Annotated in this window: 98 protein-coding genes, 1 tRNA gene and 1 riboswitch (2 of these 100 only partly in view); of the genes, 62 read left to right on the top strand and 37 right to left on the bottom strand. The window is 66.8% G+C overall.

The window, feature by feature from the left end; translation table 11 throughout:
- Positions 1–722 carry the 3' portion of an SDR family oxidoreductase gene (locus CVM50_RS13275; RefSeq protein ID WP_085887270.1) on the top strand. It extends 139 nt beyond the left edge of the window, so the window shows 722 of its 861 coding nt (coding positions 140–861); its start codon lies off the left edge, out of view; its stop codon occupies positions 720–722.
- 204 nt (positions 723–926) lie between these two features.
- Here CVM50_RS13275 and gpt read toward each other — a convergent pair whose 3' ends face one another.
- From gpt to fabI, 3 genes are all read right to left on the bottom strand, one after another.
- Positions 927–1,451, bottom strand: a complete 525-nt coding sequence (gpt, locus tag CVM50_RS13270) for a xanthine phosphoribosyltransferase (RefSeq protein WP_085886895.1) — start codon at positions 1,449–1,451, stop codon at positions 927–929.
- A 48-nt stretch (positions 1,452–1,499) separates the two neighbouring features.
- Complete coding sequence (locus CVM50_RS13265) at positions 1,500–2,144, bottom strand: LysE family translocator (protein ID WP_085886894.1); 645 nt, start codon at positions 2,142–2,144, stop codon at positions 1,500–1,502.
- Between the two features lie 109 nt (positions 2,145–2,253).
- On the bottom strand, positions 2,254–3,060 hold the full coding sequence (fabI, locus tag CVM50_RS13260; protein ID WP_085886893.1) for an enoyl-ACP reductase FabI: 807 nt from the start codon (positions 3,058–3,060) through the stop codon (positions 2,254–2,256).
- Positions 3,061–3,181: 121 nt separating this feature from the next.
- Here fabI and pdxH point away from each other — a divergent pair, with 121 nt between their 5' ends.
- The 4 genes from pdxH to CVM50_RS13240 all read left to right on the top strand — a co-directional run bounded on the left by pdxH (position 3,182) and on the right by CVM50_RS13240 (position 5,222).
- Positions 3,182–3,787: a pyridoxamine 5'-phosphate oxidase gene (gene pdxH / locus CVM50_RS13255; protein ID WP_085886892.1), complete on the top strand. Its 606-nt coding sequence runs from the start codon at positions 3,182–3,184 to the stop codon at positions 3,785–3,787.
- A 154-nt stretch (positions 3,788–3,941) separates the two neighbouring features.
- Positions 3,942–4,466, top strand: a complete 525-nt coding sequence (locus CVM50_RS13250) for a cold-shock protein (protein ID WP_085886891.1) — start codon at positions 3,942–3,944, stop codon at positions 4,464–4,466.
- Between the two features lie 108 nt (positions 4,467–4,574).
- The gene (locus tag CVM50_RS13245) at positions 4,575–5,054 is read left to right on the top strand and encodes a DUF192 domain-containing protein (protein WP_085886890.1); all 480 of its coding nucleotides are present in this window, start codon (positions 4,575–4,577) and stop codon (positions 5,052–5,054) included.
- A 91-nt stretch (positions 5,055–5,145) separates the two neighbouring features.
- Positions 5,146–5,222: transfer RNA gene (locus CVM50_RS13240), tRNA-Pro, on the top strand.
- Between the two features lie 594 nt (positions 5,223–5,816).
- Here CVM50_RS13240 and CVM50_RS13235 read toward each other — a convergent pair.
- A complete protein-coding gene (locus CVM50_RS13235; protein WP_143515578.1) occupies positions 5,817–6,104 on the bottom strand; it encodes an Ig-like domain-containing protein in 288 nt (95 codons plus the stop codon).
- 104 nt (positions 6,105–6,208) lie between these two features.
- Positions 6,209–6,979, bottom strand: coding sequence for a BspA family leucine-rich repeat surface protein (locus tag CVM50_RS13230; RefSeq protein WP_085886888.1), 771 nt, complete (start codon positions 6,977–6,979; stop codon positions 6,209–6,211).
- Positions 6,980–7,812: 833 nt separating this feature from the next.
- Between CVM50_RS13230 and CVM50_RS13225 the strand changes: the two genes are divergently transcribed.
- Together CVM50_RS13225 and CVM50_RS13220 are read left to right on the top strand one after the other, a co-directional pair.
- Complete coding sequence (locus CVM50_RS13225; protein ID WP_157792185.1) at positions 7,813–8,340, top strand: cytochrome b; 528 nt, start codon at positions 7,813–7,815, stop codon at positions 8,338–8,340.
- 564 nt (positions 8,341–8,904) lie between these two features.
- Positions 8,905–12,540, top strand: a complete 3,636-nt coding sequence (locus CVM50_RS13220) for a vitamin B12-dependent ribonucleotide reductase (RefSeq protein ID WP_085886886.1) — start codon at positions 8,905–8,907, stop codon at positions 12,538–12,540.
- Between the two features lie 332 nt (positions 12,541–12,872).
- Here the strand turns inward: CVM50_RS13220 and CVM50_RS13215 are convergent, their stop codons facing one another.
- Positions 12,873–13,319: a disulfide bond formation protein B gene (locus tag CVM50_RS13215; protein ID WP_306372304.1), complete on the bottom strand. Its 447-nt coding sequence runs from the start codon at positions 13,317–13,319 to the stop codon at positions 12,873–12,875.
- 8 nt (positions 13,320–13,327) lie between these two features.
- On the bottom strand, positions 13,328–13,906 hold the full coding sequence (locus tag CVM50_RS13210) for a YqaA family protein (RefSeq protein WP_085886884.1): 579 nt from the start codon (positions 13,904–13,906) through the stop codon (positions 13,328–13,330).
- A 434-nt stretch (positions 13,907–14,340) separates the two neighbouring features.
- On the opposite strand from CVM50_RS13210, the gene CVM50_RS13205 reads away from it, so the two are divergent.
- Entirely contained in the window at positions 14,341–14,568 is a 228-nt protein-coding gene (locus CVM50_RS13205) for a hypothetical protein (RefSeq protein WP_085886883.1), read from the top strand.
- A 167-nt stretch (positions 14,569–14,735) separates the two neighbouring features.
- Here CVM50_RS13205 and CVM50_RS13200 read toward each other — a convergent pair whose 3' ends face one another.
- Together CVM50_RS13200 and CVM50_RS13195 are read right to left on the bottom strand one after the other, a co-directional pair.
- Positions 14,736–15,512 carry a transglutaminase-like domain-containing protein gene (locus CVM50_RS13200; protein ID WP_085886882.1) on the bottom strand — a complete coding sequence of 259 codons (777 nt, stop codon included), beginning with the start codon at positions 15,510–15,512 and terminating at the stop codon, positions 14,736–14,738.
- Positions 15,513–15,782: 270 nt separating this feature from the next.
- A complete protein-coding gene (locus CVM50_RS13195; protein WP_157792184.1) occupies positions 15,783–16,940 on the bottom strand; it encodes an ROK family transcriptional regulator in 1,158 nt (385 codons plus the stop codon).
- Between the two features lie 92 nt (positions 16,941–17,032).
- Between CVM50_RS13195 and CVM50_RS13190 the strand changes: the two genes are divergently transcribed.
- The 12 genes from CVM50_RS13190 to CVM50_RS13135 all read left to right on the top strand — a co-directional run bounded on the left by CVM50_RS13190 (position 17,033) and on the right by CVM50_RS13135 (position 30,808).
- Complete coding sequence (locus tag CVM50_RS13190; RefSeq protein WP_085886880.1) at positions 17,033–18,088, top strand: ABC transporter ATP-binding protein; 1,056 nt, start codon at positions 17,033–17,035, stop codon at positions 18,086–18,088.
- The gene (locus CVM50_RS13185) at positions 18,085–18,942 is read left to right on the top strand and encodes an ABC transporter permease (protein ID WP_085886879.1); all 858 of its coding nucleotides are present in this window, start codon (positions 18,085–18,087) and stop codon (positions 18,940–18,942) included. The genes CVM50_RS13190 and CVM50_RS13185 overlap by 4 nt, the downstream gene beginning before the upstream one ends.
- On the top strand, positions 18,936–19,817 hold the full coding sequence (locus CVM50_RS13180; RefSeq protein WP_085886878.1) for an ABC transporter permease: 882 nt from the start codon (positions 18,936–18,938) through the stop codon (positions 19,815–19,817). The genes CVM50_RS13185 and CVM50_RS13180 overlap by 7 nt, the downstream gene beginning before the upstream one ends.
- A gap of 52 nt (positions 19,818–19,869) precedes the next feature.
- Positions 19,870–20,982, top strand: coding sequence for an extracellular solute-binding protein (locus CVM50_RS13175; RefSeq protein ID WP_085886877.1), 1,113 nt, complete (start codon positions 19,870–19,872; stop codon positions 20,980–20,982).
- 60 nt (positions 20,983–21,042) lie between these two features.
- Complete coding sequence (locus tag CVM50_RS13170; RefSeq protein WP_085886876.1) at positions 21,043–21,903, top strand: endonuclease/exonuclease/phosphatase family protein; 861 nt, start codon at positions 21,043–21,045, stop codon at positions 21,901–21,903.
- A gap of 42 nt (positions 21,904–21,945) precedes the next feature.
- On the top strand, positions 21,946–22,779 hold the full coding sequence (locus CVM50_RS13165) for a glycerophosphodiester phosphodiesterase family protein (protein ID WP_085886875.1): 834 nt from the start codon (positions 21,946–21,948) through the stop codon (positions 22,777–22,779).
- A 161-nt stretch (positions 22,780–22,940) separates the two neighbouring features.
- Positions 22,941–24,428, top strand: a complete 1,488-nt coding sequence (locus tag CVM50_RS13160; protein WP_085886874.1) for an aldehyde dehydrogenase family protein — start codon at positions 22,941–22,943, stop codon at positions 24,426–24,428.
- Complete coding sequence (locus CVM50_RS13155) at positions 24,355–25,467, top strand: NAD(P)-dependent oxidoreductase (protein WP_332835662.1); 1,113 nt, start codon at positions 24,355–24,357, stop codon at positions 25,465–25,467. Before CVM50_RS13160 ends, CVM50_RS13155 begins: the two co-directional genes overlap by 74 nt.
- 100 nt (positions 25,468–25,567) lie before the next feature.
- Complete coding sequence (locus CVM50_RS13150) at positions 25,568–26,548, top strand: TRAP transporter substrate-binding protein (protein WP_085886872.1); 981 nt, start codon at positions 25,568–25,570, stop codon at positions 26,546–26,548.
- A 52-nt stretch (positions 26,549–26,600) separates the two neighbouring features.
- Positions 26,601–27,128, top strand: a complete 528-nt coding sequence (locus CVM50_RS13145; RefSeq protein ID WP_085886871.1) for a TRAP transporter small permease — start codon at positions 26,601–26,603, stop codon at positions 27,126–27,128.
- On the top strand, positions 27,121–28,404 hold the full coding sequence (locus tag CVM50_RS13140; protein ID WP_085886870.1) for a TRAP transporter large permease: 1,284 nt from the start codon (positions 27,121–27,123) through the stop codon (positions 28,402–28,404). Before CVM50_RS13145 ends, CVM50_RS13140 begins: the two co-directional genes overlap by 8 nt.
- Before the next feature lie 232 nt (positions 28,405–28,636).
- Positions 28,637–30,808 carry a DEAD/DEAH box helicase gene (locus CVM50_RS13135; RefSeq protein ID WP_085886869.1) on the top strand — a complete coding sequence of 724 codons (2,172 nt, stop codon included), beginning with the start codon at positions 28,637–28,639 and terminating at the stop codon, positions 30,806–30,808.
- 192 nt (positions 30,809–31,000) lie between these two features.
- Here the strand turns inward: CVM50_RS13135 and CVM50_RS13130 are convergent, their stop codons facing one another.
- Both CVM50_RS13130 and CVM50_RS13125 read right to left on the bottom strand, forming a co-directional pair.
- Positions 31,001–34,105, bottom strand: coding sequence for an efflux RND transporter permease subunit (locus tag CVM50_RS13130; protein ID WP_085886868.1), 3,105 nt, complete (start codon positions 34,103–34,105; stop codon positions 31,001–31,003).
- 9 nt (positions 34,106–34,114) lie between these two features.
- Positions 34,115–35,275: an efflux RND transporter periplasmic adaptor subunit gene (locus CVM50_RS13125; RefSeq protein ID WP_085886867.1), complete on the bottom strand. Its 1,161-nt coding sequence runs from the start codon at positions 35,273–35,275 to the stop codon at positions 34,115–34,117.
- Between the two features lie 151 nt (positions 35,276–35,426).
- Here CVM50_RS13125 and CVM50_RS13120 point away from each other — a divergent pair, with 151 nt between their 5' ends.
- The gene (locus tag CVM50_RS13120) at positions 35,427–36,092 is read left to right on the top strand and encodes a TetR/AcrR family transcriptional regulator (protein ID WP_232618240.1); all 666 of its coding nucleotides are present in this window, start codon (positions 35,427–35,429) and stop codon (positions 36,090–36,092) included.
- A 75-nt stretch (positions 36,093–36,167) separates the two neighbouring features.
- Here CVM50_RS13120 and CVM50_RS13115 read toward each other — a convergent pair whose 3' ends face one another.
- The 3 genes from CVM50_RS13115 to CVM50_RS13105 form a co-directional block, all read right to left on the bottom strand.
- Positions 36,168–37,703: a tripartite tricarboxylate transporter permease gene (locus CVM50_RS13115; protein WP_085886866.1), complete on the bottom strand. Its 1,536-nt coding sequence runs from the start codon at positions 37,701–37,703 to the stop codon at positions 36,168–36,170.
- Positions 37,704–37,713: 10 nt separating this feature from the next.
- Entirely contained in the window at positions 37,714–38,145 is a 432-nt protein-coding gene (locus CVM50_RS13110; protein ID WP_085886865.1) for a tripartite tricarboxylate transporter TctB family protein, read from the bottom strand.
- A gap of 119 nt (positions 38,146–38,264) precedes the next feature.
- Positions 38,265–39,242 carry a Bug family tripartite tricarboxylate transporter substrate binding protein gene (locus tag CVM50_RS13105; protein ID WP_085886864.1) on the bottom strand — a complete coding sequence of 326 codons (978 nt, stop codon included), beginning with the start codon at positions 39,240–39,242 and terminating at the stop codon, positions 38,265–38,267.
- Between the two features lie 201 nt (positions 39,243–39,443).
- Between CVM50_RS13105 and CVM50_RS13100 the strand changes: the two genes are divergently transcribed.
- From CVM50_RS13100 to CVM50_RS13090, 3 genes are read left to right on the top strand one after another with little or no spacing between them, the layout of a single operon-like run.
- The gene (locus CVM50_RS13100; protein ID WP_085886863.1) at positions 39,444–40,115 is read left to right on the top strand and encodes a response regulator transcription factor; all 672 of its coding nucleotides are present in this window, start codon (positions 39,444–39,446) and stop codon (positions 40,113–40,115) included.
- Entirely contained in the window at positions 40,108–41,508 is a 1,401-nt protein-coding gene (locus CVM50_RS13095) for a sensor histidine kinase (protein ID WP_085886862.1), read from the top strand. The genes CVM50_RS13100 and CVM50_RS13095 overlap by 8 nt, the downstream gene beginning before the upstream one ends.
- On the top strand, positions 41,505–42,548 hold the full coding sequence (locus tag CVM50_RS13090) for an ABC transporter substrate-binding protein (protein ID WP_100148501.1): 1,044 nt from the start codon (positions 41,505–41,507) through the stop codon (positions 42,546–42,548). Before CVM50_RS13095 ends, CVM50_RS13090 begins: the two co-directional genes overlap by 4 nt.
- Positions 42,549–42,581: 33 nt before the next feature.
- Here CVM50_RS13090 and CVM50_RS13085 read toward each other — a convergent pair whose 3' ends face one another.
- From CVM50_RS13085 to CVM50_RS13065, 5 genes are all read right to left on the bottom strand, one after another.
- Positions 42,582–43,505 (bottom strand): LysR family transcriptional regulator, encoded by a 924-nt coding sequence (locus CVM50_RS13085; RefSeq protein ID WP_085886861.1) that lies wholly within the window; start codon positions 43,503–43,505, stop codon positions 42,582–42,584.
- A gap of 20 nt (positions 43,506–43,525) precedes the next feature.
- Positions 43,526–44,368: an alpha/beta fold hydrolase gene (locus CVM50_RS13080; protein ID WP_085886860.1), complete on the bottom strand. Its 843-nt coding sequence runs from the start codon at positions 44,366–44,368 to the stop codon at positions 43,526–43,528.
- The gene (locus CVM50_RS13075; RefSeq protein WP_085886859.1) at positions 44,365–44,754 is read right to left on the bottom strand and encodes a hypothetical protein; all 390 of its coding nucleotides are present in this window, start codon (positions 44,752–44,754) and stop codon (positions 44,365–44,367) included. The genes CVM50_RS13080 and CVM50_RS13075 overlap by 4 nt, the downstream gene beginning before the upstream one ends.
- An 11-nt stretch (positions 44,755–44,765) precedes the next feature.
- The gene (locus tag CVM50_RS13070) at positions 44,766–45,947 is read right to left on the bottom strand and encodes a muconate/chloromuconate family cycloisomerase (protein ID WP_085886858.1); all 1,182 of its coding nucleotides are present in this window, start codon (positions 45,945–45,947) and stop codon (positions 44,766–44,768) included.
- 107 nt (positions 45,948–46,054) lie between these two features.
- Positions 46,055–46,924 carry a dioxygenase family protein gene (locus tag CVM50_RS13065; RefSeq protein ID WP_085886857.1) on the bottom strand — a complete coding sequence of 290 codons (870 nt, stop codon included), beginning with the start codon at positions 46,922–46,924 and terminating at the stop codon, positions 46,055–46,057.
- Positions 46,925–47,357: 433 nt separating this feature from the next.
- Between CVM50_RS13065 and CVM50_RS13060 the strand changes: the two genes are divergently transcribed.
- Both CVM50_RS13060 and arsB read left to right on the top strand, forming a co-directional pair.
- Positions 47,358–48,686 carry a DEAD/DEAH box helicase gene (locus CVM50_RS13060; protein WP_100148500.1) on the top strand — a complete coding sequence of 443 codons (1,329 nt, stop codon included), beginning with the start codon at positions 47,358–47,360 and terminating at the stop codon, positions 48,684–48,686.
- 133 nt (positions 48,687–48,819) lie between these two features.
- The gene (gene arsB / locus CVM50_RS13055; protein ID WP_085887267.1) at positions 48,820–49,833 is read left to right on the top strand and encodes an ACR3 family arsenite efflux transporter; all 1,014 of its coding nucleotides are present in this window, start codon (positions 48,820–48,822) and stop codon (positions 49,831–49,833) included.
- A 30-nt stretch (positions 49,834–49,863) separates the two neighbouring features.
- On the opposite strand, the gene CVM50_RS13050 is transcribed toward arsB, so the two are convergent.
- From CVM50_RS13050 to CVM50_RS13040, 3 genes are all read right to left on the bottom strand, one after another.
- Positions 49,864–50,868: a DUF3137 domain-containing protein gene (locus CVM50_RS13050; protein WP_085886855.1), complete on the bottom strand. Its 1,005-nt coding sequence runs from the start codon at positions 50,866–50,868 to the stop codon at positions 49,864–49,866.
- A gap of 155 nt (positions 50,869–51,023) precedes the next feature.
- Positions 51,024–52,106 carry a hybrid-cluster NAD(P)-dependent oxidoreductase gene (locus CVM50_RS13045; RefSeq protein ID WP_085886854.1) on the bottom strand — a complete coding sequence of 361 codons (1,083 nt, stop codon included), beginning with the start codon at positions 52,104–52,106 and terminating at the stop codon, positions 51,024–51,026.
- The gene (locus CVM50_RS13040) at positions 52,103–53,338 is read right to left on the bottom strand and encodes an aromatic ring-hydroxylating oxygenase subunit alpha (protein ID WP_085886853.1); all 1,236 of its coding nucleotides are present in this window, start codon (positions 53,336–53,338) and stop codon (positions 52,103–52,105) included. The genes CVM50_RS13045 and CVM50_RS13040 overlap by 4 nt, the downstream gene beginning before the upstream one ends.
- Positions 53,339–53,451: 113 nt before the next feature.
- A riboswitch (cobalamin riboswitch) is annotated at positions 53,452–53,662 on the bottom strand.
- A gap of 326 nt (positions 53,663–53,988) precedes the next feature.
- Here CVM50_RS13040 and metH point away from each other — a divergent pair.
- The 6 genes from metH (at position 53,989) to CVM50_RS13010 (ending at position 63,708) form a co-directional block, all read left to right on the top strand.
- A complete protein-coding gene (gene metH, locus CVM50_RS13035) occupies positions 53,989–57,783 on the top strand; it encodes a methionine synthase (protein WP_085886852.1) in 3,795 nt (1,264 codons plus the stop codon).
- 250 nt (positions 57,784–58,033) lie between these two features.
- A complete protein-coding gene (locus tag CVM50_RS13030) occupies positions 58,034–59,158 on the top strand; it encodes a 5-methyltetrahydropteroyltriglutamate--homocysteine S-methyltransferase (protein WP_100148499.1) in 1,125 nt (374 codons plus the stop codon).
- 307 nt (positions 59,159–59,465) lie between these two features.
- Positions 59,466–60,965 (top strand): alkaline phosphatase, encoded by a 1,500-nt coding sequence (locus CVM50_RS13025; RefSeq protein ID WP_085886851.1) that lies wholly within the window; start codon positions 59,466–59,468, stop codon positions 60,963–60,965.
- 77 nt (positions 60,966–61,042) lie between these two features.
- A complete protein-coding gene (locus tag CVM50_RS13020) occupies positions 61,043–61,474 on the top strand; it encodes a hypothetical protein (RefSeq protein ID WP_085886850.1) in 432 nt (143 codons plus the stop codon).
- Positions 61,475–61,477: 3 nt separating this feature from the next.
- Positions 61,478–62,200 (top strand): ABC transporter ATP-binding protein, encoded by a 723-nt coding sequence (locus CVM50_RS13015; protein WP_085886849.1) that lies wholly within the window; start codon positions 61,478–61,480, stop codon positions 62,198–62,200.
- Entirely contained in the window at positions 62,197–63,708 is a 1,512-nt protein-coding gene (locus tag CVM50_RS13010) for an ABC transporter permease (RefSeq protein WP_085886848.1), read from the top strand. Before CVM50_RS13015 ends, CVM50_RS13010 begins: the two co-directional genes overlap by 4 nt.
- Positions 63,709–64,129: 421 nt before the next feature.
- Here the strand turns inward: CVM50_RS13010 and CVM50_RS13000 are convergent, their stop codons facing one another.
- The 3 genes from CVM50_RS13000 to CVM50_RS12990 are packed head-to-tail and all read right to left on the bottom strand — an operon-like array spanning position 64,130 to position 67,150.
- Positions 64,130–64,813, bottom strand: a complete 684-nt coding sequence (locus tag CVM50_RS13000) for a GntR family transcriptional regulator (RefSeq protein WP_085886846.1) — start codon at positions 64,811–64,813, stop codon at positions 64,130–64,132.
- Entirely contained in the window at positions 64,806–65,966 is a 1,161-nt protein-coding gene (gene argE, locus CVM50_RS12995) for an acetylornithine deacetylase (protein ID WP_085886845.1), read from the bottom strand. Before argE ends, CVM50_RS13000 begins: the two co-directional genes overlap by 8 nt.
- Positions 65,966–67,150: a M24 family metallopeptidase gene (locus CVM50_RS12990; protein WP_085886844.1), complete on the bottom strand. Its 1,185-nt coding sequence runs from the start codon at positions 67,148–67,150 to the stop codon at positions 65,966–65,968. Before CVM50_RS12990 ends, argE begins: the two co-directional genes overlap by 1 nt.
- A gap of 451 nt (positions 67,151–67,601) precedes the next feature.
- Here CVM50_RS12990 and CVM50_RS12985 point away from each other — a divergent pair, with 451 nt between their 5' ends.
- On the top strand, positions 67,602–68,972 hold the full coding sequence (locus CVM50_RS12985; RefSeq protein WP_085886843.1) for an aspartate aminotransferase family protein: 1,371 nt from the start codon (positions 67,602–67,604) through the stop codon (positions 68,970–68,972).
- 189 nt (positions 68,973–69,161) lie between these two features.
- Here CVM50_RS12985 and CVM50_RS12980 read toward each other — a convergent pair whose 3' ends face one another.
- Positions 69,162–69,728, bottom strand: coding sequence for a YcbK family protein (locus tag CVM50_RS12980; protein ID WP_085886842.1), 567 nt, complete (start codon positions 69,726–69,728; stop codon positions 69,162–69,164).
- A 317-nt stretch (positions 69,729–70,045) separates the two neighbouring features.
- Here CVM50_RS12980 and CVM50_RS12975 point away from each other — a divergent pair, with 317 nt between their 5' ends.
- The 4 genes from CVM50_RS12975 to CVM50_RS12960 are packed head-to-tail and all read left to right on the top strand — an operon-like array spanning position 70,046 to position 74,305.
- Entirely contained in the window at positions 70,046–71,680 is a 1,635-nt protein-coding gene (locus tag CVM50_RS12975) for a L,D-transpeptidase family protein (RefSeq protein WP_085886841.1), read from the top strand.
- A 29-nt stretch (positions 71,681–71,709) separates the two neighbouring features.
- Complete coding sequence (gene lpxD / locus CVM50_RS12970) at positions 71,710–72,801, top strand: UDP-3-O-(3-hydroxymyristoyl)glucosamine N-acyltransferase (RefSeq protein WP_198431900.1); 1,092 nt, start codon at positions 71,710–71,712, stop codon at positions 72,799–72,801.
- 35 nt (positions 72,802–72,836) lie between these two features.
- Positions 72,837–73,100, top strand: a complete 264-nt coding sequence (locus tag CVM50_RS12965) for an acyl carrier protein (RefSeq protein ID WP_085886839.1) — start codon at positions 72,837–72,839, stop codon at positions 73,098–73,100.
- Complete coding sequence (locus CVM50_RS12960; protein WP_085886838.1) at positions 73,097–74,305, top strand: beta-ketoacyl-[acyl-carrier-protein] synthase family protein; 1,209 nt, start codon at positions 73,097–73,099, stop codon at positions 74,303–74,305. Before CVM50_RS12965 ends, CVM50_RS12960 begins: the two co-directional genes overlap by 4 nt.
- 197 nt (positions 74,306–74,502) lie before the next feature.
- Here the strand turns inward: CVM50_RS12960 and CVM50_RS12955 are convergent, their stop codons facing one another.
- Positions 74,503–75,117 carry an invasion associated locus B family protein gene (locus CVM50_RS12955; protein WP_085886837.1) on the bottom strand — a complete coding sequence of 205 codons (615 nt, stop codon included), beginning with the start codon at positions 75,115–75,117 and terminating at the stop codon, positions 74,503–74,505.
- A gap of 569 nt (positions 75,118–75,686) precedes the next feature.
- Between CVM50_RS12955 and CVM50_RS12950 the strand changes: the two genes are divergently transcribed.
- Together CVM50_RS12950 and CVM50_RS12945 are read left to right on the top strand one after the other, a co-directional pair.
- Positions 75,687–77,234, top strand: a complete 1,548-nt coding sequence (locus CVM50_RS12950; RefSeq protein WP_085886836.1) for a helicase HerA-like domain-containing protein — start codon at positions 75,687–75,689, stop codon at positions 77,232–77,234.
- 248 nt (positions 77,235–77,482) lie between these two features.
- Entirely contained in the window at positions 77,483–77,842 is a 360-nt protein-coding gene (locus tag CVM50_RS12945) for a hypothetical protein (RefSeq protein WP_085886835.1), read from the top strand.
- A gap of 177 nt (positions 77,843–78,019) precedes the next feature.
- On the opposite strand, the gene CVM50_RS12940 is transcribed toward CVM50_RS12945, so the two are convergent.
- Entirely contained in the window at positions 78,020–78,244 is a 225-nt protein-coding gene (locus CVM50_RS12940; RefSeq protein ID WP_085886834.1) for a hypothetical protein, read from the bottom strand.
- Between the two features lie 457 nt (positions 78,245–78,701).
- Between CVM50_RS12940 and CVM50_RS12935 the strand changes: the two genes are divergently transcribed.
- From CVM50_RS12935 to CVM50_RS12895, 9 genes are all read left to right on the top strand, one after another.
- The gene (locus tag CVM50_RS12935; protein ID WP_085886833.1) at positions 78,702–79,739 is read left to right on the top strand and encodes an NAD(P)-dependent alcohol dehydrogenase; all 1,038 of its coding nucleotides are present in this window, start codon (positions 78,702–78,704) and stop codon (positions 79,737–79,739) included.
- 4 nt (positions 79,740–79,743) lie between these two features.
- Positions 79,744–81,195, top strand: a complete 1,452-nt coding sequence (xylB, locus tag CVM50_RS12930) for a xylulokinase (protein WP_085886832.1) — start codon at positions 79,744–79,746, stop codon at positions 81,193–81,195.
- Positions 81,196–81,443: 248 nt separating this feature from the next.
- Positions 81,444–82,328, top strand: a complete 885-nt coding sequence (locus CVM50_RS12925; protein ID WP_085886831.1) for an AraC family transcriptional regulator — start codon at positions 81,444–81,446, stop codon at positions 82,326–82,328.
- 109 nt (positions 82,329–82,437) lie between these two features.
- Entirely contained in the window at positions 82,438–83,352 is a 915-nt protein-coding gene (locus CVM50_RS12920; protein WP_085886830.1) for an ABC transporter substrate-binding protein, read from the top strand.
- 72 nt (positions 83,353–83,424) lie between these two features.
- The gene (locus tag CVM50_RS12915) at positions 83,425–84,927 is read left to right on the top strand and encodes a sugar ABC transporter ATP-binding protein (protein WP_085886829.1); all 1,503 of its coding nucleotides are present in this window, start codon (positions 83,425–83,427) and stop codon (positions 84,925–84,927) included.
- Positions 84,917–85,891, top strand: a complete 975-nt coding sequence (locus CVM50_RS12910) for an ABC transporter permease (protein WP_085886828.1) — start codon at positions 84,917–84,919, stop codon at positions 85,889–85,891. The genes CVM50_RS12915 and CVM50_RS12910 overlap by 11 nt, the downstream gene beginning before the upstream one ends.
- Before the next feature lie 77 nt (positions 85,892–85,968).
- The gene (locus CVM50_RS12905) at positions 85,969–86,700 is read left to right on the top strand and encodes an SDR family oxidoreductase (RefSeq protein WP_085886827.1); all 732 of its coding nucleotides are present in this window, start codon (positions 85,969–85,971) and stop codon (positions 86,698–86,700) included.
- A gap of 97 nt (positions 86,701–86,797) precedes the next feature.
- The gene (locus CVM50_RS12900; RefSeq protein ID WP_085886826.1) at positions 86,798–88,417 is read left to right on the top strand and encodes an FGGY-family carbohydrate kinase; all 1,620 of its coding nucleotides are present in this window, start codon (positions 86,798–86,800) and stop codon (positions 88,415–88,417) included.
- Between the two features lie 80 nt (positions 88,418–88,497).
- Positions 88,498–89,223 carry an SDR family oxidoreductase gene (locus tag CVM50_RS12895; RefSeq protein ID WP_085886825.1) on the top strand — a complete coding sequence of 242 codons (726 nt, stop codon included), beginning with the start codon at positions 88,498–88,500 and terminating at the stop codon, positions 89,221–89,223.
- A gap of 21 nt (positions 89,224–89,244) precedes the next feature.
- Here CVM50_RS12895 and CVM50_RS12890 read toward each other — a convergent pair whose 3' ends face one another.
- Positions 89,245–90,114 (bottom strand): LysR family transcriptional regulator, encoded by an 870-nt coding sequence (locus CVM50_RS12890; RefSeq protein WP_085886824.1) that lies wholly within the window; start codon positions 90,112–90,114, stop codon positions 89,245–89,247.
- A 111-nt stretch (positions 90,115–90,225) separates the two neighbouring features.
- Between CVM50_RS12890 and CVM50_RS12885 the strand changes: the two genes are divergently transcribed.
- Entirely contained in the window at positions 90,226–91,269 is a 1,044-nt protein-coding gene (locus CVM50_RS12885; RefSeq protein ID WP_198431899.1) for a YeiH family protein, read from the top strand.
- Between the two features lie 138 nt (positions 91,270–91,407).
- Positions 91,408–92,307: a helix-turn-helix domain-containing protein gene (locus tag CVM50_RS12880; protein ID WP_085886823.1), complete on the top strand. Its 900-nt coding sequence runs from the start codon at positions 91,408–91,410 to the stop codon at positions 92,305–92,307.
- 75 nt (positions 92,308–92,382) lie between these two features.
- Here CVM50_RS12880 and CVM50_RS12875 read toward each other — a convergent pair whose 3' ends face one another.
- A complete protein-coding gene (locus CVM50_RS12875) occupies positions 92,383–94,503 on the bottom strand; it encodes a TonB-dependent siderophore receptor (RefSeq protein WP_408634062.1) in 2,121 nt (706 codons plus the stop codon).
- 269 nt (positions 94,504–94,772) lie between these two features.
- On the opposite strand from CVM50_RS12875, the gene CVM50_RS12870 reads away from it, so the two are divergent.
- The 5 genes from CVM50_RS12870 to CVM50_RS12850 are packed head-to-tail and all read left to right on the top strand — an operon-like array spanning position 94,773 to position 99,626.
- Entirely contained in the window at positions 94,773–95,762 is a 990-nt protein-coding gene (locus CVM50_RS12870) for an iron-siderophore ABC transporter substrate-binding protein (protein WP_085886822.1), read from the top strand.
- A gap of 24 nt (positions 95,763–95,786) precedes the next feature.
- Positions 95,787–96,788, top strand: a complete 1,002-nt coding sequence (locus CVM50_RS12865) for a FecCD family ABC transporter permease (RefSeq protein ID WP_085886821.1) — start codon at positions 95,787–95,789, stop codon at positions 96,786–96,788.
- A gap of 5 nt (positions 96,789–96,793) precedes the next feature.
- Positions 96,794–97,813 carry a FecCD family ABC transporter permease gene (locus CVM50_RS12860; RefSeq protein WP_232618239.1) on the top strand — a complete coding sequence of 340 codons (1,020 nt, stop codon included), beginning with the start codon at positions 96,794–96,796 and terminating at the stop codon, positions 97,811–97,813.
- On the top strand, positions 97,810–98,631 hold the full coding sequence (locus tag CVM50_RS12855; RefSeq protein WP_085886819.1) for an ABC transporter ATP-binding protein: 822 nt from the start codon (positions 97,810–97,812) through the stop codon (positions 98,629–98,631). The genes CVM50_RS12860 and CVM50_RS12855 overlap by 4 nt, the downstream gene beginning before the upstream one ends.
- Positions 98,631–99,626 carry a siderophore-interacting protein gene (locus tag CVM50_RS12850; protein WP_085886818.1) on the top strand — a complete coding sequence of 332 codons (996 nt, stop codon included), beginning with the start codon at positions 98,631–98,633 and terminating at the stop codon, positions 99,624–99,626. The genes CVM50_RS12855 and CVM50_RS12850 overlap by 1 nt, the downstream gene beginning before the upstream one ends.
- A 77-nt stretch (positions 99,627–99,703) precedes the next feature.
- Here CVM50_RS12850 and CVM50_RS12845 read toward each other — a convergent pair whose 3' ends face one another.
- The 5 genes from CVM50_RS12845 to CVM50_RS12825 form a co-directional block, all read right to left on the bottom strand.
- Positions 99,704–101,035, bottom strand: coding sequence for a branched-chain amino acid ABC transporter permease (locus CVM50_RS12845; protein ID WP_085886817.1), 1,332 nt, complete (start codon positions 101,033–101,035; stop codon positions 99,704–99,706).
- The gene (locus CVM50_RS12840; RefSeq protein ID WP_085886816.1) at positions 101,032–102,039 is read right to left on the bottom strand and encodes a branched-chain amino acid ABC transporter permease; all 1,008 of its coding nucleotides are present in this window, start codon (positions 102,037–102,039) and stop codon (positions 101,032–101,034) included. Before CVM50_RS12840 ends, CVM50_RS12845 begins: the two co-directional genes overlap by 4 nt.
- Positions 102,040–102,045: 6 nt before the next feature.
- Positions 102,046–102,750 carry an ABC transporter ATP-binding protein gene (locus CVM50_RS12835; RefSeq protein WP_085886815.1) on the bottom strand — a complete coding sequence of 235 codons (705 nt, stop codon included), beginning with the start codon at positions 102,748–102,750 and terminating at the stop codon, positions 102,046–102,048.
- Positions 102,747–103,607 carry an ABC transporter ATP-binding protein gene (locus CVM50_RS12830; protein ID WP_085886814.1) on the bottom strand — a complete coding sequence of 287 codons (861 nt, stop codon included), beginning with the start codon at positions 103,605–103,607 and terminating at the stop codon, positions 102,747–102,749. The genes CVM50_RS12835 and CVM50_RS12830 overlap by 4 nt, the downstream gene beginning before the upstream one ends.
- A 106-nt stretch (positions 103,608–103,713) precedes the next feature.
- A complete protein-coding gene (locus tag CVM50_RS12825) occupies positions 103,714–104,898 on the bottom strand; it encodes an ABC transporter substrate-binding protein (protein ID WP_085886813.1) in 1,185 nt (394 codons plus the stop codon).
- A gap of 445 nt (positions 104,899–105,343) precedes the next feature.
- Here CVM50_RS12825 and CVM50_RS12820 point away from each other — a divergent pair, with 445 nt between their 5' ends.
- From CVM50_RS12820 to CVM50_RS12790, 7 genes are all read left to right on the top strand, one after another.
- Positions 105,344–106,330, top strand: a complete 987-nt coding sequence (locus tag CVM50_RS12820; RefSeq protein ID WP_085886812.1) for an ABC transporter substrate-binding protein — start codon at positions 105,344–105,346, stop codon at positions 106,328–106,330.
- Positions 106,331–106,438: 108 nt separating this feature from the next.
- Entirely contained in the window at positions 106,439–107,482 is a 1,044-nt protein-coding gene (locus CVM50_RS12815) for an ABC transporter permease (RefSeq protein ID WP_085886811.1), read from the top strand.
- Positions 107,483–107,495: 13 nt separating this feature from the next.
- Complete coding sequence (locus CVM50_RS12810; protein ID WP_085886810.1) at positions 107,496–108,539, top strand: quaternary amine ABC transporter ATP-binding protein; 1,044 nt, start codon at positions 107,496–107,498, stop codon at positions 108,537–108,539.
- Between the two features lie 246 nt (positions 108,540–108,785).
- Complete coding sequence (locus CVM50_RS12805) at positions 108,786–109,259, top strand: molybdopterin-dependent oxidoreductase (protein ID WP_100148508.1); 474 nt, start codon at positions 108,786–108,788, stop codon at positions 109,257–109,259.
- Positions 109,256–110,608, top strand: coding sequence for a sensor histidine kinase (locus CVM50_RS12800; protein WP_085886809.1), 1,353 nt, complete (start codon positions 109,256–109,258; stop codon positions 110,606–110,608). The genes CVM50_RS12805 and CVM50_RS12800 overlap by 4 nt, the downstream gene beginning before the upstream one ends.
- Positions 110,605–111,627, top strand: a complete 1,023-nt coding sequence (locus tag CVM50_RS12795) for a response regulator (RefSeq protein ID WP_085886808.1) — start codon at positions 110,605–110,607, stop codon at positions 111,625–111,627. Before CVM50_RS12800 ends, CVM50_RS12795 begins: the two co-directional genes overlap by 4 nt.
- Positions 111,628–111,993: 366 nt before the next feature.
- Entirely contained in the window at positions 111,994–113,634 is a 1,641-nt protein-coding gene (locus CVM50_RS12790; protein ID WP_085886807.1) for a BCCT family transporter, read from the top strand.
- Here the strand turns inward: CVM50_RS12790 and CVM50_RS12785 are convergent.
- Complete coding sequence (locus CVM50_RS12785; protein WP_085886806.1) at positions 113,631–115,037, bottom strand: fused MFS/spermidine synthase; 1,407 nt, start codon at positions 115,035–115,037, stop codon at positions 113,631–113,633. The two genes, CVM50_RS12790 and CVM50_RS12785, sit on opposite strands and share 4 nt — an antisense overlap.
- A gap of 241 nt (positions 115,038–115,278) precedes the next feature.
- Positions 115,279–115,343, bottom strand: the 3' portion of a protein-coding gene (locus tag CVM50_RS12780; RefSeq protein WP_085886805.1) for an NtaA/DmoA family FMN-dependent monooxygenase. Its footprint extends 1,156 nt past the window's final position; the window shows 65 of its 1,221 coding nt (coding positions 1,157–1,221); its start codon lies beyond the right edge, outside the window — the gene reads right to left on this strand; its stop codon occupies positions 115,279–115,281.

Genomic DNA, 115,343 nt, shown 5'->3' with positions numbered 1-115,343 from the left:
AGGGCGTCGAGGTTCGCCTGGCAAGCTACGGCGACGCCGAGGCCCTGGCGCGCGCGCTGTCGGGGATCTCGCGGGTGCTGCTGATCTCCTCCAGCGAGGTGGGCAATGACCGTGCCGCGCAGCACAAGAGCGTGATAGACGCCGCCAAGGACGCGGGGGTGGAGCTGATCGCCTATACCTCGATCCTGCGCGCCGACGAGAGCGGGCTGTGGCTGGGCGTGGATCACCGCGCGACCGAGGCGATGCTGGCCGAGAGCGGCCTGCCGGTCGCCCTGCTGCGCAACGGTTGGTACACCGAGAATCTGACCGGCAGCCTGGGCCAGGCGCTGGAGGCCGGTGCGATCATCGGCGCCAGCGGCGCGGGCCGCTACAGCACTGCCACGCGCGCCGACTACGCCGAGGCCGCGGCCGCCGTGCTGGTGAAGGAGGATGCCTCAGGCACCTACGAGCTGGCGGGCAGCGAGAGCTTCGACATGACCGAATTCGCCGCCGAGGTCAGCCGCGTGGCGGGCCGCGAGGTCCTCTATGCCGACATGCCAGAGGCCGAGCTGAAGGCCATCTACATCGACGCGGGCCTGCCCGAGGTGGTGGCGCATATGCTGGCAGATAGTTCCGCTCATGCTGCCAAGGGCGACCTGGAGGGCAGCGGGGCCGGCCTGGAGGCGCTGACCGGGCGCAAGTCGACGCCCTGGCAGGAGACGGTCAAGGCCGCGCTGACCTGAGCCGGGCAGGGAGGGGCGCCGCTCCCTCCTGCGCCTGCGGCTCTTCCGGGGCTCAGCGCCCCGGATATTTCCGGCAAAGAGAGGATGGGGGCGGGTCGCGATGATCCGGCCCTGAGGCGTGGCAGAAGATGGAGAACGGGCGCCCGAAGGGGCGCCCGTCGTCGTATTCGGCAACGTCCGCGCCGGGGCTGCCCGGCGTGCGGATCACTCGGTGCCGCGATAGGGTTCGACGTATTGCAGCGCCATGTCCCAGGGGAAGAAGATCCAGGTGTCCTGGGAAACCTCGGTGATGAAGGTCTCGACCTGCGGACGGCCCTGGGGCTTGGCGTAGACCGTGGCGACATGGGCCTTCGGGTAGAGGGTGCGCACCAGTTCCAGCGTCTTGCCGGTGTCCACCAGGTCGTCGATGATCAGGATGCCGGTCCCGTCGCCCATCATCTCCGGGTCGGGGGATTTCAGAACCTCGGCCTCGCGGCGCTGGTCGGCCTTGCCGCCGCCCGAGTGGTAGGATTTCACCGAGATCGTGTCGACGGTGCGGATGTCCAGCTCGCGCGCGACGATCATCGCCGGGGCCATGCCGCCGCGGGTGATGGCCACCACGGCCTTCCAGGCGCCGCCTTCGAGGGGGCCGTGGTTGTCCAGCCGCCAGGCCAGGGCCCGGGAGTCACGGTGGATCTGGTCCCAGGAAACGTGGAAGCCCTTTTCATGCGGCAGGCGGTTGTCGACCATCGGTGATCCTTTCGTCTTGGGCTCCGGCGGACCGGGGCGCCCGTGTTCTCAGAAGGCGGCGACCTTGATGCCGAGCGCCGCCAGGGCGGCGCCGAGCACGCGGTCGATCGCGGATTTCAGTCGTGTATAACCTGCGCGCGCGCGATCAAGCGAGAAAATCCGCGCCACGGCCAGGTTCCACAGGGTTTCATTGGCAAAGACCACGCCGAGGATCGCCGCGAATAGGCCGGGGCCGGCGTCATGGGGCACCACGGTGACGAAGACCGCGCCGAAGAAGACCGCCGGTTTCGGGTTGGCCAGCTGGGTGGTCACGCCCCGCAGGGTCAGGCGGGCCAGGTCGCGCAGGCGCGGCGCCTGCGGCTCGGCCGGGGCCAGCCCGCCGGCGACCTCGGGGGCAAGGGTCAGCGGCTGGTCCGCGCCGCGCCACATCTTCCAGGCGAGGTGCAGCAGGTAGGCGGCACCCGCGATCTTCAGCGCGATCAGCAGGCGCGGCGCGATCTCGAAAAGCGTCGCTAGGCCCAGCACCGCCGCCGCGGCCCAGGCGACCGCGCCGATCCCCACGCCGACGGCGAAGGCGCCGCCACGGGCAAAGCCGCCGGTGATCGCCGTGCGCATGGTCATCAGCACGGCCGGGCCAGGAGAGATCGCGGCCACCAGGTGCACGGCGAAGACGGAAAGCTGGACAGAGAGCATCGGGGGCCTCTAGAGGTTGGGCACGCGGGCTGGATACGGGCGCCCGGTGAAACGCAAAACGGAGGAGCCATGGCCCCTCCGTTCATCCGGGACCGGTCGGATGGGCCGGTCAGGTCTTGTCGATGTCGGGCGCATCGACGGCTTTCATGCCGACGATGTGGTAGCCCGAGTCGACGTGCAGGTTCTCGCCCGTCACACCCGAGGCCAGGTCGGACAGCAGGTAGAGGGCCGACTTGCCCACATCGTCGATGGTCACGTTGCGGCGCAGGGGCGAGTTCAGCTCGTTCCATTTCAGGATGTAGCGGAAATCGCCGATGCCCGAGGCGGCCAGGGTCTTGATCGGGCCGGCGGAGATGGCGTTGACGCGGATGTTGTCCTTGCCCAGGTCCTCGGCCAGGTATTTCACCGAGGCCTCCAGCGCCGCCTTGGCCACGCCCATGACGTTGTAATGCGGCATCACCTGTTCGGCGCCGTAGTAGGTCATGGTCAGCATGGAGCCACCGTTCGGCATCAGCTTTTCCGCGCGCTGTGCGACGGCGGTAAAGCTGTAGACGGAGACATCCATCGTCATCTTGAAGTTTTCGCGGCTGGTATCGATGTAGCGCCCGCGCAGCTCCGACTTGTCGGAGAAGCCGATGGCGTGGACGATGAAGTCGATCTCGCCCAGGTCCGCCTTCACGGCGTCGAAGGCCGCGTCGATGCTGGCCTCGTCGGCCACGTCGCATTCGTAAAGGTGCTTGCAGCCCAGCTGGTCCGCCAGCGGGATCACCCGCTTCTTGAATTGGTCACCCATGTAGGTGAACGCCAGTTCGGCCCCGGCATCGGCAAGGGCCTTGGCGATGCCCCAGGCAATGGACTTGTCATTGGCCAGGCCCATGATCAGACCTTTTTTGCCCGCCATGAGAGTGTTCGGCATATCGCGCTCCGCCCTGTAACTTTCGGTCAAACTCCCTTAAGCGATAGGTCGGGGCGCTTCAAGCCTGCCCGCGACCGTAGCGGAAACACCGTGGCGGTCCTGTTTCGAGAAGGAGCACGCAATGTCGGATCGTGAGGGTATTTTCGTCGGGGAGGACCCGTTCGTCCTGGCGCGCCGCTGGCTGGGCGAGGCCGAGGCCAGCGAGGTGAACGACCCGAACGCCATTGCCCTGTCCACGGTGGACAGCAACGGCTTGCCCAACGTCAGAATGGTCCTGTTGAAGGATATTCTGGCGGATGGCTTCGTTTTTTATACGAACTACGAAAGTTGCAAGGCCAATGAACTTGACGCGGCAGGGAAAGCTGCGTTTGTCATTCATTGGAAAAGCTTGCGGCGGCAGATTCGCGTGCGCGGCCCGGTGAGCCGATTTGACGGTCCCGAGGCAGACGCCTATTACGAATCGCGTTCGCTGAAGTCCCGGTTGGGGGCCTGGGCGTCGCGGCAATCGCGCCCCCTGGCCTCTCGGGCGTCCCTGATGGCAGAGGTGGCGAAAGTCACTGCGACCCATGGGACCAACCCGAAACGGCCGCCGTTCTGGGGCGGGTACAAGATACGCCCGGTGGAGATCGAGTTCTGGGCAGACGGCGCGTTTCGTCTGCATGACCGGTTCCGCTGGACGCGAGAGGACGACGCCAGTGCCTGGCAGGTGCAACGGTTGAACCCGTGAGGCACCGGGGCGCAAGCAAAAGCGCCCGAAGAGATGGGAAATGTGTGGCAAGGCGCCCCTTGCCAATGGTACGTGGTTGGAGTTGTTAAAGACGTTGTGGGTGCCGGGTGGTCGCTGTGGGGACAGGCTGCCGCGGTAAAATGCGGGGAATGTTGTGAATCAGCTTGACGATAGCACCCGGAAGCTATCGGGCCGTGTGAAATGGTTCGATCCGGCGAGGGGGTTCGGCTTTGTCGTCGCCGATGAAGGGGGACCCGATATTCTGTTGCACGCGAATGTGCTGCGGAATTTCGGCCAGAGTTCGGTCGCCGATGGCGCCAAGGTAGAGATCCTGATCCAGAAGACGCAGCGTGGCGTGCAGGCGATCGAGGTGATCGAGATCGCGCCGCCCGAAGGCGCCGGAACCGCTGTCCTGGAGGATTTCCAGGCGCTGGACCCGGAGGTGTTGCAGTCTATCGCGATGGAACCGGCCCGGGTCAAGTGGTTCGACAAGATCAAGGGGTTCGGGTTCGCCAATGTCTTCGGCCGGCCCGAGGATGTCTTCATTCACGTGGAAGTGCTGCGCGCCTCCGGATTGGCCGACCTGGCCCCGGGCGAGGCGGTGGCGATGCGCGTGATCGACGGCAAGCGCGGCCGCATGGCCACCGAGATCTGTGCCTGGGAGGCCGCCGCGCGTTAGCTGACCGGGTTGCCGGGCGGGATCTTCGCCCCGGCTATTCTGCGCCCGGTGCTGGCCTTCGTCGCCACCGCGTGGCAGGCTCGATCCGGTGTCGCGAAAGGAGCTCTGATGGTGCCTCGAATCCTTGCACGTTCTGCAACCGTCCTGGCGGTGCTTCTGACCGCGACCGGGCTGGCCAATGCCGCCTGCCGGGCCGATCGGGCCGAGATCGTCGGCCCCGAGGGCGCTGTCGCGGCCTTCCGCGTCGAGATCGCGGATGAGCCCGCGGAGCGCCAGCAGGGTCTGATGAACCGCGAAAGCATGGGGCTGGGCGAAGGCATGCTCTTCGTCTTTCCGCAGCAGCGCCCGCTGGCGTTCTGGATGCGTAACACATTGATCCCTCTGGATATCATCTTCTTCGATGAAACCGGCATGCTGAATGTCATCCAGCATGGCAAGCCGCTGGACGAAACCAGCCTGCCGGGCGGCGACAGCCAGTATGTTCTGGAAATCAACGGCGGCCTGGCCGAGCGCATGGGCATCGGCGAAGGCTCCGTCCTGCGCCATCCGGCGGTCGATCAGGACCTGGCCGCCGCCCCCTGCGAGTGACGCCGCAGCAGGCTTTCACGCCCGACCGGGCGGATTGGGCACAACAGGCCCTTTTCAACCCGGTCCCGAGCGGCTAGAGAGGCGCACGGTCCGGGGCGTAGCGCAGTCTGGTAGCGCACCTGTTTTGGGTACAGGGGGTCGTGAGTTCGAATCTCGCCGCCCCGACCACACTATCAATGACTTCAAAGACATTTCCGTTGAAACGGATTGGCATGTCGAAACGGACTTGAGACAAGCCGTTATCCGAAGATCCGGTAGCTTCACCACCTTCGCAATCGCTTCGCTCCTTCCGCGCACGCGACGATCTGTGCTCTAGACCTCCGAATGCCGGTCGGCATCGGGCAAGTCGAACCGTCCGACCTCCATTTTTTCGCCTCCGTTAGCGTTCCGGTGCGGGTGCCCGGGACAGTCAGCGCCTTCGGCGAGCCCAAACTGCCCAGACGCCGACCGAGAATCTGGCGTCTGCCGTACCCTTGTGTCGATCATCCCGGTAGTCTCGGACCTGATCGCCGGCCCGATGCGGCAAGGCGTGCGGCAGCTGTCGCGGGAAGGAGCGCGACGTGAACCTGAGCTGCGGCCCGGGAACGGTCGAGAACCGCGGGCGGGACGAGGCGCGAGCTTGAAGGGACGGACTGCTGTTGTGGTCGGCTCTGCGGGCACTCCGCACTCATGTCATGCTGCGTCTCGCCCGCCACGTAATCGCGCCGCTCGACGGTGACGGAGAAGCTGGCCTGCGTCTCCAGCCCCGCGCCATCGGTGGCGTTATAGGTCAAGGGCAATCACCAGGGCTTCCGGCGGCACCACCGGGTTGCCGGCGGGGTCGGTGAAGGCGGCCGGGGCGAGGGCCATGGTTATCTCCTCCGCCTCGCTATCACGGGTGATCGTCAGGGTGCGGCTCTCGTCGCCGGTGTCGGGCACGGGTGACAGGGTGCCGCCGGCGACGGTGATCTGCGACGCGTTGAAGCCTGCGATCTCCTCGGTCGATGTCTGGGTGGGCGTGAAGGCGGTGTCGGTGGCGAAGAGGGCCGGCACGTCCTCGAAGGTTGCCACGGGAGCGATCGAGTCGATGACGATCGCCGATTTGGCCGAGAGCGATCCGGCGCTGCCAGGCGCGGGCAGGGTAGGGTCGATCGGGATACGATCGCTTTCACTTATCAGGACCCCGCCGTCCGTGTTGAGAGCTGTGGTGCTGGTATAGGCCAGCCGATCGGTCTCGATCCCACGGGGACGATGTAGTAGAACAGTACTTCTTTGCTGGAGAGTATCGTGAAGGGGGCCAGGGTGGTCTCACCGCCAGGAGGTGACAGATCCAGCGACAGTGTCGGTAGTCCGCAGCAAACAGGTATCAAGACCCTGTCGAGTTTGGCCACGATGTAAATCCTGTCGCCCTCGACGAAGGGTCCCTCGTCGTCTCCGTACGCCCTCACGGAGACGACGCGCGGAGCCGGCGCCGTGGTCGTCCATTGCGGTTTCCAGTCCGGATTGGTCCAGGCGGAGGCCTTTGCGTCGAAACTCTCTGGTTCGGAGCCGACCTTCCGCACGTCCCAGCCCGAGAAGTCTTGGTTGATGGCCGAGGCGCGACTGAACATGTATGCCATGTTCGTCACATTGGAGACATCCCAGCCGCTGATGTCCCCGTCGAACTCGGAATTCTTGAAAGCGACGGACATGTTCCTGACCCCCGAAGCATCCCAGTCAGCGATGGACGCCTGAACAGAACTGCCTAGGAAGGCCTCGGAGAGGCTAACGACACGCGATGTGTCCCAGTGATTCAGGTCCAGGGAGCCCCAAAAAGCGACACCGTTGAAAAGGGTCGACATGTCCGTCGCTTGCCCGGTGAAGATCGTGAACGGCCCGTCCGTGAAGGTGTAGTCGACTCCTCCGTAGTTGATCGCAAACCGTCCGGTCCCCACTGCTTGGTACAATTCCCGCCTGTCATTTTGTACGATGTACTTGCCGCCGCGGCCCTGCCAGCGCGGCTTCCCCAGTCTCCCGGCATTGCTCGGAGCGTAGCGCCGAGGGTCCACGGGGCCCTGTGCCTGCGGCGGCGCGGCCTGCAGGGTGAGGATCAGCGTCAGCGCTGCGAGGACGGTCTGCCAGGCCGCGGCGCCCCGCGGTGTAAGAGGCGCGCGATCCGCGATGCGTGAGGTCCGTGTCGTGTCATGCTGTCTTCCTTCGGTCTGCTCTCGCTCGGTTCTGCGCGCGGCGCGCGCGCAGCAATGCGGGCTGACACGTCAGGAAAGCACCTGCTGCCTGGACGCGATTGACCAGGCAGGCGCACCTGCTTTTGTCCGTGTCAGGGGGGCGAGGTTGTGTTCGGCGACAGAATGTGCGGAGATTGTTGCACAATTGTTTGAAAAGACGATTTTCCTCGGTGGTCGGGCCTTCCTGGCCTTTCAAACATCCCGCCGAGGCGGTTTCTCGGGTCCGGGCTCGCCGGGGGGCTGTCGTCGGGACTGAACGAGAAAAGAGACACCCTGTATGATGATCGACCCGCGCTGGTCTTTCCGAAGGGTTCCGGTTCGCCAGCACGGCCACGGGAGAGGCATTGACCTTCACCCGTGCCGAGGCGCGCATCGTCTTTCACCTACGGCTGGAAGATCTGGCGGCCTGTCTCCGCCGGAGCGTCGGGGCCGCGTTTTGGGCGCCGTGCCATTTTCCCGCGACGGACTTCGCACGGGGGGGCGTATCACTCCTGGATGCGCGCAAAATCGGCATGGAGGATAGTATGCCTGCCACAACACGACTATCGGGATGGATGGACTATCCAACCCGCTACGGCCTCGTCAGCCGCCTGTTTCACTGGGCCATGGCCGCGCTCTTGCTGTTTCAGATCTTGGGCATGTTGGCCAGCAACGCCTTGGGGCGCGAGTCCGCGGTGGCCCAATTCATGGGGCCGATCCACCAACCCCTGGGGGTGAGCCTGTTCGCGCTGGTGCTGCTGCGGCTGCTCTGGGCGGCTCTGAATGCCCGGCGTCGGCCCGCGCAGGAGGCTGGCGCCATGGGCGTGCTGGCAACGGTCGGGCACGGTCTGCTTTACCTGCTGATGCTGGCGGTGCCGGCGGTGGCCCTGCTGCGCGCCTGGGGCGGCACCCGGGGGCTGGAGGTCTTCGGCCTGCAGGTCTTCGCCCCGCGCGAGGTGTCCGTCGACTGGGCCATGGCCCCGGCCGCCGCACACGGGCCGCTGTCGCTGCTGCTTCTGCTGCTGATCTTGGGCCATGCCGGTGCTGCCGTCTGGCACAGGCGGGTGAAGCAGGACGACGTCATGGCGCGCATGGTCGGCTGATCTGGGTGCCCGGCCAAGGTGCCGGACCAAACCGCCCCCGCGCGATTCTTCGCGCGGGGGCAGGGGGCGCTACAACGCGCATTTTTTCAACGGCGGTACTTACCATATCTGGTGGCAGAGCTGCCAAAGCCCTAGGCATATGGTAGCCGATGCGCCGGAAGAAGCCACCTGTGCAACATCTTTGCGACACTGCGCGAGTTCAGCCTCTGCCTGAGCGTTTCGGCCAAGTTCCCTGACAGAAAAGGCTTTTCCGCGCTCCGCTCGTATGACGGGAATCGCAGGGCACGGGTCGGGTCGCGTCAAGAGAAATTTAGACCAAAAAGCGCGTTGAAAAATGGCCGGCTTTACCACAGACTGCAGCGGCGGGCTGAGGATGCACTAGATATAGTGGCCTCGCGGGCAAAGTGGACAGATCAGGCAGGGCCTCGTTTCGAGGCGTCAGGGCCGCCTCTGGGCGGTCTGCAGGGTCCTTTTGCGTGCTCTCGGCCCGGGGGAAGCCGCCGGATTCACGTTTGCGGGCGTCCCCGGAAGTGTCAGGTGAAAAGCTTTTTGGGGCGCAAGAGAATGAAGATTGAACGCAAGTTTACGCAGGCAGGGCAGGACGCCTACGAGGGCATCTCCTTCATCACCACCACCAGCGAGATCCGCAACCCGGATGGTACCGTGGTCTTCCACCTCGATCAGCTGGAAGTGCCGGAGACATGGAGCCAGGTCGCCAGCGACGTGATCGCGCAGAAATACTTCCGCAAGGCTGGCGTGCCGAGCGCACTGAAGAAAGTGCGCGAGAAGGATGTGCCGGAGTTCCTGTGGCGGTCCGTTCCCGCCGAGGGCGCCGAGATGGGGGGGGAGACCTCTTCCAAGCAGGTCTTCGACCGGCTGGCGGGCGCCTGGGCCTACTGGGGCTGGAAGGGCGGCTATTTCTCCACCGAGGAGGACGCCCGCGCCTACTATGACGAGATGCGCCACATGCTGGCCACGCAGCGCGCCGCGCCGAACTCGCCGCAGTGGTTCAACACCGGCCTGCACTGGGCCTATGGCATCGACGGCCCGGGGCAGGGCCACTACTACGTCGACTACAAGACCGGCAAGCTGACCAGGTCCAAATCGGCCTATGAACACCCCCAGCCCCACGCCTGTTTCATCCAGTCGGTGAAGGATGATCTGGTGTCCGAGGGCGGCATCATGGATCTGTGGGTGCGCGAGGCGCGGCTGTTCAAATACGGCTCCGGCACCGGCACCAACTTCTCCAGCCTGCGGGCCGAGGGCGAACGCCTGTCGGGCGGCGGCAAATCCTCGGGCCTGATGGGCTTTCTGAAGATCGGCGACCGCGCGGCGGGGGCGATCAAGTCGGGCGGCACCACGCGGCGCGCGGCGAAGATGGTCATTGTCGACGCCGATCACCCAGACATCCAGGAATACATCAACTGGAAGGTGAAGGAGGAGCAGAAGGTTGCCTCCATCGTCGCCGGGTCCAAAATGCACGAGCAGAAGCTGAACGGCATCTTCGCCGCGATCCGCAGCTTCGACGGCGCCGATGGCGATCAATATGAGCCGACAGAGAACCCGGCGCTGAAATCCGCGATCCGCGATGCCAAGAAGGCCGCGATCCCCGAGACCTACATCAAGCGCGTGCTGGATTACGCCCGCCAGGGCTACGAGAGCATCGAGTTCCCCACCTATGACACCGACTGGGACAGCGAGGCCTATGGCAGCGTGTCGGGCCAGAACTCCAACAACTCCGTCCGCGTCACCGATGCCTTCCTGGAGGCGGTGAAGAAGGATGAGGACTGGGCGCTGATCAACCGAACGGACGGCAAGGTGGCCAAGACCATCAGGGCCCGTGACCTATGGGAAGACATCGGCCACGCCGCTTGGGCCTGTGCCGATCCCGGCATCCAGTTCCATGACACCGTCAACGCCTGGCACACTTGCCCGGAAGACGGCGCGATCCGCGGCTCGAACCCCTGTTCCGAGTACATGTTCCTCGACGATACCGCCTGTAACCTGGCGTCGATGAACCTGCTGACCTTCCTGAAGGACGGCGCCTTCCAGACCGAGGATTACATCCACGCCACGCGGCTGTGGACCCTGACGCTGGAAATCTCGGTCACCATGGCGCAGTTCCCCTCGAAGGAAATCGCGCAGCTCAGCTACGACTTCCGCACCCTGGGTCTGGGCTATGCCAATATCGGTGGCCTCTTGATGAACATGGGGCTGGGCTATGACAGCGACGAGGGCCGGGCCATGGGCGCCGCGCTGACCGCGATCATGACCGGCGTCGCCTATGCCACCTCGGCCGAGATCGCCGGAGAGCTGGGCGCCTTCGCGGGCTATGAGCGCAACGCGAAGCACATGCTGCGCGTCATGCGCAACCATCGCAACGCCGCCTATGGCGCCACCGAGGGCTATGAGGACCTGGCGGTGAAGCCGGTGCCGCTGGACCTGGTGAACTGCCCCGAGCCGGAGCTGACCAAGGTCGCCATGGCCAGCTGGGACGAGGCGGTGCGCCTGGGCGAAAAGCACGGCTACCGCAACGCCCAGACCAGCGTGATCGCCCCCACGGGCACCATCGGCCTGGTGATGGACTGTGACACGACCGGCATCGAGCCCGACTTCGCCCTGGTGAAGTTCAAGAAGCTGGCCGGTGGCGGCTACTTCAAGATCATCAACCGCTCGGTGCCCGCCGCGCTGACCAAGCTGGGCTACAGCCCCGCACAGGTGGAGGAGATCGTCTCCTACGCCGTGGGTCATGCCTCCCTGGGCAACTGCCCTGGCATCAACACCACCGCTCTGGTTGGCCACGGCTTCGGCCCCGACGAGCTGAAGAAGATCGAGGGCGCGCTGAAGTCGGCCTTCGACATCCGCTTCGTCTTCAACCAGTGGACCCTGGGCGAGGAATTCTGCACCCAGACCCTGGGCATCCCGGCGACCAAGCTGACCGATCCCAGCTTCGACATGTTGCGGCACCTGGGCTTTACCCGCGCCGAGATCGAGGCAGCGAACGACCACGTCTGCGGCACCATGACCCTGGAAGGCGCGCCGCATCTGTCACCGGACCACTACCATATCTTCGATTGCGCCAACCCCTGCGGCAAGAAGGGCAAACGCTTCCTGTCGGTGGACAGCCACATCCACATGATGGCGGCGGCGCAGTCCTTCATCTCGGGGGCGATCTCCAAGACGATCAACATGCCCAACGATGCCACGATCGAGGACTGCAAGGCGGCCTATGAGCTGTCGCATTCCCTGGGCGTGAAGGCCAATGCGCTCTACCGGGACGGGTCCAAGCTGTCGCAACCGCTGGCCGCCGCGCTGGTGGAGGATGACGATGAGGCCGCCGAGGTGCTGGAAAGCGGGTCCACCCAGGAAAAGGCCGCCGTACTGGCCGAGAAGGTGATCGAGAAGATCATCGTGAAGGAAGTGGCCCGCGGTCGAGAGAAGATGCCGATGCGGCGCAAGGGCTATACCCAGAAGGCCAGCGTGGGCGGGCACAAGGTCTACCTGCGGACGGGCGAGTATGAGGACGGCTCCCTGGGCGAGATCTTCATCGACATGCACAAGGAAGGCGCCGGCTTCCGCGCGATGATGAACAACTTCGCCATCGCGGTGTCGGTCGGCCTGCAATATGGCGTACCGCTGGAGGAGTTCGTCGACGCCTTCACCTTCACCAAGTTCGAACCGGCAGGCATGGTGCAAGGCAACGAGACGATCAAGAACGCCACCTCGATCCTCGACTACATCTTCCGCGAACTGGCGGTCAGCTACCTCGACCGCACCGACCTGGCGCATGTGAAACCGCAGGGCGCCTCCTTCGACGAGCTGGACAAGCGCGAGGAGCAGCAGGAGGCGAACGTCAGCGAGGTGAGCGAGACCGCCGCCAGCAAGTCGCTGGAAGTGCTGAAGCACATCTCCTCCACCGGCTACCTTCGCAAGCGGGTGCCGCAGGAGTTGCTGGTGATGAACGGCACCTTCGGTGAAGGCACCCGCGTGGATCCGAACGGCAGCGTCAGCCGCGCCAGCGTCACCAGCGTCTCGGCCACGGCTGTCAGCGCGGCCACCACGACCATGGACGCCCGCGCCAAGGCGAAGATGCAGGGCTACGAGGGCGAGGCCTGCGGCGAATGCGGCAACTACACGCTGGTGCGCAACGGCACCTGCATGAAATGCAACACCTGCGGCGGCACCTCCGGCTGCAGCTAAGCGATGGTAACGGGCGCGCAGCCATGCTATCGCGCGCCCTGACACGGTACGCTGACCGGGACAGGCAAGTCATAATCGAGCAGGAAAATAAGAGAGCCCGGTCAGATCACCCTTGGGGGAGGCGAAAGCCTCCCCTTTTTCTTTGCTCACCTATGCCGTCACATGAAATCGCGAAACCGTGAGGGCAGGGGCCTTTGACTTGCCTTAGCGTCATGTCGCCTTAGGTTTTGAACTGAGTGGGTAACGCTCGGTCCCGTTCATGCAGGTCCCAGTTCTTTTGGTAACCAATGCGGCATGAGCGGGGCTTTGATGTCTGCCAGCGGCCGGCCGGGTCAGCCCCGGCGCCAGGCCCAGAGCCAGACACCCACCAGGCACAGCGACAGCAGCGCGTTCCAGCTGGCCATGGACAGCGACAGGAACTCGAACGCCACCTCGTCACAGCGGATCAGCGGGGCGTTCATGATCTGGTCGAACATCTGGTCCGGGGTCAGCGCGCCCGCGCTGCCGGAGGTGCAGGTGGTCGGCCCCTCGAAGATGTCGCGCTCCACACCCGTGTGATAGATCCCCACGATCGCGGTGGCCAACGCGGCCAGGGCGCCCAGCAGGGCCAGAAACCGCTGGCCGGTGGCGACGGCAGCCAGGGCGATCAGCACGGCAATGGCATGGGGCCAGCGCTGCACCAGGCACAGGTGGCAGGGCGCCAGCCCGCCGATGTATTGCGACCCCCAGGCCCCAAGCAGCAGGGCGGCGGATCCGGCCCCGGCGAGGGCGCTTCTCATCTTGAAGGTCATAGGTATCTCACCAGCAGGAAACCGGCGATCAGAATGGCGAAAAACGCGGTGAAGACAAGGCCGAGCCGTTTCTCGATGAAGTCACGAACGGGTGACCCGAACTTCCACAGCAGCCAGGCCACGATGAAGAACCGCAACCCGCGCGCCACAATGGAGGTGATGACGAAGGTCGTCAGAGGCATCCCGGTCCAGCCCGACATGATGGTGATGACCTTGTAGGGGAAGGGCGTGATGCCCGCCCCCAGCACCGCCCAGAACCCGGCGCCGTTGAAGGTGGCGTTGAACTCTTCCATCGCGTGGGCCTTGCCCATGCTTTCCAGGATCGGCTGGCCGATGCTGTCGAAGGCGAAGGCGCCGATGGCATAGCCCAGCATGCCGCCCGCGACCGAGGCCGCCATGGCGACGGCGGCGACGATGAAGGCCCGCGAGGGACGCGCCAGGATCATCGGGATCATCAGCAGGTCCGGCGGGATCGGAAAGACCGAGCTTTCGGCGAAGGAGACCAGGGCGAGAACCCAGAGCGCATGGGGGTGATCCGCCATGCGGATGGTCCAGTCGTAAAGCCGTCTGATCACGGGGCGGGGTCCTTTCGGCAAGCCGGTTCCGGGGCCAAAGACCATGGGCGCCCCGGGGGGTCAAGTACCGCACCGGCCCGGGGGCCAGTGTCCGCCAGAGCGCGCCTGCGCAATGGGCGTCACCCCGAGGAACGACCTCGCCACGGGCAGGGCAGATTGGGCGCCGGGCGAGTCGCGCGACGTCCCCTCGGGCGGGTTCCGGACGCGCGGCGCATGTCTGCACCCTGCCCGGCACAACCCTTGCTTGCGGCAGCTGCCCCGCCGGGGGTAGCGCACCTATCCGAAGGGGTAGGATGATATCCCGAAGTGCCTCGAAGTGTCCTGTTGTGTGCCTGCATACAGCCATTGGCCCGTGTAAAAGACCTGCAACAGAGCGGGACCCGAGAGAGAGCCGGGTCGCCGCCGCCCCTGAAACCGACACGAGGAAACGACCGATGCGCATGACCCCGACCTCCCGCAAGCGTTCCGCAAACCTGCAAGACCTGCACGCTGCCGTGGATGCCGCCATGGAACAGCTGTCGGCAGGCAATGCCGGCTCTGCGGATGAGGTGCTGCGGGACAGCGGTGTCGTTTCGGCCCGGCTGGCGCTGCGCCGCCGCGGTGGCGTTGCCGTGCTGTCGCATGGTGAACAGGTCAGCGACCGGTCGCTTTGCGCGGCCTGAGGGGCTAATCGCGGGGCTGTGCCGAGCGCCGCGAGTGGGGCCGCCCTGCCAGGCGGTCTTTCGTCAGGGGACGAGTGGAAAGGGGCGCCTTCGGGCGCCCCTTTTTGCGTGTCTTGGAAGGGGAGGCGCGTGGCAGCCTCCGGGGGGGATGACGGCTGATGTCCCGATCAGGTCAGGGTGACCCGCACGGATTGTGACATCAGAGTCGCGGGCGCCTGGCTTTCCATGAAGGCCACGTCATAGGCGTCGCGGCCCACGGCGATCACCGCCAGGTCGGCGGGCAGACACATGCCGGTGGGATCCACCAGGTGCCAGGCGCCGTCCAGCCAGACCTCCGCCACGGCGTGGAAGTCCTGGGGGGTCACGTAGGGGCTGTAGACGGCGACCATGCGCGCGGGGATGTTGGCCGCGCGCACCATGGCGCAGATCAGGTGGGCATAGTCGCGACAGACCCCTTCGCGGCTGGCGAAGGTTTCCAGCACGTTGGTGTCGCTGTCCGAACTGCCCGGCACGTAGGACAGCTCATCCTGGATCCACTGCCGGATCGCGGCGACCTTGGCGCCCCCGGCCAGATGGCCAAAGCGCTTGTTGACGAAGGAAATGAACTTGTCCGACTGGCAATAGCGCGAGGGGCGCAGATAGGGCGCGACGCGCCCGGGGATCTGGTGCAGGTCAACCGCCGCCAGGTTCTCCAGCGGCAGGTTCGGGCGGGTCACGTCCAGCGTCGCGCGGTAGGTCAGCCGCATGTCGCCCGCGGGAACCTGCGCCCAGATGCGCTGGCCGACGCCATCGTCCCCCTCGATCCGGGTGATCCAGGCGTTCCCGATCAGGATCTCTTCCTGCTCGACCGTCTGGCCGCTGTAGTGCGCGGCTTCCAGCGCCAGGAAAAGCGTGTTGGCGAGGCTGAACTGGTAGTGCAGGGCAATGTCGATCTGAAAGCGCATCCGGGGTCCCATCGAGCTGAAGTAACTGGGTCGTACTGGTGGCATCGTGTCGTCTGCGCGGCGCGCCCGAAGCGGGGGCGACAGGCCTGCGCGGTCCTTTCGGCCTAACCGCTCGGCCGTCCGGTTACAACGTGATCGCGAGCAAGCCGGTTCCGCAGGGCCGCCATGTCTGAAAGGCGCGCCCAGTGACCGGGCAGCCGGTATAGGCAGGCTTTGCAACACATGGCAGGCGTGTGTTTGCAAAGAGTGTGCCCGCAGTGGTTTGCAAAGCTAGCCGGGGGTCCAGGGACGGGGATGCGGAGCCGAAGCCAGACGATGCACCAGCGGCACCGACGCGGCGGCCAGGGCCATGGCGCGGGGGCCGCAGGCGCGGGCCACGCGCAGCTTGGGTTTGGTCAGGGGGCGGCGGCCCGGATGATCGAGAAGGTCCAGGCGCACGTGGCGCGCCAGCCCTTCGAGGATCGCTTGCGGCAACAGCCCGCCGATGATGATCGTTGCGGGGTTCAACAGGTGCACCACCGTTGACAGCGGCAGGGACAGCACCGCGCCGCGCGTCGCCATCCACTCTGTCAGCGCGGCGTCGGGCGCCTGGGCCAGCGCCTCCAGCGCGCTGTCGGTCATCTCTTCCGGGCTCAGGCCAAGATGGGCGGTCAGGTCGGGCAGGGAGGGACGCGGCGTCCCGTCGGGCATCATGGCGCCGATGTTGGACGCCTCGCCGAAACTGCCGCGATAAAGGCGCAACTGATCGATCAGGCTGCCGCCGATGCCGTAGTCGAGAAACAGCATGTAGACGATCCGCTCTTCCTCGCCCGGTTGCAGCGCCTCGTGGTAGGCGGGTGCCTTGGATTCCAGCCAGAGCGGGGCGTCGAAATGGCGGCTCAGGTGATCGCAAAAGGCGAGATGGTCGATCCCGCGTTGCGAGGGCGTCACCTCGACCACCGCGCCCGAGAGATCCTGCAGGGCCGGCAGCCAGAGGCCGATCCCCGCCACGCTGCGGGTCAGCCCGCGCATTTCCTCCAGCGCGGTGGTGGCGGCGGCCAGCGCCGCGCCGGTGTCGGTGGCCGGCACCGGCAGGGACCGGTGGGCCAGCGGCGTGCCGTCCAGGTCCTGTGCGGCCACCGTGATGCCCCGGGTCGACAGGCTGACCCCCAGCCCGGCCACCTGTTTCGGGCGCAGGCGCAGGTGGCGTGCCGGTTGGCCGCGCCCGCGTGGGGCGCTGTCGCGTTCCTCTGCCACCAGTCCTGCGGCCTGGAAGGTCGCGATGGCCTTGGTCAGCATGGCGGGCGACAGGTTCAGCTCTGCCGCGATGCCGGCGCGGCTGGCCCCCGGACGCCGCCGGATCAGCGACAGGATCGCCCGTTCCGACAGGGTCAGATCGGCCAGCGCGGCCATCGAGCCGGGGTCACAAATCTTTCGTGGTGCTGTCACCAAGGGGTTACCCGCCCATTTTATTCACGCCGTGAAGTTAATTGGAATCGCCCCGTCTGGGAAGCCGGTTCCGGGACAGGAAAGCGGAGAAAATGGCGTCACTGGCAGCCAAGGGGATCAGCAAGGTGTTCGAGGACGGGTTCCAGGCCCTGACCGACATCGACCTTGTGGTCGAGCCCGGCGAATTTGTCACTCTTTTGGGACCCTCGGGCTGTGGCAAGACCACCCTTCTGAAGACCTTGGCCGGGTTCTACGACGCGACCACCGGCAGGATCGAGATCGGCGGCACCGATGTCACAGCTGCGCCGCCCGAAAAGCGCGACACGGCTATGTGTTTCCAGTCCTACGCGCTGTTCCCTCACCTTACGGTGGCCGAGAATATCGATTTCGGTCCGCGCCAGGCGGGCGTGCCCAAGGCCGAGCGCCGCGCGCGGCTGGAAAGCCTGCTGCGCCAGGTGGACCTGGAGGCGCATCGCGACAAGCTGCCCAATCGCCTGTCGGGCGGGCAGCAACAGCGCGTTGCCCTGGCCCGGGCCCTGGCGATGCGGCCGGCCGTGGTTCTGTTTGATGAGCCGCTGTCGAACCTCGATGCTAAGCTGCGTGAACAGGTCCGGCGCGAGATCCGCGCGTTGCAGAAAGAGATCGGGTTCACCGCCATCTACGTCACCCATGACCAGTCAGAGGCCTTGGCCATGTCGGATCGTGTCGTGGTGATGCAGGGCGGGCGCATCGACCAGGTGGGCCGCCCGGAAGAAATCTATGCCCGTCCCGAAACCGCCTTCGTCGCGGATTTCATCGGCGCGGCGAACCTGGTGCCCTTCGAGGACCTGGGCGGTGGCCGCGTGAAGACCCCGCTGGGAGAGCTGCGCGCCGCCGTGCCGCCCGCGGGCAACGCCAGCTTCATCTGCTGGCGGCCCGAGGACGTGGAACTGGTCGAGGCCGGCGCCGCGAGTGAGAACGTGATCCGCGGCGTCGTGCGGGACCGGGCCTACCAGGGGGCCCATACCGAACTGCACGTGGCGACGGGTGACGCCGACCTGGGGCTGCAACGGCTGCATGTCGCAGGCGCGGCGCCGGCCGAGGGCGCCGAGGTGGCGTTCCGACTGGGGGCGGACCAGATCCGCTTCGTCCGGAGCGCGCTGGCATGACCCTGCGCCGGACCCTCACCATCGCGGCGCTGCTGACGCCGGGGCTTGGGCTGATCCTCGTCATGGTCGGCTCGGTCTTCTACATCGCTGTCGCGCAGAGCTTCGGCTACTACAACCTGTCGGGCGAAAGCGCCTTTTCGCTGGACCACTGGCGCGACGTGCTGGGATCGAAGCAGTTCGGTCGGTCCCTGGGCTACTCGGCCTATATCGCCATCATCAGCGCGCTCGGCTCCATCGCCATCGCCTATCCGCTGGCGATCTGGATGCGCAAACCCTTCCGCGGCTCACTGGTGGTCGGCTCTCTGCTGAAGGCGCCGCTGTTCGTGCCGGGTCTGGTGGCGGCCTTCCTCTTCCTGAACGTGATCGCATATCACGGGGTGCTGAACCAGTTCCTGATATGGACCGGGCTGACCGATGCGCCGATCCGGTTCCAGAACGACCGCAACGGCTTCGGTGTCATCTTCCTGCAGCTGTGGAAGAACATGCCGCTGGCGCTGCTGCTGCTGACCGGCGCGGTGCAGGGGATCTCGGACGAGGTGGTCGACGCCGCGCGCGACCTGGGCGCCGGGCCGCTGGCCCGCTTCCGCAAGGTGATCGCGCCGCTCACGGTGCAGGCCATGCAGGCGGCGCTGATCATCATCTTCATCGGCGCGGCCGGCGACTTTGCCTTCCAGGTCACCGCGGGCCCGACCAACGTGCAGTCCATGGCGCAGTACATGGTCTTCCTGAAAACGAGCTTCGGACGCTGGAACCAGGCGGCCGTGGTGGGGGTCTCCCTGATGGGCCTGGCACTGGTCGGTGCCCTGGGTCTGGCCGGGCTGGCCCGCCTGACCCTGAGGGGGCTGAAATGGTAAGCCTGTCCGACACCGCACCCGTCGCGCCCCGGCGCCCGCGCCGCCCGGCCTTCCGCCGGTTCACCATCTCCAACATGCTGATCGCGATCCTGTTGCTGGTCTGCGTGATCTGGCTGGTGGTGCCCTTCGGCATGGCCGTGCTGTGGTCGCTGCTGGATCCCTCGGTCCGCTGGGAATACCCCGACGTGCTGCCCCCCGCGCTGTCCTTCGCGCGCTGGATCGAGGTCTGGAACACCACCTCGCTGCCCATGGCACTGCGCAATTCCTACATCCTGGCGCCGACGGTGGCGGTGACCACGCTCATCTTGGCCTCGCCCACGGCCTATGCCTTCGCCCGCCACGATTTTCCGGGCAAGGGCGCGGCCCAGGTGCTGACCCTGCTGCCGCTGGTGATCCCGGGTTTCGTGCTGGCGATCTTCTTCTCGGCGCTGATCTTCTCGCTGGGGATCTACTCACGCTTCCTGTCGATCCTGCTGGCCCATTCGGTGTTGTTCCTGCCTTACGCCATCCGGCTGATGACCGTGGCCTTTTCCAACGTGCGGCTGGACCTGGTGGATGCGGCCCGCGATCTGGGCGCCAGCCCCTGGGCGCGGTTCCGCGTGGCCTACTGGCCCGCGCTGGCGCCGGGGATCCTGGCCTCTCTCATCATCGTCTTCATCCAGTCGATCGAGGAATTCGCCGTGGCCTTCGTCGTCGGCGCGCCGAATTTCACCACCATTCCGTCGATCCTCTATTCCTACCTCGGATATAACTTCGTTCGCCCGAACGCGGCTGTCGTCAGCCTCGTCCTGGTGATCCCCAATGTCCTTCTGATGCTCGGGCTGGAGCGGCTGCTGAAATCGGCCAACCCGGCGCAGACCGGCGTCAAGGGATGACCCCCGCCTCCTTCACCACATCTCATCAAACCGTCTGAAGAGGACCTTTCTGATGCTTCGCAAACTTCTTGTCGCCGCCACCGCCATTGGCCTGGCCTCCGGCGTCCAGGCCCAGGACCAGAACGACCTGCTGTCCAAATCCTGGGACGACATCGTCGCCCAGGCCAAGGACGAAGGCTCGGTCAACTGGTTCGTCTGGTACTTCCAGCCGCGCTACCGGGAACTGGCCGAGGCCTTCACCGCCGAATACGGCATCGAGGTGATGATCCCCGAGGGCACCCACGAGGGCAACATCGACAAGGTGCTGGCCGAAACCGGCCGCGAGCGCGGCGACGTCGATCTGCTGGCCATGGGCGCCGACCGGATCGAGCTGTTCAAGCAGGAAAACCTCGTCGGTCCGCTGAATGACGTGCTGCCCAATGCCGGCACCATGACCACCGAGGTTGGCGGCTTCGACGGCCAGGGCTACGGCTGGGCCTACTGGGGCAACCAGACCGGTATCGCCTACGACCCCGAGGCCATCGACGAGGCCGACCTGCCGCAGAGTGTCGAGGACTTCGCCGCCTACTGGGAGACCAACCCGGGCCGCTTCGGCTTCAACTACGAAAACGGCGGCTCCGGCCCCTCGTTCTTCACCCATGTCGCCCGCAACCTGACCGACGCCGACTTCACCTCCGGTGAGGTCACCGAGGAGAAGATGGATGCGCTGCAACCGGCCTGGGACTTCTTCCTCGACCATACCGACGGCTACGTCATCACCGCGTCGAACACCGACAGCCTGATCCGCCTGTCGAACCGCGAGTTCGCCCTGGTGCCTGCCTGGGAAGACCACCTGTTCAAGCTGCAGGGCGAAAAGGAAGTGTCGGACCGCATCAAGTTCTACATCCCCGAGTTCGGCATGACCGGCGGTGGCAACATCAACGTGATCCCCGCCAACGCGCCGCATCCCGCCGCCGCGCTGGTCTTCCTGAACTGGGTGTCGAGCCCGGAAACCCAGACCCGCTTCAACGAGGTGTTCGGCGCCGCGCCGATGAATTCTGCTGCTGACGACAGCCACGCGCTGATCCCCAACGACATGCGCGCCCGCGCCGTCAGCTCGCCGGCCAACCCGTTCAACACCGAACTTCGCCAGGCCTTCATCGAGCACGTCGCGCTCGAACGCTAAGACCCTTTGCGCCGCCCGTGTCCCTGGCTCGGGCGGCGTTTTCCTTCCGGGACCCCGAACGTGAATCTTGTCACCTACAACATCCAATACGGTCTGGGCGCCGATGGCCGCTACGACCTGGCCCGCATCGCCGGTGAGGTCGCGGGTGCCGACGTGATCGCCCTGCAGGAGGTCGATCGTTTCTGGCGCCGCTCGGGCATGGTCGACGGGCCCGAGGTGCTGGCCGATGCGCTGCCGCGTCACCACTGGGTCTACGGGGCGAACCTAGACATGGATGCCAGTCAGGATGACGGCACCCGTGTGATCTCTCGCCGCAAGCAGTTCGGCACGATGATCCTGTCACGCTGGCGGATCCTGTCCAGCCGCAACCACCTGCTGCCGAAATGGGGCGACCGGCTGCATCATTCGATCCAGCAGGGGATGCTGGAGGCGGTGATTGCCACGCCCCGCGGCCCCATCCGGTTCTATTCCGCCCACCTCAGCCATCTGGGCGCCGCCACGCGCCTGCCGCAGGTGGAGGCGATCCGCGCCATCCTGGCCCGCGCGCCCGCCGAGGGGGGCGCCTGGTGCGGCGGTCATCCCGACCCTGACAGCGGCTGGATCGAGGAGACCGAGCCGCCCATGCCCGCCGCCGCCATCCTTATGGGTGATCTGAATTTCACCCACGACAGCGCGGAGTACGCCGCGCTCTGCGGCCCCGTGGTGCCGCGCCATGGCCGCCTCTGTCCGCGCGACGGGCTCGTCGACGCCTGGGTCGCCGCCGGTCAGCCCGAGGCGTCCGGTGCGACCACACTGAAGGGCGGCACGCGGATCGACCATTGCCTGCTGACGCCCGATCTGGCGCCGCAGGTGCGCGCCGCGCGGATCGACACCGACTCCACCGGCTCGGACCACTGGCCCCTCTGGGTCACGCTGGGCTGATCCGCCGCCCGCTTCCATTTCTTCCATCGAAAGCAAAAGCCCGTGAAAACCTATCGTGATTTCGTGTCCGACCTGCCGCTGCGCCCGGCCATCGTCGCCCACCGGGGCGCCTGGCATCTGGCGCCGGAAAACAGCGTGGCCTCCATCCTTCGGGCCGCCGAGGCGGGCTATGAGGTGGTCGAGATCGACGTTCAATGCAGCGCGGACGGCGTGCTGTTCCTGATGCATGACGAGACGCTGACGCGGATGACCGGGGAGGCTGCGCTGGCCCAGTCGCTGAGCTGGACCGAGTTGCGCGCGCTGGCGCTGCGCGCGGGCGACGGGCAGGGCGATGCGGCGCCGACCGCGCACCGGATCCCCACGCTGAAAGAGGCGCTGGAGGCCGCGCACGGGCGCATCTACCTGGACGTGGACGTGAAATCGCCCGCCCAGAACATGGAGGCCGCAGGCGCCGCCATCGCCGCCGCCGGGATGCAGGATTACGTCGATATCAAAATCCCCCTGCACAGCGATGCCGACGCTGAACGCCTGGCCGCGCTGGAGGCGCAGTACGGCGTGATGGTCATGCCGATGACCCGGTTCACCGCCGACACGGTGGCCCAGCACATCGCCCGCCTGGCCCGCACCGGTGCCCGCATCGTCGAGACCGAGTTCAACGCGCTGTCTACCATAGCCGACAACCGCGCCGCGTTTGAGGCCGCGGGGCTGACCCTGTGGGTCAACACGCTGACGCCGGTCGCGCAATGCGGGCTGACCGACGCGGCGGCGCTGGTCGACCCCGATGGCATCTGGGGCGCGCTGATGGCGGCCGGGGTGACGGTGTTCCAGACCGACGAGCCCGAGGCCCTGGCCGCCTGGCGCGCCGCGCGCGGCTGAGGGGCAGGGCGGTCGGGCAGGGCGCCCGCTTTGCTCTGGTCAATCCGCCGCCGCTCTGCTTAGAGATGACGCGGAGAATGCCCGTGTGCATACGACCCCGTCCGGCGTCCGTCGGCGGGGCGCCTGCACGCCGGGCGCGTCGCGAGACGGAAGGAAAGACGATGAAAGACTGGACCACTGCGGCAGCAGAGCTTTACGACGGCGGCTTCCGCCCGATGTTCATTGACGGCAAATGGGTCGAGGCGCAGACGGGCGAGACCTTCGACGCCCGCAACCCCGCCGACGGCACCCTGCTGGCCACCGTGCCCAAGGGCAGCAAGGCCGACATCGACGCGGCGGTGAAGGCCGCGCGCACCGCCTTCGAGGGCCCATGGGCCAACTGGACCCCCTTCGAGCGTCAGAACCTGCTGCTGAAGATCGCCGAAAAGTTCGAGTCCGAATGGGAACGCCTGTGCCTGTCGGATACGCTCGACATGGGCATGCCGATCCAGCGGACCCTGGGCAACAGCCGCCGGGTGCTGGGGATGCTGCGCTTCTACGCGGGCCAGGCGGTGTCGATCCACGGCCAGACCATCGGCAACTCCTTCCCCGGAGAGATCTATTCCCAGACCGTGCGCGAACCCATCGGCGTCGTCGGCGCGATCATCCCTTGGAACGCGCCGATCGCGGGCTCGATCTGGAAGATCGCGCCGGCCATCGCCACGGGCTGTACCGTGGTGCTGAAACCCTCCGAGGAGGCCTCGCTGACCGTGCTGATGATCGCGCGGATCATGCAGGAATGCGGCCTGCCCGACGGGGTGCTGAACATCGTCACCGGCTACGGCGTGGACGCGGGGGCGGCCCTGGCGGAACACCCGGGCGTCGACAAGATCGTCTTCACCGGTTCGACCGCCACGGGCCAGGCCATCGCCCGCGCCGCCACCGGCAACCTGAAGCACGTCTCGCTGGAACTGGGCGGCAAGTCGCCCGTCATCGTCTGCCGCGATGCTGACATCGAGAAGGCCGTTCCGGTCGCCGCCATGGCCGTCTTCGCCAACTCGGGCCAGATCTGCATCGCGGGATCGCGCCTCTTCGTGGCGCGCGAGATCCATGACGAGTTCACCCGCCGCGTCGCCGATTATGCCGCGAACCTGCGCATCGGCCACGGCATCCAGGAAGGCACCGATATCGGCCCGATCATCTCCGCCCGCCAGGCGGAACGGATCGAGGGCTACCTGTCGGTCGGCCCGAACGAGGGCGCCGAGATCCTGACGGGCGGGAACCGTGTTGCGGGCGACGACTTCGCCGGCGGCCACTTCTTCCACCCGACGGTCTTCGGCGGCGTGACGGACGAGATGACCATCGCGCGCGAGGAAATCTTCGGCCCCGTCATCTCCGCGATGCCCTTCGATACGCTGGACGAGGTGGTGGAACGCGCCAATGCCACGCCCTACGGCCTGGCCGCCGGGATCTTCTCGACCCATCTGGGCACCGCGCACAAGCTGGCGCACCGGCTGAAGGCCGGGTCGGTCTGGGTGAACATGTACCACGCCATCGACCCCGCCGTGCCCTTCGGCGGCATGAAGATGTCGGGCTATGGCCGCGAAGGCGGGCTGCAGCACGTGGAGGAATACCTGGATACCAAGGCGATCTGGATCAACGCGGACTGATCGCAGCCCCGGCGCGCCTGCGCGCGCCGGGATCCAGGCAGGGGCAGGGGGATCGCCCTGCCGCAAGACAGCAGGGGGCGGGCCGGAGGGGCGCGCCCCCGATCGCGCCGGCCCCGGGACGCTCCAGGGGACCCGCGCCAGAACGAGGAGAAATCACATGCATGTCGGTATCATCGGCGTCGGCCTCATGGGCCATGGCATCGCCCGCAACGTCCTGGGGCGCGGCGGCTTCCCCCTGAGTTTCCTGGATCACCCGGGCAATCAGCCGGTGGACGAGATCACCGGGCTGGGCGCCACGCCCTGCGCCACGCCGGCCGAGGTGGCCGCTGTGTCTGATGTCATCATCCTCTGCGTGACCGGCTCGCCCCAGGTTGAGGCCATCGTCAGCGGCAAGGACGGTCTGGTCGAGGCGCTGAAACCCGGCGCCGTGGTCGTCGATTGCTCCACCGCGCTGCCCGAGTCGACGCAGCGCATGGGCGAGATCGTTGCCAAGGCCGGCGCCCACTACCTGGACGCGCCGATGACGCGCACAGCGACCCATGCCCATGCCGGCACGCTGAACCTGCTGGTCGGCGGCGAGGCCGAGGTGCTGGAGCAGGTGCGCCCCGTGCTGGCCTCCTTCACCGAGGCGGTGGAGCACGTCGGCCCCCTCGGCCACGGCCACCGGATGAAGCTGCTGCACAACTACGTCTCGGTGGGCTTCATGACCCTGCTGGCCGAAGCCGCGGCCCAGGCCGCGGATGCGGGCGTCGACCCGCAGGCCTTCGTCAATGTCCTGGCCACCGGCGGCGGCGCCTCCGCTGCGCTGGACCGCCTGGCGCCCTATATTACTGAGGGCAACCGTGACGCGCTGCCCTTCGCCGTGGCCAACGCGCAGAAGGACATCGACTATTACCGTGCCATGTCCGAGGCGGCGGGCGCCCAGCAGACCATCGCGGATGGCATTTCCTCGGCACTTTCTGCAACCGTGGAGGCGGGCCACGCGCAAGCCTATGTCCCGGAGCTTGTAAAATTCTTTCGAAAGTTGCCGAAAACCTGAACGGCGGGGTTTTCCTCGCCGTCCGGTGTGGTACGTATCCCGTCGGATCTGCGGCGCCCGTCCGGGCGCTGCAGAGCAGAGTTCCAAGGGAGGAAACCCAATGACCATCGTGACCCGCGGGCTGCTTGCCACCAGCGCCCTTGTTGCCTTCGCCCTGCCGGCTGCGGCCCAGACCGAGGTGAAGATCGGCTACGCCCTGGCGGAAGACAGCCACTATGGCGTCGCCGCGGCCACCTTCGAAGAGGTGGTGCTGGAAGAGACCGGCGACGATTTCACCTTCACCCATTTCCCGTCCTCCGGCCTGGGCGGCGAGCGTGAAGTGATCGAGGGCCTGCAACTGGGCACCATCGAGGCGACCATCGTGTCCTCGGGCACCCTGGCCAACTTCGTCCCGGAAACCGGTGTCTTCGACATTCCCTTCCTGTTCAGCGGCTTCGACCACGCGCGCGGCGTGCTGGACGGCCCGATCGGCCAGGAGATCCTGGCCAAGTTCGACGACGTCGGCCTGCACGGGCTGGCCTGGGGCGAACAGGGTTTCCGCCACATCACCAACAACCGCAACCCGATCCACACCCCCGAGGACGTGGCCGGGCTTAAGATCCGCACGATGGAAAACCCGGTGCACCTGGCGGCCTTCAACGCCATGGGCGCGGCGCCGACCCCGATGGCCTGGCCCGAGGTGATCTCCTCGCTGCAGCAGGGCGTGATCGACGGTCAGGAAAACCCGCTGTCGGTGATCGTCTCGGTGAAGCTGAACGAGGTGCAGAAGTATCTGACCCTGTCGGGCCACGTCTATTCGCCCGCCATGATCCTGGTGTCGCGTCCCTTCTGGGAAGGCCTGGATGACGACCAGAAAGCCGCGTTCGACAAGGCTGCGGTCGAGGCCGGCGCCGCGATGCGCGGCTTCGTCGATGAGGTCGAAACCTCCGGCGTCGAGACGCTGAAGGAACGCGGCATGGAAGTGAACGAGCTGTCGGCCGAGGAAAAGGCCGCGTTCCAGGCCTCCATCGAAGCCGCCTACGAAGGCTACTACGAAACCTACGGCGAGGACCTGGTCCAGTCGATCGTGAACTACGAGTAACCCTGATCGCCGGCGCCCTCCGGGGCGCCGGCATCTCTGCCCGAGGCCCCCTGTGAAGAAGCTGGAACATATCTTCGTCGCCCTCAACGGCTGGGCGCTGATCCTGATGCTGACCGCGATGACGGTGATCGTCGGCGCCAACATCTCGCTGCGCTACCTGACGGGCCATTCTCTGCCCTGGGCGGACGAGGCGGCGCGCTACCTGATGATCTGGATGACCTTCAGCGGGGCGGGGCTGGTGCTGCGCACCGGCGGCCATGTGGCCATTACCAATCTGCAGGATGCGCTGCCCCAGATGGGCCAGAAGATCCTGCGCGGCCTGCTGGTGCTGGGCCTGCTGATCTTCTTCGGCTTCATGGTCTGGGTGGGGATGCAATACGCCCAGCGGATGCAATACCAGGTGACGCCGGCGCTGCGCCTGCCGTTCCTCTATATCTATGCCGCCATGCCAGTGGGCTTCGGCCTGATGATCCTGCACCTGCTGCTGATTGCGCATCCCTTCATCACGGCGGGCGCCTACAAGCATCTTGAAGACGAGGAGGCCGGCGAGGCCTCCCTTCCCGGGGGCGCCAATGGCTGAGATCCTCTTTCCCGCGCTGTTCATCCTGCTGGCGCTCGGCCTGCCCGTGGCCTTCGCCATGTCCATCGCGGTTTTCGTCGCGCTCAGCTTCGGCTCCTCCTATCCCAACCTGGTGGTGGTGAAGGAGATGTTTTCGGGCCTCGACAGCTTCCCGCTGCTGGCCGTGCCCTTCTTCATCCTCGCGGCCGAGATCATGACCGGCGGCGCCGTGACCATGGCGCTGCTGCGCCTGGCGCAATCGCTGGTCGGCCATCTGAAGGGCGGTCTGGGCCACGCCAACGTGGTCAGCTCGGCCATGTTCGCGGGCATCTCCGGCTCGGCCCTGGCCGATGCAGCGGGGCCCGGCTCGATGATGATCCGCATGATGGAAAAGGGCGGCTATGACCGCAGCTATGCGGGCGCGCTGACCATCGCCAGCTCCGTCGTGGGGCCGATCATTCCGCCGTCGATCACCATGATCATCTACGCCATGCAGGACCAGGAGGTCTCCGTCGGGTCGCTGTTCATGGCGGGCGTCCTGCCGGGCGTGCTGATCACCCTTCTGGTGCTGGTGGCCAACGGCTATGTCAGCCACCGCCGCGGCTATGTCAGCGGCGCACCGATGCCCGGCCTGGCCGAGATCTTCCGCATCTTCGTCTATGCCATCCCCGCGCTGCTGCTGATCGTGCTGATCGTCGGCGGCATCCGTTTCGGCATCTTCACCCCGACCGAGGCCTCGGTGATCGCCGTCTTCTACGCGCTGGTCGTGGGCATGTTCGTCTACCGCTCGCTGCGCCTGCGCGACCTGCCGCAGATCGTGCTGCGCGCGGCGCTGACGGCCACTGCCGTGCTGCTGATCCTGGGGGCCGCGCGGGCCTTCGCCTGGGTACTGATCATCGAGGGCGTGCCGCAGTTCCTGGCCGAGACGATCATCGCCTGGGACCTGTCACCGATCGTTTTCCTGCTGGCCGTCAACCTGCTGCTGCTGATCTTCGGCCTGTTCATGGATCCGCTGCCCGGCGTGATGATCCTGGTGCCGATCCTGGCGCCGATCGCCTTGGCGCTTGGCATCGACGCGAACCATTTCGCCATCATCGTCATCGTCAATCTGACGCTCGGCCTGACAACCCCGCCCGTGGGCAGCCTGATCTTCGTCGTCTCCTCGACGGTGAAGCTGAAACCCTCGGCACTGATCCGGGAAATGCCGCCCTTCTTCGTCGCGCTTTTCGGGGCGTTGATGCTGATCACCTTCGTGCCGATCCTGTCGACCTGGCTGCCGGGCGTCAGCGGATTCTGAGCGTGCCTCGACCGGGGCCGGGCGGGGGATGGCGCCCGCCCCGGGCGCCCGAAATGGCCATTTTGCCGGGATCGAACCCTTTTCCCGCCGCGTCGCGGCAGAAAAGGCCGATTTTCCGCGCTTTCCCCATATACTTGTGACGCGCGGGGCCTTATAGGGCGGAGCTTCAGCCCCAACAGGCCTCTTTTTCGCGACGTCCTCGTGCCGTCGCTCTGCCCATGGACCTCTCCCTATGATCTCTTCCCTGTCCGAAGCGCTCGCCGAGCGCGGATACGACCAGCTGACCCCCGTGCAGGAGGCCGTCAGCGCGCCCGAGCTGGTGGCGTCCGACCTGCTCGTCTCCGCCCAGACCGGCTCGGGCAAGACGGTGGGGTTCGGCCTGGCCATCGCACCGACCCTGCTGGGGGAGGCCGAACGCTTCGGCCCCGCCGCCCTGCCGCTGGCGCTGATCGTCGCGCCGACGCGCGAACTGGCCTTCCAGGTGCGCTCGGAACTGGAGTGGCTCTACGCCAAGACCGGCGCCGTGGTGGCCTCCTGCGTGGGTGGCATGGACATGCGCCAGGAACGGCGCGCGTTGGAACGCGGCGCCCATATCGTCGTCGGCACCCCGGGGCGTCTGCGCGACCATATCGAGCGGAACTCGCTGGATCTCGGCGACATCCGTGCCGTGGTCCTGGACGAGGCCGACGAGATGCTCGACCTCGGCTTCCGCGATGACCTGGAATACATCCTGGGCGAGGCGCCCGAGGGACGTCGCACGCTGCTCTTCTCGGCCACCGTGCCGCCGATGATCGTCAAGCTGGCCGAGCAGTTCCAGACCGATGCGCAGCGGGTCAGCACCCTGACCGGCGCCACCCAGCACGCCGATATCGCCTATGAGGCGGTGCGTGTGGCCCAGGGCGACGGCGAGGCCGCGATCTTCAACCTGCTGCGGTTCCACCACGACAAGGGCGCCATCGTCTTTGCCAACACCCGCGCCGCCGTGAACCACCTGACCGCGCGGCTGACGAACCGCGGCCTGGCCACCGTCAGCCTGTCGGGCGAGCTGAGCCAGAGTGAACGAACCCATGCCCTGCAGGCGATGCGCGACGGTCGTGCCCGCGTCTGCGTGGCCACCGACGTGGCCGCCCGTGGCATCGACCTGCCCAACCTGCAACTGGTGATCCACGCCGATCTGCCGACGAACACCGAAAGCCTGCTGCACCGTTCGGGCCGCACGGGCCGGGCCGGGCGCAAGGGGATTTCCGCCCTGATCGTGCCGCCCAAGGCCACCGGCAAGGCGCAGCGCCTGCTGAAGTGGGCCAAGATCACCGCCGAATGGACCGAGGCGCCTTCGGCCGAGGACATCCAGGCCGCGGATGAGACCCGCCTGATGGAAGATCCCGCCTGGGCGCAGGCCCCGACCGAGGAACAGGCCGCCTTTGCCGCGCGCCTGCTGGAACGTCACGGGCCGGAGGCCATCGCCGCCGCCTACCTGCGTCTGTACCAGGAACGCCAGGCCGCGCCGGAAGAGCTGCGCGCGCCCGATGCCAAGCCCGAGAAGCGCCCGGCGCAGGACTTCGGTCCCAGCCGCTGGTTCGCCCTGTCGGTCGGTCAGAACGACCGCGCCGAGGCTCGCTGGCTGCTGCCGCTGCTGTGCCGCGCCGGGGGCCTGGACAAGACCCAGATCGGGGCCATCCGCGTTCAGGACAGCGAGACCCTCGTTGAACTGGCCGAGCCTGCGGTCGACGGTTTCCTGTCCAGCCTGGGCGCCGACAATGTCCTGGAAGAGGGCGTCAGCGTCCGCACCGTGGAGGGCGTGCCGACCTTCGCCCCGCGCCAGCGCAACAGCGGCCCGCGCCCGGAGGGCGGCGGCAAGTTCGGCGGCAAGCCGAAGGGCGACCGTTTCGGCGACAAGCCGCGGGGCGATCGTTTCGACAAGCCCCGGGGGGACAAGCCGCGTGGCGACAAACCCCGCTTCGACAAGCCCAAGGGCGACCGTTTCGAGGACAAGCCCCGCAAGCCGCGCGAGGATCGTGACGAGGCGCCGCGCAAGTCGGCCAGCTTCTCCAACCCCTCCGAACGGGCCGGCCCGCCGCGGGACCGCAAGCCGCGCCACAAGGATGGCGCCAAGTCCGACGCGCTGCGCGAACGGACCGAGGGTGCGGTCTTCGGCAAGGGCAAGCCGGGCGGCAAGCCCGGGGCGAAGTTTGGTGGCAAACCCGCAGGTAAGCCCGGCGGTGCCAAGTTCGGTGCCAAGTTCGGCGGCAAGCCGGGTGGCAAACCCGGTGGCGCCAAGTTCGGTGGCAAGCCCGGCCCGAAATCCGAAGGCCGTGTCTGGGGCAAGCCGGGTGGCAAAGCCGACGGCAAGCCCAAAGGCAAGGGCTTCGTCGGGGCCAATGACAAGCCGCGCCGCAAAGACTGAGGCGCGCGACATCGCGGAATGACGGATCGGCGCGGTGCCCCTTAGGGCCCGCGCCTTTTTCGTGGCCATTGCCTGTGTCCCCCGAGGCGCCGACCGCGTGGATCGGGGGGGGCTCGCGGGACGAGTGTCGCAAAGCGAAAGGGCCGGTGAGAACACCGGCCCTTTCGCATGTCTGGTCTGTCAGTGCCGGGGTCAGCTCGGCTTGTGCTTCTTGCGGGTAAAGAGACGGATCACCACCACGAAGAACAGTGGCACCAGCAGGATCCCCAGCACGGAAGAGGAAATGGTGCCGCCCAGAACACCCGAGCCGATGGCGTTCCGACCGCCGGAGCCTGCGCCGGTGGACAGAACCAGCGGCACCACGCCCAGCGAGAAGGCCATCGAGGTCATGATGATCGGACGGAAACGCTGTTTCGCGGCATCCACGGTCGCATGGACCAGATCCTCGCCCATCTCCATCCGGTCGCGGGCAAATTCCACGATCAGGATCGCGTTCTTGCCGGTCAGGCCGATCACGGTCAGCAGACCCACCTGGAAGAAGACCCCGTTCTCGAAGCCACCCGCCCAGGCGCCGATCAGCGCGCCAAGCACACCGATGGGCATGGCCAGCATCACCGCGAAGGGGATCGACCAGCTTTCGTAAAGGGCGGCCAGCGATAGGAAGACGGCAGCCAGGGACAGCGCGTAAAGCAGCGGCGCCTGGTTGCCCGATTCGCGTTCCTCCAGCGACAGGCCGGTCCAGGCGAGGTCGAAGCCATCGGGCAACTGCGCGACCAGGCGTTCCACCTCGGCCATGGCCTCGCCGGTGGTGACACCTTCGGCCGGGTTCCCCTGGATCTGCATCGCGGGCACACCGTTGTAGCGGTAGACACCCTGCGCGCCCTGCTGCCAGGAGCCTTCGGCGAAGTTGGCGAAGGGCACCAGGCCACCGGAGGCATTGCGCACCCGCCACTTGTCGATGTCCGAGGGCGTGGACCGGCTGTCGGAGTTGCCCTGGACATAGACCCGCTTGATCCGGCCCTGGTCGATGAAGTCGTTCACGTAGCTGCCGGCCCAGGCGATGTTTAGCAGGTTCGACACGTCGGCTGCGGAGACGCCCATGGCGCCGGCCTTGCGCCAGTCGATGTCCAGGTTGAACTGCGCCGCGTCTTCCAGCCCGTTGGGCCGGACCCCGGTCAGCAGCTCGCTTTGCGAGGCCATGCCCAGAAGCTGGTTGCGCGCGGCCACCAGTTCGTCGTGGGTCTGGCCGCCACGGGCCTGCAGGTACATGTCGAAGCCCGAGGCGTTGCCCAGTTCCGTCACGGCCGGCGGCACGATCGGGAAGACCATGGCATCCTGGATCTGGCTGAGCGCGCCATAGGCGCGGCCCGCGACGGCCTGGATCGACAGCGCGGGGTTCTCCCGCTCGCTCCAGTCCTTCATCCGCACGAAGGCCAGGCCCATGTTCTGCCCCTGGCCGGCAAAGCCGAAGCCCGCCACGCCGAAGACCGCCTCGACCGCGTCGCTCTCGTTTTCGAGGAAGTGCGCCTCGACCTGGTCGATGACCGCTTCGGTCCGTTCCAGCGTGGCGCCGGTCGGAGCCTGGATCATCACGAACATGATCCCCTGGTCTTCCTCGGGCAGGAAGCCCGTGGGGGTGCGCATGAACATGAAGGCCATGGCCGCCACAAGTGCGGCATAGACCAGCACCATGCGGAAAGGCCGTTTCACGATGCCCGCGACCAGCGCGCCGTAGCCGCGGGTCGTGGCGTTGAAGCCGCGGTTGAACAGGCCGAAGAAACCGCGCTTGGTGCCGTGACCCTGCTTCAGGATCGTGGCGCAAAGCGCCGGCGTCAGGGTCAGTGCCACGATCACCGACAGGGTCATGGCCGAAACGATGGTGATGGCGAACTGCTGGTAGATCACCCCTGTGGAACCACCGAAGAAGGCCATCGGCACGAACACCGCCGACAGGACCAGCGCGATGCCGATCAGGGCGCCGGTGATCTGGCCCATGGATTTCCGCGTCGCCTCCAGCGGCGAGAGGTGTTCCTCCTCCATGATGCGCTCGACGTTCTCGACCACCACGATGGCGTCATCGACCAGCAGGCCGATGGCCAGCACCATGGCCAGCATGGTCAGCGTGTTGATGGTGAAGCCCATGGCCGCCATCACGCCGAAGGTCCCCAGGATGACGACCGGCACGGCCAGCGTCGGGATCAGCGTCGCGCGGAAGTTCTGCAGGAACAGATACATCACCAGGAACACCAGTACGATGGCTTCGATCAGGGTGTGCATCACGGATTCGATGGAGATTTCGACGAAGGGCGTGGTGTCATAGGGAATGACGTAGTCGACCCCCTCGGGGAAGAACTCCGCGTACTCCTCCATCTGCTCGTAGACCCGTTCCGACACGTCCAGCGCGTTGGCGCCGGACGCCAGGCTGATCGCCATGCCGGTCGCGGGCTGGCCGTTGTAGGTGGCCGAGAAGTCGTAGCCCTGGGCGCCGATCTCGACCTCTGCCACGTCACCCAGAAGGACGAGCCCGCCGTTTTCCTCGGCGCGCAGCACGATCTGGCGGAAGTCCTCGGGGGTTTGCAGCAGGGACTGCGCGGTGATGGTGGCGTTGAGCATCTGCCCGTCGGAAGTGGGACGGGTGCCGAAGGCGCCGGCGGAGATTTGCGAGTTCTCCTGGCTGACCGCATTGGTCACGTCCGAAGGCGTCAGCCCGTAGGAGGTCAGCTTCGCCGGGTCCAGCCAGATCCGCATCGCATATTGCGAGCCGAAGACCTGGATGGAGCCCACGCCCTCGATCCGCGACATGTCGTCGACCAGGTTGGTCTGCATGTAGTCGGCCAGATCGGTCTCGTCATAGCTGCCATCGGGGGAGATCAGCGAGATCACCATCAGGAAGCCGGCGGCGGATTTCTGCACCGTCACACCCTGGCGCTGCACGGATTCCGGCAGCAGCGGCATGGCCTGGGACAGCTTGTTCTGCACCTGAACCTGGGCGATGTCCGGATCCGTCCCCGTCTCGAAGGTCAGGGTGATCGAGGCCGAACCCGCAGAGGAGGAGTTCGACGACATGTAACGCATGCCGTCGAGGCCGGTCATCTGCTGTTCGATGACCTGCGTCACGGTATTGGCCACCGTCTGCGCCGAGGCGCCCGGATAGATCGCCCGGACCGAGATCGAGGGCGGAGCGATCTGCGGATACTGCGCAATCGGAAGGGTGAGGATCGACAGGATGCCGACCCCCATGATGATGATGGAGATGACCCATGCGAAGATGGGCCTTTCGATAAAGAAACGTGCCATAGTGTCGGCTTACTCCGATGCGTCGTCGCCGTCGGCGGCGCGTTCCTGGGGGGAGACCGTGGCGCCGGGGGAGGCGTTTTGCAGGCCGGCGACGATGACGCGGTCGCCATCGTTCACGCCCTCGGTCACGACCCAGTCGCTGCCGCGGTCCTGCAGGACGGTCAGGCTGCGCTGTTCGACGGTATTGTCGGCGGTGACGACCAGCGTCTGCGGGTTGCCACGGCGGTCACGGGTCACCGCTTCCTGCGGAACGAGATAGACGTTGTCCATCGCGTTGGTCGGCATCTCGACCTGCACGTACATGCCGGGCAGCAGCATCATCTCGTCGTTGGGGAACTCCATGCGCAGGACGACGACGCCGGTCTGTTCGTCCACGTGGGGTTCGGCGGCGGTCAGCAGGCCGGTGTGTGCAAACTCGGACCCGTCGGCCAGGGTCAGCGAAACCTCGGCCTCGGCGCCGTCACCGATGTCGGCGGCGCCGCGGCGCCAGTCCAGCAACTCGGCGGCGGACTGGGTCACGTCCACGTGCACCGTGTCCAGCTGGCGGATGGTGGTCAGGGGCGTGGCCTGGCTAGCGGTGACCAGGGCGCCCTGCGACACCTCCGACAGGCCCACGAGGCCCGACAGGCGGGCGCGGATCTGGGTGCGGTCCAGCTCGATCTGGGCGGTGCGCAGCGCGGCTTCGGCCATCTTCACCTGGGCCTGGGCGATGTCACGCGCGGAGGTGGCGTCGTCCATGGCCTGCTGGCTGTTGATGCCGCGATCGGCCAGTTCCTGCACCCGCTCGAAATCGCGTTCGGCGGCCCGCAGCTGTGCCTGGGCGGAGGTCAGGGAGGCCTCGGCCTGGGCCAGCGCCGCCTCATAGGTGGTCGGGTCGATCTGGTAGAGGACCTGGCCCTCTTCGACCATGCTGCCTTCACGGAACATCCGCTCGGTGATGATGCCGTTGACCTGCGGGCGCACCTCGGCTTCGGCGACGGCACGCACGCGGCCGGGCAGGGTGGAGGTCAGCGTCAGGGACTGGGGGTGCAACGTCTGCACGGTTACGGCCGCCGGGGGGCGTTCCCCACCCTGTTGGGCCAGGGCTGCCCCGGTGGTCAGGGCGAGGGAGGCGGACAGGGCAAGGGCCGAGACAATCGAACGGACCGATGCTTTACTCACTTGGGCCATTTACGGCTCCTCTTCGATGTACCGGGAAAAGCGCTTGGCGCGTGCCGGCAGTTCTCATACAAGACTCCGCAGTCTCATAAATACTGAACGGGGCGGTTCACAAGTGCTTTTCGTCTGTAGGAAGGCACAGAGGGCTGTGCAGGAGGCAAGTGTGACGAAAAGCGATCAGAACACCGGCAGCGGGGAAGGCCAAGAGCCGGAGCGCCCGCGCAAGGGGCGGCCGGTCGTCATCGACTCGCAAAAGCGCCGCTCGCTCATTCTGGAGGCACTGGACAGCCACTTTCAGGAAGTCGGCCTGCAGGGCATGACCATGGCGGCCATCGCGCAGCGCGCCGGGATGTCGAAACAGACCCTCTACACGCTGTTCCAGGATCGCGACGCCCTGTTCGACGCCTACCTGGATGATCGTTTCGCCTGTCTGCTGCAGGCGCAGGAGGTACCTGACGAACGCCTGGGATTTGCCGATCGTGTCCGCCTGCTGTTCCGTTTCGACGCCCCGGCGGAGGCCTGGGAACTGCCGGTGGCGCTGTTCCGGCTGGCCGTCGTCGAGGCGCCGAAGCACCCGCGCCTGGCGCGGCGCTGCCTGGAGGAGGGCCCGCGCAGCAAGCAGGCCCTGCTGCTGGCAGAGCTGGAGCGGGCGCGTGACCGGGGCGAGATCCGTGTGAGCGATCCGAAGGCGGCGGCGGCGTTGCTGATGGACATGCTGCACCTGCCACTCATCGACGCGCTGGTCGATCCCAATTTCCGCCCCGAGACGGAGGCCTGGCGTCAGCGGTTCGAGCTGGGCCTGTCGGTCTTCCTGAAGGGCATTTCCTGACAGCAGGCGCATGACAAAGGGCGGGAGGCTTGCGCGCTCCCGCCCTTCGCGGTTTTCAAAGCTGACCCAGGGGGCTCAGTCGCTGATCGAGCCTTCCTCGTCGCGGCGCTCGTGCATGCTGGCCTTGACCTTGCGGCCGAAGAACAGCGGCAGGACGAAGCCCACGATGGCGATGGCCCAGAGGCCCAGCGACAGCGGGCTGTCGAACAGGGTCAGCCAGTTGCCGTTGTCGATGGTCACGGCGCGGCGCAGGTTGTTCTCCATCGAGTTGCCCAGGAGCGTGCCGAGGATGATCGGCACCAACGGCACGTCCAGCTTGCGCAGAACCCAGCCCATGACGCCGAAGCCGATCATCACCAGCAGGTCGAAGCTGGACCCGGAGATGCCGTAAATGCCCACGAAGCTGACCATGGCCACGATCGGCATCAGCACGCGCGAGGGCACCATCAGGATGCGGGTGAACAGGCCGACCATCGGGATGTTCATCGCCAGCAGCATGAAGTTGGCGATGAACAGCGCCGCGATCAGGCCCCAGACCACATCCGGGTTCTGCGAGAAGAGCAGCGGACCCGGCGTGATGTTCAGCGACAGCAGCACGGCCAGCAGGACGGCCGTGGTCCCGGAGCCCGGCACGCCAAGCGCCAGCATCGGAACCAGGGCGCCACCGGCGGCGGCGTTGTTGCCGGCCTCGGGGGCCGCGACGCCGCGCGGATCACCGGTGCCGAAGGTCTTCTCCTTGTCGACCAGCCGCTTTTCCATCGAATAGCTGATGAAGCTGCCCAGCGAGGCGCCCGCGCCCGGCAGGACGCCGGCGACGAAGCCCAGCACCGAGGTGCGCAGCATGGTGGGCGTGCAGGCCTTCAGCATCGACATCGGCGGATAGAGCTTGCCGATCTTCAGCTTCGATCCGTCCGCGTTCCCACCATGGCGGTTTTCGAGGAAGATGAAGACCTCGGACAGGGCGAAGAGGCCGACGATGGCGACGAGGAAGTCGAGGCCGTCATAGAGGTGCACCTCGCCAAAGGTGAAGCGTGGCACGCCGGTCTGGGTGTCGACGCCGATGGTGGCCAGGCCCAGGCCCAGAGCCGCGGCGAAGGCCGATTTCGCCTGATTGGTCGAGCTGACGCCGCCCAGGGTCATGAAGGCCAGGGCGAAGAGGGCGAAATATTCCGCCGGACCGAACAGCAGGGCGATCTTCACCAGCTGCGGGGCCAGCAGGATCAGGCCCCAGGTGGCGATGAAGGCCCCCACGAAGGAGGCCACGCCCGACAGCGACAGCGCCTCGCCCGCCATGCCCTTCTTGGCCATGGGGTGACCGTCGAGACAGGTCATCATCGCCGGTTCATCGCCGGGGATGTTGAGCAGAATGGAGGATATCCGACCGCCATACATGGCGCCGTAGTAGACCGATGTCAGCAGGATCAGCGAGGGCGTGGCGCCCAGGCCCATGGTGAAGGCCAGAGGGATCAGGATGGCGACGCCGTTCGACGGGCCGAGGCCCGGCAGGGCGCCCATGATCGTGCCCAGGAAGCAGCCCAGCAGGGCCAGCGCCAGGTTCTGCCAGGTCAGGGCGATGCCGAAGCCGTCGCCGAGGGATGCGAGAATGTCCATTGTACGCTCCTCAGAAACCCAGCGGGCCGCGGGCCAGCGACAGCCCCAGGACCAGGTGGAAGATGACATAGATGCCCAGCGAGGTGCCGACGCCGGTGGCCAGCGACCCCAGCAGGCCGGAGCCCAGGCGCCAGGCCAGGTAGGTGGCGGCAAAGGCGGTGGCGATGACGAAGCCCGCGACCGGCAGCAGTTCGGCGTAGAGGATCATCACCACAACGGCGGCGCCGACCTCGACCAGACGGCCCAGGGCGGGCCATTGCGGTTCCGGATCCGGGCGCAGGGCGATGGCGGCGCTGGACAGGCCCAGCACGGCAGCGATGATCAGGGGAAAGGCCTTGGGGCCGACGGCGTCTGACAGGAAGCTTTCCTCGATCGCCAGCGCCGAGACGGCGAAGGCGATGGCGAGGAGGATGCCGACGACACCGAAGATGCGATCGCTCATGGCGGTCTCCTTTACGGGTGTCAGGGAGGGAAGGAAGCGAAGGGATCGGGCGCCGCGGGAGGAACGCGGCGCCCTTGGGACCGGCCCCGAGAAGGGGTGGGGCCGGCGGGCCCGGGATCTTACTTGATGATCCCGATTTCACGCGAGATGGACTGGATCTGTGCGACCGAGTCCGAGACGAAGGCCTCGAAGTCCGCGCCCTGCAGGTCCAGCGGCGCGAGGCCGTTGGCGGCCATGATCTCTTTCCACTCGTCCGAGGCGTAGAGGTCGGCGATCTTCGACACCCAGGCATCGTAGGCCTCGTCGCTCATGCCGCCGGGGGCGTAGAAGCCGCGCCAGTTGGCGCCGATGGCGTCCACACCTTGTTCACGGGCGGTCGGCATCTCGGAGAACTCGCCATCCAGACGCTCGGGCGCCAGCACCGCGATGACCTTGATGTCGCCACTGTCGACGAAGCCCTTGGCCTCGGAGATGTCGCCGGTGAAGGCCTGGACGGAGCCGGCCAGCAGCTGCGTCACGGCCTCGCCGCCGCCATCGAAGGCGATGTACTTCACCTGGCGCACGTCCTCGATGCCATAGGCATCCGCGGCGATCAGCACCTTCAGGTGGTCCCAGCCCCCCACGGCGGAGCCGCCGGCGACCGACGTCGAGGTCGGGTCTTCCTTGATCGCGTCCAACAGCTGCGGCAGCGTGTCGATCTCGCTGTCGGCGGCCACGGCGACGACGCCGTAGTCGGCACCGATGGAGGCCAGCCAGCGGACCTCGTCCATGGTGTTGCCCGGGTAGGCGCCCTGCGCCAGGCGGGTCGCGGTGGCGGAGGAGGCGGCAACGATCAGGTCGTTGTCATCGCCGCGCTTGTTGACGACTTCGGCGAAGGCCACGCCGCCACCACCACCGGCGAGGTTGACGACCTGCATGGTCTTGTCGATCAGACCGAGGTCCTGCATCGACTTGCCGACCTGGCGGCAGGTGAAGTCCCAGCCGCCGCCGGGGTTGGCGGGGGCGATGCACTCGGGGTTTTCCTGGGCCTGGGCGGCAACCGCGCTCAGCGACAGGGCGATGGCGGCAATTGCACCACGGGGGGCGAAGAATTTCATGTGTGTCTCCTCAGAACTGTCGGCACTCTCCCTGCGCCGGCATTTTCGCCCGCCAGGAACGTGAGGCCTGGACCTCCTTCCTGCGGGCCGGACATGAATAACTGATTGACCTGTCATGAACCTGTCATCATGACAGGAAGGGCAGGGCGACGGTTTGGGGCGTCAAGCCCCGCAAGGCCCGCAGGTGTGAAAGGTGCGTGAATGCGCGTGTTGATGGTCGAGGATGCCGAGGATCTGGCGGAGGGCGTGGTGGCCCACCTGGTCCGGTCGGGGGTGGTCTGCGACCTGGCGGCCAGCCTGGAGGAGGCCGAGGATTTCCGCGCCGTGCAGCGCTATGACGCGCTGATCCTGGACATCAACCTGCCCGATGGGTCCGGCCTGTCGCTGCTGCGCCGGATGCGCGCTGCCGCCGACCGCACCCCGGTGCTGATGCTGACCGCGCTGACCTCGGTCGACGACCGGGTCGAGGCGCTGGACCAGGGCGCGGACGACTACCTTGGCAAGCCCTTCGACCAGCGAGAGCTGGAGGCAAGGCTGCGCGCGCTGGTGCGCCGCGAGGCAGATCGCAAGGAAGGCCAGATCGAGCTGGGCGCGCTGTGCTATGCCCCCAATGACCGCAGCGCGACGCTGGACGGGCGACCGCTGGACCTGACCCGGCGCGAGGCGGCGCTGCTGGACATGCTGATCCGCCACCAGGGGCAATACCTGTCCAAGGCGCGGCTTTACGATTCCCTTTACGGCTTCGACAGCACCGATGTCGGCGTGAACGCGATCGAGCTTTACATCGCGCGGCTGCGCAAGAAATTCGCCGGCAGCGGGGTGGGCATCGCCACGCAGCGCGGTGTCGGCTACCGGATCGCCGTGGATGGCTGACCTGCTGGCCCCGCCGCGCAGCCTGGCCTCCCGCGTGCTGGGGGCGGTGCTGGTGATCCTCCTGCTGGGCGGCGTGCTGGTGACGGGCTCGATCTGGTGGAATGGTCAGCAGGCGGCCCGGCAATCCTACGACCGGATTCTGCTGGGCGCCGCCCGCGACATCGCCGAGGCGATCCGCGTGCAGGACGGGGCGCCCTTCGTCGATCTGCCGGTGTCCGCCTTCCAGCTGCTGGCGCAGGCCCCGGATGACCGGATCTACTATGCCGTGCACGGCCCGGGCGGAAAGCTGGTGACCGGCCTCGACGCCCGTGCGCCGGTGGCGGTGCCGGAAGCCGGTGAACCCGGGGTCAGCTATTTCGAGGCCAGCCTGCACGGCGAACCCGCGCGTTTCGTCCGCCTGACCCGGCGCTTCGTCGAGCGCGACTTTTCCGGCCCGGTGGAGGTGACGGTGGGCCAGACGCTGCGCGCCCGCAAGGCGATGACGACCGAGCTGATGCTGGACGCGCTTTTGCCCATGGCGCTGGCGGGGCTGGTCCTGATGGGGATCGCGGCCCTGGTCCTGCGCCGCGCCCTGCGCCCGCTGGAGGCGCTGTCGGAGGATTTGGCAGAGCGGGACCCGCACGACCTGACGCCGATGCCTGTCGCCGGTCTGCCGTCGGAATTGCAGGTGATGGTGGGGTCCATGAACCGGTTCATGGGCCGGCTGGAGGGGCAGTTCGCGGCGATGCGCAACCTGATCGCCGACAGCGCGCACCAGCTGCGCACGCCGGTCGCGGCAATCCGGGTGCAGGCCGAAACGGCGCGCGCCGAGGGCGACGGCGCCGCCCGGATGCGCGCGCTGGACCGGCTGCTGACCCGCACGCGGTCGCTGGGCCGACTGCTGGACCAGCTTCTCAGCCATGCGCTGGTGGTGCATCGCACCGACAGCCTGCCGCGCGTCGCCGTGGATCTGCGCGAGGTGGCGCTGGAGATCTTCGAGGAGGACGACCACGCCACCCTGTCGCCCGGCGCCGGCCTGCGGCTGGAGATCGGAGAGGATCCGGTCATGGTCATGGCCGATGCCTTCTCGCTGGGGGAGGCGGCGCGCAACATGCTGGCCAATGCCTTGGCTCATGGGCAGGCACCGGTGACCATGGGCGTGGCGGGACGAGGCGCCCGTGCCCAGCTCTGGGTCGAGGATGCGGGTCCCGGTCCCGCACCGGAGGTGGTGGCGAAACTGGGGGCGCGGTTCAACCGCTCGTCGGGCAGCGGCGAGCGCAGCACCGGTATCGGCTTTTCCATCGTGACGGCAGTGGCCGAGGCCTTCGGCGGCCGCGTCGATCTGGGGCAGACCGATCGCGGTTTCCGCGCCACGCTGGACCTGCCCGCCGCCCCCACGGAGGAGGCTTCATGATCGCCCGTCTTTCCGCTCTTGCCCTGACCTTCCTGTCGGTCCTGCCCGCGCCGCTTGCCGCGCAGGAGGCGACGGCGCGTTACGGAAGCGGAGACACGCCCTTCCTGCTGCGCTCCACCACCGACATCGCCATTCTGGAGCCGGTCATCGCCCGCTTTGCGGAGCGCAATCCGGAGCTAACGGTGACCTATGAACAATGGGGATCCAACGCTCTGTTCGACCGCTCCCGCGACGATTGCCGGGGTGGGGGGGCGGTGGCCGATGCGGTCTTCTCCTCCGCCGTGCAACAGATGGTCTGGCTGGTGAACGCCGCCTGCGCCACGGCCTACCGCTCGCCGGCGACCGAGGCGCTGCCAGAGACGCGGCGCTGGCGGGACGAGCTCTGGGGCGTGACGATGGAGCCGGCGGTGATCGTCTACAACACCCGGCTTCTGGCGGGTGATGAGGTGCCGCGCAGCCGTTTCGCCCTGCTGGACGCCCTGCGGGCCGAGCCGGACCGCTACCGGGGCCGCATCGCCACCTACGACATTGCCGAGTCCGGCCTGGGCTTCCTCTTCGCCTATGCCGACAGTCTGGAGGCCACGACCTTCGGTTCCATGCTGGAGGCTTTCGCCCGTGTCGGCGCCGTCGCCACCTGCTGTTCGGCGGAGATCATCGGCGGCGTGGCCGAGGGGCGCTACCTGATCGCCTACAACGTGCTGGGCTCCTACGTGGCCACGGCGGCCGGCGACGAGGTGGGCACCATCCTGCCCGAGGATTACACGCTGGTCCTGTCGCGTGGCTACATGATCCCGAAGGGCGCAGACCGGGCCGAGGCCTCGGGGCGGTTGCTGGAATTCCTGCTGACGCCCGAGGCGCAGGCCATGTTGGCCACGGCGGGGCTGGTCGCGGACATGGCGGCCCCGGAAACCGGGCTGGCGCCCTCGGCGCGCCGGTCGATCCCGCTGACGCCCGCGCTTCTGGTGGCGCTGGATCGCAATCGCCGCGCCCAGCTCCTGACGCGCTGGAGCGATGCCTTCCGGCGTGCGCAGGTGCCCTGACCCAGGGGCTGACGAACAGGGTAGCCTGATGGGTCAGGCCTGTGGCGGCTTCGGGGCCTCGGGCAGGCGGGCCTTGCGGGTGAATTGCGCCAGAAGGGTGAAGAAGTTGGTCACCTGCGGCTTGCGGTTGTCCAGCCGCGCCTGCACCGTCAGAGAGGTGCCGGGATTGTTGCCCTCGTAATCGCGATAGGTGACGCCGGAGCGGGCCGAGAAGGAGACGGAGCGCGGCACCATGGCCACGCCCACGCCCACGGCCACCAGAGAAATCGCGGTCTGGTAGTCCTGGGCGAAGACCTGTTCGGCGGGCACGAACCCCGCATCGGCGCAGGTCTGCAGGATATGATCGGCGAAGGAGGGGCGCGGGCGGCGCGGGTAGAGGACGAAGGTCTCGCCCGCCACGTCCGACAGCTGCAGCTTTCCCGTCTTGCGCGCCGCCTCGGAACTGTCGGGCAGGGCGAGGATCAGCGGCTCGTGGATCAGCAGGGCGGAGCGGAACTCATCCCCTTTCAGGCGGGGGCGCGCCACGGCGATGTCGATGTCGCGCTGGATCAGCGAGCGTTCCAGCTCGGCGTTGTTCATCGACGACAGCGACAGGTCCACCTCCGGGTAATGCGACCGGTAGGATTTTATGAACGTCGGCAGTGGCCCGTGGGTGGCGGAGCCGACGAAGGCGATGCGCAGCCGGCCAGCGCGCCCCTGGCCGACCTGGCGGGTTTCGCGGTAGGCGCTGTCGAGGTCCGCCAGGATCTCCCGCGCACGATCGAGCAGCACCGCGCCCGCGTCCGTCAGGCGCACCTGGTTGCGCGCCCGGTCGAACAGCTTCACCCCCAGCTGGTCCTCCAGCGCCGCGATCTGGCGCGACAGCGGCGGCTGCGCCATCTCCAGGCGCGCGGCGGCGCGGCCGAAGTGCAATTCTTCGGCCACGGCGATAAAGTATTTCAGGCGTTTGAAGTCCAAGAGCAGCCGCTTTCGCCGCCTCAGCCCATCTTCGCGAGAGCCTCGACGAAATGCGGACGGAAGGTGGCCGGGTTTTCACTCATCGGAAAATGCCCGATCTCTTCCATCACGGCAAGCGTAGCGCCGGGGATCTGTTCGGCGGTGCGCCGGGCATCCTCGGGCGTGCAGGTCATGTCGTAGGTGCCGACCATGATGTGCACGGGCGTTTTCGCGGTGTCGATGCCGCCCAACTTGCCCACCAGGCTGTCGTCGCGGGTGTAGAAGTTCAGATCGCCCCGAAAGACGCCCGGGCCCGATTGCATGAACATCCACTGGGTCGCCCAGCGATCCGCCGCAGGCCCCTGGGGCGCGATATTGGCGCTGACCAGGGCCGCGCCCATCTCGCCGCCATGGGCATCGGGGCGGTGGAACCAGTCGATGTCGTACCAGGCGGGCTGGAAGTCGCTGGCCTCGATGGCGATGAAGCCCTTGAAAGGCTCGGGGGTGTGCAGCGCCAGTTGCAGCGCGATGCGCCCGCCCATGGAACAGCCAGCGTAGATCGGGTTTTCCAGCTCCAGCGCCTCGACCAGCTTCAGCACGGTTTCCACGTAGACCTCGGTGGTCAGCAGGTATTCCTCTTCCTGGAACCCTTCGGGCGGCAGGGACTTGCCGTGCCAGGGCAAGTCGGGAGCGATGAAGCGGTGGTTCGCGGTCAGTTCCGCGTCGTTCATGATGTGGCGCCACTGGCGGTTGTCGGCGCCTGCGGTATGGAAGCAGATCACGGGCTGACCCTGACCGGCTTCCTCGATGTAGATGCGGACCGGGCGGCCTGCGACCTCGATGGTCAGGTAACGGCCGGTGATGGGCTCATATGCGACGCTCATGCGGAAACCTCCTGGCTGCGGCCCAGGGCCATGAATTCCTTGAAGAACCGTAGGTTCTTCACCAGGGCGAGGATGTCGCCGTCAATGCGGCCGCGCCCGGTTTTGACGAAGCCGAAGATGTCGTGGAAGCAGGGCTCGGGGACCGGCTCCCAGAACTTCGCCAGCGCCTCGCCGTCGACGCGCAGGGCAAAGCGCCAGGGCGTCTGACGGCTGGGGCCTTCGGTGACGCGCTCCAGCTGACCGCGATGGAAGGTCAGGTAGTATTCGTTGCCGTCGACCTCGATCAGGACGGTCTCGGAGAAGAGCGCGCCGAGGCGCAGCAGATGCGGTTTCGCGGCCAGCATCTGCCCCATCTCCGTGAAACGGGCAGCAAGGGTGGTGGTCATCGGATATCCCTTCAGTCTTTGCGGGCGTAACGCTCGATGCGCTCGGGGTCGGGGGTGATGCCGAGGCCGGGGCCCTCGGGCAGGTGCACGCGGTAATCCTCGTAGCGCAGGCCGTCGGTCACCAGATCCTCGATCAGGATCTTGGGACCGAAATGCTCGGTCCCCCAGTGCAGCTTGGGCAGGGTGGCGAAGACCTGCAGATGCGCCGCCGCCCCGATGGAGCTTTCCAGCAGGCAGCCGCCATAGAGTTGCACGCCCGCCGCATTCGCGATGCCCGCGACTTGTTTCAGGGCATGGACGCCGCCGTGCTTGCACAGTTTCAGCGACAGGACGGAACCGGCGGCGCGGGTGCAGCCATCGAAGGCCTCGGCGGGGGTGAAGACGCCCTCGTCCATCATGATCGGGATGGGAGAGCGGTCGGCGGCACGGGCCATGCCGGCCATCTGGTCGGCGGGCAGGGGCTGTTCCACCAGGCTGACGCCCAGATCCACCAGGCGCGGCAGGTAGCGGATGAAATCGCCCTCGGACCAGCCCTGGTTCACGTCGGCGATGATGTCGGTGCCAGCGGGCAGGGCCTTTTGCAGGGCCGCGAGGCGGTTCAGGTCCGTCGCGGGGTCGGCAAAGCCCAGCTTGATCTTGAAGCGGTTGAACCAGCCCTTCTCGATCATGCCCTTGGCCTCTTCGACCTCTTGACCTGCATCGCCCGAGGCCAGCGCCCAGATCGCCGAGAAGGAGGTGGCGCGGGCGCCGCCCAGCAGGACATGGGCGGGCAGGCCGAGAGTCTTGCCGGTGGCATCCAGCAGGGCCATGTCGATGGCGGACTTGGCGGCGTAGTTGCGCTTGCAGGCCCGGGCCATCAGCGTGGCGGCCTGTTCCAGGTTGCAGGCGGGATGGCCCAGCAGGGCCGGGGCGAGATAGGCATCGATATTGGCCTTCATCGCCTCGGTGCTTTCCTCCGCCCAGCGGGGGCCGCCCAGGGTCGAGCCCTCGCCATGGCCGGTCACGCCGTTTTCCAGCTCCACCTCGACGAAGATATAGCCCTGATGGGCGACGGAGGTGTTGGACAGCTTGTGCTTGCGCCGCGTCGGCGCCTCGATGATCCGCGCGTTGATCCGGCGCAGGGCCGTGGCCTGCATCAGGTCGCCGGGGGCTGCGGCGGCGGGATCGGGGGCGGCGATGCGGGGGCTGTTCATGGCGGCTCCGGGCTCGAAAAATCGGGGAAATCAGAAAAAGACGCCGCGCCAAAGGGGGCGCGGCGACAGGACGGGCAGGCGAAGGGGAGACGCCTGCCCGAAAGGGCTCACTCGGCGGCGACGCTGTCGACCAGCGCGTTCGAGCGGATCTTGAAGTCGAAGGTCATCACCAGGTCGGTGTCGGCGCCCTCGGGGGCCTTCTCCAGCTTGCCGATCAGGTCTTCCTTCACGGCGAAGACGCTGTCGTTGTCCAGATACTCGGTCTCGCTGTCGTAGATCTGCGAGATCAGACCCTTGTAGCCGTCCTTGGAGATCATGAAGTGGATGTGGCCGGGGCGCCAAGGGTGGTGGCCCATGTACTTCAGCAGCTCGCCCGCGGCGCCATCATAGGGGATCGGATAGGGCACGGGACGGATGGCGACAAATTCGTACTGGCCGTTCTCGTCGGTCTCGAAGCGGCCGCGCAGGTTGAAGTCCGGCTGATCCGGGTCCTGCTGTTCGTAGAGACCGTTCGGCGCATCTTCCCAGACATCCATGGTCACGCCCGGCACCGGGTTGCCCTCGGTGTCGTAGATGGTACCGGACACGCGCACGGTTTCCTGGCCTTCGAAATCCTTCTGGATGATCGAGGCGCCCTTCGGCAGAACCGGCGGGTTTTCGCGGTAGAACGGGCCCAGCACGGTCGAGATGGTCTCGTCATGGGTGGGTTTCTTGTCCAGCATGTCCGCCAGCACTTCGACACCCAGGATGTCCGAGATCAGGATGAATTCGTTGCGTGCCTCGCTGGAGATCTCGCCGGCGCGGCGCATCCATTCCATCGCCCCCAGCCACTCGTCGTAGCTCAGGTTCACCTCTTTCATGAAGGCGTGCATATGCTTCAGCGCGGCCTGCATGATCTCGCGGTTGCGCGCGGGAATGTCGCCATCCATGGATTTGATGACGGCGTCGGTAATGTTGTCGAGTGTGATGTTACGCATCAGGTTCCTCCCTACGTGGTCGCCGCAGAAGGTGACCGCTGAAAGATGCAAACACAATGATCGGGAAGGCATGCGTTGATACCGATTGGGTATCAGATGGCTCTAATCTACACCTTTGCGAAATGGGAAATGTCATGCTTTCAGAGATGGCAGGCAGAGCGTCTCGCGCTTTCCGCACCGCAGCGAGTTGACAAAAGGCCGAGAAGCCGCCATTTGGTCATCACGGCTGCGCAGCTGCGTGAGCATGCCGCGCCCAACGAGGGGCGCATCAGCCGTATTCCCCCGGTTCCCCATCACGCAGGGTTCTCGACGCGGGCCACGAGGCGCGAAGGCGCTCATGTACGGATCCGCATCACCCTCATGCCTCGCCCGTTCCGGGCGGGGATCCAACGTTTCCGCGCGGGATCGCCCGCTGCGGGTGAAAGGATCATACGTGACCCAATTCGAAGATCTCGGCCTGGCGCCGGGACTGACCGAGCGCCTGGCCGAAGCCGGCCTGAAAGCGCCGACCCCCATCCAAGAAAAAGCCATTCCCCTGGCCCTTGAAGGCCGCGATGTGCTGGGCCTGGCGCAGACCGGCACCGGCAAGACGCTGGCCTTCGGCCTGCCGCTGATGCACCGCCTGCTGGAACAGCAAAGCAAGCCGTTGCCGCGTTCCGTCAAGGCGCTGGTGCTGGCGCCGACGCGCGAGCTGGTGAACCAGATCGCCGACAACCTGAAGATCTATGCCGAGGGCAGCCGCCTGAAGGTACGCACCGTTGTTGGCGGCCAGTCGATCAACCGCCAGATCAACATGCTGGAACGCGGCTGTGACATCCTGGTCGCCACGCCGGGCCGTCTGATCGACCTGATGGACCGCCGCGCGGTGGACCTGTCGACCGCTCGCAACCTGGTGCTGGACGAGGCGGACCAGATGCTCGACATGGGCTTCATCCACGCGCTGCGCCGCATCGCGCCTCATCTGGGCACGCCGCGCCAGACCATGCTGTTCTCGGCCACCATGCCGAAGCAGATGGAAGAGCTGTCGCGCGCCTACCTGGACAACCCCGAGCGGGTGCAGGTGACGCCCCCGGGCAAGGCCGCCGACAAGATCACCCAGTCGGTCCACTTCCTGCAGAAGGCCGAGAAGCAATCCCGCCTGCGCGAGATCCTGGACCGTGATCCCGGCGCGTTGACGCTGGTCTTCGGGCGCACGAAGCATGGCTCGGAAAAGCTGATGAAGGGGCTGGTGGCCGATGGCTATAACGCCGCCTCGATCCACGGCAACAAGAGCCAGGGCCAGCGCGACCGTGCCATCAAGGCCTTCCGTGACGGGTCGATCAACATCCTGGTCGCCACCGACGTGGCGGCGCGCGGCATCGACATCCCGGGCGTGGCCCATGTTATCAACTATGAGCTGCCCGAGGTGCCCGACAACTACGTGCACCGGATCGGTCGCACCGCCCGCGCTGGTCGCGAGGGGGAGGCGCATACCTTCTGCGCGCCCGAAGAGGCCGATCTGCTGCGCCAGATCCAGAAGCTGATGAAGATCGACATCCCCGTCGCCGCGGGCGAACCGCATCCGGGCGTGGCTCCGGGATCGCCCCGCGTGGCGCCGCCGAAACCGGGCGGCAAGTCCGGTAGTGGCCGGGGCCGCGGTCGCGGCGCCAGCAGCAAGCCGCGCGGTGCATCCGGCGGCGGCCGCGGCGCACCGGGGGCCAAGCCGGGCGGTGCCAAGCGCCGGCGGCCCCGTCGGAGTGCAGGCGGCGGCGCCCAGGCCTGAGCGGCCAAGGCCGCTTGACCTTCGGGTCGACCTTCGCGATCACAAAGGCGGCTGCCCCCGGGGCAGCCGCCTTTTTCGTATCCCGCAGGAGACCTCGCCCGTGACCCGCACCACCGAGCTGCAGGAGGGCGCCATGGGCGCCTTTGAACGCTATCTGTCCCTCTGGGTCTTCCTGGCCATGGTTGCCGGCATCGCCATCGGCGCCCTGGCGCCGGGGCTGGTGCAGCTGGTCGCCGGGGCCGAGGTCGCCTCGATCAATCTCGTCGTCGCGGTGCTGATCTGGGCCATGGTCTATCCGATGATGGTCAACGTCGACTTCGGCGCCGTCGCCGGCGTGGCGCGCCAGCCAAAGGGGCTGCTGGTGACCTTGGTGGTGAACTGGCTGGTGAAACCCTTCACCATGGCGCTGCTGGCGGTGCTGTTCTTCGAGCATGTCTTCGCCCCTTGGATCGCGCCCGCGGATGCGTCGCAATACATCGCCGGGCTGATCCTGCTGGGCGCGGCGCCCTGCACGGCCATGGTCTTCGTCTGGTCGCAGCTGACGCGGGGCGATGCCACCTACACGCTGGTGCAGGTGTCGGTGAACGATCTGATCATGATCGTGGCCTTCGCCCCCATCGTGGCCTTCCTGCTTGGCGTGACGGAGATCACGGTGCCCTGGCAGACCCTGTTGCTGGCCACCGTTCTTTACGTGGTGCTGCCACTGCTGGCGGGGTTGGCGACACGGCGGATGCTGGGCAGCCAGGACGCGGTAGAGACCTTTTCCGCCCGGGTGAAACCCTGGTCGATCCTCGGGCTGATCGCCACGGTGGTGATCCTGTTTGGCCTGCAGGGCAGCGTGATCCTGTCGCGCCCGGTGGTGATCCTGCTGATCGCCGTGCCGATCCTGATCCAGAGCTACGGCATCTTCGCCCTGGCCTATGGCGCGGCCTTCCTGCTGAAGGTGCCGCACCGCATAGCCGCGCCCTGCGCGATGATTGGCACCTCAAACTTCTTCGAGTTGGCCGTGGCGGTGGCGATCTCGCTCTTCGGTCTCAGCTCTGGCGCGGCGCTGGCCACGGTGGTCGGTGTGCTGGTCGAGGTACCGGTGATGCTGTCGCTGGTGGCCTTCGCCAACCGTACGCGCCGCCGCTTCCCCGCAGCCTGAGCCGCGTCGGCCCGGTGCTCTGCCCAGTGCTCAGCCCTGAGCGGGTCCGTCGATCAGCAGGTCGATGACCCGCCGCGGCAAGGCCATGTCGGACAGCGCGGCGCGACAGCTTTGGGCGAAGGCCTGCGGGTCGGTGTCATAGGCGTCGAGCTCCAGGAAATCCTCGCTGCGGCGCAGGCAGAGGTGGAAGGTACGATCGCGAAAGCCCGCTTCGATGCGCCGTGGTTCCGTGCCTTGCTCCGACGCGATCTGGACGAGAGTCTCCAGGAAAAGCGGCGGCACCAGCTCCTGCGCACGCTCCGGCTGCTCGGAGTAGACCCGGAAGGGCGCCTCGTCACCCAGCCCGTAGTCCACCGGGGACAGGCCCCGCACAGACATCAGCTTTTCCTTGAAGCCCCCCAGAAACCCGAGCGGCCCAGCCTCGAAAATGGTCCAGGGCATGTCGACCGGGGTTTCGACTTCCATCACCAAGCCCTTGAAGATGGTCTGGTATCGCGGCCCGTGATCGTCCTTGGACTTCGGCATGCGTTTGCGCAGGGTGACCTCAGCCAGTCGGTAGCCGACATCGCGCCAGCGGCCAGACATGCCGTCCTCGATGCTGACATCGGTGAACCGCGGCAGGATCTGCAGATCTGTCAGGGCGTGGAGGTCAAGATAGCTGCGGTGCGGCCTGATGATGAAGTCGCCGACGCCCAGGTGTGCGGCCAGCAGAGGGGCGACCTGTTCCTTGATGCGGCGATTGAAGCTGGCCCGGGCCTGATGGACAATCACGCCGGCGATGATGCCGGCAAGCACGAGGATCACCACGGGTCCGATCCAGCGCGGGGCCTCCCCGTCGAAGGGATGCAGCACGGCGAGGGTGCCGGCGGCCAGAACGCCCAGCCCCAGGACGATCCTGGACTGCAACCGGGCCTTTCGGGCCTTCGTTGCGGCCAGGTCACGGGTGCTGCGGTAGAGCGGCTGGATCTCGTCGTCAAAGAGCCGGGCAAATCCCGCTTCATGCGGGGCGCGTTCCTCGAAGTGAGATGCAACCATGTTCTGCCTCCTGCCTTTTCCGGGCCCTTGCGAGGGCTGCTCCTGCAGCGCCTCGCTATAGGCTATCGGCCGGGCAGGTCAAAGGTTGAAAGCCGGGGCGAGGCGAAACGGGCGACCCGAGGGCCGCCCGTCCGGGGTCGCAAAAGGGGCAGGGATCAGACCTCGACCTCGACCTCGCCGATGGGATGCGAACAGCAGGCGAGGATATAGCCCTCGTCGATGTCGTCGTCGGTGATCCCGCCGTTGTGGACCATGTGCACGTCGCCCTTGGTCTTCTTGATCTTGCAGGTGCCGCAGACACCGAAGGTACAGCCCGAAGGGATGTTGAGGCCTGCCGAACGGGCCGCCGACAGAACGGTGTCGGTCTGCGCGCAGGTGGCGGTGACATCGGAGGTGGCGAAGCGGACCTGCGCCTTGATGTCCTCGTCGGGGATGACATCGTCTTCGGCATAGTCCTCGGCCAGGGCAGCGGTCGGAGCCTGGAAGCTTTCCTGGTGATAACGCTCCATGTCGTAGCCCAGTCCCTGCAGCGCCTCGCGGACGGCCTGCATGAAAGGCTCGGGGCCGCAGCAGAACACCTCGCGCTCCAGATAGTCGGGGGCGATAAGGCCCAGCATCAGCTGGTTGAAGAAGCCCTCGTACCCGGCCCAGGGGCGGAAGCGGTCGCTTTCCTCGACCACCCACTTGATCTTCAGCTGGTCGGTGCGCGAGGCCATGTGTTCCAGCGTCTCGCGGAAGATGATTTCCGAGGGACGCTTGGCACAGTTGACGAAGACGATGTCCGAGGGCCGCCCGGTGTCGTAGAACCAGGTGGTCATCGACTTCATCGGGGTGATGCCGGAGCCCGCGGAGATGAACAGGTACTTCTCTGCCTGGTGATGGTGGCTGGTGAAGGTGCCGCCCGGGGCGGTCGACTTCAGCTTCATCCCCGGTTTCAGGTTGTCCAGCATCCAGCGGGTGCCGATGGACCCTTCCTGTGCCTTCACCGTCACCGTCAGGCACAGCGGTCGCGAGGGCGTGGAGGAGATCGTGTAGGTGCGATAGAGCGGCCCGCCCGGCACCGGCAGTTCAAGCGTGACGAACTGGCCGGGCAGGTAGGAGAAGATCGACCCGTCTTCGGCGGCGAAGCTGAAGGTCACGACATCGGGTGCCTCGGGCAGCACCGCGACGCATTCCAGCAGCGCGGAGCCGTCCCAGGTGTTGATCGGCTGGGCGAGGGAGCGGTTGGGAACGTTCATTCCGCCGCCAGCCTGACCGGGTCGATCCGGTTGCCCAGGGTCGTGCAGTACCAGTCGACGAATTGCAGAACGCCGTCCTCGTGGGTTTCTGAATAGGGGCCGGGGACATAGGCGGGGGAGTTGATGCCCTGCTGGTTGTCCTCGACGACCCGGCGGTCCTCGTCGTTGGTGTGTTCCCAGACGGTCTTCAGGTTCTCCAGATCGTAATCCACGCCCTCGACCGCGTCCTTGTTGACCAGCCAGGTGGTCTGCACTTCGGTCTCGGTCGGGCTGAGCGGGGTCACGCGGAAGGTGATCGAGTGATCCGACAGGAAGTGGTTCCAGGTGGTCGGATAGTGGAACTTCAGCAGGGTGCCGGCATCCAGGAAGGGCACGCGGCCGAGGCGTTTCTGCACGGCGATCTTGCCGTTCAGGGTGTAGCTTTCGGCGCCGTCCAGCAGCGGCATGCGGGCGATGCGGTACTGTCCGTCCTCGGCCATCTGGAAGCGCGAGGGCGCGCCACCGGCCTCAAGCCGCTGGAAATGCGCCTCGACCTTGGGTGGGAAGGTGCCGTCCTTGGCCACGCCGGTGATCGTGGGATCTTCGGGGTAGGTGCGGCAGAGCGAGGGGTGGTTGCCGGCGCAGTGATAGCACTCGCGGTTGTTTTCCCACACCAGCTTCCAGTTGCCGTTCTCGACGATGGTGGACTGGTGGGCGACCTTGGCGTTGCCCAGGTCATGCACGTCCAGGTAGGGGGCGACAGTGGCGGCGAAGGCGTCGAAATCGGGCGCGTCCTCGGCCAGGCAGATGTAGACCAGACCGGACACGGTGCGGCAATGCACCGGCTTCAGCCCGTGGGCGGCGGCGTCGAAATCGGGTCCCATGTCGCGGGCCCACAGAAGGCGGCCGTCGAGTTCATAGGTCCACTGGTGGTAGGGACAGACCAGCTTGGCCACGTTGCCCTTGTCGGCCTTGCACAGGATCGAGCCGCGGTGACGGCAGGTGTTGTGGAAGGCGCGGATCTCGCCGTCCTGTCCTTTCACGATGATCACGCGGTAGGGGCCGACCTTGTGGGTGACATAGCTACCACCCTTGGGCATGGCGGCCGCCGGGGTCGCGAACAGCCAGTCGCGATACCAGATGTTCTCCATGTCCAGAGCGAAGATCTCCGGATCGGTATAGAAACCCTGCTCGAGGGAGTGGCCGGGCTTGCGCCGGCTGAGCATGTCTCGTGCCTTGGCCTGAACGTACATGGCTAGCCTCCTTGACCGGGACGCACCCGGGGAAATTGGGTTGGGCCACGGCAGGACGGCACAGGCCCCGCGAGGACGCACGGGGACCGGGTGCCGCCACCACCGCCACCCGCGGTTCGGCGCAATGTCGGGCTGGTTTCCGGGCTCGATCCGCCCGGGGCAAATGGCCCCGACCTTCCGCCGCCTTCCCGGACCCGTCCTGTCCGGTGGCCGCTGGCGAAAGGCCTTGCGGATCTGACCGTTGCGGGGGCAGCGCCGGTCTTGCACCGGCTTCCCAATTCTCGTCCCCCCAAAAGGCGACGCACCCAACATCTTCTTCCGGAAAATAGGCACGGCGCGCCGGTACGATCATGCAATTGCGACATGGTGTGCGCCGTTTCAGACCTCGGGCAAATCCGTGCCTAGGCCAAAGCGCGAAATGCGCCATCGACCCTGCAGGATGCGACGCGATTTGCCGCAGACACCGGGGCAGCGGTCCTTCTGCGGCGAAGAATCAACCCCGGGTCCACCTCGACCGGGCGGCAATGTGAATGAACCTCATATTCTCCATGCCTTATATGAAGTGGATGATCTTTCTGCGCTGCGGTAGGCAGAAACCTCCCCCGGAGTCCGTCTCCCTTTGCCCTAACTTTCATCAGGTCCCAGTTTACATGTCCTCTTCCCAGCTTCGCCTTTCCCCGGTCTTCGAGCAGATCCGCAGCGCCGCCCGCGAGCGCATCCTGATCCTCGACGGGGCCATGGGGACGCAGATCCAGCAGCTTGGCCTGTCGGAAGAGGATTTCCACGGGCACGGCGCGGGCTGTGGCTGTGGCTGCGGCGCCCATGCGGCGGTCGAGGGCGGCGAGGAAAAGCCGCAGAAGGGCAACAACGATCTTCTGAACCTGACCAAGCCCGAGGCGATCGAGGAGATCCATTTCCAGTACGCCATGGCCGGCGCCGACATCGCCGAGACGAACACCTTCTCCTCGACCACCATCGCCCAGGCAGACTACGGGCTGGAGGATCAGGTGCATGCGCTGAACGTCGAGGGCGCGCGGCTGGCGCGGCAGGCGATGGACCGGGCCGAACAGGTGGACGGGCGCAGACGCTTCGTCGCCGGGGCGCTTGGGCCGACCAACCGCACCGCCTCGATCAGCCCTGACGTGAACAACCCCGGCTACCGCGCGGTCAGCTTCGACGATCTGCGTGTCGCCTACCGCCAGCAGGCGGAGGCGCTGCTGGAAGGCGGGGCCGACATCCTGCTGATCGAGACGATTTTCGACACGCTGAACGCCAAGGCCGCGATTTTCGCCTGCGAGGAGGTCTTTGCCGCGCGGGGCGAACGCACGCCGGTGATGATCTCGGGCACCATCACCGACCTCTCGGGTCGGACGCTGTCGGGGCAGACGCCCACGGCCTTCTGGCATTCGGTGCGCCATGCGCAGCCGCTGACCGTCGGCCTGAACTGCGCCCTGGGCGCTGACGCCATGCGCCCGCATATCGCGGAGCTGTCGGGCGTGGCCGACACGCTGATCTGCGCCTATCCGAACGCCGGCCTGCCCAACGAGATGGGCGAATATGACCAGACGCCGGAGGAGATGGCGGCCCTGGTCGAGGGCTTTGCCCGCGACGGGCTGGTGAACATCGTCGGCGGCTGCTGCGGCTCCACCTATGACCATATCCGCGCCCTGGCCGAGGCCGTCGCGCCGCATGCCCCGCGGGTCATCCCCGAGCATCAGCCGCTGATGCAGCTGTCGGGGCTGGAGCCCTTCGTGCTGACCAAGGACATCCCCTTCGTGAACGTGGGCGAACGGACGAACGTCACCGGCTCCGCCAAGTTCCGCAAGCTGATTACCAACCGTGACTATGCCACCGCGCTGGACGTGGCCCGCCAGCAGGTCGAGAACGGCGCGCAGATCATCGACATCAACATGGACGAGGGGCTGATCGATTCCAAACAGGCGATGATCGAGTTCCTCAACCTGATCGCGGCCGAACCCGACATCGCCCGGGTGCCGATCATGATCGACAGCTCCAAGTGGGAGGTGATCGAGGCGGGCCTGCAATGCGTGCAGGGCAAGTCGGTGGTCAACTCGATCTCGCTGAAGGAAGGCGAGGAGAACTTCCGCCATCAGGCCAACCTGTGCCGCGCCTATGGCGCCGCCGTCGTGGTCATGGCATTTGACGAGACCGGCCAGGCCGACACCGAGGACCGCAAGGTCGAAATCTGTCAGCGCGCCTACAAGATTCTGACCGAGGAGGTGGGCTTCGCCCCCGAGGACATCATCTTCGACCCGAACGTCTTTGCCGTCGCCACGGGCATCGAGGACCACGACAACTACGGCGTCGACTTCATCAAGGCGACGAAGCGGATCACCGAGACCTGCCCGCATGTCCATATCTCGGGCGGGGTGTCGAACCTGTCGTTCTCCTTCCGCGGCAACGAACCGGTGCGCGAGGCTATGCACGCCGTCTTCCTCTACCACGGCATCCAGAACGGCATGGACATGGGGATCGTCAACGCCGGCCAGCTTGCGGTCTACGACCAGATCGACGCGAAACTGCGCGAGGCCTGCGAGGACGTGGTGCTGAACCGCAGGCCGGCCAACGGCAACTCGGCCACCGAGAACATGCTGGAGATCGCCGAGGAATACCGCGGACAAGGCGGCGCCAAGGGGCGCGAAAAGGACATGTCCTGGCGCGAGCTGCCGGTGGAGAAGCGGCTGGAACATGCGCTGGTCAACGGCATCACCGAGTTCATCGACGGTGACACGGAGGAGGCGCGCCAGGCCGCCGAACGTCCGCTACATGTCATCGAAGGGCCGCTGATGGCGGGGATGAACGTGGTGGGCGACCTGTTCGGCGCGGGCAAGATGTTCCTGCCGCAGGTGGTGAAATCCGCCCGCGTCATGAAACAGGCCGTCGCCGTGCTGCTGCCCTATATGGAGGAGGAAAAGCGCCTGAACGGTGGGGAACAGCAGCAGGCCGCCGGCAAGGTCCTGATGGCCACGGTGAAGGGCGACGTGCACGACATCGGCAAGAACATCGTCGGCGTCGTTCTGGCCTGCAACAACTACGAGATCATCGACCTGGGCGTCATGGTCCCTGCCGAGAAGATTTTGCAGGTGGCCAGGGACGAAAACGTCGACGTCATCGGCCTGTCGGGCCTCATCACCCCCTCGCTGGACGAGATGGTGCATGTCGCCTCCGAGATGGAGCGACAGGGATTCGATATCCCGCTGCTGATCGGCGGCGCCACCACCAGCCGCGTGCACACGGCCGTGAAGATCCACCCGCGCTACGACGAGGGGCAGGCGATCTACGTCACCGACGCCAGCCGCGCGGTCGGCGTGGTCTCTTCGCTGCTGTCGAAACAGGTAAAGGCCGAATATGTCGCCAACATCAGGTCTGAATACGCCGATGTGGCCGAGAAGCATGCCCGCGCCGAGGCCGCCAAGACCCGGCTGCCGCTGGAGGCCGCCCGCGCCAATGCGCTGAAAATCGATTTCGACGGCTACGCGCCCGCGAAACCGGCCTTCTTCGGTACCAAGGTCTATGAAGACTGGGACCTTGCGGAACTGGCCCGCTACATCGACTGGACCCCTTTCTTCCAGACCTGGGAGATGAAGGGCGTCTATCCCAAGATCCTGGAGGATCCGAAACAGGGCGAGGCGGCTCGCGCGCTCTTCGAGGACGCGCAGGAGATGCTGAAGCGGATCATCGACGAGAAGTGGTTCACTCCGCGCGCCGTGGTCGGATTCTGGCCGGCGAACGGGCAGGGGGACGACATCACCGTCTGGAAGGACGAAGGCCGCGAGGAAAAAAAGGCCACTTTCTTCACCCTGCGCCAGCAGACCTCGAAACGCGGCGACCGGCCCAATGTCGCCATGTCTGATTTCGTCGCCCCGAAGGGCGTCGACGACTACATCGGCGGTTTCGTCGTCACGGCCGGGGTGGAGGAGATCGCCATCGCCGAGGCCTTCGAGGGCAAGAACGACGACTACAGCTCGATCCTGGTGAAGGCCCTGGCGGACCGCATGGCCGAGGCCTTTGCCGAGCGGATGCACGAGAAGGTCCGCAAGGAGCTGTGGCCCTACGCGGCGGAGGAAACCTATGCGCCGGAGGATCTGATCGGCGAACCCTACGCCGGGATCCGTCCCGCGCCGGGCTATCCCGCGCAGCCCGATCACACGGAGAAGACGACGCTGTTCGATCTGCTGGATGCCACCGCCGCGACCGGCGTCGAGCTGACCGAGAGCTATGCCATGTGGCCGGGCTCCTCGGTTTCGGGCCTCTATATCGGCCATCCCGAAAGCTACTACTTCGGCGTCGCCAAGGTCGAACGCGACCAGGTGGCCGACTACGCCGCCCGCAAGGGCATGGAGGTGGCCGAGGTGGAACGCTGGCTGGGTCCGATTCTGAACTACGTCCCTGGCAAGGACCCGAAGGCGATCGCGGCGGAATGATCTGCATCCCGGGGTTTGCCCCGGGGTGTCACAGGTAAAATCCCATGGCCCCCGGCGTTCCGCGCCCGGGGGCTTTCGCCGTTGCCGAGCTGGGCCGCCGATGTATTCATAAGTTTTTGTAAAATAGCGAAAAATGGCCGATTTTCGGTGCCATTGCCTTCCAACTCGGCGAGAACTCTGGTCAAATGTATTCATCCGCTTGAGACAGGATGCGCGCCGCCGCATCGCATATTTCAGGGAAGGAAACTGGATGAAAGACGAGATGACCAAGAGCACGCTGAAACCGCCGTTCCGCGCCGACCATGTCGGCAGCCTGCTGCGCCCGACCGCCGTTGCCGAGGCCCGCAAGGCCGGCGTGACCGGTGACGCGCTGCGCGAGATCGAGGATCGCGAGATCCCGGCGATGATTAAGATGCAGGAAGAGGTCGGCCTGAAGGTCGTCACCGACGGCGAAGCCCGCCGTGCCTTCTGGCACTTCGACTACATGGGCATGCTGGACGGTCTCGACCTGGTGCAGCGCGACCCCGACGCGGGTATCGCCTTCCACGGCGTGAAGACCCCGCCGACCGTGTCGACGATCACCAAGAAGCTGGACTTCCCGGCCGATCACCCGATGCTGGAGCACTTCAAGTTCGTGAAGGAGCACACCAGCGTCTGCCCGAAGATCTCCATCCCCGGCCCGTCGGCGGCGCACTTCCGCACCGCGCCCGAGGACATCTTCGTCGAGGAATACAAGGACCCCGAGGTCTTCACCGCGGCCTTGGCCGAGTGCTGGAAGAAAGCCGTCGGCGCCTTCTACGACGCGGGCTGCCGTTACCTGCAGCTGGATGACATCTTCTTTGCCTACCTGGGCGACCCGAAGCACCGCGCGCTGTGGGAATCCCGCGGCCAGGATCCCGACTGGCTGATCAACCGCTATGCCTGGATGCTGAACGAGGCGATCAAGGACCGCCCCGAGGACATGACCATCGGCATGCACATGTGCCGCGGCAACTTCCGCTCCACCCACGCCGCCGAAGGCAGCTACGAGGCCGCGGCTGACGCGATCTTCAACAAGGCCGATGTCGATATCTACTTCATGGAATACGACACCGACCGCGCCGGTGGCCTGGAACCGCTGCGCCTGCTGCCCAAGGGCAACAAGCGCGTCATGGCCGGGTTCATCACCACCAAGACCCCCGAGCTGGAGTCGATGGACGACATCAAGCGCAAGTTCGAGGAAGCGTCGAAATACGCCGACATGGACCAGCTGGGCATCGCACCGCAGTGTGGCTTCTCCTCCACCGAGGAAGGCAACGAGGTGACCATGGACGACCAGCGCCGCAAGCTCGAACTGGTCATCAAGGTCAGCCAGGAGCTCTGGGACGACGCCTGATCCCTGAAGGGGGCGCCCGCTGGGCACCCCCCCGTGAACATGACCCGATCCGGCCTGCGCCAGGTCGGGTTATTAAATTTTATCAGAGTGTTATGGTGCGATCTTTACTCGATGGATGAGATCGAGAAAGCTCTCTTGCGCCTTGGCTGGATGTTGATATGTTATGTCGTAACTAGATTTCAGTTTGCTGTCCGGAAGGTGCCCATACCTTTTTCGGAGATGTCATCCGTATTTCACAAATCTGTTTCGGAAGTGAAATGTCGCGCGCCTAGGGCGGTCCCCATAGTGACCCTCTGGAGCGACACTCATGAAAAATCTCTTCTCCGCCTCGCTGCTGGCCCTGACCGCGGCCGGCGCTGCCTCCGCCCAGGATCTGCCCCAGGCATCCAGCCAATGGTTCACCGACGGCCAGGCGCAGCTGGAAACCATGCTGGAAAAGCAGGAAAACACCAATCGCGCCCTGAACGTGATCCTCTTCGTGGCCGACGGCAACGGCGTGGCCTCGAACTACATGGCGCGTATGTGGGCAGGCCAGCAGGAGGGCGGTCTGGGCGACGACTATGTCCAGCCGCATGAAGCCTTCCCCGAACTGGCGCTGGTGAAGACCTACAACATCAACGCCCAGACCCCCGACAGCGCCCCGACCGCCGGAGCGATGAACACCGGCGTGAAGCAGCGGTTCAACGTCATCAACGTGGGTGAGGACGCCATCAACGGCGACTGCACCACCGAGGCCGCGAACGAACTGACCACCTTTGCCGAGTTGATGACCGAGGCGGGCAAGTCCGTGGGCGCCGTCACCTCCGCCCGCCTGACCCACGCCACCCCGGCTGCCGTCTACGCCAAGACCGTGGACCGCAACTGGGAAGCCTCGGTGCCGGACGAATGCGCCGAAATCTCGCGCGACATCGCGACCCAGCTGGTCGATGCGATGGAGGCGGGCACGCTGGACGTGGCCCTGGGCGGCGGCGCCCGCAACTTCGCCACCGGCGAAGGCAACACCACCGTCGGCGGCAACGGTCGTCGCGAAGACGGGGCCGATCTGGTCGCCGAGGCGCGCGACCACGGGGTCGAGATCGCCTTCGACATGGCCTCGCTTGAGGCCGCCTCGGACGAAGATGCCCCGCTTCTGGGTCTCTTCTCCGACAGCCACATGAGCTACGAGGCAGACCGTCCCGAGGATGAACCCTCGCTGGCCGACATGGTGGCAAAGGCCATCACCAAGATGTCGAACAACGAGAACGGCTTCTACCTGGAGGTCGAGTCCGGCCGGGTCGACCACGCCAACCACGCCACCAACGCCAAGCGCGCCATGATCGACGGCAAGATGTTCGCCGATGCCATCGCCCTGGCCGATGAGATGACCGATGACGCAGACACGCTGATCATCGTCACCGCCGACCACGAACATGCCATCGCGATGAACGGCTACTGCGGTCGCGGCACGCCGATCGACGGGCTGTGCTTTGACATCGCAAAGGAAGGAATCGAGCATTCCGGCGATCTCGTCCTTGCCTCCGACGGCAAGCCCTACACCGTGGTCGGCTACCTGAACGGCGCCTCCTCGGTCATGGTCGAGCAGGAAGACGGCACCTACACCGCCCCCGAAGGCCGTCCGGAGATCACCCAGGACGAGGCCCAGGATCTGGACTACACCCAACAGGTCCTGATCCCCAAGTCCTCCGAAAGCCACTCCGGCGTTGATGTCGCGCTCTATGCCAAGGGCCCTTGGGCGCATCTCTTTGATGGCACCGTGGAACAGAACTACATCTTTCACGTGATGAACCACGCGGTGAACGCCGAGTGATCGGCCCGTCGCACCGCTGATCCATGCGGGGGGCCCTTGGCGGGGCCCTCCGTCGCCGTTTCGAAATGAGGTCCGTCATGCTCGTCTCCCGCCGCACCTTCGTCACCGCCGCCCTGGCCGCGCCGTTCCTCGCCCCGCCCGGGTTTGCTGCGGACGGGCCGCTGAAACTCCGCGATCTCTACGTGAAGGGGGGCGACTTCTCCGACCTCGCGCGGTCGCTGGAAGGGGAGCGGATCACGCTGGAGGGCTACATGGCGCCGCCGTTGAAGGCCGAAGCGTCCTTCTTCGTGCTGACCAAGATGCCCATGGCCACCTGTCCCTTCTGCGAACCTGGCATCGAATGGCCGGACAACATCCTGCCGGTCTATACCCGGCGCACGGTGGATGTGATCCCCTTCAACGTGCCGATGCTCACGCGCGGCCGGCTGGAGATGGGCGAGTTCACCGACCCCGACACCGGGTTCTGGTCGATCATCCGCCTGGCCGAAGCCACCTATGAGCGGCAGTGAGCGATGACTCTGCCACTTTCGATCCGCGATCTTTCGGTGCCGGGCGCCGACGGGCCGCTGCTGACGCTTCCTGCGCTGGATCTGCCTGCCGGCGCCCTGGTGGGCCTGCGCGGCCCCTCGGGTGCGGGCAAGACGACCTTTCTGCATGCCATCGCCGGTCTGCGGGAGCGGGCTACGGGCACTGTCCTCTGGGGCGATATCGACCTGCTGGCGTGCGGGGCCGAGGCACGCACGCGGTTTCGCGCGCGTCATATCGGCATGATCTTCCAGGATTTCCTGCTGTTCGACGAGCTGGGCGCGCTGCCTAATGCCAGCCTGACCGCCATGTTTCGCCCCCGCGCCGAACGCCGCGCGCTGGAGAGGCGGGCGCAGGGGCTGCTGGACGGGCTGGGCCTGCCGCGCGGCGACCGCGCCGTGGCCAGCTTTTCCGGTGGTGAGCGTCAGCGGGTCGGGATCGCCCGGGCGCTGGCTGCGGATGCGCCGGTGCTGCTGGCGGATGAGCCCACGGCCAGCCTGCACCGCGCGGCGGCGGAGGCGCTGATCGAGGATCTCGTACGGCTGACGCGCGAGGCCGGGCGCACGATGATTGCCGTCAGCCATGACGAGGCGTTGCTGGCGCGGATGGACCGGGTGCTGACCATCGAAGGGGGCACCCTGATCGCCGACACCAGCCCTGACACCGGCCCCGTCACTGGCACGGGCAAGATGACGGAGGCGGGCGCATGATCCGGGATCTTTGGGATGGCCTGCCGCTCTGGTCGCAGGACCTATCGTCGGTGCTGGCCTGCCTGCTGCCGCTGCTGGTGGTGGGGCTATGGCTGTTGCGCGGTTTTGCCCCCTGGCCGCTGGTGCGTGCGATGCTATTGCGGTTCCGCTGGACCAACGCGCTGTTTGTCGGGCTGATCGCGGTCTCGGTCGGCATGGGGATCGGGTTGATCGCCCAGGAACGCGGGCTGCGCCAGGGCTCCGCCCGGGCGGCGGACAAGTTCGACCTGGTGGTCTCCGCGCCAGGCTCGGAGATGACCATACTGCTGGCCTCGGTCTTCCTGCAGCCCTCGGACGTGCCCTTGCTGGACGGTGAGACCTACGACCGGATCGCCCGGACCGAGACCGTCGAGATCGCCGCGCCGCTGGCCTATGGCGACAGCTATAACGGCGCGCCGGTGGTGGGCACCATCGCCGATTTCGTCACCTACCTGTCCGACGACCGGATCGAGGGCCGCCGGTGGCAGGCCCATGATGAGGCCGTGATCGGCGCGCGGGTCGATCTGGCCGTCGGTGACAGTTTCACCCCCGCCCACGGCCATGGCGCGACGGCGGAAGAAGACGCTCATGACCACAGCCATTTCGAGGTGGTGGGGCGCTTGGCCCTGACCGGCACCCCCTGGGATCGCGCGATCCTCGTGCCGGTGGAAGCGGTCTGGGAGGTGCACGGGCTGTCCAACGGACATGCTCCGGAGAGGCAGGCGGATCACGACCCTGCAGAGGCGCATCCGGGAGAGCATGACCATGAGGACGGCCATGACCCCGACCACGCGCAGGGGCACGACGAGGATCCCGCCGGCGACCACCGCGACGCGGCGACGCAGGATCACGAAGACGCACGTGACCCTCCGGAGGACCACGATCACGACGACAGGCACGGCGACGACCATGGGGCAGAGCCGCTTGGCCCGCCCTTCGATCCGGCCTATTTCCCGGGCACCCCGGCGGTGGTGGTCAAGGCCGAGGCGCTTTGGGCAAACTACGCGCTGCGCGACGAATTCACCGAGGCCGGCCGCTCCATGGCCTTCTTCCCGGCGACGGTGCTGACCCAGCTTTACGCGGTGATGGGCGATGTGCGGCAGGCGATGTCCATTCTCTCGGCGGTAACACAGGTGCTGGTGGCGGCGGCGGTGCTGACCGGGCTGATGATCCTGGGGCGGCTGTTCCGCCGCCAGATCGCCATGCTGCGCGCCCTTGGCGCGCCGCGCCGCTTCGTCATGGCCGTGGTTTGGAGCCAGGCCAGCGCGCTGTTGATCGCCGGGACCCTGCTGGGGGTCGTCCTGGGCGTCGGGGCGACGGCGGGGCTCTCGCAGATCCTGTCGGCGCGCACGGACATGCTGATCCGCGCATCGCTGGGGTGGGACGAGATCCGGCTGGCCGCGATTTTCCTCTCGGTCACCTCGGTGCTGTCGCTGCTGCCCGCGCTGTCGGTGCTGCGCGCGCCGATCTCGGACGGGCTGCGCAGCTGAGGCGGGGCGGACAGTGCAGGGATTTGGCGCCGTGCCTCCTGCGCGCGGATCAGGGGCAGGGCGGGGTTTGGCCTCGTCGTGATGATCGCGCCCACGAACAGCTCCTGTTCCGCTGCCAGCAGAGCGCCGGCGGGCATGTCACAGCCTTGTGCGACCTGATCGTAGCCGGCCCGCTGGTTGAGGTCGTCGTCGAAGAAATCGCCGTCATCCTGCAACGCCACCGCGTCGGAGCGGGCGTCGGAGGAGATGGTGATCCTGTCCCAGCCCAGCCAGAACTGTTCCCCGCCGGCGCTGCCGAAGCCTGAGGGGGGGGGGGCTGGTGCTGATCGTCGTGATGTCGAAGACGTTGAGATCGTGAGGCGCCATGGGCTCCTCCGCTGCTGATCCCATCGCAGAATCGCAGCGGGGTCTTGCGCCGCGGTCAGGACCGGGTCAGCCGTCGCGCCCGCAGCCGGCGCCAGGACATCGACACATGGGCCCGGTGAATCAGCGCCGCGGCCTCTAGGTCGCCGGTTTCCAGCGCCTGAAGGATATCCTCGACCTCGCGGGCGAAGATGGCGATCTCCTCGCCCAGGTCCAGATCCGAGGCATAGAGGGAATGCACCCAGAGCCGCGCGGTCTGGGAATAGAGGTGGGTGGCGAAATCCATCAGGGGCCGGTTCGCCGACAGTTCGGCCTGGACCTGGATGAAGTCGTAGATCAGCCGCGCCAGGGGGCGCGGGCTGTCCGGGTCGGGGCGCAGGGCGCGGCCACGCTCGGCCAGGCGGCGAAAGCGCGACAGGGTCTCGGGTGCCGGCGGCACCGGGTCCAACTTTGCCGCCAGCTGCGCCAGCTCCAGCCGCAGGCGGTAGATCTGGTCCAGCTCCTCGTCCGCCAGTTCGGTGACGAAGGTGCCGACCCCGTGGCGCGAGGCCACCAGGCCTGCGCCCTCCAGCTTGGCCAGCACCTTGCGCAGGGGCGTGCGGGAGATGCCGAATTCCTCGGCCAGCTCCGTCTCCGACAGGCGTTGCCCGGGCAGGTAGTCCAGCAGGCAGATCCGCTCGCGCAGCTCCGCCTCCAGCGCATCGGCGCGGTCCAGCGCGCTCAGATGGGCGATGTCATCCATGATGCACCGCCAGCTTGCCGATCAGGTCCAGGCATTGGGCCATCTGGTCGATCGCGATGAATTCATCCGGTTTATGCGCCTGTTCGATGGATCCGGGGCCACAGATGATCGCCTGCATGCCGAGCTGCTGGAACAGCCCGGCTTCGGTGTTGAAGGGCACGACCGAGGCGCCATTGGCGCCGGTCAGATGCTGAACCATGTCGCGGATCTGGTTCTCGGGCATGGGCAGCAACCCGCAGACCTCGCCCACCACCTCGGTGACCACGTCGGCCTGGGGCGAGAGGCGGCGCATCTCCGGCAGGATCTCGGCGGCGATGAACTGCGCCACGGCATCCTTCACGAAGGCCTGGTCGGCATCGTTGATGGGGCGCATTTCCCAGTCCAGCATGGCTGCCGAGGGGATCACGTTATGGGTGGTGCCGCCGTGCAGGGCGCCGATGTTGATCGTCGTATGCGGCGGGTCGAAGGGGGAGCCTTCGGGGGCGCGGGCCTTCAGCTCGGCCCGCAACTGCATCAGCTTGCCGATGTAGCGGGTGGCATATTCCACCGCGTTCACCCCGGCCTCGGGCGAGGACCCATGCCCGCCGGTGCCGGTGAAGCGCACGGTGTATTCGCAGCAGCCCTTGTGGCCGTCGACGACCTGCATCAGCGTCGGCTCGCCAATCAGCGCCAGCGCCGGGCGCACCGGGCGTTTCGCCAGCTCCTCCACCAGGGCGCGCCCACCGAGGCAGCCGACCTCCTCGTCATGGGTGAAGGCGAAATGGAAGGGGCGGTCGCCCACGGTCTCGGCCAGGCGCGGCGCCATGGCCAGAACGCAGGCGATGAAGCCTTTCATGTCGCAACTGCCGCGCCCGTAGAGACGGCCGTCATGTTCGTACATGTCGAAGGGATCGCGCGACCAGTCCTGGCCCTGCACCGGCACCACGTCGGAATGACCGGAAAAGACCAGCCCGCCGTCGCGATCCTGCGGGCCGATCGTGGCCCAGAGGTTGGCCTTTTGCCCGCTGTCGTCGCGCAGGATCTCGACCCGCGCGCCGGCGCGGCCCAGCACCTCGGCCATATAGGCGATGGCATCCAGGTTGCTGTCGGAGGAGATGGTGGGAAAGCTGATCAGCTCTCCCAGCATCTGCTTGGCGGTGGTCAGGTCGGTCATCAGTCCTTCACGAAGAGCTTGCGTTCGATGTTGCACAGGGTTTGCGCCGGGCCGTCCTCTGTGATGAGGATCGTTTCGGTGGTCTCAAGGCCCCAGTCGTCCATCCACAGGCCGGGCATGAAGTGGAAGGTCATGCCGGGTTCCAGCACGGTTTCATCGAAGGCGCGGATCGACACGGTGTGTTCGCCCCAGTCCGGCGGGTAGCTGAGGCCCACGGCATAGCCTGCCCGGTTCGGGCGTTCGATGCCCACCTTCAGGAGGGCGGTATCAAGGGCGCGGGCGATGTCGCAGGCACGGTTGCCAGCGCGGGCTACCTCGATGCCATTGTTCAGCCCCTCGGTCAGCGCCTCGGAGGCGTCGATCATGAATTGCGGCGGCTTGCCCAGGAACAGCGTGCGCGACAGCGGCGCGTGATAGCGGCGGTAGCAGCCCGACTGCTCGATGAAGGTCGCCTCGCCCTTCTTCAGGGCCTCGCCGTTCCAGGTCAGGTGCGGCGCGCTGGCATCCTCGCCCGAGGGCAGCAGGGGCACGATGGCCGGGTAGTCGCCCCAGCTGTCTTCCTCGCCCTGCACGGCGGTCTTGTAGAGCTCGCCCACCAGGTCGTGCTTGCGCATGCCGGGCTCGGCCAGTTCCACGGCGCGGGAAATCACCAGTTCCGAGATCCGCGCGGCGCGGCGCATGAAGGCCAGCTCCTCATCCGACTTGATCAGACGTTGCCAGTTGACCAGCGTGGAGGCATCCAGGATTTCGGCCTCGGGCAGTCCGTCCAGCAGCACCGCATGCGCCTTGGCGGTGTAGAAATAGGTCTCCATCTCCACGCCGATGCGCTTGTCGCCGAGGCCCATGATGCGCAGGTGGCTGGCTAGGTCCTCCATCGGGTGCACATCCTGGGATTGGATGTAGCGGTCGGCGTAGTGGAGGATGTGGTCATGCTCCATCCAGACCGTGCGCTTGGCGCCGTTGGCATCCTGCAGACGGCCCCACCAGTAGGGGGCGCCCTCCATTGTCAGGATGACGCCCTGATGCACGTAGAAGGACCAGCCGTCATAGCCGGTCAGGTAGTTCTGGTTGGACGGGTTGGTGATGAACAGGACGTCGATCCCGGCCTCCGCCATGGCCTGGCGGGTGATGCGGATGCGACGGTCATATTCGGCGGCGGAGAAGGGGGCCTTGCTGGCGGACATCTGGTTCCATCCGATTTGTACACATCATGGGCAAGCATGATCGCCGCCACCTGGTCCGCCCTGCCATCTTTCGCGAAAATCGCCCCGATTGCAGGATCCCTGTTTGCGACTCGGATCATGTTGTGCACAACAGAAGCCGGAACCCCGCCCGAGTCGTCAATCCGGAATCAGGAGCAGAGATATGAAAAGCGTCATCACCGCCGATCCGCATGCCTGCGTCTTGGGCGGAATGGCTGATGCGGCCGGGCAACCCGGCCCGAGCGCGGGAAGAGAGACGCGTGCCTTTCGGCGATCCGCTGGTGCGTTCAGGTCACGGGAGGTCCCCGGGCGCAGTCGCGCCCATGGCATCACGACCTGATCCGGAAGCCGGTGCACACACCGGAGATTCCACGAAAGATTTCATATTTTCAGCGGATTACGTGCCGCTTTTGATCCGATACAGGAGCCTGACATGCTGACCAACGACCAGCTCGACAAATGGGACCGCGAGTCCTTCTTCCACCCCTCCACCCATCTGGCGCAGCATGCGCGCGGTGAAAGCCCGAACCGCATCATCAAGACCGCCGAGGGCGTTCATATCCAGGACCGTGACGGCAACCGCCTGCTGGACGCCTTCGCGGGCCTCTATTGCGTCAACGTCGGCTACGGCCGCCAGGAGATCGCCGAGGCCATCGCCGAGCAGGCGAAGGAGCTGGCCTATTACCACGCCTATGTCGGCCACGGCACCGAAGCCTCGGTGACACTGGCGCATATGGTGATGGAACGCGCCCCCGCCAACATGAGCAAGGTCTACTTCGGCCTCTCGGGGTCGGATGCCAATGAGACCAACATCAAGCTGATCTGGTACTACAACAACATCCGTGGCCTGCCCGAGAAGAAGAAGATTATCAGCCGCTGGCGTGGCTACCATGGGTCCGGCGTGATGACCGGCTCGCTGACCGGGCTGGAGACTTTCCACAACAAGTTCGACCTGCCGCGCGCGCCCATCATCCACACCGAGGCGCCCTATTACTTCCGCCGCGATGATCTGGACATGAGCGAGGAAGATTTCACCGCCCATTGCGTGGCCGAGCTGGAGGCGCTGATCGAGCGTGAGGGCGCCGACACCATCGCCGCCTTCATCGGTGAGCCGGTGCTGGGCACCGGGGGCATCGTGCCGCCGCCCGCGGGCTATTGGGACGCCATCCAGAAAGTGCTGGCCAAGCATGACATCCTGCTGGTGGTGGACGAGGTTGTCACCGGCTTCGGTCGTCTGGGCACCATGATGGGGTCGGATCACTACGGGCTGAAGCCCGACTTGATCACCATCGCAAAGGGTCTGACCAGCGCCTATGCGCCGCTGTCGGGGTCCATCGTGGGCGACCGCATGTGGAAGGTGCTGGAGCAGGGCACCGATGAAAACGGGCCCATCGGTCACGGCTGGACCTACTCCGCCCACCCGATCGGCGCCGCCGCCGGTGTCGCGAACCTGCGCCTGATCGACGAGCTGGGCCTGGTGAAGAACGCGGGCGAAACCGGTGCCTATTTCGTCGGAGCCATGCGCGATGCCTTGGCCGGTCACACCCACGTGGGCGATGTGCGCGGCGAAGGCATGCTTTGCGCGGTGGAGTTCGTGGAAGAAAAGGCGGGCCGCAAGTTCTACGATCCCTCGAAGAAGGTGGGTGCCGCCGTGGCGGCCGAGCTGGCCTCGATGGGCGTCATCGGGCGGGCCATGCCGCAGGGCGACATCCTGGGTTTTGCCCCGCCGCTTTGCCTGACCCGCGAGGAGGCCGACACCATCGTTGCCACCACCGCGAAGGCCGTGAAGAACGTGCTGGGCTGACCTGGGCGCCAGCGTGACAGACATCGGGGGCGGTGCGCGGCATCGCCCCTTTTTCATGCGCGGCCCGCAGGCGTCGTGGGCAAGAAAAAAACGCCCTCGGCGGGGCGGTTCTTTGGGCCGCGTGCCCCGCCCGAAGGCGGGGGTGCGGAACAGGCGGTTGCCCGCGGCGTGGTGCCGGCCGGGCGGGGCTCAGGCGCCCCAGTGACGCAGGGCGCCGCAATCCATATGCACGAAGTTCGAGCCGGAGTAGCGCCCGACACCGCCCGCGCGGCAGCTCTCGGCGGCGGCGGCCATCTGGTTGACAGAGCGGGTCGCCAGACGCAGGTCCGCGGCCTTGGCTTCCATGTGCAGAGAGTTGCGTGCCACGCCGCGCGACCTGGAGCGCAGCATCGCGTTGGTGTGCGGCGTGCGGTAGCCCGACAGCAGCAGGTAGGGTTCATCGCAGTCCATCAGGGAATGCGAGGCCGCCATGATGTCGATGGTGCGCAGGTCGACCGTCTTGGTCTGGTCGTCGCGCCAGTCGCGGAAGAAGTGGGTGATCTCGTCGAGGCTGTCGCGAAGATATTCGCCCTCGATCCAGTAGATCATGTCCAGATGCTCGCCCGTCCGGGCGGAATACATCTTGATACGTCGGATATCCCCGGCATTTCGGAGAAACCCTGCAGCCTTCGAGAAAGTCGGTGCTGCGGTGATTGCAGTTGCCGCGAAGGCCCCCAGAAGGGCGCGTCGCGAGATGCTCGCATTGCCTTTGGTCATGTAGCGCTGTCCCGTCGCTTCGTCTGTTCCGCCTTGCTGGCGGTATGTGCCATCGTCCCCAGATGCGCGATTTTTATGACACGGTTCCATTTTTTCTGGAACCGGGACGGTTCCATGTCTGTGGAAAATCGGCGGATTTCGGCGCAAATCTGCCGGTTCGGAGTCAGGTTTTCCGTAGTGGCAGGGGCAAAGCGTTTCCGCTATGCATCGCGCGAAAGGTATATTAACTGCCTGACCGAAAAGTGAGTGGACAGGTAACAGAGCCTGCCACAGCTTTGATTAAACAGATTTTTCGCCTGGCCCGGAGGGTTCTTTTCATGACGTCTCGGCAAACCGCTGCCCGTTTCCTGCGCCGCACTGCTGCGGCCGCGCTGATTGCCGGGGCCGCTGCGCTTTCGCTGCCGGCGCCCTCCGCCAGTGCGATGGAAGGGTTCGCCCTGACAGGGTTCAAGACCGCCGTGGCCGAGGCGGCCGCCCGGGATCGTGACCTGGCGGCCTTCTACCGCGCCCGCGATTTCGCCCCGATCTGGACCGGGGCAGGGGCCGAGTTCACCGCCCGCCGTGCCGCCCTGCTGGAAGCAATCCGCATGATGCCGCTGCACGGGCTGCCGGGCGACAAGGTAAATCCCGACGACCTGATGGCGCGCATGGCCGCTGCCGTCAGCGCCCGTGACCGGGGTCTTCTGGATGTGGAGTTGAGCCGGATCTGGCTGGACGTGGCCACGGATCTGCAGACCGGGATCCTGACGCCGGCACGGGTCGACAGCGAGATCGTGCGCGAGGTGCCGCTGCGCGATGCCTCGCAGTATCTGCAGGGGATCACCGGCCCGGCGCCGCTGAGCTTCGTCGCCGGCCTGCCGCCGCAGCGGGATGAATACCGTCGCCTGCTGCGCGCCCGCCTGAAGATGCAGGCGGAGATGGCCGCCGGGGGCTATGGCCCCGTGGTGCAGGCCAGCAAGCTGGAGCCGGGCGACCAGGGCCGCGCCGTGATCGCACTGCGCGACCGACTGGTGCGCATGGGTTACCTCGCGCCGCGCGCCTCGGCCCGCTACGATGCCGTGCTGGAAGCCGCCGTGCAGCAGTTCCAGCGTGACGCGGGCATCGAGCCCGACGGCGTCGTCGGGGCGAACACGCTGAAGGCGATCAACGTCAGCCAGGAAGAGCGCCTGCGCGCCATCACCGTCGCCATGGAGCGCGAGCGCTGGATCAACCGCCCCCTGGGCGAGCGGCACGTCTGGGTCAATCTGCCCGACATGCACGCCAAGCTGATCGACCACGGCGAAGTCGTGTTCAGCACCCGCTCGGTCATCGGCCGCGCCATGGAGGGCCGCCGCAGCCCAGAGTTCAGCGATGTCATGGAACACATGGTCATCAACCCGACCTGGAACGTGCCGCGGTCCATCGCCGTGAACGAATACCTGCCGCAGATGCAGCAGAACCCCTATGCTGCCGGCCACCTGAACCTGATTGATGCGCGCGGCCGCGTCGTGCCACGCGATGCGGTGGATTTCACCCAGTTCACCCGGGCCAACTTCCCCTTCGACATCAAGCAACCGCCGTCGACCAGCAATGCGCTTGGCCTGGTGAAGTTCATGTTCCCCAACTCGAACAACATCTACCTGCACGACACCCCGTCTAAGAGCCTGTTCAACCGCACGGTGCGCGCCTTCAGCCACGGCTGCATCCGCCTGCAGGATCCCTTCGATTTCGCCTACACCCTGTTGTCCTACCAGGAGAGCGACCCGCAAGGCGTCTTCCAGTCTAAGCTGCGCACGGGCCGCGAGACGCAGGTGGACCTGCGCGAGCCGCTTCAGGTGCACCTGGTCTATCGCACCGCCTTCACCGACACCCGGGGCCGGGTCCACTTCCGCGACGATGTCTATGGTCGGGACGCAAAGGTCTGGTCGGCGCTGGCCGCGGAAGGGGTGGTGCTGGATCAGGGGAACAGCTAAACCGGCCCGCAAAGGCGGGAAGGATCCTGATGGCTTATCGAATGGAAGAGATCGCCCGCGCCCTGGGCGGTGAGGTCCTGGGCGACGGCGCGCTTGAAATCGACAGCGTGGCGGAGCCCGCCGAGGCCGGCCCGCGGGATCTGGCGATCGCCATGAAACCCGAATTTGCCGAAGGGCTGGCCAAGGGCCGCGCCCGCGCCGCCCTGCTGTGGGAGGGCGCGGACTGGACCGAACATGACCTCGACGCCGCCATCCTCGTGGCGCGGCCCCGCATGGGGCTGGCCGCCGTCACCCGCCTGCTGGATCCCGGTGCGGGCTACGGTTCTGGCATCCACCCCATGGCCTGCATCGAAGAGGGCGCCGAGTTGGGCGAGGGCGTCAGTGTCGGCCCCTTCGCGGTGATCGCCCGCGGGGCAAAGATCGGCGCGGGATCGGTCATCGGGCCGCAGGTCCACGTGGGCTGGGAGGCCCAGATCGGTGCGGGCGCGCTTCTGCATGCCGGCGTGAAGATCGGGCCGCGTGCCCGGATCGGTGCGCGGTTTACCGCCCACCAGGGCGCGGTGATCGGCGGCGACGGATTCAGCTTCGTCACGCCCGAGGCCGGGGCGGTGGAAGAGGCGCGCGGCACCCTTGGTGGCGAAAGCCATGCCAAGGCCCAGGCCTGGGAACGCATCCACAGCCTCGGGGCCGTGGAGGTAGGCGATGACGTTGAAATCGGCTGCAACGCCTGCATCGACGCGGGCACGGTGCGCGCCACGCGCATCGGCGACGGTTGCAAGATCGACAACCTCTGCCAGATCGGTCACAACGTGACCGTGGGACGCGACTGCCTGATGGCCTCCGGCGTGGGGGTCGCCGGCTCCACCCGGATCGGCAACAACGTCGTTCTGGCCGGACGCGTGGGCGTGTCGGACAACATCTTCATCGGAGACGGGGTGGTTGCGGGCGGCGCCTCGATCATCCTGACGAACGTGCCCGCAGGTCGCGTGGTCATGGGCTATCCGGCAGTGAAAATGGATACCCACGTCGAGACTTACAAGGCGCTGCGCCGCCTGCCACGGCTGCTGAAACAGGTATCCGAGTTGCAGAAAGCGGTTTTCAAGCCGGGTCAGAACGACTAGATCAGCGGCAAGCCATCCAGAGGGGGATCGGGTCCATGGCGGACATCAGGCAGAAGGTCATCGAGATCATCGCGGAGCAGGCCGTGCTGGAGCCCTCCGACGTCAAGATGGACAGCACGCTGGAAGATCTGGGGATCGACTCCCTGGGGCTGGTGGAAAGCATCTTCGCCATCGAGGAAGCCTTCGACATCCAGGTGCCCTTCAACGCGAACGAACCCGAGGAAAGCGACTTCGACATCTCCAACGTCGCTGCCATCGTCGCGGGCGTTGAAAAGCTGGTGGCGGAACAGAAGGCGTGAAGCGGGTCGTCATTACCGGCGCGGGCACGATCAATGCCCTGGGCCATGACGTGCCCGAAACCCTCGAGGCGATGCGCGAGGGCCGCTGCGGCATTGCCGAACTGGACGTGCGCGACGCCGACCGTCTGTTGGTCAACATCGGCGCGCAGGTAAAGGGATTCTCCTCCGAGGGGTTGTTCAACCGCCAGCAGATGGCGCTGTACGACCGTTTCACCCAATTCGCCCTGGTCGCCGCGCGCGAGGCGATCGCGCAGTCGGGCCTCAGCTTTGCCGGGGAACTGGCGCACAAGACGGGCGCGATCCTGGGCAACTCCGGTGGTGGCATGACCACCATCGACGAGAACTACCGCTCGGTCTACGAGGAGGGGAAGAACCGGGTTCACCCCTTCGTCGTGCCGAAGCTGATGAACAACGCCGCCGCCAGCCATGTGTCGATGGAGTTCAACCTCAAGGGCCCGACCTTCACGGTCAGCTCGGCCTGTGCTTCGTCGAACCACGCAATGGCCCAGGCCTTCCAGATGGTGCGCACGGGCATGAGCCCGGTGATGGTCACCGGCGGGTCCGAATCCATGCTGTGTTTCGGTGGCGTGAAGGCCTGGGAAGGCATGCGGGTCATGTCGAAATCCGGCTGCCGGCCGTTCAGCGCCAACCGCAACGGCATGGTGCAGGGCGAGGGGGCAGGCGTCTTCGTCTTCGAGGACTACGATCACGCCCGCGCGCGTGGCGCGGAGATCCTGGCCGAGGTCGCGGGCTTCGCCATGTCCTCGGACGCGACGGACATCGTGATGCCGTCGAAACAGGGCGCCGCTCGGGCGATTTCCGGGGCCCTGCGCGATGCGCGCCTGAACCCGGAAGACGTGCAGTACATCAACGCCCATGGCACCGGCACCGCGGCCAACGACAAGACCGAAAGCGCGGCGGTGGCCGATGTCTTCGGGCGTCACGCGGATACGGTGATGCTGTCGTCCACCAAGTCGATGCACGGCCACCTGATCGGCGGCACCGGCGCCGTGGAGCTGCTGGCCTGTATCATGGCCCTGCGCGACGGCGTCGTGGCACCGACGATCAACTACGAAGAGCCCGACCCTGAATGCGCGCTGGACGTGGTGCCGAACGAGGCCCGCGAGGCCACGGTCGACGTGGCCCTGTCGAACGCCTTCGCCTTTGGCGGGCTGAACGCCGTGCTGGCCCTGAAGCGGGTCTGAGCACCGCGCCTGCGCCCGCAGCTGTGCGCCGCTTTCCAATTCCCAGATCGAGAGAGCTGCCAGCGGCACGCGCCGGACGCCGGGCGGATCGGACCTCGCTCTAGCCTGGAGTCGTGTCGTGCACCGGACGCAGAACGTAAAACGCCGCGCCTGTTCAGGGCGCGGCGTTTCCGGGTCCGGGGTGTCCGGAGATCCGATCAGTTCTCGGACGGCTCGGCGGGCTCGGCGGCGGGCTGGGCGGCCGCCGTCGGCACGGTCACCTGCTCGAAGGCGGCGGTGAAACCGGTCAGGGACAGGCTCATCGGCACCTCGACGTCAGGGGCGGCGAAGGGACGGATGGTCAGGTTCGCGGTGCTGCCAGCCTTGAAGGCGTCCAGGTCTGCCTGGCTGAAGCCCACGCGCGCCACGCAGCCGGCGCGGTTGCAGGTGGTGAAGTTGTAGACTTTGTCCTCGTTGCCATCGACATTGATGCGCAGACCCGCGGGCAGAAGGGTTTCCAGCGGCACCATGATGTTGGCACCGGCCACGGCCTGCGATCCTTCGGGCGTCTTGAAGAAGGAGGCCGTAGCAATCGGGTTGCCGTCGTCCTGGGTCATCAGCTGGGTCATCTGGCAAGGCTCGTCCTCGCCGGTCTCCGTCTTGATGCACTCGACGGTCCAGTCGCCGACTTCTTCCTTCGCGTAGCTCTGACCGGCCTGCGGCTCAGCCGGGGCCGTCTCGGCGCCCATGTCGAGGTCATCCTGGGACAGGGCAGGGCCGGCGAGCAGGGTCGCGGCCAGCAGGGCGGTCGAGAATTTGGTAATAGAACGCATGACGGGTCCTGTTTCGATAATTGCTTCGTCGCCCGCTTAGCACGGGCGTGCCCGGTTGTCAGTCCCCCCGTCCGGGCCGGTGCCGCGGAATTGGGCATGCTCTGGCCGGTGCGCCGGCGTATTGGCGCGCAGGGGCGTCGTGGCGCAGGCTGTGAGGCCCGGGGCACGGTCAATTTGCAGGAGGGAGGGCGAGGGCCGGAAAAAGGGGCCCGAAACGGACCCCTCTTCCCAATTTTTATGCTCCCCGTCGGACTGGCCGACTTGTATTTGAAGTCACGCTAGGCGGTTTGCGGGGGGTAGTCAACACGGAAATATGACACTCCGATTGCAGCCCGTGAGCCCGCGTCGCGGTGCCTCAAATGCGTGCAGGGCGCGGAGAGACCGCGTGGCGGCGGGAGGGAAAAAAGCCGCGCCCCGAGGAGCGCGGCCAGTCTGACAGGGAGGAAGTCTGTCCCTCGCCCAAAGGACATGAGACGAAGAACAGGAGGACAGGCTGGCATCATTTGGTTAAGCGAATATTCTCAACCGTGCGCCGTTGGCGCCTTTGTCTGGAAATGCGGGGGAAAAGCATGGACGACTTGAATGGCATTTTCATCGGGGGCGCGGGCCCGGAGCGGCGTGACCCGCAGTACCTGGGCCTGGACTATGCCAACCGTCACGGGCTGATCGCCGGCGCCACGGGCACGGGCAAGACCGTCACCCTGCAGATCATGGCGGAGGAATTCTCGGCCCAGGGGGTGCCGGTCTTCCTCGCGGACGTGAAGGGCGACCTGTCGGGGCTCGCCAAGGCGGGCGATCCGGCGGGCAAGCTGCACAATGCCTTCATGAGCCGGGCGATCTCCATTGGCTTCGACGACTTCGACTATGCCGCCTTCCCGGTGATTTTCTGGGATCTCTTCGGGACCCAGGGGCACCCGATCCGCACCACGGTCAGCGAGATGGGGCCGCTGCTGCTGGCACGGTTGATGGAGCTGAACGACACACAGGAAGGCATCCTGAATATCGCCTTCCGCGTCGCTGACGAAGAGGGGCTGGCGCTGCTGGATCTGAAGGACCTGCAGGCGCTGCTGGTCTGGCTGGGGGAGAACCGCAAGGAGCTGTCGCTGCGCTACGGCAATATCTCCACCGCCTCTATCGGGGCGATCCAGCGTCGTCTGCTGGTGATGGAAACCGAAGGGGCGGCGCAGATGTTCGGCGAACCCGCGCTGGAACTGCGCGACCTGATGCGCCGCGACACCGACGGGCGCGGCGCCATTTCGGTGCTGGCCGCCGACAAGCTGATGCAGACTCCGCGCCTCTATGCCACATTCCTGCTGTGGCTGCTGTCCGAGCTCTTCGAGGAACTGCCCGAGGTCGGCAACCCCGACAAGCCCAAGCTGGTCTTCTTCTTTGACGAGGCGCATCTGCTGTTCGACGACGCGCCCAAGGCCCTGCTGGAGAAGGTGGAACAGGTCGCGCGGCTGATCCGCTCGAAGGGCGTCGGCGTCTATTTCTGCACCCAGAACCCGGCCGATGTGCCCGACGACGTGCTGGGCCAGCTGGGCAACCGGGTGCAGCACGCCTTGCGCGCCTTCACCGCCAAGGACCGCAAGGAGCTACGCCTGGCCGCCCAGACCTACCGCGACAACCCCGCGTTCGACATCGAGGAGGCCATCACCCAGGTGGGGACGGGCGAGGCCGTGACCTCCTTCCTGGAAAAGAAGGGCGTGCCGGGGATCGCGCAGAAGACCCTGATCCGCCCGCCCAGTTCGCAGCTTGGGCCCATCACCGAGGCCGAGCGGCGCGATGTGATGGCCGTCTCGCCGGTGGCGGCGCAATACGACCGCGCTGTCGACCGCGAAAGCGCCTATGAGATCCTGGCCCGCCGCGCCAGCGCCGCCGCGAAAGAGGCCGAGGAGGCTGAGCGTCGCGAGGCGGAGCTGGAAGCGCGAGAGCGCGAAGAGCGTGAGCGCCGCCGATACACGACCTCGCGCCGGTCGTCGCGCTCCTCTCGGGACAGAGGTCTGGGCGCGGACCTGGGCGCGGCCTTGCAGAAGGCGGTGATCCGCGAACTGTCGGGCACCACCGGCAAGCGCATCGTGCGGGGCATCCTGGGCAGCCTGTTCCGCGCCCGATGACCCGCTGTCAGCGCGCCGCGCCGCGCCGCTGGAGAGAAAGTGAAGAATTTTTCCGGGAAAAAGGAAACTCCCTTGGCGCGGGCTGCGTATGTGCGCGTAGGAGTGGTCGTGCGGCCTCCTGGCCGGGTTGATCCGGCGCGATGGATTGCGGAGGATCCGGCCACCATCCCCGGCCCCTTTAAACTGGGGCCGGAGACCGGGAAGTACAGGGCCGTTGATCGGCACACTGGGGAAGGAGCGCAGGTCGCGTGACCTCTGACGAGAAGACCATTCTGTCCGCCGAGCTTGCCCTCGGCCTCCTGCAGGGGGCCGAGCGTGAAGAGGTGGAAACTGCCGTGATGGTCGATCCGGAGATGCGCGAGGCGCACCGGCGCTGGACCGAGCATTTCGCCGGCCTGGTCCTGCGCGAACCGGGGCCCGATCCCGTGCCCGGCCCGCAGGTTCTTGCGGGTATCGAGGCGACGCTGTTCGGTGCCGCCGAAGAGGCGGAGGCGCAGGGGCAAAGCTGGTGGGACTGGCTGCGGGCGCCCGAGAACCGTGGGCTGGTTCTGACCGTGGGCGCGGCGAAGGTCGCGCTGCTGGCCTGGATCCTCTACCTCTTCCTCTAGAGCATCCGCGCGCGATTGCGCTTTCGCCGGAACGCTCCGCCGGCGGGCCGCCGTGCCCGCGCCCTGGTGACACGTTGCGAAACCATCATGTCACCCGAAACACATCATCCGCATGGCCTGTGCAGACTAGCGATGATGTCTGTCAATCTGTCGGAGGAGACCCCAAGCGACCTGCGGTCAGCTCTGGCTACGGGCCGGGGTGCCACCGTCGTCCAGCGCGCGACCGATGTAGGGCACGATCAGCATGGTGCCTATCAGGGTGGCCACGAGCGCGACACCGAGGATCTGCAGGTGCGCCGTCACCCCCTGCGACAGCGCATAGGCGGCAATGGCCACCAGCGGGATATGCAGGAAGACGGCGCAGACGAATTGCACGCGGCGTTTCACGGTCTGGGCTGGCATCGGTCAGGCCTCCACGGCTAGGTCTGGTCTTGGCGGTCACTATGACCTGTCCGAAGGGGCCAGATCAAGCGCAAGGCACGCTCCGACAGCCGTTGCAGACGGTCAAAAAGGGATAAGACGCATGCCCGTTCGGACAGGGTTGCTCTGGCGCTGGCGGGCCGTGCAGGCGCGGATCGCCGATCGGGCAGCGGAGGGCGCCTGCGTTGATTTGTGCGCTGCCTGCCTCCGCCTTGCGCGAATCGTACCAGCCGCAGTGCGGCGAAGGTCGCAGGCGAACCCCGGAAAACGCCGGTTCTGCGCGGATCCGGAAGATCGGCTGATAGGATTTTTCCGCCGCAGTGCAAAAGTTGGCGCAGTCGTCGGGTTTTGATTTACAACCCCCGCGATGGCCTTCAGCACAGGTGCGGGGGGCTGCGCGGCTCACCCGCGTCTGGACGACAAGAGGGAGGAGGCCAGAATGAAGGCTCTGGTTCTTGAAGAGAAGGGCAGGCTGGCCCTGCGTGATTTCGACATCCCCGGCACGCTCGGGCCGAAGGATGTGCGGATCAAGACCCACACGGTGGGGATTTGCGGGTCCGACGTGCACTACTACACCCACGGCAAGATCGGTCACTTCGTGGTGAACGCGCCCATGGTGCTGGGGCACGAGGCCTCCGGCGTGGTGCTGGAGTGTGGCGCCGAGGTCACCGATCTGAAGCCGGGTGATCGTGTCTGCATGGAGCCGGGCATTCCCGATCCGACCTCGCGCGCGTCAAAGCTGGGCATCTACAACGTCGACCCCGCGGTGCGGTTCTGGGCCACGCCCCCGATCCACGGCTGCCTGACGCCCGAGGTGATCCATCCTGCCGCCTTCACCTACAAGCTGCCCGAGAGCGTCAGCTTCGCCGAAGGGGCGATGGTCGAACCCTTTGCCATCGGCATGCAGGCGGCGCTGCGCGCGCGCATCCAGCCGGGGGACGTCGCCGTGGTCACCGGGGCAGGGCCCATCGGGATGATGGTGGCCCTGGCCGCGCTGGCGGGCGGCTGTGCCAAGGTGATCGTCACCGACATGGCGCAGCCCAAGCTGGACATCATCGGCGCCTACGACGGGATCGAGACGGTGAACATCCGCGACACCCCGGCGGCAGAGGCCGTGGCGCAGGCGACCGAAGGCTGGGGCGCCGACGTGGTCTTTGAATGTTCGGGCGCGGCGCCGGCCATCCTGGGCGTGGCCGACCTGGCCCGGCCAGGGGGCGCCATCGTCCTGGTCGGCATGCCGGTCGACCCGGTGCCCGTCGACATCGTCGCCCTGCAGGCCAAGGAGCTGCGGATCGAGACGGTCTTCCGCTATGCCAATGTCTATGACCGGGCGATCGCGCTGATGGCTTCGGGCAAGGTCGACCTGACGCCGCTGATCTCGGGCACGATCCCCTTCGAGGACAGCATCGCCGGTTTCGACCGCGCGGTCGAGGCGCGCGAGACCGACGTGAAACTTCAGATCGCGATGCCGGAGTAACGCCATGTACCTGGGACTTGATCTTGGCACCTCGGGCATCAAGGCGATGCTGGTGGACGATGAATTCAACATGGTGGCCGTGGCCCATGCGCCGCTGAGCGTCTCGCGCCCGCACTCGGGCTGGTCCGAACAGGACCCGGACGACTGGATCGCGGCGACCGAGGCCGTGCTGGGCAAGCTGCGCAACGATCACCCCGGCGCCCTGGCGAAGCTTCAGGGCATCGGCCTGTCGGGCCACATGCACGGAGCGACCCTGCTGGATGCCTCCGACAAGGTGCTGCGCCCGTGCATCCTTTGGAACGACGGCCGTTCGGGCGCGCAATGCGAGACGCTGACGGAACGGGCCGATTTCCACGGCATCGCGGGCAACCTGGTTATGGCCGGGTTCACCGCGCCGAAACTCCTCTGGGTGGCCGAGAACGAGCCGGAGATCTTCGCGCAGACCGCCAAGGTGCTGCTGCCCAAGGACTACCTGCGCCTGTGGCTGACCGGCGAATACATGAGCGAGATGTCCGACGCCGCCGGCACCCTCTGGCTGGACGTCGCCGCGCGTGACTGGTCGGATGAGCTGCTGGCCGCGACGGGGCTGGAGCGGTCGCAGATGCCGGGGCTGGTCGAAGGCTCCGACGTGTCGGGCCACCTGCGCCCCGAACTGGCCGAAGCCTGGGGCGTGGGGCAGGTGCCCGTGGCGGGCGGCGCCGGCGACAATGCCGCCACCGCCTGCGGCATGGGCGTGATGGAGCCGGGCACCGGCTTCCTGTCGCTTGGCACCTCCGGCGTGCTTTTCGCCGCAACCGACCGCTACCAGCCCAACACGGGCGACGCGGTGCATACCTTTTGCCACGCGATCCCCGACACCTGGCACCAGATGGGGGTCTTCCTGTCGGCCACCGATTCCCTGACCTGGCTGTCGGAGATCACCGGCACGCCGGTGCCCGAGCTGGCCTCTCTGGTGCCGGAAAAGGTCGAGGCGCCCGCGCGGGTGACCTTCCTGCCGTACCTGTCGGGCGAGCGGACCCCGCTGAACGACCCGTCGGCCTCCGGCGCCTTCCTGGGGCTGCGCCGCGACGTGGATCGCGCCGAGATGGTGCAGGCAGTGATGGAAGGGGTCGCCATGGCCTTTGCCGACTGCGTGCGCGTGCTGGGCAAGGCCGGCACCGGGCTGGAGGCGGCCTATGCCGTCGGCGGCGGCGCCCGGTCCCGCGCCTGGCTGGAGCTGATGGCCTCGATCACCGGGCTGCGCCTGCTGCTGCCGCGTGACGGGGACTACGGGGCAGCCTTCGGTGCGGCGAAACTGGCAGCGGCCGCGGCGCTTGGCCGTCACGACGCCACGGTCTTCGGACCGCCCGAGGTCGGCGAGGAGGTCTTGCCTGATGCCAGGCTGACGGAGGCCTACGCGAAAAAGTATGAGATCTATCGTGCGGCTTACCCGGCGTTAAAGGCATTGAACGTCTGAGTTCTCAAGGGATTGAATTTCCTTCTTTATTGAAAAGCGGTGGGTTTCCGCTGCGATGCGGCGTCACTCCGGTGACGCCGCTTTGCGTCTGTGTCCCGGATTTGCTCAAAACCGCAGGGATAGAATTCAAAAAAGTATCGGTGAAGGTTTCAAACTGATGTAGAGGCCCGGGGCGCTGGCAGTTACTCTGACCGGTACGAAAAGGGGCTGTCCGGAGGAGACCGGCATGCCGCCCGGAGGAGAGCTTGATGCAACCCGATCTGGAACTGGTGCACGTGCGCAAGGGCGAGAGTTTCGCCGCGTGGATGCACGGCTACCCGTTCCGCACGGTGCGTTGGCACTACCATCCAGAATATGAGATCCACCTGGTCGTCGATACCCACGGCACCTTCTACATCGGCGACCACATTGGCAGCTTCGGCCCCGGTCAGCTGATCATGACGGGGCCCAACCTGCCGCAGAACTGGATTTCCGACATCGAGCCGGGGCAGGTGGTGCCCGAACGCTCGCTGGTCATCCAGTTCCCCGAAGCTTTCATCGAATCCGCGATGGACGCCATGGCCGAGATGGAGGCGATCCGCCCGCTGCTGGACCGAAGTCACCGCGGGTTGCTGTTCGACGAGGCGACGGCCGCGCGGATCAAGCCGCTGATGGTCGACCTGATCGAGGCCACGGGCCTGCGCCGCCTCAGTCTCTTCTGGCAGGTGCTGGACATCCTGGCGCGCGCGCCAGAGCCCGAGGTGCTGGCCAGCCTGAGCTATGAGCTCGATCTGGCCGAGCTGAACGAAAGCGGCGTCAACCGGGCCATCGCCTACCTGCGCGAGAACCTGACCGAGAACATCGACGAACGGGACCTGGCGGCGCTGGTGAACCAGAGCCAGAGCGCCTTTTCCCGCGCCTTCAAGCGGCACACCGGATCGACCCTGGTGCGCTATAAGAACCAACTTCGGGTGGATCTGGCCTGCCAGATGCTCCTGACCCGACCGGAGGCCAAGGTGGCCGAGATCTGCTACGATGTCGGCTTCTCCAACCTCTCCAACTTCAACCGTCACTTCCTGAAACTGAAAGGCATGTCGCCCTCGCAATTCCGCACCACCTTCGCCGCGAACGGGGTCTTCTCGACGACGGAGTAGGGGCTGCGGGCAGGGCCTGTCCGACAAACGATTTTCACGAATTCGGGCGGCGAGGTGCCGCCCGGAAACAGGCAGGTCTTCCCTGCCGCCACCTTGGGAGGAAACTCAGATGCAAAAATATCTCGGAGCTGTTTCGGCAGCCGCACTCGCCCTCACCGCCGCCGCCCCCGCCATGGCGCAGGACGATGGTCTGAAGATCGGCATGACGTTCCAGGAGATGAACAACCCCTACTTCGTCTCCATGCAGGAAGCCCTGATGGAAGCGGCCGACGACCTGGGCGCGGAGGTCGTGGTGACCGACGCAGGTCATGACGTGGCCAAGCAGATCTCTGACGTCGAGGACATGCTGCAGCAGGACATCGACATCTTGCTGCTGAACCCGACCGACAGCGCCGGCATCGAAGCCGCGGTGCGCATGGCCAAGGACGCCGGCGTGATCGTCGTGGCCGTCGACGCCAATGCCAACGGCCCGGTCGACACCTTCGTCGGCTCCAAGAACCGCGACGCCGGCTACCAGTCCTGCAAGTATCTGGCCGAAGAGCTGGGCGGCGAGGGCGAAGTGGCGATCCTCGACGGCATCCCGGTCGTGCCGATCCTGCAGCGTGTCGAGGGCTGCGAAGCGGCCTTCGCGGAATACGAAGGCATCGAGCTGGTCACCACCCAGAACGGTCGTCAGGACCGCTCCGTCGCGCTTGGCGTGGTCGAGAACATGATCCAGTCCAACCCGAACCTGGCCGGCATCTTCTCGGTCAACGACGGTGGTGCCATGGGCGCGCTGGCCGCGATCCAGGGCTCGGGCCGCGATATCAAGCTGACCTCGGTCGACGGCGCCCCCGAAGCGGTGGCTGCCATCGCCCAGGGCACGCCCTTCATCGAGACCACCGCGCAGTTCCCGCGCGACCAGGTCCGCGTCGGCCTGGCCATGGCGCTGGCCCAGAAATGGGGCGCCCGCGTGGTTCCCACCGAAGTGCCGATCGACGTGCGTGTCGTCGACGCCTCCAACGCCGAAGACTTCAGCTGGTAAGCTGAGCTTCCCGGAAGCCCCCGTGCCCAGGCGCGGGGGCTTTCCCCCCAAAGACCCAAGCGGAGAGGCGTCATGCTGCAACTCACCGGCATCAAGAAGAAGTTCGGCAACATCCAGGTGCTGCACGGCGTCGATCTGAACGTCCGCGCGGGCGAGGTGCACGCCCTGCTGGGCGAGAACGGCGCCGGCAAGTCGACGCTGATGAAGATCCTCACCGGCATCCTGCAGCCGACGGAGGGCACAATCCGCATCGAGGGCGAGGAGCGCAAGTTCGCCAATTACGACGAGGCGATCGAGGCCGGCATCGGCATCGTCTTCCAGGAATTCAGCCTGATCCCGCATCTGACCGCGGTCGAGAACATGTTCCTGGCACGAGAGATGAAGAACAAGCTGGGCCTGCTGGACCGCCGCACGATGCGCGCGCGCTCGAAGGAAATCCTGGCCCGGCTGGAGGTCGACCTGCCGCTGGACGTGCCTATCACCAAGCTGTCGGTGGCCGAACAGCAGTTCGTCGAGATCGCCAAGGCCCTCTCGCTGAACGCCCGCATCCTGGTGCTGGACGAACCGACCGCCACGCTGACCCCGTCGGAGGTCGAGCACCTGTTCAAGGTGATGCGCGAGCTGCGCAAGCAGGGCGTCGCGATCATCTTCATTTCCCACCACCTGGAAGAGATCTTCGAGATCTGCGACCGCATCACCGTGCTGCGCGACGGCGAGTTCGTCGGCGACTGCAACGTGTCGGACGTGGACAACGACCGGCTGGTCGAGATGATGGTCGGCCGCCGGATCGAGAACAGCTTTCCCGAGAAGCCCGGGCCGCGTCCCGGCGCCAAGGTCATGCTGGAATGCGAAGAGGTGCAGCTGCGCAAGAACGGCCCCGTGTCGCAGTTCGAGCTGCGCGAGGGCGAGATCCTGGGCTTTGCCGGCCTGGTCGGCTCGGGCCGCACCGAAACAGCGCTGGCCATGCTGGGTGCCTTCCCCGCGACCCGCTGCAAGGTGCTGGTCGATGGCGAGGAGACGCGGTTCCGCGAACCCGCCGAGGCGCTGGCCCACGGCATCGGCCTGCTGCCCGAAAGCCGCAAGGAACAGGGGCTGATCACCAGCTTCTCCATCCTGCAGAACATTTCGCTGAACAACTACGGCAAGTACCGCAAGTACCACTGGTTCATCGACCTGAAGAAGGAGATGGCCGCCAGCGAGGCCGCCATGGCCCAGGTCCGCGTGAAGGCGCAGGGCGCCACGGCGCGCGTCGACACGCTGTCGGGCGGCAACCAGCAGAAGGTGGTCATTGCCCGCTGGCTGAACCACCAGATGAAGGTACTGATCTTCGATGAGCCGACGCGCGGCATCGACGTTGGCGCCAAGGCCGAGATTTACCAGCTCATGCGCGAATTCACCGCGAAGGGCTACGCCATCATCATGATCTCTTCCGAATTGCCCGAGGTGATCGGCATGTCCGACCGGGTCTGCGTCTTCCGGCAGGGTGGCATCGTCGCCACCGTCGAAGGCGACAGCATCAATTCCGAGGAAATCATGACCCATGCCACGACCGGGAGGGTCCAGAATGTCGCATAACGCAAACACCGCCGACAGCGGCAAGAAGGGGGGGATCAGCTTCGGCTGGATCCTCCATTCTCCGCTGGCCCTGCCGCTGATCGGGCTGATCGTCGTCTCGATCCTGATGGGCTTCGCCTCCGAGAACTTCTTCTCGGTGTCCAACATCATGAACGTGCTGCGACAGGTTTCCATCGTGGGGATCCTGGCCGTCGGCATGACCTTCGTCATCCTGACCGGCGGGATCGACCTGTCGGTGGGTGCCGTGATGGCGCTGGCGGGGACGATTGCCGCCGGGCTGATGGTCAATACCGGGCTGCCGGGCTGGATCGCGCTGCTGGCCGGGCTGGGTGTCGGCATGGGCCTTGGGCTGTTCAACGGGGCGCTGGTCGCCTGGGGCCGGATGCCCGCGATCATCGTGACCCTGGCTACCATGGGCATCGCCCGTGGCTTCGGCCTTCTTTACTCGGGCGGCTACCCGATCTCGGGCATCCCGTCCTGGATTTCCTGGTTCGGCATCGGCCGCGTCGGCATCGTGCCGGTGCCCGTCATCGCCATGGTGGTGATCTACGCCCTGGCCTGGGTGCTGCTGCAACGCACCCCCTTCGGGCGCCATGTCTACGCCATCGGTGGCAACGAGCTGGCGGCGAAGCTGTCGGGTGTGAAGACCCAGTGGGTGAAACTGGCCGTCTACGGCATCTCCGGCCTGACCTCGGCCCTGGCCGCGATCATCCTGACGGGCCGCCTGATGTCGGGTCAGCCCAATGCCGGCGTGGGCTTCGAGCTGGATGCCATCGCCGCGGTCGTCCTGGGCGGCACCGCCATCGCCGGCGGGCGCGGGCTGATCCTGGGCACGCTGATCGGCGCGATCCTTCTGGGGATCCTGAACAACGGCCTGAACCTGATGGGCATCAACCCCTACATGCAGGACGTCATCAAGGGCGCGATCATCCTGCTGGCCATCTACATCGGCCGCGAATGGTAAGGCGGCACGCCCCGGGGCCTGGCCTCCGGGGCGGCCGTCTCGCGCGCTGAGCTTCTCATTGTCTTAGGAGAAAACGAATGTCTGAATCTCTGGACGGCAAGGTCGCCGTGGTCACCGGGGCGGCCTCCGGTATCGGGCTGGCTGCCGTGGAAATGCTTCTGGGGCGCGGCTGCACCGTCGTCATGGTCGACTGGAACCAGCAGGCGCTGGACGATCTGGTCGCCCGCCTGGGCGAGCGGGCCATCCCCCAGGTGACCAACCTGCTGGACGCCGACAGCTGCGACGCCATGGTCCCCGAGATCCTGCAGAAGGTCGATCACATCGACATCCTCTATTGCAACGCCGGGGCCTACCTCGGTGGCGATTTCTGGGAGGCGGAGAGCGCGGCGATCGACAAGATGCTGAACCTCAACGTCAACGCCGTGATGAAGAACATCAACGCGGTCATGCCCCATATGATGGAGCGCAAGGCCGGCGACATCGTCGTGACCAACTCCATCGCCGGTCATTATCCGGCCTACTGGGAGCCGGTCTATTCCGGGTCCAAATGGGCGATCACCAGCTTCCTGCAGGGCATCCGCCGACAGATGATCCCCTACGGCGTGAAGGTCGCGCAGATCTCGCCCGGTCCCGTCGTCTCCGCCCTGCTGGCCGACTGGCCGGAGGAGAACCTGCGCAAGGCCAAGGAGGCCGGCGCACTGATGGATCCCGAAGAGGTGGCCGAGGCGCTGGAATTCATGCTGACGCGCAAGCGCCAGGTGACCGCGCGCGACATCATCATCATGCCGACCGCTTTCGAGCGGATGTGATCCTGCCGCGCCCGGGTCCATCCCCCGGGCAGACGGGATAGAGGCGGTGCGGGAGCCTCACCCCCGCGCCGCCCCGTGAACTTGAGGAGGAAGATCCATGGCGGATCTGTTCATCGGCGTTGACGTGGGCACCGGCTCCGCCCGGGCCGGGGTCTTCGACGCGGCGGGCGCACTGCTGGCCACCGCGAAACGCGACATCGACATGCACCGCAACGATGCGGGCCACGTCGAGCAAAGCTCGGCCCAGGTCTGGGAGGCCGTCTGCGCCTCGGTCCGCGAGGCCATGGGGCAGGCGGGGGCCGCGCCGTCCGCAGTGCGTGGCATCGGCTTCGACGCCACCTGTTCGCTGGTGGTGCAGGGGGCCGAAGGTGGCCTGCCTGTGGGCGATCCCGATCACCCGGAACGCGACATCATCGTCTGGATGGACCACCGGGCGCTGGATCAGGCCGCGCGGATCAACGCGGGCCAGCATGACGTGCTGAAATACGTCGGCGGCCGCATCTCCCCCGAGATGGAAACGCCGAAGCTGCTCTGGCTGAAGGAGAACCGTGCCGAGGTCTACGGCGCGGCCCGGCATTTCTTTGACCTGACCGATTTCCTGACCTGGCGCGCCACCGGCGCGCTGGACCGCTCGGCCTGCACCGTGACCTGCAAGTGGACCTACCTGGCCCATGAGGATCGCTGGGACCCCGACTATTTCAGCGCCATCGGCTTGGGCGACCTGGCCGACGAGGGCTTCGCGCGGATCGGTGCCAGCGTCGTCCATCCGGGCACCGCGCTCGGCGCCGGGCTGACCGAGGAGGCCGCCGCTTCCCTGGGCCTGGCGCCCGGCACCGCCGTGGCCGCCGGCTTGATCGACGCCCACGCGGGCGGGATCGGCACGGTCGCGGCCAGCGGAGGGGCAGGGGATGCGACCCACTGCCTTGGCTACGTCTTCGGCACCTCCTCCTGCACCATGACCACCACCGCCGACCCGGCCTTCGTGCCCGGCGTCTGGGGGCCCTACTATTCGGCCATGGTGCCGGGCATGTGGCTGAACGAGGGCGGGCAGAGTGCCGCCGGCGCCGCCATCGCCCAGCTGGTCACCCTGCACCCGGCCACTGCGGAGGCCGAACGCCTGGCGCAGGCTGCGGGCAAGGGTCTGGTGCCCTACCTCGCCGACCGCGCGCTGGAACTGGCGGGCGACCCGTCCGAGGCCGTGCGCCTGGCCAAGGGCTTGCATGTGGTGCCCGAGTTTCTCGGCAACCGTGCCCCCTTCGCCGATCCGCAGGCCCGCGCCGTGATCGCGGGGCAGGGGATGGAACAGGGTGTCGACAGCCTCGTCGCGCTCTACGTCGCGGGGGTCTGCGGGCTGGGCTACGGCCTGCGGCAGATCATCGAGACGCAGGCGGCGCACGGCGCGCCGATCGACACGATTTCCGTCTCTGGCGGGGCGGGCACCCATGCGCTGACCCGGCAGATCCTGGCCGACGCCACGGGCCACCCGGTGGAGGTCACCGAATGCGCCGAGCCGGTCCTGCTGGGCTCTGCCATGCTGGGGGCCGTGGCCGCCGGAGCGCAGCCGGATCTGCAGACGGCCATGCCCGCGATGTCGCGCATCGCCGCCACCTGCCAGCCGGCGGGGGGCGCCATCGCGGCTCTGCACGGCGCGCGCAACGACGCCTTCCTGGCCCTGCAACGCACCGCCCGCGACATCCGCCAGGCCGAGGCCGGCTGACCCGCCGCGCCTCTTTCGCACAGGGCTTTCTAATAAGGGACGCCTCACCCTCGTCCGCCACAGCACAAGGATCCGAGATCATGCAATTCTCCGGCAAGACTGTCATCATCACCGGCGCCGGCAAGGGCATCGGCCGCGCCTGCGCCACCCTGATGGCCGCCCGTGGCGCCCAGGTCGTCGCCCTGACCCGCACCCAGGCCGACCTCGACAGCCTGGAGGCGGAGATCGGCAGCCGCTCCGTCCAGGTTGACCTGCAGGATCCGGAGGCGACCCGCGCGGCCATGGCCAAGGCCGGACCGGCGGACTTCCTGATCAACAGCGCGGGGGTGAACGTCTTGGAAAGTACGCTGGAGATGTCTGATGCGGGCTACGAGGCGGTGATGGGCATCAACCTTCGCGCCGCCCTGATCGCCTGTCAGGAGTTCGGGCGCGCCCGTGTCGCCGCCGGCGGTGGCGGGGCCATCGTCAACATCACCTCCATCGCCGGTCATCGCGGCTTCCCCGACCACCTGTGCTACGCCGCCTCCAAGGCCGGGCTGGAGGGCGCCAGCCGCGTCATGGCGAAGGAACTGGGCCCGCATGGCATCCGCGTGAATTGCGTCGCGCCCACCATCACCCTGACCGAACTGGCCGCCGCCGCCTGGGCGGACCCGGTGAAATCCGAGCCGATGATGGTGCGCCATCCGGTCAACCGCTTCGCCGAGGCGGAAGAGGTGGCCGAAAGCATCGCCATGCTGCTGTCGTCCGACGCGGGTATGGTCACCGGCGCGGTCCTGCCGGTCGATGGTGGCTTCCTGGCGGTCTGATCCGGCTCAGGACGCGGCGTTCTACGTCCCGTCCAGCTGGTCCAGAAAGGCCTGCACCGCCCGGCTGAGGTGGTGATCGCGGTGGCGCAGGGCGAAGAAGGGGCGCGGCGGCAGCACCAGCCCGCAGTCGTGCAGCGCCCCGGTCGCCAATGACCGCGCGACCACCAGCGCCGACAGGATCGTCACCCCGGCGCCGGCCTCCACCGCCGACATCACCGCCTCGTTCGAGGGCAGCACCAGCCCGGCGCTGCGCCGGGGCAGGTCGAGGTCAAGCGCCGCCAGTGCCGCCTCGGCGCTGGAACGGGTGCCGGAGCCGGGTTCGCGCAGCACCCAGTCGGCCTGGTCGAGCGTCTCCGGCGTGATCTTCCCGGCCAGATCCGCAGCACAGACCAGGCGCAGCTGGTCCTCCCCGATCCGGCGCTTTTCAAGGCGCGGGTCTTCGACCTCTCCCTCCACCAGCGCCAGGTCGAGACGGCCCTGCAGCACGTCCGCCGTCGCCTCGCGCGTGTTGCCCAGATCCAGGCTGATCTCGATCCCCGGATGGAGGGCGCGAAAGGCGGCGATGCGCGGCGGCAGCCAGTAGCCCGCGATGGTCTGGCTGGCCACCAGCCGCAGGTGGCCGCGCGCCAGGCCGCGGGTGTCGGCCAGCATTGCCTCGGCCTCCGCCAGGCGGGCGAGCACGGCGCGGGCCTCCGGCAGGAAGGCGCGCCCGTCTTCGGTCAGGACGATGCCGCGTCCGATCCGGTCGAACAGGGTCACATCATGGCGCGTCTCCAGCGCGGCGATGGCCGCCGAGGCGGTAGATTGCGTCATGTTCAGCGCGCGGGCGGCGCGGGTGACGTGCTGCATCTCCGCCACGGTGACGAAGACGCGCAGCTGTTCCGGGGTCATGGCGGGCCTCATTAATCGCAATATACGATCATTATCACAAAACCATTTCGTTTGAAGGATGGATCACCAATCGTCAGTCTTGGGCATGACCGCACCCAAGGAGCCGTTCCCGTGTCCCATGTCCTGACCGCCCCCGACGCCGTGGCGTCCGCCCCCTGTCGGGGGCGGGCCCTGCTGCCGGGGCTGGTCCTGGCGGCGGTCGTGGCCGGGGTCGCGGCGCTTCTCGGGCGGGCCGAGACGGCACTGTTCGGGATGCAATGGCTGGACCCGCTGGTGCTGGCGATCCTGCTGGGGGCCTTGGTTCGCACAGTCTGGGGGCTGCCCGTCCGGGCGCAGGCGGGCAGCGACTTCGCCGCGCGGCGGGTGCTGGAGCTGGCAATCGTCCTGCTGGGCGCCTCGGTCAGCGCGCGGACCCTGCTGTCTGTCGGGCCGGACCTGCTGGCGGGGATCGTGGCGCTTGTCGCGCTGGCGGTGCCGGGGGCCTTCCTTCTGGGCCGGATGCTGCGCCTGCCCTGGCGCATGGCGCTGCTGATCGCCTGCGGCAACGGCATCTGCGGGAATTCCGCCATCGCCGCGGTGGCCCCGGTGATTGGCGCGCGGCGCGAGGATGTCAGCGCGGCCATCGCCTTCACCGCGGTGCTGGGGGTGGCGGTGGTGCTGGGCCTGCCGCTGGTCGGACACATGGCTGGCCTGGGCGCGGTGGATTACGGGATCCTATCCGGCTTGACCGTCTATGCCGTGCCCCAGGTCCTGCCGGCGGCGGCGCCCCTGGGGGCGGCGGCGGTGCAGATCGGCACGCTGGTGAAACTGGTGCGGGTGGTGATGTTGGGGCCGGTCTGCCTGGTCCTGTCCATGCTGCCCGGAGGGCGGGGCGCGGCGCCCGCCGGTTCGATGGTGTCTCGCCTGATCCCGCCGCTTTTCATCCTGGGTTTCCTGGCGATGGCCGGCCTGCGCTCTGCCGGGGCGATCCCTGCGGCAGCGCTGCCGCCACTGGAACAGGGGGCCTCGGCCCTGACGCTGCTGGCCATGGCGGGGCTGGGCCTGGGCGTGGATGCCCGCGCCGTGCTGGCCGCCGGGCCGCGCGTCGTGGCGGCGGTTGTGCTGTCGCTGTCGGGGCTGATCCTGTTGGCGCTTGCGCTGATCGCCTTGCTCTGACGGGGCGGCCCGGGCCGCGTGTCTTGCGGGTCCTGCCGCTTTGCTCTAACTCTCTGTCCCCAGCCACCGGACGCGGCGCGACCGCCCCCGGCAGCCATCCCCGATCCCATCCCTCCGCCTTGCCCCAGGACCCGTCCGATGCCGTTTCTGCATGCCATGACCTGTCGCACCGAAGGCATCCACAGCACCGCGCCGGTGCGCTGGCGGGCGTTCGAGAGCATGTGTGCGGTCTTCTGGGAGGCCCATGGCGACGCGGGCGCGACGGGCTATTACACCTCGCCCGATCCGCGCATCATCCTGTTCTTCAACGATGTCTCTGGCCATATCCGCATGGGCGAGGGGGCGCGGTCGCGGGCAGAGGCCTCGCGCCCCATGCTGCGCGCCGTCTTCGCCCCCGCCGGCACGCCGATGTGGACCCGTTTTACCTCCGCCCATGACTTCTCCCACCTCGATCTGCACCTGGAACGCAGCTGGCTGATCGAACGCCTGACGCCGCTGATCGGCGCGGAGGAAACCCTGTCGGTCCTCTCCCACCCGGTCGAGGTGCAGGACATCGGCGCCCTTGCCGCCATCGGCGAGGCCCTGCGGGATGAGGTCTTCGCGCCCTCGCGCCACCCGGTCTTCGCCGAGAACCTGGCGCTGACCCTGCTGACCGGATTGGTGGAACTGCCCGAACAGGAGGACCGTCAGGTCCTGCACGCAGGCGGTCTGACGCCGGCGCAGATGCGCCGCATTCGCCAGCTGTTCGAGGCTGAGGGGGGCGCGCGCATCAGCAATGCCACCCTGGCCGAGGCCGTCGGCCTGTCGCCCAACTGGTTCAGCCAGGCCTTCAAGAAGACCACCGGGAAGACCCCCGTGCAGTGGCAGCAGGAGCACCGGATCGGCCGCGTCAAGGAAGCGCTGCTGATCGAGGATTGCTCGCTGACCGAGGTGGCCTCGCGGTTCGGCTTCTCCGACCAGGCGCATCTGACCCGCGTCTTCCGCCAGCATGAGGGCACGACCCCCGCCGCCTGGCTGCGCGACCTGCGCGCCCGTTGATCCCCGAGACCTGCGCCGTAACGAAAAAAGCCCACCCCCGAAGGGATGGGCCCGATCTGTTGCCGCAGGGGCGTGTTACCAGGACTTCGCCAGGGTCACCGCGATCTCGCGGCCCGGGTTGTAGTAGTCCGTGGTGGCAGAGCCCACGACGTGCTGTTCATCGAAGAGGTTCGACACGTTCAGGCGCAAGTCGGTCTGATCGGCCACCTCGTAGCTGACCGAGGCGTCGAACAGCAGCGCGTCATCGCTTTTGCCGGTGTTGAGGGCATCGTAGTAGTAGGACCCGATGTAGCGCGCCCCCAGACCCAGGGTCATGTCACCACGACGGCCCGCACCGGGCAGCGTGTAGGTGCCGTAGACCGAGGCGATGGTTTCCGGGACCTGCACGAAACGGTTGCCGTTGAGGGAAACGACAGTGCCGTCGCTTAGTTTCAGAGAGCCTTCGGTCACCTCGCTGTCCAGGTAGGAATAGGAGGCCATCAGGGTGAAGCGGTCGGTCATTTCCATCCGCGCTTCCAGGTCGATGCCGCGGACGCGGTTTTCACCGACGGTCTGACGGTCGATCCCGCCCCCGGGCTGAACCACGGCGATGCTGACATTGTCGCGCGTCAGGTCGTAGACCGAGGCGGAGAACAGCGCGTTGGAGCCGAGGGGGGCGTATTTCACGCCGATCTCGTACTGCTCGCCGCGTTCCGGGGTGGTGCCGATGCGGGGCGGAGCCACGGATTCCACGTAGGAGGCGTAGGCGGAGACCTCATCGGTGAACTTGTAGGTCAGCGCCGCGCGCATGGAGGTTTCGTCGAAGTCGTCGCTGCCGGTGGCGCTTTCCAGGTCCAGCCAGTCGCGGCGCAGGCCAATCGTGCCGATGATGCGATCATCGAAGGACAGGTTCTGCGTCACGAAGAGCGCCCGGGTGCTCTGTTCGGTCTCGTCCGAGGTATAGGGCGCGGGGTTCACCGGCCCGCCGGTGTAGACCGGGTCGGTGACGTCGATGGCGCCGGCATCGCCGTAGATCGACGCGGAGCTGGTTTCGGCCTCGCGGAATTCCAGGCCGGCCAGGGTGTTGCTTTCAAAACGGCCGAAGGCGGCGTCGTACTGTACGATGACGTTGCCGATCCATTCCTCGGCATGGCTGTCGGTGCCGTAGAAATCACGATCCACCATGTCGCCGACGCGTCCGGCCGCATCGGTCAGGTAGACGTAGCCGAAGTTGTCGTCGTAGTCGCTGTAACGCAGGTTGGCGTTCAGCTTCAGCCCGTTCATGAACTCATGTTCGAACATCAGGGTGCCGCTGGTGCGCTCGACCTCGTGGAAGTTGAAGTCGGGCTCGCCGAAGAAATCATCGCGGCTGTACTCCCGGTCCAGCGGGTAGCCACCGCTGTTCGGGGTGCCGTCGCGATCCACGTGGTCGATGACCAGGCTGAGGCGCGTGTAGTCGGTGGGTTCCCAGGCGATGGACCCCATCAGCAGGGTCTGGTCGTCCTGCGAGTGATCGTATTCCAGATCGCTGTCCTGGCGCCGCGCGGTGACGCGGTAGGCCAGCGTGCCCGCCTCGTTCAGCACGTTGCCGAAGTCGACGCCGACCTCCTTGTGATCGAAGGAGCCGAAGGTCAGGTAGCCGGTGCCGAAGCTCTCGAACTTCGGGGTCTTGGAGACGAAGTTGATCGACCCGCCCGGATCCGCCGGCCCGAAGAGGGTGGAGTTGGCGCCGCGCAGCACCTCGACCCGTTCGTAGGCATAGGGGTCTTCGCGCATGCCGCGCATCGTGCCCAGGGTCATGCCGTCGCGGTAGGTCGTGGCGCTGAAGCCGCGGATCTGCACGTAGTCGTTGCGGTCGTCGGTGCCGTAATAGTCGGTGTGGATGCCGGGCGAATACTGCAGCACCTCTTCCAGCGTATCGGCATCGCGCATCTCGATCTCCTTCTCGGTGATGACCGAGACGGAGGCGGGCGTGTCCTGGATGCTGGTCGCGACCTTCCCGCCCACCGACATTTCGCGGGCGACGGTGTTGTCGGCGTCGTCATCGGCCTCGGCGGTGCCATCGACGTGGATGGGCGAGAGGCGGAAGGCGCCGTCATCCTCCTGGGCGGCCTGCTGGGCCAGCGCGGGATGGGCGGCCAGAAGGGCGAGGGTGGCGCAGCCGGCGCGCAGCAGCGTGGCGCGTCTCGGGGCTGTGGAAACGGGGAACAGGGTCAACTCGGGGAGCTCCTTCGTGACATGAGAGGGCAGGATGGCTGGCCGAGGCGGAGGCGTCGGAATGGCTGCGGGCCGAAGCGGGAGTGAAGCCGTCGGTCACGGCACGGGGATCTAGCGACTGGATCTCAGCCCGTATAGAATAAACTTACGCATTTTGTCGGAATTACCGCCTAAGCGCCGGGAAACCCTGTGGCAGGGCGCGCCGGATGCTTGCTCTGCTGGGGTTTGGCACGTATCTGAGCGAAAAAGTAAACATTGGAGGCCCCGTCATGCGCCTGTCTCGCCGCGCCCTTTGCCTGTCTTCGCTGGCCCTTGGTCTGACCGCCCTAGCGCCGGCCGCCATTGCGCAGGAGTTTCCGCTGCGGGTTGCCCATGCCTATGGCGAGACGGTGATCCCGGCCAGGCCGCAGCGCGTGGCGACGGTCAGCTGGGCCAACCACGAGGTGCCTCTGGCCCTGGGCGTTGTGCCCGTCGGCATGGCGGCGGCGAATTTCGGCGATGCGGATGGTGACGGGGTGCTGCCCTGGGTGAAGGCCGCGTTGGATGACCTGGGCGCCGAGGTGCCGCGTCTATACGATGAGGGCGACGGGATCGACTTCGAGGCCGTGGCGGCAACCCAGCCCGACGTGATCCTGGCCGCCTATTCCGGGCTCAGCCGGCAGGACTACGACACCCTGTCGATGATCGCCCCGGTGGTCGCCTTCCCCGAAGGACCCTGGGCCACCGGCTGGCGCGACATGATCCGCCTGAATGCCGCCGGCATGGGAATGGCCGAGGAGGGCGCGGCGCTGATCGGCAGGATCGAGGGAGAGATCGCCGCGACCCGTGCCGCCCATCCCGAGTTCGAGGGCAAGACTGCGATGTTCGTCACCCACCTGTCGCCCACGGACCTCAGCCGGATCTCCTTCTACACCGACAACGACCCGCGCGTGCGCTTCTTCCATGACCTGGGGCTTAAGTCGCCCGCCTTCATCGCCGAGACCGCCGAAAGCGGTGCCTTCGCCGGCGAGATCAGCGCCGAGCGGATCGATCTGCTGGACGACGTGGACCTGCTGGTGACCTACGGTGGAGAGGATCTGCGCGCAGGGCTGGCGGAGAATGCGCTGACGGCGCATCTGCCGGCGGTGGCCAAGGGCGGGCTTGTCCTTCTGGGCAACGATGCCATGGGCACGGCGGCCAATCCCACGCCGCTGTCACTGCCCTGGGTGCTCAATGACTACGCCGCGCAGCTTTCCGCAGCGCTGGCCGGGGCGGAGTGATCCGACCGGCATGAGGATACAGCGATGACAGGGACGCGGGCGCAGAGCCGCAGGGCGATGCTGGGCCTCGCCGCGCTGGTCCTGCTGACGGCGATGCTGTCGGTGGGCCTGGGCGCGCGTGGCGTGGCGCTGGCCGACATCCTGTCGGCGCTGCAAGGTCAGGCTGAGACCATCGGCCAGGCCGCCGTCGCCGCCCGCATCCCGCGCACTGTCATGGCCCTGCTGGCCGGGGCGGCCCTTGGGCTGGCCGGGGCCGCGATGCAGGGCGTGACCCGCAACCCGCTGGCCGATCCCGGGCTTCTGGGCGTCAACGCGGGCGCGGCGCTGGCCATCGTCATCGGCATCGCCTGGTTCAACTTCGACAGTGCCGCGCTTTATATCGGGACCGCCGTGCTGGGTGCGGGTGTCGCCGGCGTCGTCGTCTACCTGATCGCGGCGCTTGGCGCCGGGGGCGCGACACCGCTGAAGCTGGCCCTGTCAGGGGCGGCTGTCACCGCCGCGCTGGTGTCCTTCACCACCGCCGTCGTCCTGCCGCGGGCCGACATCGGCGGTCTGGTGCAATCCTGGCTGGTCGGCGGTGTGGGGGGCGCGACGTTTTCGCAGATCACCCCGGTGCTGCCAGCGCTGGTGCTGGGCGGGGTGATCGTGCTGGCTTCGGCCCGGCGGTTGAACCTGCTGGCCTTGGGTGAGGAAGCGGCAACGGGCCTCGGCGAAAGCGTGGCGGTCGCGCGGGCCATGTCCGCGGGCGGTGCGATCCTGCTCTGCGGGGCGACTACAGCGGCCTGCGGGCCCATCGGTTTCGTAGGCCTCGTGGTGCCGCACGCCTGCCGCGCTATCCTCGGCGGCGACTACCGCCGCGTGCTGCCCGCCTCCGCGCTGACCGGCGCGGCGCTGCTGACCGGCGCTGACGTGCTGGGCCGCCTCGTCGCCCGCCCGTCCGAGATCGACGTGGGCATCGTCACCGCGCTGATCGGCGGGCCGGTCTTCATCTGGATCGTGCGGCGCGGCCGTGTGGCGGCGCTGTGAGCGAGGTGGCGGGACTCCAGCGGCAGCGCCGCGCGCGGCTGACGCGGCGCCTGCGGTTCCTCGGGCTTTGCGCGCTGCTGGTTCTCGGTCTCTGCGCACTGATCCTGTCGCTTGGGCAAAGCTTCACCCCGCCCGCCACGGTCCTGCGGGTGCTGGGCGGCGAGGCGGTGCCCGGTGCGGGCTTCACCGTCCTGCAGTTGCGCCTGCCGCGGGCCGTGGTGGGGGCATTGGCGGGGCTGAGTTTCGGCATGGGGGGCGCGGCCTTCCAGACCCTGCTGCGCAACCCGCTGGCCAGCCCCGACATCATCGGCATCAGCGCCGGCGCCTCCGCTGCGGCGGTCTTTGCCATCACCGTGCTGGGCCTTGCGGAGCTGCCCGTGGCCGTGGTCGCAGTGACCGCCGGTCTGGGCATCGCCCTGCTGATCTACCTGCTGTCCTGGCGCCAGGGCGTGGCGGGCGCGCGGCTGATCCTGGTGGGGATCGGGCTGTCGGGCATGATGCAAAGCCTGACCGCCTACATGCTGTCCCAGGCCGAAAGCTGGACCCTGCAGGCCGCCATGCGCTGGATGACCGGCAGCCTGAACGGTGTCCAGCTGGAGCAGGCGTTGCCCTTGCTGGCGGCCCTGGCGATCTGCGGCGGCGTGCTGCTGATCGCCGCGCCGGCGCTGGAGGTCATGCGTATGGGCGACGAAACGGCCGCGGGGCTGGGCGTGCGCACCGGCTTGATCCGCGCCGCCGTGGTGGTGGCCGCCGTGGGGCTGGTGGCCGTGGCGACGGCCATGGTCGGGCCGGTGGCCTTCGTCGCCTTCCTGTCGGGGCCGATCGCGGCGCGGATGACGGGGCGGGACGGCTCGCTGCTGCTGCCTGCCGCGCTGGTCGGGGCGGTGCTGGTGCTGACGGCGGATTACGCTGGGCAGTTCTGGTTGCCCGCGCGGTATCCCGTCGGCATCGTCACCGGCGTGCTGGGCGCGCCCTACCTGCTTTTCCTCATCATCCGCAGCAATCGAACCGGAGGTGGCCTGTGAGCGTCCAGAGCCTGTCCATCCGCGCCCTGGCCGCAGGCTATGGCGGCGCGCGCATCCTCAAGGGGATCGACCTGGAAATCGCGCCGGGCCAGATCACCGCCATCGTCGGCGCCAATGCCTGCGGCAAGTCCACGCTCTTGCGCGCCATGTCGCGGCTGCTGTCGCCGGAGGCGGGCGAGGTGCTGCTGGACGGGACATCCGTCCATGCCACGCCGCCCCGCGCGCTGGCCCGCCGCCTTGGCCTGCTGCCCCAGGCGCCCCAGGCGCCGGAGGCGATCACCGTGCTGGATCTGGTCAGCCGGGGCCGCCACCCGCACCAGGGTCTCTTCGGCGGCTGGTCGGCCGAGGACGAGGCCGCCGTGGCCGAGGCGCTGGAGCTGACGGGCACCGATGCCCTGGCGGAACGCGAGGTCGCGGCCCTGTCAGGCGGCCAACGCCAGCGGGTCTGGATCGCCATGGCCCTGGCCCAGCAGACCGAGGTGCTGCTGCTGGATGAGCCGACGACCTACCTGGACGTCAACCACCAGGTCGAGGTGCTGGACCTTCTGACCGACCTCAACCGCCGTCGCGGCACGACCATCGTCATGGTCCTGCACGAGCTGAACCTGGCCGCCCGCTACGCCGACCGGCTGGTGGCGATGCGAATGGGGGAGATCCATTCCGAGGGCGCGCCCGGGGATGTCCTGACCGAGGCGATGCTGCGCGCTGTCTTCGACCTGGAGGCGCGGGTGATGGACGATCCGGTCAGCGGGCGCCCGATGATGATCCCGGTGGGCCGCCATGGTCTGCGCGCGCGCCAGCAAGAGGAGGCAGGCTGATGATCCATGTGGAAACCGACCTGAAGGTGCCGGCGCAGGCGTTGCGCAAGGTGATCCGCGCCCAGGCGCAGGAGTGGGACATGGCCTTCACCGAGACGGAGGACTGGCTGCGGGTGCAGATGATCGGCGGTGTCCTCAGCGTCAGCGGCCAGGGGCGTGCGGCGCGGATGCGGGTGGAGTCGGATACCGCCTCCGACCTGCAGGCGCTGCGCGACTACCTGACCGGCGAACTGGTGGAGCGCGGGCTGAGGCCTCAATGGGAAGGGGAGCGGCCACAGACGCGCCCGGCCAACCAGTCTCTGGCGCGGGTTGCGCGAGTCGCTCGGATCTCGCCCTCCTTCCGGCGGGTGACGCTGGCGGGGCACGAACTGGCGCGCTTCGACGAGGCACAGGGGTTCCACTTTCGCCTGCTGTTCGGCCCCGAGGGCGCTGGCTGGCCCGGGGTCGACGACATCGGCGTGACGGTCTGGCCCGGGGGTGCCGCGGCCTGGCATCGTCCGGTCTACACGGTTCGGAAACTGTGGACCGAAGGCGGCGTGCCGCATCTCGATTTCGATATTGTGCTGCACGAGGGCGGCACGGTGACGGAGTGGTCGGCGCAGCTGGCGCCCGGATCCGAGGTGATCCTGGCCGGCCCTGGCGGCGATCAGGGCCGGCGGGCAGAGGGCTGGCAGCTCTTCATGGGGGATGCCACAGCCGTGCCGGTCATCGCGCGGCTGTTGGCACTGCTGCCCGAGGAGACGCGGGGGCGTGCGGTGCTGTTCGTGCCCGACGCGGACGACCGTCAGCCGCTGGATCATCCGGCGGGGGTGGAGGTCCAGTGGGTCGTGGGGGACACGCCGGATTTCGCCACGACCCTGGCCGGGGCAGAGATGCCGGCAGAGGATCGTTTCGTTTTCGCCGCCGGTCCCCGGGCGGCCATTGGCAGGCTGCGTGAGGGGCTGGCCGAGGTCGGGCTGGGCAAGCGCGAGGTCTATGCCGCCGCCTATTGGTAACGGACGCCATGGCGTAGAGGAGAAAAAGGGGCCCGCCGATCCGGCAGGCCCCTTTTTTGTTCAAGCACTGGCGCGGCTCACTTCTCGGGCAGCAGCCCGCGTGGGCTGAAGCGCAGCACGACCAGCAGCAGGATCCCCATCAGCAACATCCGCATATGGGCCGCGGAGTTGATCATGTGGGTCTTGAAGTCGCCCTCGGGCAACGGGCCCATGACCGCCTGCATGATCTCCGGGCCCCAGTCGCCGGCCTTGACCCAGAGATACCAGATCAGCACGCCACCCAGCACCGAGCCCCAGTTGCTGCCCGAGCCACCGACCACGACCATGACGAGGATCAGGAAGGTGTAGCGCAGCGGGTTGTAGGAGGAGGGCGTCATCTGCCCGTCGAGCGAGATCATCATCGCGCCTGCCAGCCCGATCACCGCCGAGCCCAGCACGAAGATCTGAAGGTGACGGCGGGTGATGTTCTTGCCCATGGCCGCCGCCGAGGTCTCATTGTCGCGGATGGCGTGCATCATCCGGCCCCAGGGCGATTTCAACGCCATTTCCGAGGCCCAGATCAGCAGCAGGATGACCACGATGAAAAGCGCCAGGAAGGCGAGCTTCACCAGCAGGGTCGAGGCCAGCGTCGGATCCAGCCCCCAGGCCTGGGCCTTCTCGGCGAAGCCCGGGCGCGCCTGAAGGTCGATCTCGTAAGGCACCGGCCAGGGGCGGGGGATGCCGTTGACGTTCAGCACGCCCCGGTCCAGCCATTGCTCGTTCTTCAGCACGGCCACGATGATCTCGGCGATGCCCAGGGTCGCGATGGCCAGATAATCCGAGCGCAGGCCGAGGGCCGTCTTACCCACGAGCCAGGCCGCTCCGGCGGCCAGCAGGGCGCCGACGGGCCAGGAGATCAGGGTGGGCAGGCCCAGCCCGCCCAGGTTGCCGGCGGCGGACGGGTTGATCGCCTCGATCGCCGTGACGGCCGGGTCGAAGAGGGCGCGATAGACGAAGAAGCCGACCAGCAGGATCGCCGTGACCGCCAGGCCCCGTGCGCGTCCCTTCGGCATGCGGCGCCAGGTGACGACCGACAGCACGAGGGCGATGGTCGCCACGACGAAGGCGGTCAGGATGCCCATGCCGCCCGCCGCAAAGGCCCCGGGCGTTGGCGGCATCGAGATCAGCACGGGCGCCAGGCCGCCAAGCGCCAGGAAGCCCATGGCGCCGGCGTTGAACAACCCGGCAGTACCCCATTGCAGGTTGATCCCAAGCGCCATGATGGCCGAGATCAGCCCCATGTTGAGGATACCCAGGGCCGAATTCCAGCCCGTGGTCAGCCCCTCCAGCAGGATCAGCAGGGCGAGGATGGCGAAGAACAGCGGTGCGCGCAGCGGGCTGGGGTCGCCTGGTTGACGAGTTGGGCTCATACCACTTTCCCCCTGAAGATACCGGTGGGACGGAAGATCAGCACGAGGATGAGGATCACGAAGCTGACCGCGAACTTGTAGTCGGTCGACAGGAGCTGGACGAGGCCGTCAGGCTCCCACGCGGGGACCAGGTAACCCGCCACCTTCTTCCAGGCGTAGGTCAGCCCGACCTCCGAGAAGGAGATGATGAAGCCGCCCACGATGGCGCCCACCGGGTTGCCGATGCCGCCGACGATGGCGGAGGCGAAGATCGGCAGGACGATCTGGAAGTAGGTGAAGGCCTTGAACGACTTGTCGAGCCCGTAGAGCGTGCCGGCGATCGTTGCCAGGGCTGCCGTCAGCACCCAGGTCACCTTGACCACCCGGTCGGGGTCGATGCCCGACAGCAGGGCCAGATCCTCGTTGTCGGAAAACGCCCGCATCGACTTGCCCGTGCGGGTACGGCCCAGGAACCAGAACAGCGCGGCCACGGTGATCGCCGCCGTGACGACCGTGATCGCCTGGGTGGTGCGCAGGGTCAGCGGCTCGCGCATGCCCGTCATCTGGTTCCAGGTCCGGGCGGAGATGATGAAGCGTTCGCCATCTGCGAAGTTGATCTGGTCGACGCCGATCAGGAAGCGGGTCAGCGCGTTCATCACGAACATCACGCCGACCGAAACCATGACCAGCACCACCGGCTGAGCGCGGATGCGACGGTAGTAGCGATAGACCACCCGGTCGGTGCCCAGCATCATCAGCGCCGTCACCGCGATGCCGAAGGGCAGGGCGATCAGCGCCGTCGGCAGCGGGCCAAAGGTGATGCCCATGGCCTGAAGGCCCCAGGTGATCAGGATCACCACCGCAGTGCCGAAGGCCATGGTGTCGCCATGGGCGAAGTTTGAAAAGCGCAGGATCGAGTAGATCAGCGTCACCCCGAGCGCCCCGAGCGCCAGCTGTGCCCCGTAGGCCGTGGCCGGGATGATGACGTAATTGGTCAGCGCGACCAATGCGTTGATGACTTCCATCTGTTCTCAGCCCCCCAGGAAGGTGCGGCGGACCTCCGGGTCGGCCAGAAGGGCCTTGCCGGTGTCGGTGTAGCGGTTGGTGCCCTGCACCAGGACATAGCCGCGGTCGGCGATCTCCAGCGCCTGGCGGGCGTTTTGTTCGACCATCAGGATCGAGATCCCGGTGCGGGCCACCTCGATGATGCGGTCGAACAGCTCATCCATCACGATGGGCGAGACACCCGCCGTGGGTTCGTCCAGCATCAGGAGCTTCGGCTGGGTCATCAGTGCGCGGCCCACGGCCACCTGCTGACGCTGCCCGCCGGACAGTTCGCCCGCGTTCTGGTGGCGCTTGTCCTTCAGGATCGGGAAGAGGGTGTAGACCTGCTCCATCGTGTCGTGGAAATCGTCGTCGCGGATGAAGGCGCCCATCTCCAGGTTTTCTTCCACCGACATGGTGGGGAAGACATTGTTGACCTGCGGCACGAAGCCCATGCCCTTCTTCACCCGGTCCTGGGGCGACATGGCGGTGATGTCGGTGCCGTCCAGCATGACAGATCCGCCGCGCAGGGGCAGCATGCCGAAGACGGCCTTCATGGCGGTGGACTTGCCCGCGCCATTGGGGCCGACGATCACGGCGATCTGTCCCCTTTCGACGGTCAGGGTGCAGCCATGCAGGATGTCCGCGCGGCCGTAACCGCCGGTCATGTTCGAGGCGTCGAGATAGCTCATGTCGCGTCTCCCTTGCCGGCGTGGTCGCCCAGGCCGGGCTGCGCGCCCAGATCCTCGCCGGCGGCGGCCTCGGCGGCGTCCTCCGCCACGACCTTGTTCTTCAGTCCGGTGCCCAGGTAGGCCTCGATCACGGCTTCGTTCTCCATGATATGATCGGCGGGGCCTTCGGCCAGGACTTTTCCCTCGGCCATGACGATGACCGGGTCGCAGAGGCGGGCGATGAAATCCATGTCATGTTCGATGACGCAGAAGGTATAGCCACGTTCCTTGTTCAGCCGCACGATGGCATCGCCGATGGTGTTCAGCAGGGTGCGGTTCACGCCGGCGCCGACCTCGTCGAGGAAGACGATCTTGGCCTCGACCATCATCGTGCGGCCCAGCTCCAGCAGCTTCTTCTGTCCGCCGGAGAGGTTGCCGGCCTTTTCCTCGGCCAGGTGGCTGATGGTGAGGAAGTCCAGCACGTCGTCGGCCTTGGCGCGCAGGGCCGCCTCTTCGGCGCGGATGCGGCCACGGGCGAACCAGGTATTCCACAGCGTTTCGCCCGACTGCCCTTCGGGCACCATCATCAGGTTCTCGCGCACCGACAGGGTGGGGAACTCATGGGCGATCTGGAAGGTGCGCAGCAGACCCTTGTGGAACAGCTGGTGCGGCGTCAGCCCGGTGATGTCCTCGCCGTCCATGGTGACCCGGCCCGAGGTGGGCGCGTGGACGCCGGCGATGACGTTGAAAAGGGTGGATTTGCCGGCGCCGTTCGGCCCGACGAGACCGGTGATGGATCCCGTGGCGATTTCGATGCTGGCATGGTCGACGGCCAGGAAGCCGCCGAAGGATTTGACTAGGTTCTCGACCCGGATCATGGAGTTCCCCGACTGGGCCGGCCGCGCGGGCCGGCAGGTGTCGTTCCGACATGAAAGACGGCCCGGGACGATGCGTCCCGGGCCGACCCTTCGCCGTGACGCGAGATCAGCGGTAGCCGACCGTGGTGATCTTGCCGTCCTCGAAGAGGATCTCGCGGAAGGTGCCGGCGGCTTCGCCTTCACCGATCAGCTCGACCGCGGTGGCGCCGTCGTAGTCGATGGCCTCACCCGCCTTCAGCAGTTCCAGGCCCTTGGCCAGTTCACCGGGGTAGATCTTCTCGCCGGGGCCGTTGGCGACCTCCATGATCATGTCCTTGTAGACCTTGGGATCGGTGGAGCCCGCGGCCTGCATGGCCAGCAGCATCAGCGCGGCACTGTCGTAGGCGCCGCCCGAGTAGGCGGAGGAACCGTCGAAGCCGGCCTCTTCGGCCATGGCGAGGTAGGTGGACATGCCTTCCCCTTCGGAGTCGGGCAGCTGGCCGAAGGAGCCTTCGAGTTCCGCGCCGAAGTTGTCTTCCAGCGCCTGGCTGACCATGCCGTCGGGGAAGACGAAGGTGTAGAAGGCGCCGGTGTCCAGCGCGCCGCGCAGCACGCCCGAGCCGCCCTGGTCGACATAGCCGATCAGCACCAGCGCGTCACCGCCCGCGGAGGCCAGCGCGCCGACCTCGGCAGAGTAGTCGCCCTTGCCGTCCTCATGGGCGGCGGAGATGGTCACCGTGCCGCCGGCCTCTTCGAAGGCGGACTGGAAGCTGTCGGCCAGGCCCTTGCCGTAGTCGTTGTTGGTGTAGGTCACGGCGACCGATGAGATGTCTTTGTCCAGGATCTCCTGCGCCATCACCTCGCCCTGGCGGGCGTCGGAGGGGGCGGTGCGGAAGAAGAACCCGCCGTCTTCCATGTCCGACAGCGCGGGCGAGGTCGCGGAGGGCGAGATCATCACCACGCCGTTCGGCATGCCGACGTTCTGCAGCACGGCGGTCGTCGCGCCAGAGCACATGGCGCCCATGATCCCCTTCACCCCGTCGGAGGTGACAAGGGTTTCGGCGGCGGCGGTGGCGGCGGCGGAATCGATGCAGGTGCTGTCGCTGCGCACGGCCGTCACGGTGTCGCCTTCCAGCAGCATGCCGCTGTCGGAGACTTCCTTCATCGCCATCTCGGCGCCCTGGGCCATCGGCCCGGCGAGGGATTCCAGCGGGCCGGTGAAGCCCAGCAGGACGCCCATCTTGATCTCTTCGGCGCTGGCGGCCGAGGCGCCAAGCGCGAGGGCGGCGGTGGTCATGAGGATTTTCTTCATTGCGATCTCCCTCCAGGGATCCGGTTTTTCCGGTCCCGGCTATTTGTTCGTTCCGACAGGGAGGCGGGCTCCCGTCTATTCACGAATGGGGCGGATCGGCGCGCGAAGGTCAAGAGGCTCAAGCGTTGTTTTTGCGGAATCCTGTCCCGCATTTCGCGTGGTAATGGACCTTAGTGCGGTCGCCAGGGAAGGCGGCGCCCCGGGGGGCGGGGTCCTTTCGCCCGCGGTCAGCACCATCGCCCTTGCGGGCTTGCCCCTGGGGCATGTCGTGAACTGTCATCAAAAGGTCGTTTGCGTTCCCGGATCATTCTTGCTACCAATCCCTTCGATGTCGAAAGCAAAATGCATCCTGAAGCCTCCAGTAGAGCTTTGATTTTACATTGGCCATTTCTGGCCTAGGTTTGCTTTCATCAACTGTTTACTTCACAATTCGAAGGAGAACTTTATGCGTTCCATTGCGCTTGCGTCCACGGCACTTGTTGCCACGCTTTCCCTGCCCATGGCCGCCCAGGCCCAGGATGAGGCGGGCCAGTGCGGCGAAGTCTCGATCGCCCAGATGGGCTGGGCCGCCGCCGAGGTGACCACCAACATCGCCAAATTCCTGCTGGAACAGGGCTACGGCTGCGACGTGTCGCTGGTGCAGTCGGACACCATCCCCGCCATCACCTCGGTTGCCGAGAACGGTGAGCCGGACGTGGTGACCAACCTGTGGCTGAACTCGGCCGGTGACGCCTATACCAAGCTGGAAGAGGGCGGCAGCATCAAGCGTCTGACCTCCGTTCTGGAACCGGGCGGTGTCGAAGGCTGGTGGATTCCCTCCTACCTGGCTGAGGAACACCCCGAACTGACGACCATCGAGGGGATCCTTGAGAACCCGGAACTGGTCGGCAACCGCTTCAATAACTGCCCGGACGGCTGGGGCTGCCGTGTCGTGTCCGACAACCTGTCGCGCGCACTGGACCTCGAAGGCCACGACATCGAGGTCTTCAACCACGGCTCCGGTGAGACGCTGGCGACCTCGATGGGGGCGGCCGTCACCAACGGTGAACCCTGGTTCGGCTACTACTGGGGCCCGACGGTCCCCCTGGGCAAGTACGACATGACCCGTGTCGACCTGGGCGGTTACGACGAAGCGACCTTCACCCCGTTGCAGAACCCCGACACACCGGACCCGCAGGTCTCCGACTTCCCGGCGGCGCCGATCCTGACGTCGGTCACCTCCACCTTCTCGGAGGAAAATCCGGCGGTCACCGAGTTCTTCACCAACATGACCTTCTCCACCGACCAGATGTCCAGCCTGCTGGCCTGGAAGGATGAGAACAACGCTTCCAACGAGGAAGTCGCGGTCTACTTCCTGTCCAGCGCAACGGACACCTGGACCGGTTGGGTGAACGACGCCGCGCGCGAGAAACTCTCCGCGCTGGTGGAATAATCAGCCATGGCCCCGTGTCGGGGCATCAGGATATTCGACGGGGCCGGTACGCCGGCCCCGTTTCTTGGTTTTACAACAAGGGTGGGCTGGTGATGGCCCGACAGACACATGGCAATCTATGACGGTCTTTTCGACAGTCTTGGCCTGAGGGACTGGTGCGACGCAGAGGCCTCCGACGGGCCGATGTCTATGGCCGACCTTCTGGCGAAGACCGCAGGCGACAACGGTGACTCGGCGGGAACTCCGCTGCATGATCTTCCTTTCCCCTCTCTTGACGCCCTGAACGACGCCTGCGCTGCGATCCCGCAGTCGCGGGACCTGACCTCGGGGCTGGAGACCGGCTTCCTCGGCATTCGAGACGCACTTCGCTTCGTGGTCGACCCGTTGACCCAGCCGCTGAGCTGGGCCCTGGAAAACATGCTGTGGCTGATGACGGAAACGCCCTGGTGGGCGATGATGCCGATCCTGCTGCTGATCACCTGGGCTGTGGCGCGTTCGTGGAAGGTCGTGGGCTTCGTCGCCCTGGTGGTCGCGGGGCTGGCCTTTGTCGATCACTACGAGGTGGCGATGCAGACCCTCGCGATCATCTTTGTCTGCGCCTTCATATGTGTGCTGATCGGGGTGCCCATAGGCATTGCCATGTCGCGCAGCGACCGCCTGCAGGGCGTTCTGACGCCGGTGCTGGACATGCTGCAGACGCTGCCACCCTTCGTCTACCTGATTCCGCTGATCTTCCTGTTTTCGGTGACCGAGCCGAAGCTCTACGGGATTGCGGTGATCCTTTATGCCATCGTACCCGTGGTCCGGCTGACCAACCTCGGCATCCGTCTGGTTGATCCCGACGTGATCGAGGCCGCCGATGCCTTCGGCATGACCAAGAGCCAGAAGCTGTTCGGTGTGCAGATCCCGCTGGCGCTGCCCAACATCATGGCGGGCGTGAACCAGACGATCATGATGTCACTGGCGATGGTTGTCATCGCTTCCATGGTTTCGGCGCCCGGTCTCGGCATCCTGGTGCTGCGCGGCATCCGTAACCTGGAACTGGGCGTGGGTCTTGTGGCCGGTCTGGGTATCGTGGTCCTGGCCATCGCGCTGGACCGCGTGACCAAGGCCTCGCTGGCCCGGATCGACGCCAGCCAGGCATCGCGCTGAGGAGGATGAGAGAATGACCGAGAAGAACGTGAAAGTCTCCATCCGCCACCTTTACAAGATCTTCGGCGCCAACCCTCCGGCGGCGCTGGAGAAGGTGAAGGCGGGCATGTCCAAGACCGACCTTCTGGACCAGACGGGTCACGTCCTGGGCCTGCAGGACATCAACGTCGACATGAAGGAGGGTGAGATCACCGTCATCATGGGCCTGTCCGGGTCCGGGAAGTCGACGCTGATCCGCCACCTCAACCGCCTGATCGAGCCGACGGCGGGCGAGGTTCTGGTGAACGGTGAGGACATCCTGTCCTGGAACGACAGCCAGATGCGCACCCTGCGGCGTGAGAAGATGTCGATGGTGTTCCAGAAGTTCGCGCTGTTGCCGCACCGGACCGTCCTGGAAAACGCCGGCATGGCGCTGGCCACCCGCGGCAAGAAGCGGGCCGAATTCGAGGGCGAGGCGCGCAAGTGGCTGGAACGTGTCGGGCTGGAAGGTCAGGACGACCAGTATCCGCACCAGCTGTCGGGCGGTATGCAGCAGCGTGTTGGTATTGCCCGGGCGCTGGCGTCGAACTCGGACATCATGCTGATGGACGAGGCGTTTTCCGCCCTCGACCCGCTGATCCGCACCGATATGCAGGACCTGCTGCTGGAGTTGCAGGAGGAGCTTCACAAGACCATCATCTTCATCACCCACGATCTGGATGAGGCGCTGAAGCTGGCCGATCATCTGGTGATCCTGAAGGATGGCGCGGTGGTGCAGCAGGGTGAGCCGCAGAAGATCCTGCTGAACCCGGCGGATCCCTACATCGAAGACTTCGTGGCCGACATCAACCGCGCCCGCGTCCTGCGGGTTCGGTCCATTATGACCGAGGCCGCGCCTGCCGGCGAGATCGCGGGCGATGTGGATCCGGCGGACAACCTGGAAAGCGTGATCGCCCGGGCGGGCGGCGCGATGGACCGGGCCTACCGGGTCGTGCGCAATGGCGAAACGCTGGGCTATGTCGACCTGGCAGAGATCATGCGCGCCCTCGTGCCGCGTGAGACCGGCGCCGCTGCCTGAGCCCGGGCACCAGGTGTGAAGACCGGAGGCGCCCGCGGGTCATTGCGACCGGCGGGCGCCTTTTCCTTTGCGGGGCGGCTGTCGGGACAGCTTCGCATTGTCGCGGTCGGGGCGATCCCGGGCAAGGGCAATTCCCTGGCGTTTCCTGCGCCAGTGCTGTGTCGGGAGGGACGATTCGGTGGCGGACAATTGCATCAAGGCGTGGCCGCGGATTATCCTGCGGCCACCATCGGGGGCTTTTTTGTCATGATCTCGTTCTCAAGGCGCATTTTTCTGATCGCCGCGCTTCTCTTTCTTTCCGCAAGCTTCGCCCGGGCAGAGGACGTTCTGCTGACGATCGAAACGGGGCATGGCATCGAAACCTATGACCGCGCCCGGTTGGAGGCGCTGCCGCAGGTCGAACTGACGACCCACACCACCGTCACCGACGGGCCGCAGCATTTCACCGGGCCGCTGATGCGCGACCTGCTGGCGGATGCGGGGGTCACCTCCGACAGGGTGATGGCCCTGGCGCTGAACGATTACGAGATCGATCTGCCGGTGGAGGATTTCACCCGCTATGACGTGATCGCCGCGCTGACCAGGAACGGCGAGGCCATGAGCCCGCGCGACAAGGGCCCGATCTGGATCGTCTATCCGCGCGACGCGCACCGCGAGTTGCAGGACATCAATTTCGACTACCGCTGGGTCTGGCAACTGACGCGCCTCGAAGCCCGATGAGCCGGGCCACCTTCTGGCGCACCATGGTGCCCGTCCTGCTGCTGATGCTTTGTGTGGGCCTTCTGGTCTATGGCTTCCTGCGCCTGCGGGCGATCGAGGATTCCATGCGGCTGGACGATGCCACCAACATGGTCTGGGTGATCAGCCAGACCCAGGTGGAGGCGCTGGAGTTGCAGGTGGTCCTGGCCAAAAGCCCCGGGGAGGCTGGGCGGATCGGGCCGCAGTACGATCTCTTTCGCAGCCGCATCGACATGCTGACCCAGGGCCCGCAGCTACGGTTCCTGGACCGGCTGGGGTTCGCCGGCCCTGTGCTCGCCGCGGCCCGCGCCGCGCAGCGTCTCGACCCGGCGGTGCGGCAGTTGGCGCCCTACGAGGAGCAGGAGTTGAGCCGACAGATGGGCGTACTGGTGCGGGAGCTGAACCGGGCGGCGAACCGGGCAATGGTCAGCGAATGGCGGGTCCTGTCGAACCGACTGGGCAGCTATCGGACGGCGGTGGCGCAGGTGGCCTATTCGCTGGGCATCGGCGTGTTGCTGGCCATCTATCTGGGCTGGCGCATCCTGGCGGACCGGCGCGCGCGGCTGGATGCCGAGATCCTGCGCGAACGCTCGCAGCGGCTGGAGGAGGATCTGGACCGCGAACGCGCCACCGTCGCCCATTGGCGCGACTTTGCCGCCGTGGTTTCGCACCAGTTCCGCACGCCGCTGGCGGTGATCGATAGCGCGGCACAGCGCATGTACCGCCGTGGCCAGCCCGCCGCGCCGGAGGTTCTGGAAGCCAAGCAGGCCACGATCCGCGAAATGGTCGGCTCGCTCGACCGGCTGGTGGATGCGGCGCTGCTGATCGGCCGGATCGACCACCAGATCGTGCGCCCCCAGCAGGTGATCGTCGATCTGGTCCCGCCGGTGCGCAGCATCGTGGAGGAGATGCGCCGGCGGCATCCGGGGCGACGGATCTCGCTGACGGTCGCCGAGCCGGAACTGTGCGCCTGGTGCGATGCCAAGCTGGTGCAGCACGCGCTGATGAACCTGATCGACAACGCGGTCAAATACTCGCCCCCCGACACGCCGGTCGACCTCACCCTTTTCCGGCAGGACGGGCAGGTGGCCTGTGCCGTCGCGGACCGAGGTCCCGGCCTCAGCGATGCCGAGGCCGAAAGGCTCTTCGCCCGGTTCCAGCGCGGCGAGGATGCGCCGGCGGCGGGCACCGGGATCGGGTTGTGGCTGGCGCAGCGGCTGGCGCTGCTGCTGCAGGGGCGGATCACCGTGCAGCCGCGGACCGGCGGCGGGACGCTCTTCACCCTGTGGATGCCGGAAACACCCTCCGACAAGGAGGAGGCCGTGTCATGACCGAACCCGCGACGATCATGGTTTGCGAAGATGAACGCCACCTGCGCAACGATATCTGCGAGGAGTTGACCGAGGCAGGCTATCGCGCGCTCTGTGCCGGGGACGGGCTGCAGGCGCTGGAGATGTTGAAGGACACGCAACCCGACCTGATCCTGTGCGACATCGCCATGCCGCGCATGGATGGCCGGGCCCTGTTGCAGGCCCTGCGGGCGGAGCACAGCGCGCTTGATGCGGTGCCCTTCCTGTTCCTCACGGCCTTCGGAGACCGGGCGGACATCATCGACGGCAAGATGCGTGGTGCGGACGACTACATCGTCAAGCCGGTGGACTACGAGGTGCTGCTGGCCACCATCGCGGCCCATCTGCGCCAGGTCCGGCGGGTGGCCTCGGCGCGGCCGACAGAGGGGGCGGTGGAGGCGGCACGAACGGCGCTGGCCGAGGCCGAGGCCGGGGCCTGGGCCGCGCTCGACCGGCTGTCGCAGGGGATCGTCCTGCTCGACCCGGCGGGCCAGGTGCTGCACGCCAACGCCGTCGCCCGCGCGCTGTGCCAGCCAGGGTCCGGTCTGCGTCTGGACGAGACGCTGCGCGCTGAGGTCGAGCCCACGAAGTTGCGCGAGGGGCTGACGGAGGCGCTGTCGGGTGGGACGTCGACCGCCGTGGCGCCGGTGCCGCTGGTCCGGCCCGATCGCGGCCAGGGGCCGATCCTGCTGCTGTCGCGGCTGGACAGCAGCACAGGGCAGGGGGCTGCGGTGATGGTGCTGATCGTCGATCCTGCCCGCCGCGCGGTGCCCGACCCCGATCTGCTGCGCCGGGCCCTTGGCCTGACGCCCACCGAGGCGCGCATCTCCGGCCTGCTGGCCAGCGGGTTGCGCAGCGATGCCATCGCCGAGACCCTGGGCGTGTCGCCGACCACCGTGGCCAGCCACCTCAAAAGCGTTTTCGCCAAGACGGAAACCCACCGTCAAACCGATCTTGTGGCATTGCTGCTGGCACTTTCCGCCATTCCCTCCTCCGAATAGGGGAGGCGCAGGGGATCGGCATTGCGTTACCCTATGCTCATTACCTGAGTGGAGAAACATTTTTTCAGAATGTACGACTTTTCGTCCCCGGTCGCCGTGCGTCTTTTCTGACGCACGGCGACCTTTATTCTGTTCCGCATCACTCACCCACTGACTCATTCGCAATCGCACTGGCCTGCAAACTGCACACAAGCTCCGTTGCGGGTCTGGGCCGGCCATGTCGCGATGACGGTCCAGTCATTGCATGGACGCAGCCCCTGTTTCGCGGCGGGGCGGGGATGTTCTGCAAAGAGAAACGCGCTCCGATGGAACATCGCGCCCCGTTCACAGTTGAGTGACAGTGACCCACGCTCAGGAGCCTGTCCATTGGAACACTTGGCCCGCCGCCTCGGCCTTCGCACGGACCCCACCATTTTTTTCGTCTCAGCGGGGGTCACGATCGTCTTCGTGATTGCGCTGGTCCTGTTCCCCGAGGGGATCGGAGACGCCTTCGCCGCCGGGCGATCCTGGATCGTGACCAACCTGGGCTGGTTCTTCATCCTCGGGGTCAACGTCTGGCTGGGCTTCCTGATCTGGGCGGCGGTGTCGCGACACGGGCATATCCGGCTGGGGCCCAAGGGCGAACGGCCGGAGTATTCCAACCTCTCCTGGTTCACCATGCTGTTTGCCGGGGGCATCGGCACGGTCCTGATGTTCTGGGGCGTGGCGGAACCCATCAGCCATTTCTCCAGCCCGCCGCTGCCGGGGGTGGAGGCCTACACGGAAGAGGCGGCGCGCGATGCGATCTCCATCGCAATCTACCACCTCGGGCTGCACACCTGGGCGATCTTCACGCTGCCGGGGCTGGCCTTTGCCTATTTCATCAACCGCTATGATCTGCCGGTCCGCGTCAGCTCGGTCTTCTACCCGCTGCTGCGGGAGGGCATCCATGGCCCGGTCGGCAAGGCCATCGACATCGTCGCGATCCTCGGCACGCTTTTCGGCGTCGCGGTGTCGCTTGGCCTCGGCTCCAGCCAGATCGCGGCGGGCCTCGACGCGCTTTTCGGGACCGGGGACGGGACCGTGGTGCAGGTTGCGATCCTCACGGTGCTGACCCTTGTCGCCATCGGATCCATCGTCGCGGGCCTCGACAAGGGGGTGAAGCTGCTGTCGAACCTCAATATCGGCATGGCGGTGGCGCTGATGGTCTTCGTGCTGGTCACCGGCTCCACGCTGTTCCTGCTGCGCGGGCTGGTCGAAACCTTCGGCCTCTACTTCGAGAACCTGCCGCGGCTGGCCTTCTGGAACGACATGCTGGCCAATGAAAACCCGGGCAACGACGACTGGGGCTGGCAGGGCAGCTGGACGGTCTTTTACTGGGCCTGGACGGTGACCTGGTCGCCCTTCATCGGGCTCTTCGTTGCGCGCATCTCGCGCGGGCGCACCATCCGGGAGTTCGTCTTCGGTGTGCTTGGCGCGCCATCCCTGTTCACCCTGGTCTGGTTCGCCATCTTCGGCTGGCAGGCGATGGAGTTCGACGGTATCGGCCTGGCCGCGCGCGAGGCCCTGGGCGACAGCGCGGGCCAGATCAGCGCCGCGGTGGCCGACAGCATCCCGCTGGCCATGTTCGCCTTCTTCGAGCACTTCCCCTTCACCCCGGTCGTCCAGGGGCTTGCGGTGGTGATCGTCGCGATCTTCTTCGCCACGTCGTCGGACTCGGCCTCGCTTGTGGTCGACATGCTCTGCACCGGCACACCCAACCCCGGCCCAACCCATCAGCGCGTCTTCTGGGGGGCGGCCGAAGGGCTGGTGGCGGCAATGCTGATCGTCCTGGCCGGAGAGGCCGGGTTGACCGCCCTGCAACAAGTGATCACCGTGGTCGGCCTGCCGATCTTCATCCTGTGCAGCATGATGATCCCCTCGCTGATCCGGGGCTTCGCGCAGGAAGACATCGACCACGTGAACGTCGGGACGCGCCCCGAGCTGGACAGCTTCGCAAGATCCGGGGCCGATGATGCGGGGAGCTAGCGGTGCCCGACCCAGCCCCGGTCGTCCGTGAAGGCGCGCGCCTCGGAGATCTGTGTCGGGCCGTAGCCTTCGGGCAGCGACTGCAGCCGGGGCAGAGGCGCCTCTGACGCGGCCAGCAGGATGTTGCCCCGACCGGAGGCCCCGAGAGAGCCGAGGACGACCTGCACCTCCGGGTAAAGCTCCGTAAGGATTGCGTGCACGCCCCGCGCCAGAGGGCCGTCGGGACCGTCGATCAGGTTCACATAGACGGGCCCGTCAACGATCTGGCGCAGTCGCTCGAAGGTTTCGAGCGTGACCAGATGCGCCGGGACCGACCCGGAGGAAAAAGCATCCATCACCGCCGCGTCGAAGCGCGCCTCGGTTGCGTTGAGGTAGGTGCGGCCATCGGCATGAACGATGCCCAGGCGCCCCTCGGTCGCGTCCGACGGAGCGGCCGCGTCATACCCCGTCCGGGCGATCATCGCCGCCGCGCGCGGCAGGTGCGCCCGCACGACGTCGGTGACCAGCGGGTCGATTTCCACCGCGATGGCCCGTGCCTCGGGGCGTGACGCCAAAAGCTGCGTGGGCAGGGTGTAGCCGCCGCCGCCGACGAAGAGAACCTCGGGCGCCGGGCCCAGGTCCGTGTCGAGGCGCGACCACAGCCAGCTGGTGTAGGACAGTGCCAGGTCGCCTGTGCCCTCCGCGGCAGCCGTCTTGAGCTCTGCGGCCTGCAGCACCCCGTCGGAGAACAGCCGGACCTGGGCCCCCCGCTGATCCACGTCGAGGCAGGATTGCCCGGATTCGAACTCGCAGGCCGGGGTGCCCGCCAGCCCGGCGAAGGCGACGAAACCGGCGGCGGCGATGGTCACGCCGCGGCTGTTGGCCGCGCCGCCGCGCAGGAAGGGCAGGCACAGCAGCGCCAGCATGCCGCAGGCGGCGAAGGTGGCCGTGGCCCCGATCAGCGGCAATGCGACGAAGCCCGACAGGATCGAACCGAAAATCGCCCCGATCGAGCCCGCCGCCATGACGAACCCGAGGGAGGATCCTTCGTGGCCGGGGCGGGCCTCGATCGCGAGTTTGGCCAGGAGCGGCGAGGGCAGGGTGATGAAGACCGAGGCGGGGAAGAAGACGACGATCACGCAAAGGACCATGCCGCCGGTGCCCCGCGCGCCCCAGGAATGCAGCACGCTCAGTACCGCCGGAGAGACGGTCATCAGGACCGCCGTCGTGATCAGCGCGCCGCGCACCCGGCGCAGTGCCTCATCCCGAGGCCGTTCCGCCACCATCCCGCCCAGGGCGCTGCCCAGGGAAAACCCGCCCAGAACGGTGGCGATCACCGTGGTCCAGGTCAGCAGGGACGTGCCGAAAAAGGGGGCCAGGACGCGCCCGGCGGCGATCTCATAGGTCAGGCCGACGGCGGACATGACCAGGGTGAGGGCAATGGCGACGGAGAAGCGGATGGGAGGGTCCTACTCGGTTGAAGGGCTGTGGATCCGGTGGTGCCTCGGACTGTACCTAGGAACCAGCGTGGCCTCTTCACAAATCTAATGAAACGTCGATCTCGATCTCGGAAATCTTGTGCCACAAAAGTGGGTATGCCTGAACAAGCCATGCACAGCTCTCAGTCCATGCGGCAGGCGCAGGCGTTTTGATCCGCGCCCGCGATCAGATCCGGCGACCGGTCGGAACCAATTGTCCAAACCTCTCGATCCCTGAGGGCAGAAGGGGTG

The sequence above is a fragment of the Pseudooceanicola marinus genome, from assembly GCF_002786295.1.
Classification (GTDB): domain Bacteria; phylum Pseudomonadota; class Alphaproteobacteria; order Rhodobacterales; family Rhodobacteraceae; genus Pseudooceanicola; species Pseudooceanicola marinus.
This window is presented reverse-complemented; position numbering and strand designations above follow the sequence as displayed.

Excerpts from the sequence above, each read along its gene's own strand:
- gpt (WP_085886895.1), bottom strand. The coding sequence starts at position 1,451 with ATGGTCGACAACCGCCTGCCGCATGAAAAGGGCTTCCACGTTTCCTGG.
- CVM50_RS13265 (WP_085886894.1), bottom strand. The coding sequence starts at position 2,144 with ATGCTCTCTGTCCAGCTTTCCGTCTTCGCCGTGCACCTGGTGGCCGCG.
- fabI (WP_085886893.1), bottom strand. The coding sequence starts at position 3,060 with ATGCCGAACACTCTCATGGCGGGCAAAAAAGGTCTGATCATGGGCCTG.
- pdxH (WP_085886892.1), top strand. The coding sequence starts at position 3,182 with ATGTCGGATCGTGAGGGTATTTTCGTCGGGGAGGACCCGTTCGTCCTG.
- CVM50_RS13245 (WP_085886890.1), top strand. The coding sequence starts at position 4,575 with ATGGTGCCTCGAATCCTTGCACGTTCTGCAACCGTCCTGGCGGTGCTT.
- CVM50_RS13225 (WP_157792185.1), top strand. The coding sequence starts at position 7,813 with ATGGACTATCCAACCCGCTACGGCCTCGTCAGCCGCCTGTTTCACTGG.
- CVM50_RS13220 (WP_085886886.1), top strand. The coding sequence starts at position 8,905 with ATGAAGATTGAACGCAAGTTTACGCAGGCAGGGCAGGACGCCTACGAG.
- CVM50_RS13215 (WP_306372304.1), bottom strand. The coding sequence starts at position 13,319 with ATGAGAAGCGCCCTCGCCGGGGCCGGATCCGCCGCCCTGCTGCTTGGG.
- CVM50_RS13205 (WP_085886883.1), top strand. The coding sequence starts at position 14,341 with ATGCGCATGACCCCGACCTCCCGCAAGCGTTCCGCAAACCTGCAAGAC.
- CVM50_RS13200 (WP_085886882.1), bottom strand. The coding sequence starts at position 15,512 with ATGCGCTTTCAGATCGACATTGCCCTGCACTACCAGTTCAGCCTCGCC.
- CVM50_RS13190 (WP_085886880.1), top strand. The coding sequence starts at position 17,033 with ATGGCGTCACTGGCAGCCAAGGGGATCAGCAAGGTGTTCGAGGACGGG.
- CVM50_RS13185 (WP_085886879.1), top strand. The coding sequence starts at position 18,085 with ATGACCCTGCGCCGGACCCTCACCATCGCGGCGCTGCTGACGCCGGGG.
- CVM50_RS13180 (WP_085886878.1), top strand. The coding sequence starts at position 18,936 with ATGGTAAGCCTGTCCGACACCGCACCCGTCGCGCCCCGGCGCCCGCGC.
- CVM50_RS13175 (WP_085886877.1), top strand. The coding sequence starts at position 19,870 with ATGCTTCGCAAACTTCTTGTCGCCGCCACCGCCATTGGCCTGGCCTCC.
- CVM50_RS13160 (WP_085886874.1), top strand. The coding sequence starts at position 22,941 with ATGAAAGACTGGACCACTGCGGCAGCAGAGCTTTACGACGGCGGCTTC.
- CVM50_RS13155 (WP_332835662.1), top strand. The coding sequence starts at position 24,355 with ATGGCCGCGAAGGCGGGCTGCAGCACGTGGAGGAATACCTGGATACCA.
- CVM50_RS13150 (WP_085886872.1), top strand. The coding sequence starts at position 25,568 with ATGACCATCGTGACCCGCGGGCTGCTTGCCACCAGCGCCCTTGTTGCC.
- CVM50_RS13140 (WP_085886870.1), top strand. The coding sequence starts at position 27,121 with ATGGCTGAGATCCTCTTTCCCGCGCTGTTCATCCTGCTGGCGCTCGGC.
- CVM50_RS13135 (WP_085886869.1), top strand. The coding sequence starts at position 28,637 with ATGATCTCTTCCCTGTCCGAAGCGCTCGCCGAGCGCGGATACGACCAG.
- CVM50_RS13130 (WP_085886868.1), bottom strand. The coding sequence starts at position 34,105 with ATGGCACGTTTCTTTATCGAAAGGCCCATCTTCGCATGGGTCATCTCC.
- CVM50_RS13125 (WP_085886867.1), bottom strand. The coding sequence starts at position 35,275 with ATGGCCCAAGTGAGTAAAGCATCGGTCCGTTCGATTGTCTCGGCCCTT.
- CVM50_RS13115 (WP_085886866.1), bottom strand. The coding sequence starts at position 37,703 with ATGGACATTCTCGCATCCCTCGGCGACGGCTTCGGCATCGCCCTGACC.
- CVM50_RS13110 (WP_085886865.1), bottom strand. The coding sequence starts at position 38,145 with ATGAGCGATCGCATCTTCGGTGTCGTCGGCATCCTCCTCGCCATCGCC.
- CVM50_RS13105 (WP_085886864.1), bottom strand. The coding sequence starts at position 39,242 with ATGAAATTCTTCGCCCCCCGTGGTGCAATTGCCGCCATCGCCCTGTCG.
- CVM50_RS13100 (WP_085886863.1), top strand. The coding sequence starts at position 39,444 with ATGCGCGTGTTGATGGTCGAGGATGCCGAGGATCTGGCGGAGGGCGTG.
- CVM50_RS13095 (WP_085886862.1), top strand. The coding sequence starts at position 40,108 with ATGGCTGACCTGCTGGCCCCGCCGCGCAGCCTGGCCTCCCGCGTGCTG.
- CVM50_RS13090 (WP_100148501.1), top strand. The coding sequence starts at position 41,505 with ATGATCGCCCGTCTTTCCGCTCTTGCCCTGACCTTCCTGTCGGTCCTG.
- CVM50_RS13080 (WP_085886860.1), bottom strand. The coding sequence starts at position 44,368 with ATGAGCGTCGCATATGAGCCCATCACCGGCCGTTACCTGACCATCGAG.
- CVM50_RS13075 (WP_085886859.1), bottom strand. The coding sequence starts at position 44,754 with ATGACCACCACCCTTGCTGCCCGTTTCACGGAGATGGGGCAGATGCTG.
- CVM50_RS13070 (WP_085886858.1), bottom strand. The coding sequence starts at position 45,947 with ATGAACAGCCCCCGCATCGCCGCCCCCGATCCCGCCGCCGCAGCCCCC.
- CVM50_RS13065 (WP_085886857.1), bottom strand. The coding sequence starts at position 46,924 with ATGCGTAACATCACACTCGACAACATTACCGACGCCGTCATCAAATCC.
- arsB (WP_085887267.1), top strand. The coding sequence starts at position 48,820 with ATGGGCGCCTTTGAACGCTATCTGTCCCTCTGGGTCTTCCTGGCCATG.
- CVM50_RS13050 (WP_085886855.1), bottom strand. The coding sequence starts at position 50,868 with ATGGTTGCATCTCACTTCGAGGAACGCGCCCCGCATGAAGCGGGATTT.
- CVM50_RS13045 (WP_085886854.1), bottom strand. The coding sequence starts at position 52,106 with ATGAACGTTCCCAACCGCTCCCTCGCCCAGCCGATCAACACCTGGGAC.
- CVM50_RS13040 (WP_085886853.1), bottom strand. The coding sequence starts at position 53,338 with ATGTACGTTCAGGCCAAGGCACGAGACATGCTCAGCCGGCGCAAGCCC.
- metH (WP_085886852.1), top strand. The coding sequence starts at position 53,989 with ATGTCCTCTTCCCAGCTTCGCCTTTCCCCGGTCTTCGAGCAGATCCGC.
- CVM50_RS13030 (WP_100148499.1), top strand. The coding sequence starts at position 58,034 with ATGAAAGACGAGATGACCAAGAGCACGCTGAAACCGCCGTTCCGCGCC.
- CVM50_RS13025 (WP_085886851.1), top strand. The coding sequence starts at position 59,466 with ATGAAAAATCTCTTCTCCGCCTCGCTGCTGGCCCTGACCGCGGCCGGC.
- CVM50_RS13020 (WP_085886850.1), top strand. The coding sequence starts at position 61,043 with ATGCTCGTCTCCCGCCGCACCTTCGTCACCGCCGCCCTGGCCGCGCCG.
- CVM50_RS13015 (WP_085886849.1), top strand. The coding sequence starts at position 61,478 with ATGACTCTGCCACTTTCGATCCGCGATCTTTCGGTGCCGGGCGCCGAC.
- CVM50_RS13010 (WP_085886848.1), top strand. The coding sequence starts at position 62,197 with ATGATCCGGGATCTTTGGGATGGCCTGCCGCTCTGGTCGCAGGACCTA.
- CVM50_RS13000 (WP_085886846.1), bottom strand. The coding sequence starts at position 64,813 with ATGGATGACATCGCCCATCTGAGCGCGCTGGACCGCGCCGATGCGCTG.
- argE (WP_085886845.1), bottom strand. The coding sequence starts at position 65,966 with ATGACCGACCTGACCACCGCCAAGCAGATGCTGGGAGAGCTGATCAGC.
- CVM50_RS12990 (WP_085886844.1), bottom strand. The coding sequence starts at position 67,150 with ATGTCCGCCAGCAAGGCCCCCTTCTCCGCCGCCGAATATGACCGTCGC.
- CVM50_RS12985 (WP_085886843.1), top strand. The coding sequence starts at position 67,602 with ATGCTGACCAACGACCAGCTCGACAAATGGGACCGCGAGTCCTTCTTC.
- CVM50_RS12980 (WP_085886842.1), bottom strand. The coding sequence starts at position 69,728 with ATGACCAAAGGCAATGCGAGCATCTCGCGACGCGCCCTTCTGGGGGCC.
- CVM50_RS12975 (WP_085886841.1), top strand. The coding sequence starts at position 70,046 with ATGACGTCTCGGCAAACCGCTGCCCGTTTCCTGCGCCGCACTGCTGCG.
- lpxD (WP_198431900.1), top strand. The coding sequence starts at position 71,710 with ATGGCTTATCGAATGGAAGAGATCGCCCGCGCCCTGGGCGGTGAGGTC.
- CVM50_RS12965 (WP_085886839.1), top strand. The coding sequence starts at position 72,837 with ATGGCGGACATCAGGCAGAAGGTCATCGAGATCATCGCGGAGCAGGCC.
- CVM50_RS12955 (WP_085886837.1), bottom strand. The coding sequence starts at position 75,117 with ATGCGTTCTATTACCAAATTCTCGACCGCCCTGCTGGCCGCGACCCTG.
- CVM50_RS12950 (WP_085886836.1), top strand. The coding sequence starts at position 75,687 with ATGGACGACTTGAATGGCATTTTCATCGGGGGCGCGGGCCCGGAGCGG.
- CVM50_RS12940 (WP_085886834.1), bottom strand. The coding sequence starts at position 78,244 with ATGCCAGCCCAGACCGTGAAACGCCGCGTGCAATTCGTCTGCGCCGTC.
- CVM50_RS12935 (WP_085886833.1), top strand. The coding sequence starts at position 78,702 with ATGAAGGCTCTGGTTCTTGAAGAGAAGGGCAGGCTGGCCCTGCGTGAT.
- xylB (WP_085886832.1), top strand. The coding sequence starts at position 79,744 with ATGTACCTGGGACTTGATCTTGGCACCTCGGGCATCAAGGCGATGCTG.
- CVM50_RS12925 (WP_085886831.1), top strand. The coding sequence starts at position 81,444 with ATGCAACCCGATCTGGAACTGGTGCACGTGCGCAAGGGCGAGAGTTTC.
- CVM50_RS12920 (WP_085886830.1), top strand. The coding sequence starts at position 82,438 with ATGCAAAAATATCTCGGAGCTGTTTCGGCAGCCGCACTCGCCCTCACC.
- CVM50_RS12915 (WP_085886829.1), top strand. The coding sequence starts at position 83,425 with ATGCTGCAACTCACCGGCATCAAGAAGAAGTTCGGCAACATCCAGGTG.
- CVM50_RS12910 (WP_085886828.1), top strand. The coding sequence starts at position 84,917 with ATGTCGCATAACGCAAACACCGCCGACAGCGGCAAGAAGGGGGGGATC.
- CVM50_RS12905 (WP_085886827.1), top strand. The coding sequence starts at position 85,969 with ATGTCTGAATCTCTGGACGGCAAGGTCGCCGTGGTCACCGGGGCGGCC.
- CVM50_RS12900 (WP_085886826.1), top strand. The coding sequence starts at position 86,798 with ATGGCGGATCTGTTCATCGGCGTTGACGTGGGCACCGGCTCCGCCCGG.
- CVM50_RS12895 (WP_085886825.1), top strand. The coding sequence starts at position 88,498 with ATGCAATTCTCCGGCAAGACTGTCATCATCACCGGCGCCGGCAAGGGC.
- CVM50_RS12890 (WP_085886824.1), bottom strand. The coding sequence starts at position 90,114 with ATGACCCCGGAACAGCTGCGCGTCTTCGTCACCGTGGCGGAGATGCAG.
- CVM50_RS12880 (WP_085886823.1), top strand. The coding sequence starts at position 91,408 with ATGCCGTTTCTGCATGCCATGACCTGTCGCACCGAAGGCATCCACAGC.
- CVM50_RS12870 (WP_085886822.1), top strand. The coding sequence starts at position 94,773 with ATGCGCCTGTCTCGCCGCGCCCTTTGCCTGTCTTCGCTGGCCCTTGGT.
- CVM50_RS12865 (WP_085886821.1), top strand. The coding sequence starts at position 95,787 with ATGACAGGGACGCGGGCGCAGAGCCGCAGGGCGATGCTGGGCCTCGCC.
- CVM50_RS12850 (WP_085886818.1), top strand. The coding sequence starts at position 98,631 with ATGATCCATGTGGAAACCGACCTGAAGGTGCCGGCGCAGGCGTTGCGC.
- CVM50_RS12845 (WP_085886817.1), bottom strand. The coding sequence starts at position 101,035 with ATGAGCCCAACTCGTCAACCAGGCGACCCCAGCCCGCTGCGCGCACCG.
- CVM50_RS12840 (WP_085886816.1), bottom strand. The coding sequence starts at position 102,039 with ATGGAAGTCATCAACGCATTGGTCGCGCTGACCAATTACGTCATCATC.
- CVM50_RS12835 (WP_085886815.1), bottom strand. The coding sequence starts at position 102,750 with ATGAGCTATCTCGACGCCTCGAACATGACCGGCGGTTACGGCCGCGCG.
- CVM50_RS12830 (WP_085886814.1), bottom strand. The coding sequence starts at position 103,607 with ATGATCCGGGTCGAGAACCTAGTCAAATCCTTCGGCGGCTTCCTGGCC.
- CVM50_RS12825 (WP_085886813.1), bottom strand. The coding sequence starts at position 104,898 with ATGAAGAAAATCCTCATGACCACCGCCGCCCTCGCGCTTGGCGCCTCG.
- CVM50_RS12820 (WP_085886812.1), top strand. The coding sequence starts at position 105,344 with ATGCGTTCCATTGCGCTTGCGTCCACGGCACTTGTTGCCACGCTTTCC.
- CVM50_RS12815 (WP_085886811.1), top strand. The coding sequence starts at position 106,439 with ATGGCAATCTATGACGGTCTTTTCGACAGTCTTGGCCTGAGGGACTGG.
- CVM50_RS12810 (WP_085886810.1), top strand. The coding sequence starts at position 107,496 with ATGACCGAGAAGAACGTGAAAGTCTCCATCCGCCACCTTTACAAGATC.
- CVM50_RS12805 (WP_100148508.1), top strand. The coding sequence starts at position 108,786 with ATGATCTCGTTCTCAAGGCGCATTTTTCTGATCGCCGCGCTTCTCTTT.
- CVM50_RS12800 (WP_085886809.1), top strand. The coding sequence starts at position 109,256 with ATGAGCCGGGCCACCTTCTGGCGCACCATGGTGCCCGTCCTGCTGCTG.
- CVM50_RS12795 (WP_085886808.1), top strand. The coding sequence starts at position 110,605 with ATGACCGAACCCGCGACGATCATGGTTTGCGAAGATGAACGCCACCTG.
- CVM50_RS12785 (WP_085886806.1), bottom strand. The coding sequence starts at position 115,037 with ATGTCCGCCGTCGGCCTGACCTATGAGATCGCCGCCGGGCGCGTCCTG.